Source organism: Aliiruegeria haliotis (assembly GCF_003003255.1).
Classification (GTDB): Bacteria; Pseudomonadota; Alphaproteobacteria; order Rhodobacterales; family Rhodobacteraceae; genus Tropicimonas; species Tropicimonas haliotis.
The window spans coordinates 1-113,721 of sequence record NZ_PVTD01000008.1 but is presented as its reverse complement, the minus strand read 5'-3'; the positions used below and the strand labels follow the sequence as shown (position 1 = coordinate 113,721).

100 protein-coding genes and 2 riboswitches (1 of these 102 only partly in view) are annotated in these 113,721 nt (G+C 62.9%); of the genes, 56 read left to right on the top strand and 44 right to left on the bottom strand.

Annotation, left to right across the window (positions count from 1 at the left end; all coding sequences use genetic code 11):
- Positions 1-1,329, bottom strand: the 5' portion of a protein-coding gene (locus CLV78_RS17375; protein WP_106206387.1) for a protein meaA. The gene continues 639 nt to the left of window position 1, outside the view; the window shows 1,329 of its 1,968 coding nt (coding positions 1-1,329); the start codon lies at positions 1,327-1,329; its stop codon lies beyond the left edge, outside the window.
- Positions 1,330-1,648: 319 nt separating this feature from the next.
- Between CLV78_RS17375 and ccrA the strand changes: the two genes are divergently transcribed.
- The 6 genes from ccrA to CLV78_RS17345 all read left to right on the top strand — a co-directional run bounded on the left by ccrA (position 1,649) and on the right by CLV78_RS17345 (position 7,260).
- Entirely contained in the window at positions 1,649-2,932 is a 1,284-nt protein-coding gene (gene ccrA, locus CLV78_RS17370; protein ID WP_106206385.1) for a crotonyl-CoA carboxylase/reductase, read from the top strand.
- A gap of 310 nt (positions 2,933-3,242) precedes the next feature.
- The gene (locus CLV78_RS17365) at positions 3,243-3,455 is read left to right on the top strand and encodes a hypothetical protein (protein WP_106206383.1); all 213 of its coding nucleotides are present in this window, start codon (positions 3,243-3,245) and stop codon (positions 3,453-3,455) included.
- Positions 3,427-4,140: a helix-turn-helix transcriptional regulator gene (locus CLV78_RS17360; protein ID WP_106206381.1), complete on the top strand. Its 714-nt coding sequence runs from the start codon at positions 3,427-3,429 to the stop codon at positions 4,138-4,140. Before CLV78_RS17365 ends, CLV78_RS17360 begins: the two co-directional genes overlap by 29 nt.
- A 121-nt stretch (positions 4,141-4,261) precedes the next feature.
- A complete protein-coding gene (locus tag CLV78_RS17355) occupies positions 4,262-4,906 on the top strand; it encodes an acyl-homoserine-lactone synthase (RefSeq protein ID WP_106206379.1) in 645 nt (214 codons plus the stop codon).
- Between the two features lie 93 nt (positions 4,907-4,999).
- The gene (locus CLV78_RS17350; RefSeq protein WP_106206377.1) at positions 5,000-6,532 is read left to right on the top strand and encodes an ATP-dependent DNA helicase; all 1,533 of its coding nucleotides are present in this window, start codon (positions 5,000-5,002) and stop codon (positions 6,530-6,532) included.
- Complete coding sequence (locus CLV78_RS17345; RefSeq protein ID WP_245925140.1) at positions 6,529-7,260, top strand: SDR family oxidoreductase; 732 nt, start codon at positions 6,529-6,531, stop codon at positions 7,258-7,260. Before CLV78_RS17350 ends, CLV78_RS17345 begins: the two co-directional genes overlap by 4 nt.
- Here the strand turns inward: CLV78_RS17345 and CLV78_RS17340 are convergent.
- The 5 genes from CLV78_RS17340 to lgt all read right to left on the bottom strand — a co-directional run bounded on the left by CLV78_RS17340 (position 7,257) and on the right by lgt (position 11,417).
- Positions 7,257-8,060, bottom strand: coding sequence for a Hint domain-containing protein (locus CLV78_RS17340; protein WP_106206373.1), 804 nt, complete (start codon positions 8,058-8,060; stop codon positions 7,257-7,259). The two genes, CLV78_RS17345 and CLV78_RS17340, sit on opposite strands and share 4 nt — an antisense overlap.
- Before the next feature lie 326 nt (positions 8,061-8,386).
- Positions 8,387-8,530, bottom strand: a complete 144-nt coding sequence (locus tag CLV78_RS24010; protein ID WP_158263590.1) for a hypothetical protein — start codon at positions 8,528-8,530, stop codon at positions 8,387-8,389.
- Between the two features lie 141 nt (positions 8,531-8,671).
- Positions 8,672-9,427, bottom strand: coding sequence for a peptidoglycan editing factor PgeF (gene pgeF / locus CLV78_RS17335; RefSeq protein ID WP_106206371.1), 756 nt, complete (start codon positions 9,425-9,427; stop codon positions 8,672-8,674).
- A complete protein-coding gene (locus tag CLV78_RS17330) occupies positions 9,424-10,494 on the bottom strand; it encodes a class I SAM-dependent methyltransferase (RefSeq protein ID WP_106206369.1) in 1,071 nt (356 codons plus the stop codon). The genes pgeF and CLV78_RS17330 overlap by 4 nt, the downstream gene beginning before the upstream one ends.
- Positions 10,491-11,417, bottom strand: coding sequence for a prolipoprotein diacylglyceryl transferase (gene lgt, locus CLV78_RS17325; protein WP_106206555.1), 927 nt, complete (start codon positions 11,415-11,417; stop codon positions 10,491-10,493). Before lgt ends, CLV78_RS17330 begins: the two co-directional genes overlap by 4 nt.
- Positions 11,418-11,514: 97 nt before the next feature.
- Here lgt and CLV78_RS17320 point away from each other — a divergent pair, with 97 nt between their 5' ends.
- From CLV78_RS17320 to CLV78_RS17295, 6 genes are all read left to right on the top strand, one after another.
- On the top strand, positions 11,515-11,766 hold the full coding sequence (locus tag CLV78_RS17320; RefSeq protein WP_106206367.1) for an accessory factor UbiK family protein: 252 nt from the start codon (positions 11,515-11,517) through the stop codon (positions 11,764-11,766).
- Between the two features lie 108 nt (positions 11,767-11,874).
- Positions 11,875-12,573 (top strand): hypothetical protein, encoded by a 699-nt coding sequence (locus CLV78_RS17315; RefSeq protein ID WP_146136720.1) that lies wholly within the window; start codon positions 11,875-11,877, stop codon positions 12,571-12,573.
- Between the two features lie 347 nt (positions 12,574-12,920).
- Positions 12,921-13,421, top strand: coding sequence for a type III secretion system chaperone family protein (locus CLV78_RS17310; RefSeq protein ID WP_106206363.1), 501 nt, complete (start codon positions 12,921-12,923; stop codon positions 13,419-13,421).
- Positions 13,422-13,552: 131 nt separating this feature from the next.
- Positions 13,553-14,365: a pyrroline-5-carboxylate reductase gene (proC, locus tag CLV78_RS17305; RefSeq protein ID WP_106206361.1), complete on the top strand. Its 813-nt coding sequence runs from the start codon at positions 13,553-13,555 to the stop codon at positions 14,363-14,365.
- Positions 14,362-14,700: a tRNA-binding protein gene (locus CLV78_RS17300; protein WP_106206359.1), complete on the top strand. Its 339-nt coding sequence runs from the start codon at positions 14,362-14,364 to the stop codon at positions 14,698-14,700. Before proC ends, CLV78_RS17300 begins: the two co-directional genes overlap by 4 nt.
- A complete protein-coding gene (locus CLV78_RS17295; RefSeq protein WP_106206357.1) occupies positions 14,697-15,653 on the top strand; it encodes a 2-hydroxyacid dehydrogenase in 957 nt (318 codons plus the stop codon). Before CLV78_RS17300 ends, CLV78_RS17295 begins: the two co-directional genes overlap by 4 nt.
- 4 nt (positions 15,654-15,657) lie before the next feature.
- Here CLV78_RS17295 and CLV78_RS17290 read toward each other — a convergent pair whose 3' ends face one another.
- The 10 genes from CLV78_RS17290 to CLV78_RS17245 all read right to left on the bottom strand — a co-directional run bounded on the left by CLV78_RS17290 (position 15,658) and on the right by CLV78_RS17245 (position 23,706).
- Positions 15,658-16,500 (bottom strand): urea carboxylase-associated family protein, encoded by an 843-nt coding sequence (locus CLV78_RS17290; protein ID WP_106206355.1) that lies wholly within the window; start codon positions 16,498-16,500, stop codon positions 15,658-15,660.
- 132 nt (positions 16,501-16,632) lie between these two features.
- Complete coding sequence (locus tag CLV78_RS17285) at positions 16,633-17,412, bottom strand: succinate dehydrogenase iron-sulfur subunit (RefSeq protein ID WP_106206353.1); 780 nt, start codon at positions 17,410-17,412, stop codon at positions 16,633-16,635.
- Positions 17,413-17,493: 81 nt separating this feature from the next.
- A complete protein-coding gene (locus CLV78_RS17280) occupies positions 17,494-17,910 on the bottom strand; it encodes a hypothetical protein (RefSeq protein WP_106206351.1) in 417 nt (138 codons plus the stop codon).
- Positions 17,910-19,715 (bottom strand): succinate dehydrogenase flavoprotein subunit, encoded by a 1,806-nt coding sequence (sdhA, locus tag CLV78_RS17275; RefSeq protein ID WP_106206349.1) that lies wholly within the window; start codon positions 19,713-19,715, stop codon positions 17,910-17,912. The genes CLV78_RS17280 and sdhA overlap by 1 nt, the downstream gene beginning before the upstream one ends.
- A gap of 16 nt (positions 19,716-19,731) precedes the next feature.
- Positions 19,732-20,121, bottom strand: a complete 390-nt coding sequence (locus CLV78_RS17270) for a succinate dehydrogenase, hydrophobic membrane anchor protein (protein WP_106206347.1) — start codon at positions 20,119-20,121, stop codon at positions 19,732-19,734.
- A 13-nt stretch (positions 20,122-20,134) separates the two neighbouring features.
- On the bottom strand, positions 20,135-20,533 hold the full coding sequence (sdhC, locus tag CLV78_RS17265) for a succinate dehydrogenase, cytochrome b556 subunit (protein WP_106206553.1): 399 nt from the start codon (positions 20,531-20,533) through the stop codon (positions 20,135-20,137).
- A gap of 498 nt (positions 20,534-21,031) precedes the next feature.
- Positions 21,032-22,060 carry a MaoC family dehydratase gene (locus CLV78_RS17260; RefSeq protein ID WP_106206345.1) on the bottom strand — a complete coding sequence of 343 codons (1,029 nt, stop codon included), beginning with the start codon at positions 22,058-22,060 and terminating at the stop codon, positions 21,032-21,034.
- 3 nt (positions 22,061-22,063) lie between these two features.
- Positions 22,064-22,267, bottom strand: a complete 204-nt coding sequence (locus tag CLV78_RS17255) for a DUF1737 domain-containing protein (protein WP_106206343.1) — start codon at positions 22,265-22,267, stop codon at positions 22,064-22,066.
- Positions 22,264-22,827, bottom strand: coding sequence for an NnrU family protein (locus CLV78_RS17250; RefSeq protein ID WP_106206341.1), 564 nt, complete (start codon positions 22,825-22,827; stop codon positions 22,264-22,266). Before CLV78_RS17250 ends, CLV78_RS17255 begins: the two co-directional genes overlap by 4 nt.
- A gap of 9 nt (positions 22,828-22,836) precedes the next feature.
- A complete protein-coding gene (locus tag CLV78_RS17245; RefSeq protein ID WP_106206339.1) occupies positions 22,837-23,706 on the bottom strand; it encodes an HpcH/HpaI aldolase/citrate lyase family protein in 870 nt (289 codons plus the stop codon).
- Between the two features lie 624 nt (positions 23,707-24,330).
- Here CLV78_RS17245 and mdh point away from each other — a divergent pair.
- Together mdh and CLV78_RS17235 are read left to right on the top strand one after the other, a co-directional pair.
- On the top strand, positions 24,331-25,293 hold the full coding sequence (gene mdh, locus CLV78_RS17240; protein ID WP_106206337.1) for a malate dehydrogenase: 963 nt from the start codon (positions 24,331-24,333) through the stop codon (positions 25,291-25,293).
- A gap of 159 nt (positions 25,294-25,452) precedes the next feature.
- A complete protein-coding gene (locus tag CLV78_RS17235) occupies positions 25,453-26,232 on the top strand; it encodes a sulfotransferase family 2 domain-containing protein (RefSeq protein WP_106206335.1) in 780 nt (259 codons plus the stop codon).
- Here CLV78_RS17235 and CLV78_RS17230 read toward each other — a convergent pair.
- Positions 26,160-27,269: a glycosyltransferase family 2 protein gene (locus CLV78_RS17230; protein WP_158263589.1), complete on the bottom strand. Its 1,110-nt coding sequence runs from the start codon at positions 27,267-27,269 to the stop codon at positions 26,160-26,162. The two genes, CLV78_RS17235 and CLV78_RS17230, sit on opposite strands and share 73 nt — an antisense overlap.
- A 302-nt stretch (positions 27,270-27,571) precedes the next feature.
- On the opposite strand from CLV78_RS17230, the gene sucC reads away from it, so the two are divergent.
- From sucC to CLV78_RS17175, 9 genes are all read left to right on the top strand, one after another.
- Positions 27,572-28,765 carry an ADP-forming succinate--CoA ligase subunit beta gene (gene sucC, locus CLV78_RS17220; RefSeq protein WP_106206329.1) on the top strand — a complete coding sequence of 398 codons (1,194 nt, stop codon included), beginning with the start codon at positions 27,572-27,574 and terminating at the stop codon, positions 28,763-28,765.
- A 5-nt stretch (positions 28,766-28,770) separates the two neighbouring features.
- On the top strand, positions 28,771-29,652 hold the full coding sequence (gene sucD / locus CLV78_RS17215) for a succinate--CoA ligase subunit alpha (protein ID WP_106206327.1): 882 nt from the start codon (positions 28,771-28,773) through the stop codon (positions 29,650-29,652).
- Positions 29,653-29,790: 138 nt separating this feature from the next.
- On the top strand, positions 29,791-31,071 hold the full coding sequence (locus CLV78_RS17210) for a glycosyltransferase family 4 protein (protein WP_106206325.1): 1,281 nt from the start codon (positions 29,791-29,793) through the stop codon (positions 31,069-31,071).
- The gene (locus tag CLV78_RS17205) at positions 31,068-31,841 is read left to right on the top strand and encodes a hypothetical protein (protein WP_106206323.1); all 774 of its coding nucleotides are present in this window, start codon (positions 31,068-31,070) and stop codon (positions 31,839-31,841) included. Before CLV78_RS17210 ends, CLV78_RS17205 begins: the two co-directional genes overlap by 4 nt.
- 169 nt (positions 31,842-32,010) lie before the next feature.
- Complete coding sequence (locus CLV78_RS17200; RefSeq protein ID WP_106206321.1) at positions 32,011-34,962, top strand: 2-oxoglutarate dehydrogenase E1 component; 2,952 nt, start codon at positions 32,011-32,013, stop codon at positions 34,960-34,962.
- A gap of 3 nt (positions 34,963-34,965) precedes the next feature.
- Complete coding sequence (odhB, locus tag CLV78_RS17195; RefSeq protein ID WP_106206319.1) at positions 34,966-36,465, top strand: 2-oxoglutarate dehydrogenase complex dihydrolipoyllysine-residue succinyltransferase; 1,500 nt, start codon at positions 34,966-34,968, stop codon at positions 36,463-36,465.
- 131 nt (positions 36,466-36,596) lie between these two features.
- Positions 36,597-37,991 carry a dihydrolipoyl dehydrogenase gene (gene lpdA / locus CLV78_RS17190; RefSeq protein WP_106206317.1) on the top strand — a complete coding sequence of 465 codons (1,395 nt, stop codon included), beginning with the start codon at positions 36,597-36,599 and terminating at the stop codon, positions 37,989-37,991.
- Positions 37,992-38,412: 421 nt separating this feature from the next.
- Positions 38,413-43,389 carry a 2-oxoacid:acceptor oxidoreductase family protein gene (locus CLV78_RS17180; RefSeq protein WP_106206313.1) on the top strand — a complete coding sequence of 1,659 codons (4,977 nt, stop codon included), beginning with the start codon at positions 38,413-38,415 and terminating at the stop codon, positions 43,387-43,389.
- A complete protein-coding gene (locus CLV78_RS17175; RefSeq protein ID WP_106206311.1) occupies positions 43,386-46,142 on the top strand; it encodes a sulfide/dihydroorotate dehydrogenase-like FAD/NAD-binding protein in 2,757 nt (918 codons plus the stop codon). The genes CLV78_RS17180 and CLV78_RS17175 overlap by 4 nt, the downstream gene beginning before the upstream one ends.
- Before the next feature lie 107 nt (positions 46,143-46,249).
- Here the strand turns inward: CLV78_RS17175 and CLV78_RS17170 are convergent, their stop codons facing one another.
- Complete coding sequence (locus CLV78_RS17170; protein ID WP_106206309.1) at positions 46,250-46,570, bottom strand: DnaJ family domain-containing protein; 321 nt, start codon at positions 46,568-46,570, stop codon at positions 46,250-46,252.
- A 167-nt stretch (positions 46,571-46,737) separates the two neighbouring features.
- On the opposite strand from CLV78_RS17170, the gene CLV78_RS17165 reads away from it, so the two are divergent.
- Complete coding sequence (locus tag CLV78_RS17165) at positions 46,738-47,940, top strand: SAM-dependent methyltransferase (RefSeq protein ID WP_106206551.1); 1,203 nt, start codon at positions 46,738-46,740, stop codon at positions 47,938-47,940.
- A 138-nt stretch (positions 47,941-48,078) separates the two neighbouring features.
- Positions 48,079-49,389: a glycosyltransferase family 87 protein gene (locus CLV78_RS17160; protein ID WP_158263588.1), complete on the top strand. Its 1,311-nt coding sequence runs from the start codon at positions 48,079-48,081 to the stop codon at positions 49,387-49,389.
- On the opposite strand, the gene CLV78_RS17155 is transcribed toward CLV78_RS17160, so the two are convergent.
- Positions 49,359-50,036, bottom strand: coding sequence for a CPBP family intramembrane glutamic endopeptidase (locus CLV78_RS17155; protein WP_106206305.1), 678 nt, complete (start codon positions 50,034-50,036; stop codon positions 49,359-49,361). The two genes, CLV78_RS17160 and CLV78_RS17155, sit on opposite strands and share 31 nt — an antisense overlap.
- A gap of 223 nt (positions 50,037-50,259) precedes the next feature.
- Here CLV78_RS17155 and CLV78_RS17150 point away from each other — a divergent pair, with 223 nt between their 5' ends.
- Positions 50,260-51,552: a glycosyltransferase family 87 protein gene (locus CLV78_RS17150; RefSeq protein WP_158263587.1), complete on the top strand. Its 1,293-nt coding sequence runs from the start codon at positions 50,260-50,262 to the stop codon at positions 51,550-51,552.
- Positions 51,553-51,643: 91 nt separating this feature from the next.
- Entirely contained in the window at positions 51,644-54,961 is a 3,318-nt protein-coding gene (gene carB, locus CLV78_RS17145; protein ID WP_106206301.1) for a carbamoyl-phosphate synthase large subunit, read from the top strand.
- A gap of 181 nt (positions 54,962-55,142) precedes the next feature.
- Here the strand turns inward: carB and CLV78_RS17140 are convergent, their stop codons facing one another.
- A complete protein-coding gene (locus CLV78_RS17140) occupies positions 55,143-55,424 on the bottom strand; it encodes a GlsB/YeaQ/YmgE family stress response membrane protein (RefSeq protein ID WP_245925138.1) in 282 nt (93 codons plus the stop codon).
- A 160-nt stretch (positions 55,425-55,584) separates the two neighbouring features.
- On the opposite strand from CLV78_RS17140, the gene CLV78_RS17135 reads away from it, so the two are divergent.
- The 3 genes from CLV78_RS17135 to CLV78_RS17125 all read left to right on the top strand — a co-directional run bounded on the left by CLV78_RS17135 (position 55,585) and on the right by CLV78_RS17125 (position 58,479).
- Positions 55,585-56,247 carry a sulfotransferase gene (locus CLV78_RS17135; protein WP_106206299.1) on the top strand — a complete coding sequence of 221 codons (663 nt, stop codon included), beginning with the start codon at positions 55,585-55,587 and terminating at the stop codon, positions 56,245-56,247.
- 152 nt (positions 56,248-56,399) lie between these two features.
- Complete coding sequence (locus tag CLV78_RS17130) at positions 56,400-57,392, top strand: fatty acid desaturase (protein ID WP_106206297.1); 993 nt, start codon at positions 56,400-56,402, stop codon at positions 57,390-57,392.
- Positions 57,349-58,479: a beta-ketoacyl-ACP synthase III gene (locus CLV78_RS17125; RefSeq protein WP_106206295.1), complete on the top strand. Its 1,131-nt coding sequence runs from the start codon at positions 57,349-57,351 to the stop codon at positions 58,477-58,479. Before CLV78_RS17130 ends, CLV78_RS17125 begins: the two co-directional genes overlap by 44 nt.
- Before the next feature lie 121 nt (positions 58,480-58,600).
- On the opposite strand, the gene CLV78_RS17120 is transcribed toward CLV78_RS17125, so the two are convergent.
- From CLV78_RS17120 to CLV78_RS17095, 6 genes are read right to left on the bottom strand one after another with little or no spacing between them, the layout of a single operon-like run.
- On the bottom strand, positions 58,601-59,536 hold the full coding sequence (locus CLV78_RS17120) for a 2-hydroxyacid dehydrogenase (RefSeq protein WP_106206293.1): 936 nt from the start codon (positions 59,534-59,536) through the stop codon (positions 58,601-58,603).
- Positions 59,533-60,681: a rod shape-determining protein RodA gene (gene rodA, locus CLV78_RS17115; RefSeq protein ID WP_106206291.1), complete on the bottom strand. Its 1,149-nt coding sequence runs from the start codon at positions 60,679-60,681 to the stop codon at positions 59,533-59,535. The genes CLV78_RS17120 and rodA overlap by 4 nt, the downstream gene beginning before the upstream one ends.
- Before the next feature lie 7 nt (positions 60,682-60,688).
- On the bottom strand, positions 60,689-62,608 hold the full coding sequence (gene mrdA / locus CLV78_RS17110) for a penicillin-binding protein 2 (protein ID WP_106206289.1): 1,920 nt from the start codon (positions 62,606-62,608) through the stop codon (positions 60,689-60,691).
- Complete coding sequence (locus tag CLV78_RS17105) at positions 62,605-63,144, bottom strand: rod shape-determining protein MreD (protein WP_106206287.1); 540 nt, start codon at positions 63,142-63,144, stop codon at positions 62,605-62,607. The genes mrdA and CLV78_RS17105 overlap by 4 nt, the downstream gene beginning before the upstream one ends.
- Positions 63,137-64,060 (bottom strand): rod shape-determining protein MreC, encoded by a 924-nt coding sequence (gene mreC / locus CLV78_RS17100; protein WP_106206285.1) that lies wholly within the window; start codon positions 64,058-64,060, stop codon positions 63,137-63,139. The genes CLV78_RS17105 and mreC overlap by 8 nt, the downstream gene beginning before the upstream one ends.
- Before the next feature lie 51 nt (positions 64,061-64,111).
- Positions 64,112-65,149, bottom strand: a complete 1,038-nt coding sequence (locus tag CLV78_RS17095; RefSeq protein ID WP_106206283.1) for a rod shape-determining protein — start codon at positions 65,147-65,149, stop codon at positions 64,112-64,114.
- 437 nt (positions 65,150-65,586) lie between these two features.
- On the opposite strand from CLV78_RS17095, the gene CLV78_RS17090 reads away from it, so the two are divergent.
- The gene (locus CLV78_RS17090) at positions 65,587-67,059 is read left to right on the top strand and encodes a mechanosensitive ion channel family protein (protein WP_106206281.1); all 1,473 of its coding nucleotides are present in this window, start codon (positions 65,587-65,589) and stop codon (positions 67,057-67,059) included.
- Positions 67,060-67,127: 68 nt separating this feature from the next.
- Here CLV78_RS17090 and CLV78_RS17085 read toward each other — a convergent pair whose 3' ends face one another.
- The 3 genes from CLV78_RS17085 to CLV78_RS17075 form a co-directional block, all read right to left on the bottom strand.
- Positions 67,128-68,693, bottom strand: a complete 1,566-nt coding sequence (locus CLV78_RS17085; RefSeq protein WP_106206547.1) for a 2-isopropylmalate synthase — start codon at positions 68,691-68,693, stop codon at positions 67,128-67,130.
- A 216-nt stretch (positions 68,694-68,909) separates the two neighbouring features.
- On the bottom strand, positions 68,910-69,704 hold the full coding sequence (locus CLV78_RS17080) for a glutathione S-transferase family protein (protein WP_106206279.1): 795 nt from the start codon (positions 69,702-69,704) through the stop codon (positions 68,910-68,912).
- A 67-nt stretch (positions 69,705-69,771) separates the two neighbouring features.
- The gene (locus CLV78_RS17075; protein ID WP_106206277.1) at positions 69,772-71,280 is read right to left on the bottom strand and encodes an MORN repeat-containing protein; all 1,509 of its coding nucleotides are present in this window, start codon (positions 71,278-71,280) and stop codon (positions 69,772-69,774) included.
- 179 nt (positions 71,281-71,459) lie between these two features.
- Here CLV78_RS17075 and CLV78_RS17070 point away from each other — a divergent pair, with 179 nt between their 5' ends.
- Entirely contained in the window at positions 71,460-73,121 is a 1,662-nt protein-coding gene (locus CLV78_RS17070; protein ID WP_106206275.1) for an NAD+ synthase, read from the top strand.
- A gap of 235 nt (positions 73,122-73,356) precedes the next feature.
- Entirely contained in the window at positions 73,357-74,763 is a 1,407-nt protein-coding gene (gene mgtE / locus CLV78_RS17065; RefSeq protein WP_158263586.1) for a magnesium transporter, read from the top strand.
- 312 nt (positions 74,764-75,075) lie between these two features.
- Here the strand turns inward: mgtE and arsC are convergent, their stop codons facing one another.
- Positions 75,076-75,504, bottom strand: a complete 429-nt coding sequence (arsC, locus tag CLV78_RS17060) for an arsenate reductase (glutaredoxin) (RefSeq protein WP_106206271.1) — start codon at positions 75,502-75,504, stop codon at positions 75,076-75,078.
- Between the two features lie 8 nt (positions 75,505-75,512).
- A complete protein-coding gene (locus tag CLV78_RS17055; protein WP_106206269.1) occupies positions 75,513-76,460 on the bottom strand; it encodes a 1-phosphofructokinase family hexose kinase in 948 nt (315 codons plus the stop codon).
- Between the two features lie 135 nt (positions 76,461-76,595).
- On the opposite strand from CLV78_RS17055, the gene CLV78_RS17050 reads away from it, so the two are divergent.
- Positions 76,596-77,024 carry a DUF1801 domain-containing protein gene (locus CLV78_RS17050; RefSeq protein WP_106206267.1) on the top strand — a complete coding sequence of 143 codons (429 nt, stop codon included), beginning with the start codon at positions 76,596-76,598 and terminating at the stop codon, positions 77,022-77,024.
- A gap of 16 nt (positions 77,025-77,040) precedes the next feature.
- Here the strand turns inward: CLV78_RS17050 and CLV78_RS17045 are convergent, their stop codons facing one another.
- Positions 77,041-77,961, bottom strand: a complete 921-nt coding sequence (locus tag CLV78_RS17045; RefSeq protein WP_106206265.1) for an MBL fold metallo-hydrolase — start codon at positions 77,959-77,961, stop codon at positions 77,041-77,043.
- 105 nt (positions 77,962-78,066) lie between these two features.
- A complete protein-coding gene (locus CLV78_RS17040; protein WP_106206264.1) occupies positions 78,067-78,471 on the bottom strand; it encodes a metallopeptidase family protein in 405 nt (134 codons plus the stop codon).
- 80 nt (positions 78,472-78,551) lie between these two features.
- Here CLV78_RS17040 and gltX point away from each other — a divergent pair, with 80 nt between their 5' ends.
- Entirely contained in the window at positions 78,552-79,871 is a 1,320-nt protein-coding gene (gene gltX, locus CLV78_RS17035) for a glutamate--tRNA ligase (protein WP_106206262.1), read from the top strand.
- A 55-nt stretch (positions 79,872-79,926) separates the two neighbouring features.
- Here gltX and CLV78_RS17030 read toward each other — a convergent pair whose 3' ends face one another.
- Entirely contained in the window at positions 79,927-80,487 is a 561-nt protein-coding gene (locus CLV78_RS17030) for a gamma-glutamylcyclotransferase family protein (RefSeq protein ID WP_106206260.1), read from the bottom strand.
- Between the two features lie 73 nt (positions 80,488-80,560).
- Positions 80,561-80,652, top strand: a riboswitch (glycine riboswitch).
- Between the two features lie 3 nt (positions 80,653-80,655).
- Positions 80,656-80,718, top strand: a riboswitch (glycine riboswitch).
- An 86-nt stretch (positions 80,719-80,804) separates the two neighbouring features.
- Between CLV78_RS17030 and gcvT the strand changes: the two genes are divergently transcribed.
- From gcvT to gcvP, 3 genes are all read left to right on the top strand, one after another.
- Positions 80,805-81,923: a glycine cleavage system aminomethyltransferase GcvT gene (gene gcvT, locus CLV78_RS17025; RefSeq protein WP_106206258.1), complete on the top strand. Its 1,119-nt coding sequence runs from the start codon at positions 80,805-80,807 to the stop codon at positions 81,921-81,923.
- A gap of 25 nt (positions 81,924-81,948) precedes the next feature.
- Positions 81,949-82,308, top strand: coding sequence for a glycine cleavage system protein GcvH (gene gcvH, locus CLV78_RS17020; RefSeq protein ID WP_106206256.1), 360 nt, complete (start codon positions 81,949-81,951; stop codon positions 82,306-82,308).
- Positions 82,309-82,463: 155 nt separating this feature from the next.
- Positions 82,464-85,301, top strand: coding sequence for an aminomethyl-transferring glycine dehydrogenase (gene gcvP, locus CLV78_RS17015; RefSeq protein ID WP_106206254.1), 2,838 nt, complete (start codon positions 82,464-82,466; stop codon positions 85,299-85,301).
- A gap of 407 nt (positions 85,302-85,708) precedes the next feature.
- On the opposite strand, the gene CLV78_RS17010 is transcribed toward gcvP, so the two are convergent.
- The 3 genes from CLV78_RS17010 to CLV78_RS17000 all read right to left on the bottom strand — a co-directional run bounded on the left by CLV78_RS17010 (position 85,709) and on the right by CLV78_RS17000 (position 87,561).
- Positions 85,709-86,104 (bottom strand): hypothetical protein, encoded by a 396-nt coding sequence (locus CLV78_RS17010; RefSeq protein ID WP_106206252.1) that lies wholly within the window; start codon positions 86,102-86,104, stop codon positions 85,709-85,711.
- Positions 86,105-86,478: 374 nt separating this feature from the next.
- Positions 86,479-86,799: a DUF1244 domain-containing protein gene (locus CLV78_RS17005; RefSeq protein ID WP_106206250.1), complete on the bottom strand. Its 321-nt coding sequence runs from the start codon at positions 86,797-86,799 to the stop codon at positions 86,479-86,481.
- Between the two features lie 18 nt (positions 86,800-86,817).
- Positions 86,818-87,561, bottom strand: a complete 744-nt coding sequence (locus CLV78_RS17000; protein WP_106206248.1) for an N-formylglutamate amidohydrolase — start codon at positions 87,559-87,561, stop codon at positions 86,818-86,820.
- Positions 87,562-87,694: 133 nt separating this feature from the next.
- Here CLV78_RS17000 and pyk point away from each other — a divergent pair, with 133 nt between their 5' ends.
- From pyk to CLV78_RS16965, 6 genes are all read left to right on the top strand, one after another.
- Positions 87,695-89,143, top strand: a complete 1,449-nt coding sequence (gene pyk / locus CLV78_RS16995) for a pyruvate kinase (RefSeq protein ID WP_106206246.1) — start codon at positions 87,695-87,697, stop codon at positions 89,141-89,143.
- Between the two features lie 36 nt (positions 89,144-89,179).
- Positions 89,180-89,404, top strand: a complete 225-nt coding sequence (locus tag CLV78_RS16990; RefSeq protein ID WP_106206244.1) for a hypothetical protein — start codon at positions 89,180-89,182, stop codon at positions 89,402-89,404.
- A 198-nt stretch (positions 89,405-89,602) separates the two neighbouring features.
- A complete protein-coding gene (gene rpmI / locus CLV78_RS16985; RefSeq protein WP_106206242.1) occupies positions 89,603-89,803 on the top strand; it encodes a 50S ribosomal protein L35 in 201 nt (66 codons plus the stop codon).
- A gap of 17 nt (positions 89,804-89,820) precedes the next feature.
- Positions 89,821-90,183, top strand: a complete 363-nt coding sequence (gene rplT, locus CLV78_RS16980; RefSeq protein ID WP_106206240.1) for a 50S ribosomal protein L20 — start codon at positions 89,821-89,823, stop codon at positions 90,181-90,183.
- A 176-nt stretch (positions 90,184-90,359) separates the two neighbouring features.
- Entirely contained in the window at positions 90,360-91,430 is a 1,071-nt protein-coding gene (gene pheS / locus CLV78_RS16975; RefSeq protein ID WP_106206238.1) for a phenylalanine--tRNA ligase subunit alpha, read from the top strand.
- Positions 91,431-91,817: 387 nt separating this feature from the next.
- A complete protein-coding gene (locus CLV78_RS16965; RefSeq protein WP_245925136.1) occupies positions 91,818-92,258 on the top strand; it encodes an ASCH domain-containing protein in 441 nt (146 codons plus the stop codon).
- 86 nt (positions 92,259-92,344) lie between these two features.
- Here the strand turns inward: CLV78_RS16965 and CLV78_RS16960 are convergent, their stop codons facing one another.
- Positions 92,345-92,596, bottom strand: coding sequence for a hypothetical protein (locus CLV78_RS16960; protein ID WP_106206234.1), 252 nt, complete (start codon positions 92,594-92,596; stop codon positions 92,345-92,347).
- Between the two features lie 266 nt (positions 92,597-92,862).
- Between CLV78_RS16960 and pheT the strand changes: the two genes are divergently transcribed.
- The 4 genes from pheT (at position 92,863) to CLV78_RS16940 (ending at position 96,523) form a co-directional block, all read left to right on the top strand.
- Positions 92,863-95,271 carry a phenylalanine--tRNA ligase subunit beta gene (gene pheT, locus CLV78_RS16955; protein WP_106206232.1) on the top strand — a complete coding sequence of 803 codons (2,409 nt, stop codon included), beginning with the start codon at positions 92,863-92,865 and terminating at the stop codon, positions 95,269-95,271.
- Positions 95,272-95,442: 171 nt separating this feature from the next.
- Positions 95,443-95,697 carry a hypothetical protein gene (locus CLV78_RS16950; RefSeq protein ID WP_146136718.1) on the top strand — a complete coding sequence of 85 codons (255 nt, stop codon included), beginning with the start codon at positions 95,443-95,445 and terminating at the stop codon, positions 95,695-95,697.
- Positions 95,698-95,709: 12 nt separating this feature from the next.
- Positions 95,710-96,039: a cytochrome b family protein gene (locus tag CLV78_RS16945; RefSeq protein ID WP_146136717.1), complete on the top strand. Its 330-nt coding sequence runs from the start codon at positions 95,710-95,712 to the stop codon at positions 96,037-96,039.
- Between the two features lie 34 nt (positions 96,040-96,073).
- On the top strand, positions 96,074-96,523 hold the full coding sequence (locus CLV78_RS16940) for a YtoQ family protein (RefSeq protein ID WP_106206226.1): 450 nt from the start codon (positions 96,074-96,076) through the stop codon (positions 96,521-96,523).
- Here the strand turns inward: CLV78_RS16940 and CLV78_RS16935 are convergent.
- Together CLV78_RS16935 and CLV78_RS16930 are read right to left on the bottom strand one after the other, a co-directional pair.
- Positions 96,493-97,407, bottom strand: coding sequence for a transglutaminase family protein (locus CLV78_RS16935; RefSeq protein ID WP_106206224.1), 915 nt, complete (start codon positions 97,405-97,407; stop codon positions 96,493-96,495). The genes CLV78_RS16940 and CLV78_RS16935 overlap by 31 nt on opposite strands.
- 8 nt (positions 97,408-97,415) lie before the next feature.
- A complete protein-coding gene (locus CLV78_RS16930; RefSeq protein ID WP_106206222.1) occupies positions 97,416-99,785 on the bottom strand; it encodes a circularly permuted type 2 ATP-grasp protein in 2,370 nt (789 codons plus the stop codon).
- Positions 99,786-100,214: 429 nt separating this feature from the next.
- Between CLV78_RS16930 and CLV78_RS16925 the strand changes: the two genes are divergently transcribed.
- Both CLV78_RS16925 and CLV78_RS16920 read left to right on the top strand, forming a co-directional pair.
- A complete protein-coding gene (locus CLV78_RS16925) occupies positions 100,215-101,774 on the top strand; it encodes an alkaline phosphatase PhoX (RefSeq protein WP_106206220.1) in 1,560 nt (519 codons plus the stop codon).
- Between the two features lie 183 nt (positions 101,775-101,957).
- Entirely contained in the window at positions 101,958-103,076 is a 1,119-nt protein-coding gene (locus CLV78_RS16920; RefSeq protein ID WP_106206218.1) for an imelysin family protein, read from the top strand.
- 17 nt (positions 103,077-103,093) lie between these two features.
- Here CLV78_RS16920 and CLV78_RS23695 read toward each other — a convergent pair whose 3' ends face one another.
- Positions 103,094-103,366: a c-type cytochrome gene (locus CLV78_RS23695; protein WP_146136716.1), complete on the bottom strand. Its 273-nt coding sequence runs from the start codon at positions 103,364-103,366 to the stop codon at positions 103,094-103,096.
- A gap of 283 nt (positions 103,367-103,649) precedes the next feature.
- On the opposite strand from CLV78_RS23695, the gene CLV78_RS16910 reads away from it, so the two are divergent.
- Entirely contained in the window at positions 103,650-104,531 is an 882-nt protein-coding gene (locus CLV78_RS16910; protein ID WP_106206214.1) for an SPFH domain-containing protein, read from the top strand.
- Positions 104,531-104,815, top strand: coding sequence for an NfeD family protein (locus tag CLV78_RS16905; RefSeq protein WP_106206212.1), 285 nt, complete (start codon positions 104,531-104,533; stop codon positions 104,813-104,815). Before CLV78_RS16910 ends, CLV78_RS16905 begins: the two co-directional genes overlap by 1 nt.
- 197 nt (positions 104,816-105,012) lie before the next feature.
- On the opposite strand, the gene pyrF is transcribed toward CLV78_RS16905, so the two are convergent.
- The gene (gene pyrF / locus CLV78_RS16900; protein WP_106206210.1) at positions 105,013-105,708 is read right to left on the bottom strand and encodes an orotidine-5'-phosphate decarboxylase; all 696 of its coding nucleotides are present in this window, start codon (positions 105,706-105,708) and stop codon (positions 105,013-105,015) included.
- Positions 105,709-105,740: 32 nt separating this feature from the next.
- The gene (locus CLV78_RS16895; protein WP_106206208.1) at positions 105,741-106,466 is read right to left on the bottom strand and encodes a methyltransferase; all 726 of its coding nucleotides are present in this window, start codon (positions 106,464-106,466) and stop codon (positions 105,741-105,743) included.
- A gap of 201 nt (positions 106,467-106,667) precedes the next feature.
- Between CLV78_RS16895 and clpB the strand changes: the two genes are divergently transcribed.
- Entirely contained in the window at positions 106,668-109,283 is a 2,616-nt protein-coding gene (gene clpB / locus CLV78_RS16890) for an ATP-dependent chaperone ClpB (protein ID WP_106206206.1), read from the top strand.
- Between the two features lie 168 nt (positions 109,284-109,451).
- On the opposite strand, the gene CLV78_RS16885 is transcribed toward clpB, so the two are convergent.
- Positions 109,452-109,937 (bottom strand): fasciclin domain-containing protein, encoded by a 486-nt coding sequence (locus tag CLV78_RS16885; RefSeq protein ID WP_106206204.1) that lies wholly within the window; start codon positions 109,935-109,937, stop codon positions 109,452-109,454.
- A gap of 273 nt (positions 109,938-110,210) precedes the next feature.
- Between CLV78_RS16885 and CLV78_RS16880 the strand changes: the two genes are divergently transcribed.
- The 3 genes from CLV78_RS16880 to msrQ all read left to right on the top strand — a co-directional run bounded on the left by CLV78_RS16880 (position 110,211) and on the right by msrQ (position 113,414).
- On the top strand, positions 110,211-111,767 hold the full coding sequence (locus CLV78_RS16880; RefSeq protein ID WP_425427961.1) for an FMN-binding glutamate synthase family protein: 1,557 nt from the start codon (positions 110,211-110,213) through the stop codon (positions 111,765-111,767).
- Positions 111,768-111,858: 91 nt separating this feature from the next.
- Positions 111,859-112,788: a protein-methionine-sulfoxide reductase catalytic subunit MsrP gene (msrP, locus tag CLV78_RS16875; protein WP_106206202.1), complete on the top strand. Its 930-nt coding sequence runs from the start codon at positions 111,859-111,861 to the stop codon at positions 112,786-112,788.
- Positions 112,788-113,414: a protein-methionine-sulfoxide reductase heme-binding subunit MsrQ gene (msrQ, locus tag CLV78_RS16870; RefSeq protein WP_106206200.1), complete on the top strand. Its 627-nt coding sequence runs from the start codon at positions 112,788-112,790 to the stop codon at positions 113,412-113,414. The genes msrP and msrQ overlap by 1 nt, the downstream gene beginning before the upstream one ends.
- The last annotated feature ends 307 nt before the right edge of the window (positions 113,415-113,721 follow it).

Here is a 113,721-nt window from a genome sequence, read left to right as displayed (position 1 = left end):
CTCTACGGCACCGGCGTCCCGTTCTGCCCGCCAGGCATTCAGCCGGTGGATCTGGTCCTGTTCGACGGCCGGATCGACAACCATGATCCCGCCTTCTTCGTCCATCAGAGGCGACGGCTCGCCATCGGTCCAACGGTTCACGCCGACGACAGTGGTGTCGCCCTTCTCGATATCGTTCAGGCGATCTGCATTGGAGTTCACCAATTGCGCTTTCATGTATTCGATGGCGTCGATCGCGCCGCCCATGCTCTCCAGGTTGGCCAGCTCTGCACGGGCACCGGACTTGAGGGCCTCGACCTTGCGCTCCACCGCCGGATTGCTGTCGAAGAGATCTTCGTACTCCAGCAGGTCCGTTTCGTAGGCCATGATTTGCTGCATGCGCAGCGACCATTGCTGGTCCCAGGGCCGGGGAAGGCCCAACGCCTCGTTCCAGGCCGGAAGTTGCACCGCGCGTGCTCGGGCCTTCTTGGAAAGCGTGACCGCAAGCATCTCGATCAGGATCCGGTAGACGTTATTCTCCGGTTGCTGCTCGGTGAGTCCGAGCGAGTTCACCTGTACGCCGTAGCGAAAGCGGCGGTACTTCGGGTCGTCGACGCCGTAGCGTTCACGGCAGATCTCGTCCCAGAGGTCGACGAAGGCCCGCATTTTGCACATCTCGGTAACGAAACGGATGCCGGCGTTCACAAAGAAGGAAATGCGCCCGACAAGCTTCGGAAAATCTTCCGGCTCGACCTTGTCTTTCAACCCGTCCAGAACGGCCTGCGCCGTTGCGAGCGCAAAGGCAAGTTCTTGCTCGGGTGTCGCGCCAGCTTCCTGAAGGTGATAGGAGCAGACGTTCATCGGGTTCCAGCGCGGAACGTTGTGGTAGCAGTATTCGGCAACGTCCGTGATGAGTTTGAGCGATGGTTTCGGCGGACAGATATAGGTGCCCCTCGAAAGGTACTCCTTGATGATGTCGTTCTGGACCGTACCCTGAAGCGATGCGACGTCCGCGCCCTGCTCCTCGGCAACCGCGATATACAGAGCCAACAGCCATGGCGCCGTGGCATTGATTGTCATCGAGGTGTTCATCTGTTCGAGCGGAATCTGGTCGAACAGGGTCCGCATGTCGCCGAGATGAGAAACGGGGACGCCGACCTTGCCTACTTCGCCGCGCGCGAGCGTGTGGTCGCTGTCGTATCCCGTCTGCGTCGGCAGGTCGAACGCCACCGAAAGGCCGGTCTGACCCTTGGCAAGATTGGACCTGTAGAGCTCGTTGGACTTCCTTGCGGTTGAATGACCGGCATAGGTCCGGAACAGCCAGGGGCGATCTTTCTTTACGTCGGACATATTGGCTCGCGAGTCGGTTGAGTAACAAGATTGCGCTTCGAGTGAGTTATTCGAAACATTGTGCGCCTGTCAATTCTCTGCATTGCAGAAATTTTGCTCCGATCCCAAGGAGATTGGCCCCCGACCGCGTCTGGGCGCCAGTTTTTCGGGGTTTTGAGCAGCACATAAGGCTCCGAAAGCACGTGAAATTGCATCCGAAAGGACATAAAATTTCAAAAATGATACCATTGGTGTTGCTAAGTTGCGTTGCCACATCTAATCCACTACGTGCAACCGTGACGATTCTGCGTCGCGGCACCACTGACGATGGGAGGCCTGGATGGCTCTGGATGATATGACCCACGCAACATACGAGGCCCCTGAGAAGGAGCTCTACGAAATCGGCGAAATGCCCCCGATGGGATATGTCCCGCCCAAGATGTACGCCTGGGCAATCCGGCGCGAGCGACATGGCGAGCCGGACAAGTCCTTTCAGGTCGAGGTCGTGGAAACACCGCCGCTCGATACCCATGAGGTTCTGGTGCTCGTGATGGCTGCAGGCGTGAACTACAACGGCGTGTGGGCTGGTCTCGGGGTGCCGATCTCGCCGTTCGACGGCCATGGCGCGCCGTACCATGTCGCAGGCTCGGATGCGTCAGGCATCGTCTGGGCCGTTGGCTCGAAGGTTAAAAGCTGGAAGGTCGGCGACGAGGTTGTCATCCATTGTAATCAGGACGATGGCGACGACGAGGAGTGCAATGGCGGTGACCCGATGTATTCGCCTAGTCAACGTATCTGGGGCTATGAGACGCCCGACGGGTCCTTTGCCCAGTTCACCCGCGTGCAGGCCCAACAGCTACTGCCGCGGCCGAAACACCTGACCTGGGAAGAAAGCGCCTGCTATACCCTGACATTGGCCACAGCCTACCGGATGCTGTTCGGCCACCATCCTCATGAGCTGAAGCCGGGCCAGAACGTCCTGGTCTGGGGGGCGTCCGGCGGGCTCGGGTCCTTCGCGATCCAGCTGATTAATGCCGCCGGCGGCAATGCCATTGGCGTGATCTCGGACGAAGACAAGCGTCAGTTTGTCATGGACCTTGGCGCCAAGGGGGTGATCAACCGCAAGGACTTCGACTGCTGGGGCCAGTTGCCGACCGTGAATACGCCGGAGTATGCTGCCTGGTTCAAGGAGGCCCGCAAGTTCGGCAAAGCCATCTGGGAGTTTACCGGCAAGGGCAATAACGTCGACATGGTGTTCGAGCATCCCGGCGAGGCAACTTTCCCGGTTTCCACCTTTGTCTGCAAGAAGGGCGGAATGGTCGTGATCTGCGCGGGCACAACCGGCTTCAATTGCACCTTCGACGTTCGCTACATGTGGATGCACCAGAAACGTCTGCAGGGCTCGCATTTTGCGCATCTCAAGCAGGCCGCGGCGGCAAACCGGCTGATGTGCGAGCGTCGCATCGATCCCTGCATGTCCGAGGTGTTTTCCTGGGACGAAATCCCGGAAGCGCACATGAAAATGATGCGGAATGAGCACAAGCCGGGCAACATGGCCGTGCTGGTTCAGGCGCCGACAACCGGCCTCGTGACTTTTGAGGATGCTCTCGAAGCGGGCCGCTGAGCAAGTCTGCTGACGTTCTGCGCCGTCCCCCGAAGCCTGAGGGACGGCGTTTTCTTTTGCGTTTGTCGCACCACCCGGGACTTTCGCCTGACTGCGCGAAGGCCACAGTGCGTGCAAAGCGATTGCAGTTCGCTTTCGGCGGCCAAGTGGCAGAAAACCGTCCCCTGACGTCGTCTTCTTCGCGAATCAACGCTCTGGCTGATGTGACCTCGCCATTTTGGGGGAGGCAGAACCCGTGAATTCTGCGGGAATCTGTGTCGTGCTAGAGTGGTTGCTGAAATTTGGTGATGACCCCGGAAGAGACTCTGCTATGACTCACGCTTGGATACTGGACGTTCTTGCAGACCTTGGCGCCTACGCGCGTCGACATGAGCTTCATGCGCTTGCCGAGCAACTGGACGACGTCCAGAAGGTGGCGGTCGCGGAATGCGCGGATCTGTCGGACGGCCGGAACAGATACGAACTCGGAAAGGGTGCGCCGAAACCGGCCGACCATGCAGGAGAAGCTCGAATCCCTATGTGAGCGTGTGCAGCGTGCATCCGATGTCGGCGACTTGCAGGCTGCGACCGAGCAACTGCGTGACTACTACGACGTCGCCCATATCGTCTACCATTGGGTCAACAGCGTCGGTGAGCGGTTCGGGGCCGGGACCTACAGCCAGGAATGGGTCGATCGCTACGTCGAGAAGGACTATCTCCGTATGGATCCGGTCATTCTCGGCTGCCTGCAGCGGTTCAATCCCGTGGATTGGAAGGAACTGGATTGGTCGAGCCGTGCGTCACGGGACTTCCTGCGTGAAGCGATCAACTTTGGCGTTGGAAACCAGGGCCTCACCATCCCGATCCGGGGCCCGGCTGGGCAGTTTGCGTTGTTCACCGCTTCGGACCATTGCGACGACTATGTCTGGGCTGTTTTTGTGGACGAGAACATGCGCGATCTGATGATCATCGCACATGAATTCAACAAGAAGGCTCTGGAATTCGAGCAGGGGGGAGATAGTGCCCCGGTGCCGACGCTGTCGCCTCGCGAGTTGGAGGCGATGACCTACCTCGCCAAGGGATTGAGCCGGTCACAGGCCGCGAAGGAAATGGAGATCTCCGAGCACACGCTGCGGGTCTATATCGAGGCAGCACGTCACAAACTCGGAGCTATGAACACAACTCATGCGGTAGCGCGTGCATTGAGCAGAGGATTGATCGTCGTCTAGAGTGACGGGACGGAATTTACGGAAATAAGGTTATCCACAGAACATCCTCGAAACATCGTAGGGGTCTGTTAACCATATGGCGCCAATCCTTTCCGTATCTGACGGAAAGGAGCCTCTCGTCATGCTGCGTTACGTATATGGAAACAATCTCGACCGCTATCCGACACTCCGCGACACGATGTTTCTCGATCGTGCTGAGCAATTCTCCCGACGCCTCGGTTGGGAGGTCTCAGTCAATTCCCAAGGGGAAGAGCGGGATCAATACGACGTCCTGAACCCGCTGTATGTGATCTGGGAACTGGAAGACGGATCCCATGGCGGATCAATGCGCTTCCTGCCGACAACCGGCCGGACAATGATCAACGAGCATTTCTCTCATCTTACGGATGGTGTGCTGATCCAGTCGCCTCTGATCTGGGAATGCACCCGGTTCTGCATTTCTCCGCGTGCTGATCGACGGGCTGCGGCGGCGTTGGTGCTCGGTGGTGGGGAGTTGATGGACAACTTCCACCTCTCGCATTTCTGCGGTGTCTTCGATCCGCGCATGGAGCGCATTTATCGCCTGTATCATGTCGACCCCGATGTGATCGGCAGCGCCGGAGAGGGCAAGGACCGGATCGGTGTCGGGCTGTGGGAAATGAAGCCCGAAGCCTGGGCCCCGACATTGAGGCGCCTTGGAATTGATCGCCGGACCTCGATTGGCTGGTTCAACAGGTCGTTCAACCGTACGACGCCGACGGAAATGCCACTGGCTGCCATCGCCTGAACTGCGAACCCGGAAGAGAGGCGGCCCCCTCGCGTGCGAATTTGGTGCCACCTCTCCCTTTCGCCCCGCTTCGCGCGCGGCTAGGGTCGCGAAATGGCCGTACCCGCAGTCCAGTTTTCCGAAGACCAGGCAGATGCCTGGGACCGTGCATCCGAGCTTCTGGCTGTATCCGGTGTTGACCTCGTGAACGAAACCCTGCTTCCGCCGGGCGGTGGCACGGACAAGGCTCTGGCGATTGTCGGCAAAGCCGGATCGGGAAAGACTCTGCTGCTTGCGCGGCTTGCGCAAGAGTTGCAGGAACTGGGTGTCGACGTCGTTTCCGGAGATTGGGAAGGTCGCAAGCGGAAGGACCGCCGGACACTGGCTATTCTGGCGCCAACCAACAAGGCGGCGAGCGTTCTGCGAAGCCGCGGCGTGCCTGCCACGACCATACACCGCATCCTATATACGCCTGTCTACGACCCCGAGTACGAGAACATCGCCGAATGGCTTGCCGGACAAGGCGATCGGCCGGAGATCGAGGGCCTGACCGATGCGGCACTCGACAGGGCATACGCATTCTACCAAGCGCACAGTTCGATTCCCGGTGCGCTGGCTGCGGCAGGGCTGCGTGGGTCCGATTTCATAACTGGATGGAAGCGGCGCGAGGAGCCGCTCGACATTGGATTTGTCGACGAAAGCTCGATGCTCGACGAGCGACAGTTCGAGGATCTGCAGGAGATCTTCCCAACATTGCTGCTGTTCGGCGACCCAGCGCAACTTGCCCCGGTCAACAGCGGCGGCGCGATGGTCTTCGACACTCTGCCCGAGTCGCAGAAGATGGTTTTGCACCGTGTGCACCGCCAGTCCGGCGACAACCCGATCCTGGATCTGGCCCATGCATTGGCCGATCCGGATCTAGAGTTCGAACAGTTCGAACGCATGATCGAGGACGCGGCACAAGATGACGATCGGGTGCGTATCGGCCAGCGGGTGGAATCGGAGATGATGGCCCGGTCACCTGTGCTGGTTTGGCGCAATGCCACCAGAATTCGTCTGATTAGTGCGTTTCGGGCGGCCTACGGGGCGCCCGCTGATGGGTTGCTTCCGGGAGAGCCGCTGATCTGCGACGGGATCGAACTGCCGGTAAAGCACCGCAAGAAAAGACTCGACCTGGAGGCGCGCGGCCTCATCAAGGGCGCTCAGGTGGTCTACCTTGGCGCAGGGAACAAGGCCGGGTTCTCCCGGCTCCACGTGATCGGCGCGGAGGATCCCCGGCTTTCGGCCGCTTCCATCATCAAGATCGAAAAACCGGATGAGGAGGAACCCTTCATCCCATATGCGGCACGTATGGGGGCAACGTTCCTCCACGGTGCCGCGGTGACGATCCACAAGGCGCAGGGATCGCAATGGCCAAGTGTGCAGGTCTTTGCGCCGGATCTCTATGCCGCGGCGCGGGCCGGGCGGGTGGAGGCCGGGCAACCCTTGTGGAAACGATTGGCATACGTTGCGATCACACGTGCCGAAGAGCGGCTGTTCTGGGTCACCCGGTATCGGCTGGGCAAGCCCAAGGCGCCTTTGTCGATTGACGATTTGGCGAAGCCCGCCCCGGCGTTGTCATTGGAACAGGAGGAGGAACCAGGGTGAGCGGGACGATATTCATGACCGGAGCGTCGAGCGGTATCGGTGCGGCCACGGCGAAGAAGTTCCTGGACGAGGGCTGGCAGGTTGGGCTTTTTGCCCGGCGTCGCGCAGCTTTGGAGTCGGTGGCGGATGGAGCGCACAACGCCCATATCCTGCCTGGAGACATCACCGATGCGGCGGCCGTCGATCATGCCGTGGAACGATTTGTGTCGAATGCCGGCAGGCTGGACGTGCTGTTCAACAATGCCGGAATGCTTGCGCCCCTGGGGTCGATCGACGAAATCTCGGTATCGGACTGGCAGGCCTGTATGGATGTCAATCTGACCGGTATGTTCCTCGCGGCGCGCGCTGCCTTTGGCCAGATGCGCCGTCAGGATCCCGGAGGCGGGCGAATCATCAACAACGGCTCGATCTCGGCCTATATGCCGAGGGAGGGTGCCGCGCCCTACACGGCCACGAAGCATGGTGTCACCGGCCTGACCCGTCAGATCTCGCTGGATGGTCGCCCCTTCGACATCGCCTGCGGACAGATCGACATCGGAAACGCCCGGACCGAGATCCTACAACAGGTGACCGATAAGGCGATCGCCGACGGACAGGCGCCGCCGGACACAATCGAAGTGGAGCATGTTGCCGATGCCGTCTGGCAAATGGCCAATTTGCCGCTGCATGCGAACGTCCAGTTCATGACCCTGATGGCGACCAAGATGCCCTACATCGGACGAGGTTAGGCGAGCCGCAGGTTCTCCAGTTCAAACGCGGTCAGTCTTGGCGTGTGCATCGGTCCGAAATCCTCGAGACCACTTACATGCGGGAACAGGCTCAGGAAGAGGTCCCGGGAGTTGCGGTCCATCACTGCCTCGATCTGCGATCCGGGGTGGTAGCTCTCGACCTCCATTCCATTGGCCAACAGGATCTGCTGGCCTCGGAAGCCGAGGTGGAACACGCGCACCGGAGAAACCGGCGCCACCTCGATGACGCTCACGCCATCCACGAAGCCACGCGCCGGGGCGAAGGCCTGGTTTGTCCCGAGCAGTTCAACGCACCGGCTGTTCCGGTAGAGAACGCGTGCCCGTGGCCCGAGCATCAGGTCGGGCATCGGGCGGCCGAGGCCGAATGCATCTGTCGCGAGTCGCGTCAGCCGCGCCGCCTCGCCCCCCTGCACCTCGGCGGTCTCGGGATAGACGGTCATCGAACCGACCCACAACAGCATTTGAGGTCCGTTCTCGACAGTGTCCACAAGTGTGCCGGGAAGGAGATCCTCGACAGCGACAGGACCGTGGACGGTGGAAATGAGCGTGCCGCGTGCCAGCGCCGCAAAGGCATCCTCAAATACCGGCGTGGCAGGGGCCACGCGGGTCATGTCCTCAACATCGCCTAGCGCGTTAAGGTACAAAACCTCGTATCGACGGGTGAGAGATTGCACGCGCTGGGTTTGCCGATCCGGGCGTACTGTCCGGTCTGCCGTGGCGGGCGTTTCGCCCGCGAGGTCCGTCGCGATCGCTGCGACAGGTTGGCGAGGGGTCATCATGTAATCGATCCTTCGGGTCGGTCACATCTGCCGTGGCCCCCACCAGTTCGCAGATCGACTATTCTGTCGGTTGATAATGTCAGCGCAGATGGCGGATTGTCAAAGTTCCGTCGACTTCTGCGTCTTCCTGAGGGTCAATCTTGCGGCCACTGCAGGTTTTGTTTCCGGGGCGAGAACCGCGCCGCCACTATCGCGGACCGCGTGCGAATCGAGGTCCAGCCTGATGCGGGGCCTGTGTGGTCGTGCCGGAAACAACGAAGGCCACGGTGTTTCTCCGTGGCCCATCGCGATCCTGGCAACGCTCGGTGTTGCTGCTCGTGTCGGGATCAGGCCGACATACGCTCCGCACCGGTGTCGCTGCGACGGGCGATCATGGCCTCTCTCGCGGCGCCGCGTTCAAAGGGAAGGCTAACCTCCAGCGTCTCGGCTTCCCGCATGATGGCTTCGATCCAGCGTGTCTTGGTCTTCATGTGCCTCTCCAATCTGTCTTGGCCGCAGTCGGGGCCCGTGTCTTGGACCCACCATGGCGGCGCATTGGGGCATGTCTGAGGCAAAATCGGGCAATTCTCGGCGCCTCGCACGCCAATGTCAGGGGGCTGCGCTGGCGAGGTTCAAAGCCGAATGGCCGAGATCAGGCGGCCATAATCCGCCTCCTTTCGGTGCACGGATCGACGGTAGGAATAGAAACGTCCGGGGTCCGCATAAGTGCAGTGGCGCGTCCAAGTGGCCTGGCCCACACCGGCCCGCCGCAGCCTGTGCAAGCCATAGGCCGGAAGGTCGAACATCGGCCGCTCTCCCTCGCCATTGGCAAAGAAACGCGCGTTGTCGGGGTCTTCGGCCGCAAACGTGTCGTAGAAGTCCCAGCCAACTTCGTAGGCGCCCTGGCTGATCGTTGGGCCGATGACCGCCTGCGTGTTCGCGCGATCTGCGCCGAGGGCTTCCATCGCGTCCAATGTCGCTTCCAGCACGCCGCCCACGGCGCCGCGCCAGCCGGCATGTGCCGCACCGATCACGCCGGCGTCGTGGTCGGCAAAAAGAACGGGCTGGCAATCCGCCGTCAGGATCGACAGGGCCAAACCCGGTGTTGCGGTCACGAGGGCGTCTGCCTTTCGGCTCTCGGTCAATGGAGCGTCGACAGTGACCACATCCGCCGAATGGACCTGGTGGACCGTCACGAGATTTCGGAGTTGAACACCCATGGCAGCCGCGACGCGTTCGCGGTTGATGGTCACGATCTCCGCCTGATCGGAGGATCCCTGACCGCAGTTCAGGCCCTCGAAGACACCCGAGGACGCGCCGCCATGCCGGGTGAAGAACCCGTGCCGCAGCGGGGACAGGATGTCGGCTGTCAGGACTTCCAGTGTCATGGGTCGAATCCTGGCGGTGGCGGGGTTCCGGGGCGGTAGATCGCAATCGTCTTGAAGAGCGAACCCATTTCCTGCGGGTGGGTCAAGCGCTGATGCGCGGCGATATGCGAATCAAGCGCCTCCTTGTCCGGCAGCCTTTCTGCGATCTGTTGAGCGCGGGCGGTTATGCCCAGCCGCTCCAGAAGAACACCCTGAGAGGTCATTCGGGAGGTGGTCGCGCCGGCCATAGCCGCGGCGCGGGCGACGGCCTCGAAATCCACATGTGCGGTCAGGTCGGCCTGGCCGGGCGCCAGCAGCGGGTCCACTGGTTGGTGCGACTGCACCGCCTGGAAGGTATCCCCACGGGACCGCCAGTCACCATAGTCGATGATCACCGCCAATCCGCCGTGCCGGGCAATCCGGCGCGAGATCTCGCCGATCGCGGCGGACAGGGCGGGGCAGAACTCGACGATTTCTCCCGGTTGTGTGTCAACGAGGCGGTGGGCGATGGCGGGGACGTCGACGATCTCGGAGAACGCGAAGCGGAGGTCGGCCCCTTCGGCGTGGACAAGACACTCTCGCCAGCCGGTGCCGTCCCGGCGAAACTGCCGAACCGGAAGGGCGTCGAGGAACTCGTTGGCCAACAGGAAAAGCGGAGCGTCCGGAAGATCGGAGAGGGCGTTGTGCCATCTGGCGCCGTACCCTCGAACCGCTTCCTCCTGAAGCGCCCGAAGCTGTGGGCTGGCCTCCACAAGGTGCACCTGCATGGCCTTTGCGAACCCGGGAACTTTGCGCGTGGCCTGCAGCACGTCGCTCATCAATGTCCCCCGCCCGGGCCCGACCTCTGCCAGTGTCGCCGAGGGTTGGCCTTGGTCCATCCAGACCTGCGCCAGCAGCAAGCCGAGGAGTTCGCCGAACATCTGGCTGATTTCCGGGGCCGTGGTGAAATCGCCGCGCCGCCCGAAGACGGTTTCGTTGGTGTAGTATCCAAACGACGGATGCAGCAGGCATTCCCCCATGAAATCGGCCAGCGTCATCGGACCCGTCGCGGCAATTCGTTGAATCAGGAGTTGCTTGAGCGCGGTCATTCGGGTGCGGGTCGTTGTCTCAGTGCGATGGCGATCAATGCGAGCCCAAGGGCCACCATGGGCAGCGACAGGAACTGCCCCATTGTGATTCCGACAGAACCACTGCCAATGACAAAGCCGATCGGATTCTCTGGCGTGATGAACTGTGGATCGGCCTGGCGGAAATACTCGACGACGAATCGGCTCGTGCCATAGCCTGCGAAGAAGACACCGGCAGTCAGTCCGGGCACTTTCAGCGACTTGCGGACCAATGCCATCCACAGCAAGACCGCGCCAAGCACCACGCCTTCGAGCGCAGCCTCGTAGAGCTGGCTCGGATGCCGCGCGACCTCGTTGCCATAGTAGAACCATTCGCCCGTCCTGGCGCAGCCTTGGTAGGCAGGATCGCTGCACATGGTCGGGAATTTCATCGCCCATGGCGCGTCTGAGGGGCGCCCCCAAAGCTCTCCATTCACAAAGTTGGCGATCCGTCCGAGGAAGAGCCCCGGCGGCGTGGCAATTGCCATCGCATCGGCCGCGCCCAGGCGCGGGATCCCGTGGCGTCCGGTATAGAGCCAGACTGCCACGATCACGCCAAGGAGCCCGCCGTGAAAGGCCATGCCACCTTCCCAGACCGCAAGTATCTGTGCCGGGTTGGCCAGGTAGTATGCCGGCCTGTAGAACAGCACGAATCCAAGCCTTCCGCCAAGGATCACCCCGAGGATCACCCAGGTCAGCAGATCCTCGACCTGAGCCGGGCGCATCGGTGGTGTATCTCGGGGCCAGAGCGCCGGGCGGTTCAGCAGGCGCGTGATCATCCACCACCCGATCAACAGCCCGCCAATATAGGCAAGCGCATACCACCGAAGGGCAAACTCCATCCCGAGGATTGTGATCGAGAAGAGTTCCGGGCTGGGTTCGGGAAATTGGATCAGGGCTTTCATCGTGACCGGTCTTGCCTGTGTCGCTGCGGCGAAGTCAACCTTGAGTCCTGCCGTCTCGGGCGCCATATAGTGGGCAGATGCAACGGACGGGTACCCCATGCAAAGCCGAAACAGACTTTTCGACGACATGTCCCAGCTGATGACCAACGCGATGGGTGTGGCCCAGGGCGCGAAGGACGAGGCGGAGACCGCTTTCAAATCCATGATCGACCGCTGGATGGCCGACCGCGATTTCGTCACCCGCGAGGAATTCGACGCGGCGCGGGCGATGGCCCAGAAGGCGCGCGAAGAGAACGAGGCTCTGAAGGCGCGTGTCGATGCCCTGGAAGACGCACTCAAGTCCCGGTAGCCCCTGTCGGGCACGTTGACGAACGAAGAGAAGCGTATGAAGAACCCCTGCCTGATCTGGACGTATCGTCGAACCGGCGGAACGTCATTGACGTCGCTTGTGGCCCAGATGTCCGGGCGCAAGCCATGGCATCACGAGCCGTTCAATGCGCAGCGCCCGTTCCATTGGATCGTGCGGAATTTTAAGCAGGACGCCGAGCACAAATCCCTGTCGAGCGACATGGAAGAGGCTTTGAAAGACAGTCCTTGCATTAAGCATTGCTATGATCTTCTGCCCGTTCCAATTCACAAAGCCCTGCTGGAGGTGGCTGCAAACCACTCCTACAGCTTCGTGATCCTGGATCGTCGAAACGATCTTGACCGGGTGTTGTCGTTGCAGCTTGCACAGCAGACTGGCGCCTGGGGACCCAGCGGCGCGAAGGAGCGCTATCCTGAGATCCTCGCGGGGCGGATAAAGCTGGAGCCGATTTCAGCAGAGAAAGTCCGGAGCGCTCTGGAGACGGGACGCAATCGGCGGGCAATGCTCAAGCGCCAACTTTCGGCCCATGGAAAGCGCCCGCACGTGGTGCTCTTCGAGGAGGTCTACGGTGACCCGTCGGTCGGGGTAGAAAAAGTCGCGGGATTGATGGAGTTTCTGGGGGTCGATGTCTCCGCCAACTCTGACTATGAGAGTGCGTTGAACCAGACGCTGACGGGTACATCCCAGAATTCCGCAAGCATCCTGGAGCACGTGCCGAATATCGCTGAGCTTCGCGAGCAATTCTCGTCCTTTTCGGATGTTGGCGGCATTTGGGACGATCTGAGATAGCAGACCGTGGAAAAGCCGAGGTAAGACACGCCAATTCAACTGAGTCAAATTGGCGCTTCATCATTGATTTACCTTGGTTAACGTCACCAATTTAGTCGGCTACGTTCCCTTTTTTCCTTGGCGATCATGCCATCCGGACCAACGCGGTCACGCCCCAAAATCTCCGCAAACGCGCAACATCTTGCGAGTCGCATTGCCTTTGTCACAAAAAATCTTCTTTACAGGCATGGCGCTTTGCCCGCACCATATGTGGTAAGGACGGTGGCATGCACCGCCGGACCTAGAGCAGGCACCTAGCCCTAGTTGCCATGTCAATTGGCCGGGGCGCGAAAGAAGTGAGGCCAGGCATGTCCCTATCCGAAGACTTCCTGACAGAAGACCTACATCCAATCGACATTGTCGAAGCGCTGGCGGAGGACAATTCCTGGGACTTTGACCGCATCGCCGATGATCAGATCGCGATGGCGGTCGAGGGGCAATGGCGGACCTATTCGATCACCCTGGCCTGGTCGCCCTTCGACGAGACGCTGCGCCTGATCTGCACATTCGAGATGGAGCCGCCGGAGGATCGTCTCGGTCAGCTTTACGAGGCGCTGAACACGGTCAACGACAATTGCTGGGCCGGCGCCTTCACCTACTGGCGGGAGCAACAACTGATGACCTATCGCTATGGTCTGGTACTTGCCGGGGGTCAGATGGCGAGCCCGGACCAGATAGACCGGTTGATCGGAACTGCGGTCATGGCCGCCGAGCGCTACTATCCCGCCTTCCAGCTGGTCGTCTGGGGCGGTCAGTCGCCAAAGGACGCGATGCAGGTCGCCATCGCGGAAGCCTTCGGACGGGCCTGACACCCGGGTCTGCCAACCGGCGCAAACAGCATATCATGCAGGCAGGAATGCCCGTCGAACACATCGTTCGGCGGGCATTGCGATTGCTCCTTCGCAGTTCTAACCTCGCGCCGAATAATCAGGGGTACTCCATGGATATCGAAACTGTGCGAACCCGTGGGCTGGTTCTGCTGGGCTGCGGAAAGATGGGATCTGCGATGTTGCAGGGATGGCTGGCAGACGGGTTTCCCGCAAGCTCCGTCCATGTGATCGATCCCGCACCGTCGGAATGGCTGACGTCAACAGGGGTTTCTGTGAACGGGGATCTGCCGGACGATCCGGCCATCGTGTTGGTCGCAGTCAAGCCGCAGATGATGGCAGAGGCGCTGCCCCGGCTCGCAGCATTGGGTGGCGGCGGCACGTTGTTCATGAGCGTCGCTGCCGGCACGCCGATCTCTTTCTACGAGTCGGCCTTGGGTACAGCCACACCCGTGGTTCGGGCCATGCCCAACACGCCCGCGGCTGTCGGGCGAGGCATCACGGCGATTATCGGCAATGACCACGCGGGCGCTGACGAGATGGATCTGGCAGAACTCTTCCTCTCCGCCGTCGGTGATGTGGTGCGGCTGGAGAACGAGGGACAGATGGACGCCGTGACCGGAGTCTCCGGCTCCGGGCCAGCCTATGTCTTTCATATGGTCGAGGCGATGGCGATCGCCGGGGAAGCTCAAGGGCTTCCCGGCGATCTTGCCATGCAGCTTGCGCGCGCAACCGTTGCCGGAGCAGGAGAACTGCTCGCCCAGGCCGACGAGAGCGCGGCGCAGCTTCGGATCAATGTGACGTCTCCCAATGGGACAACGGCAGCGGCACTTGAGGTGTTGATGTCGGAGGAAACCGGTCTGCCGCCGCTGATGTGCCAGGCGGTCGGCGCCGCCGCGGACAGGAGCCGGGAGCTGGGCAAGTGAGCGAAATCAGTTTCGACGATTTTATGAAGGTCGACATTCGCGTCGGACGGGTCCTGCGCGCCGAACCCTACCCGGAGGCGCGCAAGCCGGCGTTGAAAATCTGGGTCGATTTCGGGCCGGAGATCGGAGAGAAGAAGACCTCTGCCCAGGTCACGCGTCACTACGATCCCGAGACGCTGGCGGGGCGAATGGTGATGGGCGTGGTGAACTTTCCACCGCGCCAGATTGGTCGGTTCATGTCGGAGGTCCTTCTCCTTGGCGTGCCCGACGAGGATGGGGAGGTTGTGTTGCTGACCCCGGATCAAGATGTCCCTGTAGGAGGGCGAATGCATTGACCAAACGTATCCTGATATCCCGTACGCTTCCCGAAGCGATTCTGGAGGAGGCTGCGCGCCTCGGTGAGGTGACTGTTCGCCCGGGGCGCATTCCGCTTGATCTCGGTGAAGCCAGACAGGCACTAAATGACTATGACGGAATCCTCAGCATGGGCGGGGACGCCTTCGGCGCCGAGACCTTCGAGACCGGCCCTTTCCGTTGCAAGGTCATTGCCAATTTCGGTGTCGGCTACGAGCATATCGATGCACCGGCCGCCAAGGCCGCAGGTGTCGCGGTTTCCAACACTCCCGGCGCGGTAACCGATGCCACGGCCGACATCGGCATGACACTTGTCCTGATGACTTGTCGGCGTGCTGCACAGGGCGAGAGGCTTGTGCGGTCCGGTCAATGGGAAGGCTGGCGGCCGATGGAATTGCTGGGAATGCACGTGACCGGCAAGACGCTCGGTATTGTCGGGATGGGGCGGATCGGGAAGGCCGTTGCCCGCCGCGCGCATTTCGGTTTCGACATGCCGATCGTGTTCTACAACCGCTCCCGGGTGGAAGACCCCGGCTTGCCTGCCACGCAGCTCGACACGATCGAGGACCTGATGTCGACGGCAGACATCGTGGTCGTGACGGTGCCGGCAACCCCGCAGACCCGTCACCTGATCGGCGCCGCAGAGATCGCGGCGATGAAACCTACTGGCGTGCTGGTGAACATTGCCCGCGGCAATGTCGTGGTCGAGGCCGACCTCATCAAGGCTTTGCAGGAGAAGCGGATTGGCGGGGCGGGGCTCGATGTCTACGAGTTCGAGCCCAAGGTCCCGCAGGCATTGCGCGACCTCGACAACGCCGTTTTGTTGCCGCACATGGGCACGTCGACACTCGAAGTGCGGACCAACATGGGGATGCTCTGCCTCGACAATATCCGCGCGGCACTAGAAGGGCGGGACCTTCCGACCCCTGTGTGATCGCTCATTCGGAGAGCCCGTGCGTGCGATCGTAGGGGGCGGCGCCCGGCGCCGTCCAGTCGGCGGTCGCTGGCCCGCTGAAGATCTCGACCTTCAACGGGTGACACGCGGCGGCGTCGGAGGAATGCTCGGAGGAGCAATCGCCGCCGGGGCAGGCCGAAAGAGCACCGAGAAGGTCAATTTCGGCGATGAACTCGATGAAATCGCCGGGGCGGACCGGGCTCGCCTTCATGAAGTACTGGCCCGTGTCACGGGTGAACCCGGTACACATGAAGACGTTGAGCACGTCGTGGACATGAGCTTCGGCATGTTGAAGCGGCATCCCGGTGTCTGACGCCAGCGCTCGGGTCAGGTTCGAGTGGCAGCAGTGGTGATAATGCCCGCCCGAGAGGAGGGCGTGTGTGTAGGGATCGCAGCGTGTACCGATTACGTCGTGCACAGAGCCACCGAACTCATCTATCCCATACCATTCCAGAGTGTCCTGCAGGATTGTCGCCATCGGGCGCAGTTTCGGGAATCCCGACCAAAGCCGGTTGCCCGTCGTGACATGGGTGCCGTGAAGCGCCCTTGTCTTGCCGGAGTAGAAACGCTCGGTCAGGTCGTTGGCATTCCACAGGTTCAGATCTCCAACCTGCGGCCCCTCTATGGAAGTGATCCGGAAGGCCCCCCCGGCAGGCACCCGGAAACACGCCGCGTCCCGTGCGGGCACGATGACTTCGCCGGTTTTCTCCAATCGGGTCCGGTGTCTCCCGAGAGCGGGCATGTCCGGCTGGGGCAAAGTGTCGACCGGGTAGCAGATCACGGGAGCGATGGCGCGGCGGGCGTCGGCGTCGGCGGGGTGTTGCATAGAGGCTCGGCAGTTTGGCTGTGATGCCCGGAGCATGGTCGAGACTTCGACCGCTGGCAATCGTCCACCAAGGCAGGCTCAACGAAAAAGCCCGGCCAGTGGCCGGGCTCCGTGTCGTCACTGTCGTGTTGCCTAGTGAAGGCGTTCCTGCGCCATAAGGCGGATCTTGGCGATTGCTTCACCCGGGTTCAGGCCTTTCGGGCAGGTCTGGGTGCAGTTCATGATCACGTGGCAGCGATAGAGCTTGTAGGGATCTTCCACGTCATCCAGACGCTCGCCCGTGGCTTCGTCACGGCTGTCGATGAGCCAGCGGTAGGCATGCAGAAGGGCTGCCGGTCCGAGATACCGGTCGCCGTTCCACCAATAGGCGGGGCAGGAGGTCGAGCAGGAGGCGCAGAGCACGCATTCGTAAAGACCGTCCAGCAGGGCGCGATCTTCAGGCGACTGCAGCCATTCCTTCTCCGGCGCGGGTGTCTTCGTCTCCAGCCAGGGCTTGATGGAAGCATGCTGAGCATAGAAATGGGTCAGGTCCGGCACCAGGTCCTTCACCACCGGCATGTGCGGCAGCGGGTAGATCTTGATGTCGCCCTTCTGGTCGTCGATGCCCCAGATACAGGCAAGCTTGTTGATCCCGTTAACGTTCATCGCGCAGGAACCGCAGATCCCTTCGCGGCAGGAGCGGCGGAAGGTCAGCGTCGGATCGATCTCGTTCTTGATCTTGATCAGTGCGTCCAGAATCATCGGGCCGCAATCGTCCAGATCGATGAAATAGGTATCGAGTTGCGGGTTTTTCCCGTCATCAGGATTCCAGCGATAGATCACGAATTTCCGGACATTCTTGGCATTGGCCGGCTTTGGCCATGTCTTGCCCGTCATGACTTTCGAGTTCTTGGGGAGTGTGAATTGAACCATAAGGTCACCTCAGCTTTCTGCGGGCGGCAGCATGGCCGCCGCGTGGCTTGGGTTCGAGGGTTATGCGGGGAGAGCGCCGCATCAGCGCCGCGCCCACTGGCAATAGAGATCGCCCCTGAAAAGGATAGTCGGGTTTCGCCCGCAATCCATGCCGCGATACCCGCCCGGTGCCCTGATCGACCGGACAATCGTGCGTTGGTTCGCGGTCAAACGGCCCTGAGCCGGGGCAAGCCCCAGTCGCCGGGCCGCACAGGCGTTGATCGCATCCGCGTCGATGTAGGTGACACGATCATAGGGAACGATCTGTACCGACATCGCCGTGGAAGATGGATTGGCTTTCTGTTGCTCCAGGTAGGCCGCGCCGCCCACTCCGCGTGATTTCTTGCAGTCCAGAATCACGCTGCGCTGTTCTTCGACAGCGGTGAGCGCGGAGGCGGCGCCCGGAAGGGCAACAGCCAGTGCAAGTGCGGTGGTGAGAAGTTTGGCCCGGTTGAACATCAGTAAACCCTCGCTTTTGGTGCAATCTTCTTGAGATCGATTCCACCTTCGTCCTCGACCGTAAGCGGGTCAAGGTGCACGGGACGGTACTCGAGTTCGACATTCGGGCCGTCAACCACCGCAAGCGTGTGCTTGCGCCAGTTCTCGTCGTCGCGGTCCGGGTAGTCCTCGTGGGCGTGGGCACCGCGGCTTTCCTTGCGTGCCTCGGCCGAGACGATGGTCGCCATGGCGTTCGGCATCAGGTTGGACAGCTCCAGAGTTTCCATCAGGTCGGTGTTCCAGACCAGCGAGCGGTCGGTGACCTTCACGTCGTCCAGCTTGGCAGCGACCGCCTTCATCTTCTCGACACCCTCGGCGAGGGTCTTGTCGGTCCGGAAGACGGCGGCGTCGGCCTGCATCGTGCGCTGCATTTCGTCCCGCAGATCGGCCGTCGTGACCGAGCCATCGGCATAGCGGAACTTGTCGAAAGTCGCGATCGCGGCGTCGAGGCTCGCCTGGTTCAACTCCGGATTCGGCGCTGCGGGGTCGACCACCTGACCCGCCTTGATGGCGGCGGCGCGGCCGAAGACCACGAGGTCGATCAGCGAGTTGGAGCCGAGACGATTGGCGCCGTGCACAGAGGCACAGCCCGCTTCCCCGACGGCCATCAGGCCCGGCGCGATTGCGTCGGGATTGTCGGCGGTCGGGTTGAGCACTTCACCCCAATAGTTGGTCGGGATGCCGCCCATGTTGTAGTGGACCGTCGGCAGAACCGGCACCGGCTCTTTCGTGAGGTCCACACCGGCGAAGATCTCGGCGCTTTCGGTGATGCCCGGCAGACGCTCGGCGAGCGTTTCGGGGGGCAGGTGGTTGAGGTGCAGCGAAATGTGGTCCTTGTTCGGTCCCACGCCTCGGCCTTCGCGGATCTCGATGGTCATGCAGCGCGAAACCACGTCGCGCGATGCGAGGTCCTTGTAGGTCGGAGCGTAGCGCTCCATGAAGCGCTCGCCTTCGGAGTTGGTCAGGTAGCCGCCTTCGCCACGGGCCCCCTCGGTGATCAGGCAGCCCGAACCGTAGATGCCGGTCGGGTGGAACTGAACGAACTCCATGTCCTGCAGGGGAAGCCCCTGGCGGGCGACCATGGCGTTGCCGTCGCCTGTGCAGGTATGTGCCGAGGTCGCGGAGAAGTAGGCGCGGCCATATCCACCAGTCGCAAGGACAACCATCTTGGCGTTGAAGGCATGAAGCGTGCCGTCATCGAGTTTCCAGGCAAGGATACCCTGGCACACACCATCCTCGGACATGATCAGGTCCGTGGCGAAGTACTCGATGAAGAACTGGGCGTCTTCCTTGATCGACTGGCCGTAGAGCGTGTGCAGGATGGCGTGGCCGGTCCTGTCGGCGGCAGCAGCCGTCCGCTGCACCGGGGGGCCTTCGCCGAACTCGGTGGTGTGGCCGCCGAAGGGGCGCTGGTAGATCTTGCCTTCTTCGGTGCGCGAGAAGGGCACACCGTAGTGCTCCAGCTCGTAGACGGCCTTGGGTGCCTCGCGGGCCAGGTATTCCATCGCGTCGGTGTCGCCGAGCCAGTCGGACCCCTTCACGGTGTCGTACATGTGCCAGTGCCAGCTGTCGGGGCCCATGTTGCCAAGCGAGGCCGCGATGCCGCCCTGGGCGGCGACAGTGTGCGAGCGGGTCGGGAACACCTTGGTGACGCAGGCGGTCTTCAGACCCTGTTCGGCCATGCCGAGGGTCGCGCGAAGGCCGGCGCCACCGGCACCTACGACGACAACGTCGTATTTGTGGTGAGTGATTTCGTATGCGGACATTTTTCTCTCCGAAGCCTTAGCCGGCGATCATGGAAGCGATCAGGATCTTGACCAGGGCAAAGAGGCCCAGGCCGCAGAAGAACCAGCCAAGCGCGGTGGTGATGATGACACCGGCAAAATCAAAGCCGTGCGGAACGTAGTCTTCGAACACCTTCTTGATGTTGAAGCGCCAGTGATAGGTGGCCGAGACCACGAAGAGGCCCATGATGACCATGTTGAAGGGCCGGGTGAGGCCTTCGACGACGACTTCGTAGGGGGCGCCGATGAGTGGCGCGATGCAGAACAGGAACAGGATGACCAGGGCGGCCATCATGTAGGAACTGGTGGTGACTTCCAGCTGGTGCTCGGCCCCGTGGGCGATCGAGCCCTTGCCGGAGGCGCGCTTGCGATCTGTCAGATAGGACATGGCTTCCTCCGGGTCAGACAATGAGCAGGATGATCGAGGTCAGGACGGTGCCAGCGACCGAGCCGAAGACCAGCGCCCAGCCGAGTTTTTCGGCCGTCGGCAGATCAAGCCCGATGGCTTCGTCCCAGATAATGTGACGGATGCCGCCCAGCATGTGGTACCAGAGCGCCCAGATGATGCCGAACCAAACGATGTAGGCCAGCCACCAGCCGGTGAGCCATTCGTTGTGCGCCGCGTAGACCTCGGGGCCGGCGGCAGCGGCAAGAAGCCACCACAGCATGAGAAGAATACCCACCGTCAGTCCGTTGCCCGAGATCCGGATGAGGATCGAGCTGACCATCAGAATGTGCGGACGATAAATGGAGAGGTGCGGCGACCGAGGTCGATTTCCCCGGTTCACATCAGCAGTCATGTGCCTGGCTCCTTTGCTGGCGCGGTACAGGTCCCGCATTTGCACTCTTCCTAATGCATCTGGTGCGCGTGTCACGTGGATGAGGCCGCATTGGGCGCGGTTTATTGGCGCAATCCGGCGGTGTGCGCCAGGCGACTGTGATCCGGTGTCCGCACGAAATAGGTCGTAGTGATTTGTTTTGTAATGATATTACTCTGAAGGCTGTATGCCGTCGGCGAATCCGGGTCGACCGATCATGCGTCCCGTGCATATCTCTTTCGGGCGCTCTGCGATCCTGTGCGTGGGTTTTGGAGCCTTGTGCACCTTGCCTGAGTCCCGCTCATTCGCGAAAGCCGGGGTAGGGCGAAGCGGGTGGTTGCGAACGACCTAACTTGCGCTCTGAGGGGCCCTCGGCCCAGCCAACAACACAGGCGTCAGGCGGCGCTGCTACGAGGGGCTGGGCTAGCCGCGGAAACCCGGCTTGCATGACGCGCTTCCATCGCCTGCCGGTTCGGCAGGTCAAACAGGAACAAGCGCCCAATAGTCCAGGTCGAGGAGCACATCCGGGAGGTACTTCCCGTCCTCCCCCTTCAACTCGAAGGGCGCGCCCTTCGTTGCGACGAGCCGCAGTCGCAGCGCGCCAACTCCCGGTGCGGAGGTCTCTGCCTTGCCGAGGACTTCCGTCCAGGCCTTGATTGTGTCCCCCGCGAAGCAGGGATTCGCATGTGCACCGCCATTCAACCCGACGATCATCGATGCATTTGCAAGTCCATTGAAACTCAGCGCCCGTGCCATGGAAATCACATGACCCCCATAGATCAGGCGCCTGCCATCCGGGCGGAAGGTGGCGTCGAAATGCACCTTGGCGGTGTTCTGCCAGAGCCGGGTGGCCAGCATGTGCTCGGCTTCCTCGATCGTCACGCCATCGACATGGTCGATCCGCTCGCCCACAGTGTAGTCGCCCCAGCGGTGCGGCTCGCCCGCGAGGGCGAAGTCGTAGCCGGTGAAATCCAATCCCTCCGGAAGCACCAGGTCGTCTGGCGACACCACATCGGCCAGTTCCGGAATCGTCGTGTCCGGGGCCGGCGCATCCAGATTGCCCTTCCGGACCATGACCCAGCGAACGTATTCCAGCACGCTCTGATTGTCCTGGTTGCGCCCAGTGGTGCGGACATAGACCACGCCGGACTTGCCGTTCGAGTTCTGTTTCAACCCGATCACTTCGCTCTCGGACCGCAGGGTGTCACCGGGATAGACCGGCGCCAGAAAGCGACCCTCTGCATAGCCGAGGTTGGCCACAGCATTGAGCGAGATGTCCGGAACCGTCTTTCCGAACACCGTGTGAAACGTGATCAGGTCGTCCATGGGAGAGACCGGCAGACCGCAGGCCCGGGCAAACTCATCCGAGGATGCCAACGCGTGGCGGGCCGGGTAGAGAGCGTGGTACAGCGCCCGCTCTCCCCCGGAAACGGTGCGCGGCACGGCGTGCGCAATTACCTCGCCCAGCCGGTAATCCTCGAAGAAGCGGCCCGGATTGGTCTTGGCCATGGTTCAGTGTTCTCCCAGTTTGATGTCCGGGCTGTATATTCCCGGTACGTCCTTCACCACGGCCTGACCGCAGCGCATGACGCCTTTTGTGGCGTCGAAGGCGTAGGTGGGATCGCCGTGGAGATGCCAGCCATCGTTCAGCGCCTTTGTCACCTTGTGGCAGAAGGCCGAGGTGTCGTCCTCGCTCAGAAATCGGTAGAGTTTCATTGTCCGCTCCCAAAGACCGGGTAGCCAAGCCACCCGTGGATGAAGCCGATAACCACCAACAAGACGACGCTGGCGGCGAGGAACATCGCGTCCTTGGCGATGCTGCCGGCCTCGGGCGGTGTCCAGTCGGGTTCGGCACGGTTGATGATTCCCGGCGTGACCAGCGACCAGCCGAGCAGACCGCCGAACAGGATGATCCCGGCAAGATCGCCGTTCACCAGCAGGTGCGCGATGGCCCAGAGACTGAACCCGGCCAGCATCGGGTGCCGCATGCCGTTCAGCAGTGCCCCTTTCTTCGGGGCAGGGCTCATCATGTAGATCGCGATCAGAATGATCAGGTTGTTGATGTGGCGCAGGAAAGACGGCGGCGACCAGATTTCCACGAAGGGCGCGGCACGATAGCCGACCACCATCAGGACGACCGCCGCGACGAGGCCCCCGGTGACCATCATCTTGGCCTGGTTGTCCTCCATCATCGCCCGTTTGTCGGGGGCGACACGTTTGTAGAGATGCGCCCCCCACCAGAGTGCGACGCCAAGTATCAATAGAAGCCAGCTCATGGGGATCTCCTAGGCCAATGCAGAAATGGCCTCCGCTTTCGCCAGCGTGGCCTTCGCGGTCACGATATGCAGATTCTCCACGATTTTTCCATCGACAACAGCGACACCGAGCCCCTCCGCTTCGGCGGCCTCGAAGGCGGCGATCTGGCGGCGGGCGAGGTCAATCTCCGAGTCCGTCGGTGCAAAGGCTGCATTCGCGGTGGCAATCTGGGCGGGATGGATCAGCGTCTTGCCATCCATGCCAAGGTCGCGCCCCTGTTCACACTCGACCTTCAGGCCATCGTCATCCTTGAACGCATTGTAGACACCATCGACACAGATGATTCCGGCCGCCCGAGCGGCGAGCAGGCAGGTCTGCAGCGCGGTCTGCATGGGCAGCCGGTCGGGGCGGAATCGGCAGTTCAGCTCCTTGGCGAGGTCGTTGGTGCCCATGATGAAACCGCCCATCCGGGGTGCGGCGGCGATGGCGCCTGCATTCAGAATACCGCGGGGGGTCTCCATCATGGCCCAGATCTGCGTGTCGACACAGGCCGGATCGGCATCAAGCCTTGCGGTGATAGCCTCAATCTGCGCGACCGTTTCGACCTTGGGCAACAGGACCGCCTGCGGTCCGATCTCCACCACCGCCTCAAGGTCGTCGGGGCCCCATTCGGTATCCATGCCATTGAGGCGGACGATTTGCGCGCGCGCTCCATAACCGCCGGATTTGAGTGTCTCGACCAGCAACCTGCGCGCATTCGCCTTCTCATCGATCGCGACAGCATCTTCGAGGTCGAAGATAATCGCATCGACGGGAAGGGACTTCGCCTTTACCAGGGCACGGTCCTTCGACCCCGGAATATAGAGCACAGAGCGATAGGGGCGGGCGGCAAGATCCATGTCTCTCTCCTGTCGTTTCGAGATTTGCAGAGAGCACACCTTTTCTGCGCGCGCAAGATATGAAATGCCGCACTGCGGAAATGCGCAAGAATTTTGCGCGAGGGTGCGGCGCGGCGGCGCTTCCGTTGCCGCAAACACCTTGCCGAGGGCTGAATTCCGTTCCCAACCTTGGCGGTCGAGACAGTTTTGGGAGCGTTCGTGACATTGCTCCGGGGGAAGCCCATGTCCACGCGTCTCGCATCCGGCGAACGCTAGCAAGGAAGCCGCACCTGCAACGGGTGGTCCCGGTATCGCTGCGCCTGGCAGGAACGCGAGATTGTCCCGCGCTTCAGCCTGTTGCGCACAGCTCTGCCCGAGGGAACTGCCTTTTGCCCGAGAATCGGTCGCTTTCGGAACGAGAAAACCACTGGATCGCGGCACTTGGAGCGGCGGGACGGAGGACGCGGGACGTGCGGCCATCGGCCCCTGAGTGCCGGGAATTGCGCCTTTCCGGCGTGTTACCGCCTTCAGGGCGCTCCTGTCCCGGCAAGTGCAGCCTTGTGCCGCGCTGCCATCCGGTTGCGCCAGCCCCCCCAAATGGCTAGGCACTGCGCCGAAGTGAAACCAACCTAGGGAAACTCTCCAATGGCCAGACCCAAGATTGCCCTTATCGGCGCCGGTCAGATCGGTGGCACGCTTGCTCACCTCGCCGCGATGAAGGAACTCGGCGACGTCGTCCTGTTCGATATTGCCGAAGGTACCCCGGAGGGCAAGGCGCTCGATATTGCCGAGTCCGGCCCGTCCGAGGGCTTCGATGCCAAGCTGAAAGGCACGCAGGACTATGCCGACATCGCCGGTGCCGACGTCTGCATCGTGACTGCCGGTGTGCCGCGCAAGCCCGGCATGTCCCGCGACGATCTTCTGGGCATCAACCTGAAGGTCATGAAATCCGTTGGCGAAGGCATCCGCGACAACTGCCCCGACGCCTTCGTGATCTGCATCACCAACCCGCTGGACGCGATGGTCTGGGCGTTGCAGCAGTTCTCCGGCCTGCCGACCAACAAGGTCTGCGGCATGGCGGGTGTACTGGACTCGGCCCGCTTCCGTCACTTCCTCTCCGTCGAGTTCGACGTTTCGATGAAGGACGTCACGGCCTTTGTGCTCGGCGGCCACGGCGACACCATGGTGCCCTCCGTGCGCTACTCCACCGTTGGCGGCATCCCGCTGCCGGATCTGGTCGCAATGGGCTGGACCACGCAGGAGAAGCTGGACGCTATCGTACAGCGCACCCGTGACGGTGGCGCCGAGATCGTTGGTCTGCTGAAGACCGGCTCGGCCTACTACGCTCCGGCGACCTCCGCGATCGAGATGGCGGAAGCCTACCTCAAGGACCAGAAGCGCCTGCTGCCCTGCGCCGCCTATTGCGATGGCGAGCTGGGCCTGAAGGACACCTATGTCGGTGTGCCGACCATCATCGGTGCCGGCGGTGTCGAGAAGGTCGTCGACATCAAGCTCTCGAAGGAAGAGCAGGCCATGTTCGACAACTCGGTCGGCGCGGTGAAGGGCCTGGTCGAGGCGTGCAAGGGCATCGACCCGTCGCTGGCCTAAACTGATATCGGCATTGCCCGGCCCTCAATGGGTGGAAGGCCGGGCAATGCCATCGTGAGAACAGCCGTGACAATTTGAGCGGCGAGGGGATCAATTCGTCGGGCACCAACCCCATGGCATCGCACGTCTGCGGTCCTGTGGCCGTAGTCGGAGCCGAACATGCCCATCGCACGTGTCAACGGCCACCTGTTCTTCTTCGTGCATGTCCCGAAATGTGGTGGAACCAGCATCAAGCGGTTTCTCGACACGCATGGCGTGACGGCCTTTGACGGGCACGGCGCCACCACCTGGTCGAAATGCACCGTTGACCATATCCATGCCGATCTGCACACGCGCTTCGTGCCCGACCGTTTCTTCGACCACGGTTTCATCGTCTTCCGTGATCCGGTCGAACGGTTGGTTAGCAGCTATGGCATGTATGCCGGCCCGCCGGGGCGGTCGCTGAACCCGGCCAATCACCTGTTGCGCACATGGGCGCATGTTCGTGGTCGGAAGGCTCGCAGCTATCCTTTCATGGGCCGCGAATGGGCGATCGATTTCGACACATGGGTGCGCGGCGTCTTCTGGATCCAGAAACGATGGCCGTACAAGGGCAACAACCACTTCAGACCGCAGTCGGAGTTCTTCCGGGCGGGTCTCAGGGTTTTTTTCCTCGAGGACGGACTCGACAAGATCTGCCGCTGGATCGGAAATCAAGCCGGCCTTGGTCCCGAGATCGAGGTCCCCCATACGAACCGGGCCCGGACCAGTGACGTCCAGATGACGCACGCCACACGCAGATTGATCGAGAAGCACTACCGCGCCGACTATGACCTCTTTGCGACCTTGCGGGCGGAGCAGGACGGTGGGCCGGCGCTAGCTAAGGATCAGGCCCGCGCGGCAATCGTCCCCGGTGGAGGCGTTGGCGCAGTCAAGGCCGACCCGAAAACCGCCGGCTGAGGACAAGGGGAGAGGCATCCTCCATCTCCTTGCATCAGGTGCACTGCGCCCTTCGAGTCCAGCGATTCGTCAAAGTCTGTTGGAGCAAAACGCGGCGTATGATCCGGTAGCAGCCATGCCAGGTCCCTTTGTGGCGCAATGCGCGACCGGAAAAGCGCCCCGCGCCTACGCAGGGCATCGGCTTCCAATGGGTCGAGGACAAAGAGGTCCCGATGAAAGGCCAGAACGGCTTGCAGGTCGTGGCAGGCGTCACGGACATGGCGTACCTGAGCCTGTCGTTCGGGGTGCAGCAGTTCAGTGATGTTTCTGTCGTCCACCGCTGCATAGCGAAGTGTCTTCAGGGCCCAGTGCAGGGGTGTCAGGCCGTCGAAATGGAGAAGGCGGGCGTCGGGCGAGGTTCTCCCGGCGGGCAGCGCGTGGTTTCCCGTAGTGTTGGCGTGTGGTGCGTGGGCACCGATCCGAAGCCCACGGCCCGTTCGGGAAAGGGATTTGCCATTCGGATAGCCCGCGAGCCCGCGCCGCAGGAACCGCGCATTGCCGCGAGGAGTTCGGCGGTAGACGTCATCGGGCATTCGGCGAGGGGAGCGGAACACGCCGTCAAAAATCGTGACGGGGGTCTCGGCGGCGAGCCAGACCCGCTCATGGTTCGGGATGCGCAACCAGTCCACCTCATCGCCGAGACGGGAAAGGATCTGAGGAAGCGGCCTGTCCAGTTGAAGAAACTCGTCGGCATCGATGTGCAGCAACCAGTCGGCCTCGGTCCGGTTGTAGGCCCAGGTGGCATTCGCTGCTTGCCTCTGGGACTGGAGCAGCGGCCGGTCTCGATTCCGAACTTCGGACCAGTACCAGTCATCGCATCGCGTGATGTAGCAGCGGGGAAGGCGCCGGAGCATGTTGGCACATGGGTCGCCGGGGTCATCTAGGAACAGGTGAACTTCCGAGGCACCAAGGCCAAGGTGGTGCGCCGCAAACGCCAGAACGAGGTTTGTCGGCTCCATGACGGTCGCAACCACGGCCCATCGCTGAATGCTCTCCATTTTTGGTTGCCTCGTGTGCTGGCAGGTGTATTGGACGCCGCAATTGCCCAGCTTCGCCGGGGTTTCGACAGCGTTCAGCATCATGACCGACAGCGGTTAACAGATCCCGGAGAGACGGATGATTCTTTGATCGCTCGATGAGTTTGCGCTAACGACCACATTCAATGTGATCACACAATTTGCCGGTGTGATCACATTGGTCGGATTTTCGGCGAAATCCTGGCAGAACAGCAAGAAAACCTTTGGTTCACGGGGCCGGACATGCCAATCAATCCAAAATCGCAGCAAGACGGGACAATTTCATGAATATCCATGAATACCAGGCGAAGGCACTCCTTCGCGATTTCGGCGCCCCGGTCAGTGACGGCCGTATCGTTCTCAGGGCAGAGGAGGCCAAGACGGCCGCCGGCGAACTCGACGGCCCGCTCTGGGTGGTCAAGGCCCAGATCCACGCAGGTGGTCGCGGCAAGGGGTCCTTCAAGGAACCGGAAGCCGGTGAAAAAGGCGGTGTCCGCCTGACCAAATCTGTGGAGGAAGCTGCGGAAGAGGCCAAGAAAATGCTTGGCCGCACGCTGGTGACCGAACAGACCGGCCCCGCCGGCAAGGAAGTCCACCGCGTCTATATCGAGGAAGGTGCCAACATCCAGCGCGAGCTGTACCTCGCCTTGCTGATCGACCGCCAGACCTCGCGCATCTCCTTCGTCTGCTCGACGGAAGGTGGCATGAACATCGAGGAGGTTGCCGCGGAGACCCCCGAGAAGATCCTGTCCTTCTCGGTCGATCCGGCCACCGGCTACCACGGCTACCATGGGCGCCGCATCGCGTTCATGCTCGGCCTCGAAGGACCGCAGGTGAAGCAGTGCGTTGCGTTGATGAAGACGCTCTACCGGATGTTCGTGCAGAAAGACATGGACATGCTGGAGATCAATCCGCTGATCGTGACCGACAGCGGCGATCTCAAGTGCCTCGATGCCAAGATGGGCTTCGATGGCAACGCGCTCTACCGCCACCCCGACGTGGCCGCGCTGCGCGACGATACCGAAGAGGATCCGAAGGAACTCGAAGCGTCCAAGTTCGATCTGAACTATATCGCCCTCGACGGTGACATCGGCTGCATGGTGAACGGCGCGGGCCTTGCCATGGCGACCATGGACATCATCAAGCTCTACGGCGCCGAGCCGGCGAACTTCCTCGACGTTGGTGGCGGCGCCACCAAGGAAAAGGTGACCGAGGCCTTCAAGATCATCACCTCCGATCCCAACGTGAAGGGCATCCTGGTGAACATCTTCGGTGGAATCATGCGCTGCGACGTGATCGCCGAAGGCGTGATCGCCGCGGTCAAGGAAGTGGGCCTGCAAGTTCCGCTTGTCGTGCGCCTTGAGGGTACGAATGTGGAAAAGGGCAAGGAAATCATTGCCACGAGCGGTCTGAACGTGATCGCGGCAGATGATCTGGCCGATGGCGCCAAGAAGATCGTCGCAGCGGTGAAAGGATAAGAAGAATGGCTGTTCTCGTTGATGAAAACACCAAGGTGATCTGCCAGGGCTTCACCGGTTCGCAAGGCACCTTCCACTCCGAACAGGCGATTGCCTATGGCACGAAGATGGTCGGTGGCGTGACCCCGGGCAAGGGTGGCCAAACCCACCTCGACCTGCCGGTGTTCGACTCGGTCCATGAGGCCAAGGCACGGACCGAGGCCAATGCGACCGTGATCTATGTCCCGCCCCCCTTCGCGGCCGACTCGATCCTTGAAGCGATCGACGCCGAGATGGAGCTGATCGTCTGCATCACCGAAGGCATTCCGGTCATGGACATGCAGACGGTGAAGCGTGCGCTGATGGACAGCAAATCCCGTCTGATCGGCCCGAACTGCCCCGGTGTCATCACGCCGGATGCCTGCAAGATCGGCATCATGCCCGGCCACATCCACAAGCGTGGTTCGGTTGGCGTCGTGTCCCGTTCCGGCACGCTGACATATGAAGCGGTGAAACAGACGTCAGACAGTGGCCTTGGCCAGTCGTCGGCAGTCGGTATCGGTGGCGACCCCATCAAGGGCACCGAGCATATCGACGTGCTGGAGATGTTCCTGGCGGATGACGAGACCCAGTCGATCATCATGATCGGCGAGATCGGAGGCTCCGCGGAAGAGGAAGCCGCCCAGTTCCTCGCCGACGAGAAAAAGAAGGGTCGCTGGAAGCCGACCGCGGGCTTCATCGCTGGCCGAACGGCACCTCCGGGTCGCCGTATGGGCCACGCAGGCGCAATCGTTGCCGGCGGCAAGGGCGGGGCCGAAGACAAGATCGAGGCGATGCTCTCGGCGGGTATCACTGTTGCCGAAAGCCCCGCACATCTTGGCGAGGCGGTGCTCAAGGCCATCGGCTGACGGCCTGTGCCGGCCTGTCGCCTCGGGCCCCGTGTCCAATGCGTGGCGCACCGGGGCAGGCAGCGAAGACAAGGTTCATGCCCTCCGTGCGATACGGGGGGCATTGCCACAAACCAACGGACGCGGTGATATCCTGTGATGGAGCGACAACACCTCTCTGGTATCGTCCTGGTGGTTCCGGCCATCGGTCTCGATCCGCGTACGGGTGGCGGACAGCGCTCCCGGCTCTTTGCCGAAGCCGCGGGACAGCTCGGATCGGTGTCGGTGCTCGGCGTTGGCGACATGAGTGACGCTGACCTCCGCGCGGCCTTTCCGGAGGCAGATCGCGTCGCGGTTGTGCGCAGCGATCGCGTGGCCCCGCCCATGCGTGGTCCCATCCGCAAAACACTTGACCTCATGCACGAACTGCTGGTGCCGCGTGTCCGCTATGGTATCGACCCGACATTGCAGGAGAGCCTTTGCCGCCTCGTCGACGAGACCGGTGCCGAGGCTGTCCTCAACCGGTATGCGCGCGTGTTTCTTGCCACCGGACTGCCCGTGGCTGGTCCCATATCGGGGAATGTCGAACGCAAGGTCCCGGTTCTTGTCGATGTCGATGACCGCGACGACCAGCGGTTGGCCAGCGCTTTTGCCTCGAGGATCAGGGTGCCATTCCTTCAGGGCCTCTTTGACAGTATCGTTCTGGCGCGCCACCGGGCGCACCTGAAGAGGGGCCTGGCGCGGGCTGATCATGTCTGGTTCGCGGCGTCAGAGGATATCTGGCAATTGCCCGGTACAGCGACGAGCGTCGCTCCGAATGTGGCGTCATTGGCATTCGGCGCGGGCGGTGTGCCCGGGGCCGCATCCGGCAACGACCTGTTGTTCGTCGGATCCCACGCGCACCGGCCCAACCGCGATGGCATGCGGTGGTTCCTTGAAACCTGCTGGAAGCCCATCCGGGCGGCCTTCCCACGGACGCGGTTGCGGCTGGTCGGGGTCGGCGCCTGGGAGAGCCTGCGTGACGAGGGTCTGGATCTGGAGGGGGTCGATATCGTCGGCGCGGTGGAGGTGCTTGACCCGGAATATGCACGTGCCCGGCTGGCAATCTGTCCCATGCGAGAGGCCAGCGGATCCAAGGTGAAGCTGATCGAGGCGGCTGCCTATGCGCGGCCTGTGGTCTCGACGCCCGAGTCCGTTCGCGGGTTCGGCGCGGACCTTGCGCCGATCATTCCGGTTGCAGACGACCCGACGGGCTTTGTCGCAGGCTGCTGCCACTTGCTGGAGCGGCCGGAAGAGGCAGAAGCCATCGGGCAAACACTGAAGGCCTGGCAGGAGCGGACCTTCGCAAGGTCCAGCGTTATTCGTGGAATCGCACAGGATATCCTGTGTCGCGTTCCGGCGCTGTCGCCCCGGCAAACGATGGCGGAGGGCGCGGCATGAGCACTCTCGTGATGACCGCGACAATCGTTCCGGCTGCTGGTGCCGGCGTGACGCTTCGGGCAGACCCCGGGTTGCGGCGTCGCGACTATGAGGACGCCCTGCGGTTCTACCTCGGTGTTCGGTCGTCCGCCCTGTCGCGTATCATCTTCTGCGAAAACTCCGGTGCCGATCTTTCCACCCTGCGGGAGATTGCAGAGACCGCGAACCCCCTCGGCAAGCAGGTCGAGTTCCTGAGCTTTGTCTCCGATACGCCGGAGGAGTATGGCAAGGGCCACAGTGAGCTCGACATGCTCGATCGCGCCTATGAGGCGTTCTTTGGTGATCTCGCGGACACTGAGAAGTACTGGAAGGTCACCGGGCGGCTTATCATCGAGAACATCGCCGAGCTGATAGAAACGACGCCCGCGGACATGGATTTCTGCATCGATATCCGGTCAGTGCCCCATATCGGGAACCTGCTGGGCACCAACGACTGGGCCGATACCCGCATCATCGCCTTCACGTCCCGGGGATACCGGGACTACCTGCTTGGCAAGAAATCCGTTGTCGGGACACCTGACGGTGTGAGCTACACGGTCGAACTGGCCCTGTTCCCTGACTATATCGAAGCCCAGGGGCGGGACCCCCGGTTCTATCCCCGGTTCAGGGTACAACCCGTCATGCATGGAGTCGGTGCCGAATCGGGAAAGGATTACAATGACCTGCCGTCGCGCGCGAAAGGATACCTGCGCCGCGTGTCGCGCCGCTATGCGCCGGCCTTGTGGTTGTAGGGACCGGTGCGGGAGGCAGAGAGTGAATTGAACATGACAACAGCAACCGTTCATACCAGTTTCAGACCGTGGAACCCGGCCGCGCCGACCGGGTTGCGCGGCGGACGACCCCAGCACGCAGAACGGCCAGACCAGATCGAAAGACCCCGCGTCTCCAAGGGAGCACAGAATGACAGAACATAGCCCCAACGACATCTTCCACGCCTCAAGCTTCCTGCAGGGGCACAACGCAGAATATGTGGAACAGCTCTATGCCCGCTATGCGTCGGACCCCGCATCGGTCGACGAAGCCTGGGTCGAGTTCTTCCGCCAGCTCGGGGACGGTGAACGCGAAGTCCGTGCCGAGGCAGCCGGACCGTCCTGGGCACGGGACAATGGGTACGTCGCTGACGAACTGACCGCGGCGCTGACGGGCGAATGGCCGACCGAGGAAGTCGCCGACGCCGGAAAGAAGATCCAGGCCAAGGCCGCCGAAACCGGCGTCGAGGTCTCGGAGGAGCAGGTCAAGCGGGCCGTGCTCGACTCGATCCGCGCGCTAATGATTATCCGGGCCTACCGGATCAGGGGTCATTTGGTGGCGGATCTCGACCCGCTGGGCATGCGGGACCAGACCCCGCACCCGGAGCTCGACCCGGCCTCCTACGGTTTCACCGATGCCGACATGGATCGCCCGATCTTCATCGACAACGTGCTTGGCCTCCAGATGGCCTCGATGCGCCAGATCATCGAGATCGTGAAGCGCACCTATTGCGGTACGTTCGCGTTGCAGTACATGCACATTTCCGACCCCGAACAGGCCGCATGGCTGAAGGAGCGGATCGAGGGCTTCGGCAAGGAGATCCAGTTTACCCGCGAGGGCCGTCGCGCGATCCTCAACAAGCTGGTCGAGGCGGAAGGCTTCGAGAAGTTCCTGCATGTCAAGTACATGGGTACCAAGCGTTTCGGTCTTGATGGGGGCGAGGCGCTGATCCCGGCGATGGAGCAGATCATCAAGCGCGGCGGTGCGCTGGGTGCGACCGAGGTCGTGATCGGCATGCCGCACCGGGGGCGTCTCTCGGTGCTCGCCAACGTGATGGGCAAGCCCTACCGCGCCATCTTCAACGAGTTCCAGGGGGGCTCGTTCAAGCCCGAGGACGTGGATGGCTCCGGCGATGTGAAATATCACCTCGGCGCCTCCTCCGACCGCGAGTTCGACGGCAACTCGGTGCACCTGTCGCTCACCGCGAACCCGTCACACCTCGAAGCGGTGAACCCGGTGGTTCTTGGCAAGTCTCGTGCCAAGCAGGACCAGAAGGGCGATGCGCAGCGCACCTCGGTCATTCCGATCCTGCTGCACGGCGACGCCGCCTTCGCCGGTCAAGGGGTCGTGGCGGAGTGTTTCGGCTTGTCCGGCCTGAAGGGGCACCGGACCGGCGGCACGATACACATCGTCGTCAACAACCAGATCGGCTTCACCACCGCGCCGCACTTCTCGCGGTCCTCGCCCTATCCGACGGACAATGCTTTGGTTGTGGAGGCGCCGATCTTCCACGTGAACGGCGACGACCCGGAGGCCGTCGTGCACGCAGCCAAGGTCGCGACCGAGTTCCGACAAAAGTTCCAGAAGGACGTCGTGATCGACATCTTCTGTTACCGCCGGTTCGGGCACAACGAGGGCGACGAGCCCATGTTCACCAACCCGGTCATGTACAACCGGATCAAGAAGCACCGGACCACGCTGGCTCTCTACACGGAGCGGCTGGTCAAGGATGGCCTGATCCCGGAAGGCGAGATCGAGGATATGAAGGCCGCCTTCCAGGCGCACCTGAACGACGAGTTCGAGGCCGGCAAGGAGTTCAAGCCCAACAAGGCGGATTGGCTCGATGGCCGCTGGTCGCATCTCGACCGGGAAGGCGACCAGTACCAGCGTGGCAAAACGGCGATTGCCGACGAGACCTTCGACGAGGTCGGCAAAGCGCTGGTGACAGTCCCGGAGGGCTTCCCGCTGCACAAGACGGTTGGCCGACTTCTTGAAGCCAAGAAGAAGATGTTCGACACCGGCAAGGCCTTCGACTGGGCAACGGCGGAGGCGCTGGCCTACGGTTCGCTGCTCACCGAGGGCTACCCGGTCCGACTCGCGGGGCAGGATTCCACGCGCGGGACGTTCTCACAGCGCCATTCCGGCTTCATCAACCAGGAAACCGAAGAGCGATACTACCCGCTCAACCATATCCGCGAGGGGCAGGCGCAGTACGAGGTCATCGACTCGATGCTCTCGGAATACGCGGTGCTCGGCTTCGAATACGGCTACTCGCTTGCCGAGCCGAATGCGCTCACGCTCTGGGAGGCCCAGTTCGGCGACTTTGCCAACGGCGCCCAGATCATGTTCGACCAGTTCATCTCCTCGGGTGAAAGCAAGTGGCTGCGGATGTCGGGGCTCGTGATGCTGCTGCCGCATGGCTTCGAAGGGCAAGGTCCGGAGCACTCCTCCGCCCGCCTGGAACGGTTCCTGCAAAGCTGTGGGCAGGACAACTGGATCGTCGCCAACGTCTCGACCCCGTCGAACTATTTCCACATCCTGCGTCGTCAGTTGCACCGGAGCTTCCGCAAGCCGCTGGTGCTGATGACACCGAAATCGCTGCTGCGGCACAAGCTCTGCATCTCGGACCGGGAAGACTTCACAGAAGGCTCCTCGTTCCACCGTGTTCTTTGGGACGATGCGGAAAAGGGCAATTCTGACACGAACCTGGTGTCGGACGACAAGATCAAGCGCGTCGTCATGTGTTCGGGCAAGGTCTACTACGATCTGCTGGAAGAGCGCGATGCCCGTGGGATCGACGACATCTACCTGCTGCGGATCGAGCAATTCTATCCATTCCCGGCAATCTCGCTGGTGAAAGAGCTGGAGCGCTTCAAGCAGGCGGAGATGGTCTGGTGCCAGGAGGAACCCAAGAACCAGGGCGCCTGGACCTTTATCGAGCCGAATATCGAGTGGGTCCTCACCCGCATCGGTGCAGCCTACAAGCGCCCGGCCTATGCCGGCCGCTCCGCTTCCGCTTCGCCAGCCACCGGCCTGGCCTCCATGCACAAAGCACAGCAAGCCGCGCTCATCGACGAAGCGCTGACCACTGAAGGAAAGTAAGCAATGACCATTGAAGTCCGCGTCCCGACTCTGGGTGAAAGCGTTACCGAGGCGACCGTTGCCACCTGGTTCAAGAAGCCGGGAGATGCCGTCGCCGTCGACGAGATGCTGTGCGAGCTGGAAACCGACAAGGTAACCGTGGAGGTTCCGGCACCTGCGGCCGGTGTCCTCGGAGAGATTGTCGCCGAGGAGGGGGAGACAGTGGGCGTCGATGCCCTTCTCGCCACCTTGCAGGCAGGTGAAGGGGCCGCGCCCGCACCCGCCAAGGAAGCCCCGTCCGAGGCCGCACCGGCCCCGGCGGCTTCCGGTGGGGCCGCGGTCGACGTCATGGTCCCGACCCTGGGTGAGAGCGTCACGGAAGCGACCGTTTCCACGTGGTTCAAAGCCGTCGGAGAGGCCGTGGCACAGGACGAGATGCTTTGCGAGCTGGAGACGGACAAGGTGTCCGTCGAAGTGCCTGCCCCCGCCTCCGGCGTGCTGACGGAGATCGTTGCCGCCGAGGGAAGCACCGTGGATGCCACCGCGAAGCTTGCCGTGATTTCCTCCGGGGACGCCGCCGCGACCGCAGCGCCTGCCGCCGCAGCACCGACGCCCGCCACAGCCCCAGCCGCCGGCAAGGACGTCGCCGATGCGCCCTCCGCGCGCAAGCTGATGGCAGAGAAGGGCATCGACCCGGCGAACGTTCAGGGTTCGGGCCGCGACGGCCGCGTTATGAAGGGAGATGTCATCAACGCCCTGGCGCAGCCTGCGGCGAAGCCTGCCGCGCCGGCTGCCCCCCGCGCTCCGGTCCCGGCGGAAGACGCCGTTCGCGAGGAGCGGATCAAGATGACCCGCCTGCGTTCGACCATCGCCCGCCGCTTGAAGGACGCGCAGAACACCGCCGCGATCCTGACCACCTACAACGAGGTGGACATGACGGAGACGATGGCCCTGCGCAGCCAGTACAAGGAAGAGTTCGAGAAACGCCATGGTGTGCGCCTGGGCTTCATGTCCTTCTTCACCAAGGCCTGCTGCGCTGCGCTCAAGGAAGTTCCAGAGGTCAATGCCGAGATCGACGGGGACGAGATCGTCTACAAGAAGTTCGTCCACATGGGCGTCGCGGCCGGTACACCGCAGGGGCTCGTCGTTCCGGTTATTCGCGACGCCGATCGGATGTCTTTCGCGGAGATCGAGGCGGCAATCGCGGAGAAGGGTAAGCGCGCCCGTGACGGCAAGCTTTCCATGGCTGAAATGCAGGGCGGCACCTTCACGATCTCCAACGGCGGTGTCTACGGATCGCTGATGTCCTCGCCGATCCTCAACCCGCCGCAATCGGGCATACTCGGCATGCACAAGATCCAGCAGCGCCCGATGGTCATCAACGGAGAGATCGTCGCCCGCCCGATGATGTACCTCGCGCTCAGCTACGATCACCGCATCGTCGACGGCAAGGGCGCCGTGACCTTCCTTGTGAAGGTCAAGGAAGCGCTCGAAGACCCGCGCCGCCTGCTGATGGACCTGTAGTCAACCGGGCGGCAGCCCAATCATCTTTCCGGAAATATCCTCGGGGGGCGGCGCGCCAGCGCCCGGGGGGGCAGACAGCCCCCCCCTCCCACGCCGCCATATGACGCCCCCCAACCGCAAAGGAACACACCATGCCAAATTATGACGTCATCGTAATCGGCAGCGGCCCCGGCGGCTATGTCTGCGCCATCCGCTGTGCCCAGTTGGGCCTTAAAACCGCATGCGTCGAGGGACGTGACACCCTTGGAGGAACCTGTCTCAACGTTGGCTGTATTCCGTCCAAGGCGCTGCTGCACGCCTCGCATCTCGTTCATGAGAACGACCACAATTTCGAGGAGATGGGCATCAAGACCGCCAGTGCGAAAATCGATTGGAAGAAAATGCTCGACTACAAGGATGGTGTGATCGGTGCCAACACCAAGGGTGTCGAGTTCCTGTTCAAGAAGAACAAGATCGACTGGCTGAAGGGCTGGGGCTCGATCCCGGCCGCCGGTAAGGTCCAGGTCGGCGACGACGTCCACGAGGCCAAGCACATCATCATCGCATCGGGATCCGACGCCGCATCGATCCCCGGCGCAGAGGTCGAGATCGACGAGAAGATCGTCGTCACATCGACCGGTGCGCTGGAGCTGCCGAAGATTCCCAAAAAGATGGTTGTCGTCGGCGGCGGTGTGATCGGCCTTGAGCTGGGCTCTGTCTACAAGCGTCTTGGCTCGGATGTGACGGTCATCGAGTTCATGGATGGCATCACCCCGGGCGCCGACGGCGAGGTCGCGCGCAACTTCCAGAAGATCCTGAAGAAACAGGGGCTGGAAATCATCACCGGTGCCGCCGTCTCCAGGGTCGAGACGCTGAAGACCAAGGCTAAGGTCAGCTACAAGCTGCGCAAGGATGACAGCGAGCACCAGATCGATGCCGATGTCGTGCTCTGCGCCACCGGCCGCGTGCCCCATACCGAGGGCCTTGGGCTCGACAAGCTCGGCGTGAAAGTCTCCAAGCGCGGCCAGATCGAGGTCGATGCGCAGTACCGGACCAACGTGCCTGGCATCTATGCCATCGGTGACGTGATCGACGGGCCAATGCTTGCCCACAAGGCAGAAGACGAGGGCGGTGCCGTGGCAGAGATGATCGCCGGACAGAAGCCCCATATCGACTACAACCTGATCCCGGGTGTGATCTACACCACGCCGGAGGTTGCGTCGGTCGGCGCCACGGAAGAGCAACTCAAGGAGGCAGGACGCGCCTACAAGGTCGGCAAGTTCAACTTCATGGGCAATGGCCGGGCCAAGGCGATGATGCAGGCAGAGGGCTTTGTGAAGATCATCGCGGACAAGGAAAGCGACCGGATCCTCGGCGCTCACATCATTGGCCCGGTGGCTGGCGAGATGATCCACGAAATCTGCGTCGCGATGGAGTTCGGGGCATCTGCCGAGGATCTCGCACGCACCTGCCACGCCCACCCGACCACATCGGAAGCGGTGCGCGAGGCAGCCATGGCATGCGGAGACGGACCCATCCACGCTTGAGCCAGCGAGATTGCGAAACAGCGGGCGCGCGCCGACACCGGCGTGCGCCTGTTTTGTTTGTCAAGTCCGGCCGGAGCGACGCGGCGGGGCGGGGCGCGATTCCTGTGCGACTAGAGGCATAATATTTCTGCATTTTATCTGCCCGCGAAAGGACATTGCGGGAGTTTTGGCGCTACCATAAGGGGTGCAAAAACGGCATGCCGGATTTCCTCTGATTGCATGGCTTTCCGGGCGCTTGCCAAATGCCGTTCAGGCCTTTGCAAAAGTTGACAAATTGCCGGGGCCGCGCTCGGAAATCCCTTTGCTGCACGTGCACAATCCGCCCGATTTTGAGGCGTTTGCCATCGGTGTGCGGTTAAGCGGCATGTTTTGTCTGATCATATGCGTCTAGATCGGGGGCAGCCAAAATCGGGTAAGACACATGAAAGATACGCTTCCGACGCCTCCGGAGTTTCCGGGGCTAGCCACAGTCATCCACGGAAATGGGGCGATTGCCCAAGTGATGGGCCAGGTGTGCGGAGGGGTGATCGGCTATCCAATCACGCCTTCCACGGAGATCGCGGAGATTTACGAGGCCTTCCGCGCCGGCGGTGGTGTGAACCTCTGGGGGCGACACCCGTTCTTCTTCGAACCTGAAGGAGAGCACTCGGCTCAGTCCGGCGCCCTGGGCGCGGCTCTGACCGGCGGACAGTATATCTCCAACGCGTCGTCGAGCCAGGGCATCCTTTACGGCATCGAATCCCACTACGTGACCGTCGGCAAGAAGGTTGGCGGGTTCGTCATGCAGGTGGCCGCGCGCTCCGTCTCCCGCCATTCGCTCAACGTGATGGCAGGACATGACGATGTCTATGCGCTGCTGCCGTCGGGCTACACGATCCTCTTTGGCTCGAACCCGCAGGAAGCCGCGGATCTCGCCGCGATCTCCTACAAGGTCAGCGCGATGTCGATGATCCCGGTTGCCAACTCAATGGACGGATTTGTCACCTCCCACATGATGAGCGAGGTGATGATGCCGGAGGACGAACTGCTGCAGCGGTTCCTCGGTGATCCGGCGGGCCGGATCAAATGCCCGACCGTGGCGCAGGAAATGCTCTTCGGTGCCAAGGGCCGTGTCTTCCAGCTCAAGCGCTACCTCGGGCGCCACAGCTCGGACATGATGCAGGACGACTACGTTGCGCTGATCGATTTCCTCGATGCCAACGCAGACGCGATCGAGCAGGACAACGATGGCGCGATGGTCGAGCAGACCCTCGCGAAAGTGCCCGAAGAACTGCACGCACAATGGCGCCGGCAGTGGATCAACGCCTATGAAAAGGGCACCCGTCAACGTGTGCCTGCGCAGGTGGATGTGCACAATCCGGGCCTGACCGGCGGCGTGCAGAACCAGCCGGATTATCAGGCTGGCTCCGTCGATCACCGCACCCACTTCGTCCGTGACGTTCCCCGGTTCGTCCGCGAGGCGATGGAAGAGTATTCCGAACTCACGGGCCGCGAATACAAGCCAGTGATGACCTACCAGTGCGACGATGCCGAAACCGTTCTGGTGGGCCTCGGTTCAGTGACCGACGATGCCGAAGCTGTGGCGGCCTACCTGCGCCGTCAGGGCCGCAAGGTCGGGGTCGTCTCGATCAAGATGCTTCAGCCATTCCCGGAGGCCGAACTTGTCGAGGCGCTGGCCGGAAAGCGAGCAGTGACGGTTCTGGAGCGGTCCGACGTCACGGCGCTCACCGGGCTGGTGAACCAGGCTCTGGTCAAGGCGGTCGAGAATGTCGAGGAGGACCGGTACCCCGGTATCCCGGCGCTGAAGCGTCTGCCGCGCCTGACCACGGCCATTTTCGGGCTCGGTGCGCACGATCTTCAGCCGCGGCACCTGATTGCCGCCTTCGACAACATGGACGAAGGCAGCGCGCCGTTTGTCTACCTTGGCAGCCAGTTCTTCTCCAAGACGCCGAGCCCGCAACTCGCCGAATTGCAGGACAAGCTGCGCGCGGCCTATCCTGAAACCGAATTGATGGCGCTGGAGACAAAGCCCAACCCGAGGCTTCTGCCCGAAGACGGGCTGCGCATCCGTTTCCACTCGGTTGGTGGATACGGCACCATTGCCACCGGCAAGCTGCTGACGGACATTCTGGCCAACGCCCTGAAGCTTCACTCGAAGGCCGCACCGAAATACGGCTCCGAGAAGTCCGGCGCGCCAACCAACTACTACATCACGCTCAGCCCCGAAGAGGTGAAGATCACCAACGCGGATCTGGAGGATGTGGAGGTCGTGGTCTCGCCCGACCACAAAGTCTTCGTCCATTCCAACCCCCTGCGCGGATTGGTCGAGGGTGGCACCTTCGTGCTGCAATCGAGCCTGTCGCCGCTTGAGGTCTGGAAGGAGCTTCCGGCCGCGATGCGGGACTTCATCGTCCGAAAGAAGATCCGCTTCTTTGTCCTGGACGGTTTCGCGATTGCCAAGAAGCACGCCCCGCGACCCGAGCTGGAAACCCGCATGATGGGCATCGCCTTCATCGGCGCGGTTTGCAGCCATGTGGAGCGCATCACGGCCGGCGCCGACCGGGATGCGGTGTTGGAGAAGATCCGCACCCAGATCGCAAAGAAGTTCGGTTCCAAAGGCAAGGCGGTTGTCGATGGCAACATGGCCGTGATCCGCGACGGCGCCGAGGCAACGGTCACGGTGGACTACACGCAACCCGAGTTCGCAGAGGTGACGACGGATCCGGTGGCCGAGTTCGGTCCGGAGATTTCCACGAACATGTGCCGCATTGCGCAGGACTCGTCTCCGACGGGTCTGTTCGACCACGGCTACTACGAGGAGACGGTTGCCGCGCCCTTCCGCGAAGGCACTATCGGGGAGGCACCTGTTTTGCCCGGCAGCGGCATGTTCATGCCGTCCGGCACCGCAGCCGCACGGGACAAAGGCCTGTTCCGGCGCGATGTTCCAGTGCTTGATGCCGATCTTTGCACCGGTTGCCTGGAATGCACCATGGTCTGCCCGGATGCCGCGATCCCGGCGACGGTCTTCGATATCGACGACCTGCTGCTGACCGCCCTCAAGGAGGTCGAGATGCCGGCCGCCCAACGGGACGTGTTGCGCGATCACGTGCGGCCTGTCGGTGAGGCTGTCCGCGCCGCCTATGGCGAAAGCAAGGAGACCAAACCGTTTGGTGCCTTGGTGGCGGAGGCGGTCGAGACGCTCGACGTCGAAAGTGCCGTCGTGCGCAAGAACCTCGCCCGCATGGCGGAGGCGGCGGGGCTGCTGCCTGTCTCCCGGACGCGTCCGTTCTTCGATGCGATGGAAGCCGAGCGTGCCGGGTCCGGTGGCCTCTTCTCCGTGGTCATCGACCCGTGGAAATGTTCCGGCTGCCTTGAGTGCATCGATGTCTGTGGCCCTGCCGCGTTGAGCGAGGCCGAGCAGGACGAGCCACTTCTGAAGAAGCTTCAGGCCGAGTTCGAGTTCCTGTCGAAGACACCGAACACGCCCTCGAAATACATCGAATCCGCCTTCGAACCCGAGGGTGACATCAAGCGGATGATGCTCGACCGCGACACCTACTATGCCACTACCGGTGGACACGGTGCCTGCCGCGGTTGCGGCGAGGTGACCGCGATCCGGCAGGTGGTTTCGGCCACCCACGCCATCCACGACCGGCGCCGCAAGGCACATGTCCGCGAATTGGAGGGCATGGTTGCCGATCTGGAAGCCAAGCTGCCGCAAGTCGACGATGCGGCGCGCAAGGATCGGATTGCCGAAGCGGTCAAGGTGCTGGAGAAGCGTCTTTTCCTCATGGAAGGCGGACCGACCGGAAACGGCCCGGCCGCGATGGTGGTCGCCAATGCCACCGGCTGTAGCTCTGTCTATGCCTCGACCTTCCCCTACAACCCCTACAACGATCCCTGGGTGAACAGCCTGTTCCAGGACGGCCCGGCGCTCTCCAAGGGGATCTTCGAGGGGATCACGGCGACGGCGACGGTCGACTTCAAGGCGCTGCGCACCGCGAAGCTGGAACTGGCGGATGCCTATGACACCGCCGACGACGCCTTCTTCCGCAATTTTGAGTGGCAGAACTTCTCTACCGAGGAGCGGAAGCTGCTGCCGACGGTGATCAACATCTCCGGTGACGGTGCGGCCTATGATATCGGCTTCGGGGCACTGTCCCGCCTGCTGGCGTCGAACACGCCGGTAAAGGTGATGGTACTGAATTCGGGCGTCTATTCCAACACCGGCGGTCAAGCCTCCACGGCGTCGCTCTCCGGGCAGGACAGCGACCTCAGCCGCTTCGGCCCGGCCTCCCACGGCAAACAGGAAGACCGCAAGGAGCTTGGCCTGATCGCGGCCTTCCACCCCGACGTCCTCGTGGTGCAGAGCGCGACCTCGGTGCCCGGGCACTTCCTGCGCAACATGGTCAAGTTCCTGGAGCACACGGATTCGCCCGCGCTGCTCGATGTCTACACGCCATGTCAGGCGGAGCACGGGATCGCCGATGCCGCTGCGAGCCAGCGTGCCAAGCTGGCCGTGGAGGCCCGGATCAGCCCGGTCTTCGTGCACGACCCGAATGCGGGCGACACGATCGAGGAGCGGTTCTCGCTCGATGGCAACCCCGCCGTGGAGAAGGACTGGGCCACCACGACGATCGAGTATGTCGAGGATGGTACGCTCAAGCTCATGGACGTGCCGCTGACGCCCGCCAACTTCGCCTTCGACGAAACCCGCTTCAAGAAGCAGTTCCGTCCGATGGCCGAAGGCGCCGTCGGCGTGCCCGTGACAGAGTATATCGACCTGCCGCTGGCCGATCGGATGGGCAAGGTGCCCTTCGTTTACGCCACGGACGACGACCGCCGGCTGATCCGGCTGGAGGTCGGCACCACGGTCGTGCACCTGGTCGAGGAACGCCGTCGCGCATGGCGGACGTTGCAGCATCTGGCCGGCATGCCTGTCGAGCAGCTTGATGCGGCACACCACGCCGAAGTCACAGCCTTGCAACAACGCTATGAAGAGGCCGTGAACGCCCGCGAGGAGACGATGGACAGCATCGCCACCGGCATGAGCGAGCTTGCCGCAGCCTCCAACGCACCGGCTGCGGTCGGGCTTGGCGGGGCACTCTCGCCCGTGGCAAGTGCCGCGCCCGCCCCGGCAGGGGCTCCGGCCGTGGAGGAGAGCGCGACAGGGCTTCCCTTCATCCGGGACGAAGACGTGCCGCTCTGCTCCGATTGCAAGACCTGCTATCAGGAGATACCGGAGCTCTTCGAGCTGACGAAGATCGTCGTGGATGGCGAGGCAAAGCAGGTGGCGCACATGGTGCCGGGCGCGCTCGACAAGGTCGAGGTGACGGATCAGCTGCAAGCCCGCATGGCCAAGGTCGCCGCGAACTGCGACTCGGAGATCATCAAATGAACGTCGAGGCCACCACAACTCAGGACGAGCTGTTCCAGCAACAGATCGAGGTCCTGAAGAAGCATCTGGCGGCGGATCCCCGCTCGCTCAGGAATGTCTTCGTCGCAGATGGAACCCAGGCAATGGCCTGGGAGTTCCAGCAGCCTGAACTCGGGGAACGCTTCATCGGCGTTCTCTGGAACCTCCTCTTGCGGGAGGATGACATGAGCACGGTGCTTCAGCGGTTCCTCTGGGACCTGCCGTTGAAGTACAAGCGCAAGTTCATTCGCGCACTGGACCAGCACCTTTCGGGCCGCTACCCGATGTTCGAGGGGCTGTCCAAGGGCTGGCCGGCGGAGAACTTCATCCCGCCCTACGTGCGCCCGCCGGAGGACCGCAGCCAGGATTTCGATCTGGTGAACACCGGCTACCTCGGCTACCGCGCGCTGGGATATTCCCTGCGCGAGGTGGACCTGTTCGTCTGGCTCGAAGTGATGCGCGACAAGCAATGCGAGGATCGCCCCTGCGAACTTGGCGTGCTGATGGAGAAAGTGCGCGAGCGTGAAGCGAAGGCGGCCGGCGGCTGCCCTGTGAAGATCCACATCCCCGAGATGCTGGACCTGATTGGCAACGGCAAGATCCGGCAGGCGCTGGAATTGATCGAAAGCTCCAATCCATTGCCCAACGTCACCGGCCGCGTCTGTCCGCAGGAACACCAGTGCCAGGGCGTGTGCAAACATACCAAGCGCCCGATCGAGATCGGTCAGCTGGAGTGGTATCTGCCGGAGCACGAGAAACTGGCCGATCCGGACCGGCTGCAACGGTTCAAGGGCGCGATCAGCCCTTGGTCGAAGGCCGACAAACCCCCCATCGCTGTTGTCGGGTCCGGCCCTTCCGGGCTGATCAATGCCTATCTGCTGTCGGTTGAAGGCTATCCTGTGACCGTGTTCGAAGCGTTCCATGAACTGGGCGGCGTGCTGCGCTATGGCATTCCGGAATTCCGGCTGCCGAACTCGCTGATCGACGACGTGGTTCAGAAGATCGACCTTCTTGGCGGCAAGTTCGTGAAGAACTTCGTCGTCGGCAAGTCGGCGACGCTGGATGACCTCAAGAACGCGGGGTTCTGGAAGATCTTCGTCGGCTCGGGCGCAGGTCTGCCGACCTTCATGAACGTTCCCGGTGAGCACCTGAATGGTGTTATGTCCGCGAACGAGTTCCTGACCCGCGTCAACCTCATGCGCGGGCGGTCACCCGAGTACGAGACACCGTTGCCGGAGGTGAAGGACAAGCACATCCTGGTCATCGGCGGGGGCAACACCGCGATGGATGCCGCACGCACCGCCAAGCGACTGGGTGGCAAGGTGCAGATCGTCTACCGCCGGACAGAGGCCGAGATGCCCTGCCGGGTCGAAGAGCTTCACCACGCGTTGGAAGAGGGGATCATCCTCTCCGAGCTGCGCGGACCCAAGGAGTTCGTGGGCGACAGCCACACACATTTCGTGACTCACGCAATCGTGGATGTGAACGAACTCGGCGAGCCGGATGCGTCCGGTCGCAGGCGTCCACAGCCAACGGGCGAGGTGATCGAGATGCCGGCTGACCTGGTCATCATGGCGCTCGGCAACAAGTCGAACCCGATCATCCCCGAGGCGGAGCCGGATCTGAAGCTCTCCAAGTGGGGCACGATCGAGGTCGAGGAAGGCCAGGAGACCTCCGTCAAGGATGTCTACACCGGTGGCGATGCTGCCCGGGGTGGCTCAACCGCGATCCTCGCGGCAGGCGACGGACAGGCGGCCGCGCGCCAGATCGTTGGCGATATCCCCTTCGATGCCAAGGAGATCAGGGAGCGCGTGAAGAAGGCCGAAGCCTACACGGCCATGGGGCAGGCAAGCCAGGTTATCCTCAAGCATACCGAGGTGGCCGAGGAGATCGTCGAGATGACGATCAACGCGCCCGTGGTGGCCAAGGCCGCTCGTGCCGGGCAGTTCGTGCGGGTGTTGGCGAGCGACGATGGCGAGTTGATCCCGTTGACGCTGGCCGACTGGGATGCGGACGCCGGGACCATCGACCTGGTGATCCAGGGGCTGGGCACATCGAGCAAGCTGATGAACCGCATGTCGGAAGGCGAGTCCTTCTCCGGTATTGCCGGTCCGCTCGGGCGGCCGAGCGCGGTGCATCGCTACGCCGAGGACGAGACCGTCGTCTTTGCCGCTGGCGGCGTCGGATTGCCGGCGATCTACCCTATCGCCAAGGCGCATCTGGAGATCGGCAACCACGTGACCATGGTCATCGGCTTCCGTTCCGCGGATCACCTGTTCTGGACCGGCGACGATGAGCGGATGGGGCTTCTGAAAGCGAAGTACGGCGACAAGATCGACATCATCTACTGCACCAATGACGGCAGCTTCGGCACGGCCGGTTTCGTGACCGGTCCGTTGGAAGAGATGCTCAAGGACAACAATATGTCCAAGGGGCGCAAGCTGGCCGAGGTCATTTCCGTCGGTCCCCCGATGATGATGCGCGCGGTGAGCGACCTGACGCAGCCCTTTGGCGTGCCGACGGTGGTGAGCCTCAACTCGATCATGGTCGATGCAACCGGCATGTGTGGCGCTTGCATGGTGCCGGTGGTGCGCGACGGAAAGAACGTTCGGATGCACGCCTGTATCGACGGGCCTGAGTTCGACGCACATACGGTTGAGTGGGACAAGTTCATGCCCCGTTTCAACCAGTTCAAGGCACAGGAAGTGCGAAGCCTGGAAGCCCACGGTCTTTAAAAAAAGCCTATCAAGCAGAGACTGCCGCAGGGCGTCGGATCAGATAATCCGGCGCCCTCGGTGCATTCGTGGCAGGAGGATGGGGCGGGGGTCGGCCGGCGCAGGGGCTACCCGAACCGATTCAGGCTTTCGAGTTCGATGGCAAGGCGAGTTTGCAGATCTGCAAGTTCCCGTTGGATGACCTTGCATTCTGCCGGATCCATGCACGCAGTGAGCCGGGCCCGAAGGTCAGTCTGTTTGCGGTAAAGCACGACTGCCGCCGGTTTCACATCGGCTTCCGCCATCATCCTGTTGATTACCGAGGGCGTGTCCTTGGACAGCTCCACCGGTTCTCCCTCCCCGGGAAGTTCCCGGAAGGCACCGCGCTTTTCCATACGCTGGAGATACAGGTCGATGGTGAGGTTCAACGGGTGGTTTATGGCATTCATTCCTGTGCAGCGAACCTATCCATTTCTTCCAGAAATACAATGGAATGGCCGCTATGCACTCGAGCCGCCCGTGGTCGAAAACCTCGACAAGGAGGGCCCGGGATGCCAGACTTTTCGCTGGTCGGAGGTTGGCAGTGGGCGCATGGCAGGCGCGAGGCAAGGTCGGGATGTGGAGCGGATTGCTGGATCGGTTGTTGGAACGGATCGTTCATGACGGGCGGCTGACAGTTCGCGGCGCGGGTGTGGTCGAGCGCACCTACGGCAACGGGAGCGGACCGCAAGTGACGATCTGGCTCCACGACCCCACACTCCCGCGACGTCTGATCCTGAACCCCGATCTCGCGCTGGGGGAGGCCTACATGGATCAGGACCTGACCATCGACGGAGACGATCTTCCCGGGTTCCTGGCGCTCCTGTTGATGAACCGCGGTGCGGGAAAATCCGGTTGGGCCATTCGCTTGAACCTTGGTCTGCGGCGCCTCCTGCGGCGGGTGCAGCAATACAACCCTCTGCAACGTGCGCGTCAGAACGTGGCCCACCACTACGACTTGTCGGGCGCGCTCTACGACCTCTTCCTCGACGAGGATCGCCAGTATTCCTGTGCCTATTTCCGGTCGCCAGAGGACACGCTGGAGCAGGCCCAGGCACAGAAGAAGGCCCATATTGCCCGCAAGCTGAGGTTGGAGCCGGGCATGCGCGTACTCGACATCGGCTGCGGCTGGGGGGGCATGGCGCTGACACTGGCCGGCGAGCATGGTGCGCACGTGCTGGGTGTGACCCTGTCCAGAGAACAGCATGCGGTGGCGCAGCAGCGGGCAGAGATGGCGGGGCTGGCCGACCGGGCAGAGTTCCGCCTGATGGACTATCGGGAGGTGACGGGAGAGTTCGACCGCATTGTTTCAGTAGGCATGTTCGAACACGTGGGTGTGCCGCACTACCGGGAGTATTTCGGCCATGTCCGGGACCGGCTGACCGTCGACGGGATTGCGGTCGTACACACGATCGGACGGAACACGCCACCGGGGTCCACCAGCCCGTGGATATCCAAGTACATCTTTCCCGGGGGCTACCTGCCGGCGTTGTCGGAAGTGATGGCCGCCGTCGAAAAGGAAAGGCTTTGGACGACTGATGTCGAGGTCTGGAGGCTGCACTACGCGGAGACCCTTCGGCATTGGCGGGAAAGGTTCGCGGCCAACGAGGGTGCAGCGCTTGCGCTCTATGACGCGCGGTTCTGTCGTATGTGGCGCTACTACCTGACCGCGAGCGAAATGTCGTTCCGCTATCACAACCAGGTTGTGTTTCAGGTGCAATTGTCCCGGCGACAGGATGCGGTGCCGCTGACACGGGACTATCTCTATCGCGTGACGTGACGACAGTTCGTGTCGTGCCAGCAACAATCCACCCCGGCAGCCCCCGTGTGGATGGTTGCCGATATCTGGCGAATCCCTGTTCTGCTAGCGTCTCTGGCTCAAGCCGACGGTGAGAGCCGGGGCGGCCGGAGGACTGTAATGACGCCGATCCGTACCATCGCGTTTGCCGCGTTGGCGATGACAGTTCTTCTGGCGGTGGGCTTCGTAATCCTGCCGGATCTCTATCGCCCGAGCGAAGACCTTCTCGCATTGTGGCTGGCCGGGCAGGCCGTAGCGGACCAACGTCCCGACCTGATATATTCCAGCTATCCGGACGCCTTTACCATGCAGCCACCCCTGCCGGAGTGGTTGGACATGGCCGCCGCAACCGGCCACCAGAGCACGGTCTTCCCGTATCTCTACCCGCCTCTCTGGGCCTACCTGATGGCGCCGGTGACAGAGGTTATCGGCTTTGCGCAATTCCGGTCGCTGGCAAATCTCGTCAACCCGATGCTGCTCCTGGCGGTGGTATTGCTGGCCTGGCGCGCGGTGCGGACACCGCTGCATCCGCTGATATACGTGATCGCGGGTGGGACCATCCTGTCACTGTCGACTGTCGGCGACATCGCAATTCAGCAAAACCAACCCCAGATCCTGGTCGCTTTCCTGCTGCTTGTTGCCATCGAGAGGGCCCGCGCTGGTCGGGAGGTCGCCGCCGGAACGGCGCTCGCAATCGCCGCCGCGATCAAGTTGTTCCCCGCGCTTTACATCGTGCTGTTCCTGGCGGCCGGGTTGCATCGGGCCGTCCTGTCCTTCCTGATCGTGGGGGCTGCCCTTGGGCTCGGCTCCATCGCGTTGGCCGGGTGGCCGCTCCATCTGGAGTTCCTCTCCGGGGTTCACGCGGTGTCGGCCTCCGCGATGAAGACACCATTCGGGATCGGGCTCGACAATATCCTGGCCTATCTCGTGGATGACAGCGCAATGACGCGGGTGCCGGTGCAAACGCTCGCGGCAGCGGAGTCCGGCGGCTACTGGCTTGTCGTCGAGAAAACGGCAGTCTGGACACTCGCGACACGCGTCCTCACCCTTGCCACGTTGGCCGCTGCGGTTTGGTTCACACGCCGGATGGGAGAGCAGGCGCTCTACACCTCCATCTGGCCCGTTTCCATGATTGCGCTCGGACTTCTGAGCCCGTTGAGCTGGCCCTACTACTACATCGCGCCATTGGCCTTCGCGCCCACGTTCCTGTCCGTTTTCGGCTGGACAAGAGGCGGTATGATTCTCGCACTCGGGGTTCTACCCACCAACGTGACCTTTCTGGTGTTCCTGCAAAGCAGCTTCGGTGTCGGCATGAACAGGTGGTTCTCCGTCCTGGGATTCCTGTCGATGCTGTTCTTCATTGCTGCATTTGTGGTTGCCGGACTCCGGGCGGAAGCGCCTCAAAAAGGTCGCACAACGTTGCCGGAATAGAAATACGCACCGAGGCCCACGAGGAAGATCGCGTTCCCGGCCACCGCATGCAGAAGGACCGCTATGGGGAAGCTGCGCCGGACCTGGTAGGCCCAGGCGAACGCCAGCCCGCCGAGGAAGGTCATGACCAGAACGATCCACGACCAGTACATCAGGTGCGCCATGGAGAAGAGGGCCGCGTTTGCAAGCAGCATCGCCTTCGGGCGGCGTGGCAGGATCGGCGCGTAGCGGCGGAAGAAGAGCGCGCGATAGACAATTTCCTGCGGCAGGGCAGAGACCAGCGGATAGAGCAACAGGATCATCGCCAGCAGCAGAGGCTGCCGCCGGGCGATCTGGAACAAGTCATCGGGCCGTGCAAGCGCCAGCCAGGCCACACCGAAGGCCAGCACCAGCGCGCCGATGCCAACGACAGCACCCCAGCGGATCCGATCCCGTCCGTCGAGCAGGTCGGCCCAACGAAAACTCGGCGTCATGTGCAGCAGGATCATCCCGAGTGCTGTCACGGCGAACAGCATCGGAAACATCCTGTCGGGCGGAAGCAGAAGCGCCAGGGTCAGAGGTGCGGCGCCAAAGAACAACACAAACTCGCTCCAAAGGCGGGCAGGTGATGCCGCCGTCGCGCTGGTCGTGATCTTGCTTCGCGCCATGGCACGTTTTCCCCGCTCGTTTCACCGGACCAAAAGATGCGGTGTACCGCGGCAAGGTCAATGGGTGCGGGGAAGGCAGGGACGGGCTGCGGAAAAACCACAGCGGTCGGCAGGGCATCCCGGTTCGATTGACAGGATCGTCAAGGTGCCGGCACCCTACGTCCCGAGCAGAAAAGGCCGGGCAGGGAAAGCGCCGGCATTCCACCGTCGGAGGCAGGACAGGATGGTCCTAGATCAGACCATGGTGCGGCAGGGACGCGCCGATCCGAAAACCCTTGCTGGCGTGCTGACAGTCGTCGCGGTGTGCGCGATCGGCCTGATGGAGGTCTGGAACACCTTCATGGCGGATCTCTCCGCGGTCTACATGGCCGGGTATTTCTACGGAATCGGGAAACCGGAGCTGATCTACGACGCCCCGCCGGGGTTCTTTGGGAGTTCACCCCCGACCTGGGCGCCCTACATGGAGGACTTCGGTCTGGGCGATCAGTTCGTGACGCCCTACGTCTATCCACCCCTGTGGGCGGCCATGATCTCTCCGATTGCAACCTCCGTGTCGCCACAGGCTTTCTTCAACGGGGTGGCCGTGCTCCAGGCAACCCTCGGCGCCTTGTCGATCTGGCTTGCATGGCGGATCGCGGGACCGCGTGCGCCCGCACTCTGGATCTGGCTGATGATGTCGGCGGGCCTGCTGCTGACATCGCTGATCTCAACCTTTGCATTCCTTTTGATGCAGCCGCAAATCCTGGTAACTTTCCTGACGTTGCTCGCCTTCGAACGCTACCTGGCAGGGCGCGCCGGGCTCGCGGGGAGCATTCTTGGATTGGCCGCTATGCTCAAACTGGCGCCGGCCGGATTCGCCCTGATCTTCCTTCTGGATCGCAACTGGCGCGCGCTTGGAGCATTTGCCGCAACCTGTGCCGTGATCGGGGGGCTTGGCCTGTTTTTGATCGGGCCGGAGCTCCACCTCGCCTTTCGTGCGGCCGTCGACGTGGTGCAGAACACGCTGTTTCTCAGTTCGACCAACTATTCGGTGACGCCGCTGCTTCCTGTGCTGGGCGACTGGCTTGGGCTCCTGCCACCGCTGGACGTGTCGGGCTACAATGTCCGCATCAGAAGCGGCATGGAGGGCGCACGTTTAGCGAGCAAGGCCGTGTTCGCGCTTCTTGTTCTCTGGATGGTGCTGAGGACACAACGGATGCCGGAGGCGGTCCGGCTACCGGTTCGGCTGATGTCCCTGTCGCTGCTGCTCAACCTGTTCGGCCCGCTGGGATGGATTCACTACTACCTCCTCCCGCTCCTGCTGCTGCCGTCCCTTCCCGCCTTCCTGCCGCCCGCGAGGGCCTATGCGGTCATTGGCATCTTCGGGCTTCTGACGAGCAACTGGCTTTTCTGGCGATTGCGGGAGGTATGGAACGGCGACCTGGCGTCGGTGTCGTTCAGCGTCGCAGTCATGCTGTGCCTTTTCTTTGCGATCCTGACCCCGGGACGGCGATCAGACGGCGATTGGCAGGGTTAGCGGCGACGACGCCCAACAGGGCTTGCGCCGCCGGGCGCGCTGTCTATAACGCAGTCAATTTGCCGATAGCCCGCTGCCCGGAGACTCGCCCATGCCTAAACGTACCGATATCTCGTCCATCATGATCATCGGAGCAGGGCCCATCGTCATCGGGCAGGCCTGCGAGTTCGACTATTCCGGCGCCCAGGCCTGCAAAGCCCTGCGCGAAGAGGGCTATCGGGTCATCCTCGTGAACTCCAATCCCGCGACGATCATGACCGACCCCGGGCTGGCCGACGCCACCTACATTGAACCGATCACCCCGGAGGTCGTCGCCAAGATCATCGAGAAGGAGCGCCCCGATGCGCTTCTGCCTACCATGGGTGGACAGACCGGGCTGAACACCTCGCTCGCGCTGGCCGATATGGGCGTGCTGGAGAAGTTCGGCGTCGAGTTGATCGGTGCCCACCGGGAGGCCATCGAAATGGCCGAGGACCGCAAGCTCTTCCGGGAGGCAATGGATCGCATCGGGTTGGAAAACCCCAAAGCCGTCATCGCCAACACGATGGAGGAATGCCTCGATGCGCTGGAGCATGTGGGGTTGCCGGCAATCATCCGCCCGGCCTTCACGCTGGGCGGCACCGGCGGCGGCGTGGCCTACAACCGCGATGATTACGAGTACTATTGCAAGACCGGACTCGACGCCTCGCCCGTCAACCAGATCCTGATCGACGAATCCCTGCTCGGCTGGAAGGAGTTCGAGATGGAGGTGGTTCGCGACAGGGCGGACAATGCGATCATCGTCTGCGCAATCGAGAACGTCGATCCAATGGGTGTGCATACCGGCGACTCGATCACCGTGGCCCCAGCGCTGACGCTGACCGACAAGGAATATCAGATCATGCGCAACGGTTCGATTGCCGTGTTGCGCGAGATCGGCGTGGAGACCGGCGGCTCCAACGTGCAATGGGCGATCAACCCCGACGACGGCCGCATGGTCGTGATCGAGATGAACCCGCGCGTGTCCCGTTCTTCGGCCCTGGCCTCGAAGGCCACAGGTTTCCCGATTGCCAAGATCGCCGCGAAGCTCGCCGTGGGGTACACGCTGGACGAGCTCGACAACGACATCACCAAGGTGACGCCGGCCAGTTTCGAGCCAACCATCGACTATGTCGTGACGAAGATCCCGCGCTTCGCGTTCGAGAAGTTCCCCGGATCGAAGCCGGAACTGACGACCGCGATGAAGTCGGTGGGCGAGGCCATGTCCATCGGCCGCACGATTCACGAGTCGCTGCAAAAGGCGCTGGCCTCGATGGAAACCGGCCTGACCGGCTTCGACGAGGTCGATATCGATGGCATGCCCGGGCCGCACCAGCTGACGATGTCGGATTGCGATGACCCGTTGGTTCCGCAGATCCTTGTCGGCAAGGACGAGACCGCGCAGATGGCCATCGACAAGGCCCTGACCCGGGCACTGTCCGAGAAGACGCCGGACCGCCTTCGCGTGATTGCCCATTCCATGCGCTTCGGGTTCTCCGACGAGGAGATCCGGGAGATCACCGCCTTCGATCCGTGGTTCCTCGCCCGTATCCGCGAAATCGTGGGAGCTGAAGCGCGGATCCGCAAGGAAGGCCTGCCGCTCGACGAAGCCGGCCTGCGCGGGATCAAGATGATGGGCTTCAGCGATGCCCGTCTTGCCAAGCTGACCGGCCGGGACGAGGCCAACATTCGCCGGGCTCGGGAAAACCTCGGCGTGGTCGCGCAGTTCAAGCGCATCGACACCTGTGCCGCCGAGTTTGAGGCGCAGACGCCGTACATGTACTCGACCTACGAAGTGCCGGCGATGGGCGAGGCGGAGTGCGAGGCACGTCCCTCCGACAAGAAGAAGGTTGTCATCCTCGGGGGTGGCCCGAACCGGATCGGCCAGGGGATCGAGTTCGACTATTGCTGCTGTCACGCCTGTTTCGCGCTGACGGAGGCGGGCTACGAGACCATCATGGTCAATTGCAACCCGGAGACGGTCTCCACCGACTACGACACTTCCGACCGCCTCTACTTCGAGCCGCTGACCTTCGAACACGTGATGGAAATTCTCCGTGTCGAGCAGGAAAACGGCACACTGCACGGGGTGATCGTGCAATTCGGCGGCCAGACGCCGCTGAACCTGGCCAACGATCTCGAAGAGGCCGGTATTCCGATCCTCGGCACCACGCCGGACGCCATCGACCTCGCCGAGGATCGCGAGCGGTTCCAGGCGCTGGTGAACGAGCTGGGCCTTAAACAGCCCAAGAATGGCATCGCTTCCTCGGATGCCGAAGCCATGCGGATCGCGGAGGAGATCGGTTTCCCGCTGGTCATCCGCCCCTCCTATGTCCTTGGGGGGCGCGCGATGGAGATCGTCCGCGATACCGCGCAACTGGAACGCTACATTTCCGAGGCCGTGGTCGTTTCCGGCGACAGCCCGGTGCTTCTGGACAGCTATCTGTCCGGCGCCACGGAGATCGACGTTGATGCGCTGTGCGACGGAAAGACGGTCCACGTCGCCGGGATCATGCAGCACATCGAAGAGGCCGGGGTGCATTCCGGCGATTCCGCCTGTTCGCTGCCGCCGTATTCGCTGTCGTCCGGGATGATCGCGGAGCTGAAGCGGCAATCGGAGGCGCTCGCGCTGGCGCTCAACGTGGTCGGCCTGATGAATGTGCAGTTCGCGATCAAGGACGACGTGATCTACCTCATCGAGGTGAACCCGCGTGCCTCGCGGACGGTGCCCTTCGTGGCCAAGGCCGTGGGATCGCCGATCGCCTCCATTGCCGCGCGGCTGATGGCAGGGGAGACCCTCGACGCGTTCGACCTCATCGATCCGCAGATCGACACCTTTGCCGTCAAGGAAGCCGTCATGCCCTTCGCCCGTTTCCCGGGTGTGGACACTATCCTTGGTCCGGAGATGCGCTCGACGGGCGAGGTCATGGGCTCGGATGCCAATTTCCACCGCGCTTTCCTCAAGGCGCAGATGGGGGCCGGTGCGCAATTGCCGGAGGATGGCACCGTGTTCCTGTCGATCAAGCCGGACGACAAGACCGGGATCCTCGAAGAGACCGGACGTACCCTGCACGAACTGGGCTTCTCGATCATCGCCACCCGTGGCACGGCGAAATTCCTGGAGGGGAAAGGCATTCCGGCCGACGTCGTGAACAAGGTCTACGAAGGTCGACCGAACATCGTTGACGTGATGAAGGACGGGCGCGTGCATCTGGTGCTGAACACCACCGAAGGCGCACAGGCGGTGGAGGACAGCCGGGAGATGCGGGCCGTCGCGCTGATGGATCGCATCCCCTACTACACCACGCTCGCCGCGGCCCATGCCACGGCACTTGCGATGAAGGTCCGCCGGGAAGGCGAGATCGAGGTGTTGGCGCTTCAGGAGGAGTAGTGGTTCGGGGCGCGAGCAACGAATGCCCCGTCACGCCTCTAACCGCAGGACCAACCTCCCAAGGTGTCGCGCCGGTTGATGTCGGCGGCGCTGTGACGTGGCTCGGCCACTGCCTCGGGGCGAGAAACCGGCCCTGCGCGGAGAGGGCCGGCCAGAGGCGTGCCCAAAGCCTGCGGCCAGATCAGATCCGCTTGATGATCCGGATTGCCACGAGCACGATCGCCGCACCGATTGCAGCGGACAGCACCGATCCGAAGAAACCGGATCCGAAGTCCAGTCCGATCTGTGGCAGCAGCCAGTTCGCCAACAAGGCGCCACCGATCCCGAGGATGGTGTTCCCCAGAAAGCCGAACCCGCCACCGGCAACAAGCTTGCCCGCAAGCCAGCCGGCGAGGGCGCCAATGATGATGGCGATGAAGAAGCCCGAGAAAACCATCGTCTCGGCCTGTGTGACCTGGTCCATGTTGCCTCCGCACGTGATTTCTTGCCTGCCGCTTTGCTAGCATGGATCGGCGCCGGGCCAATGGGAAACCTCGACCCTGCCGTTACAGCTTGTCCGCCTTTCAATCCGGACGGCACGTGTTACAGGGGGCCAAGGCAGTTCGACCACCACAAGGATCCCCATGAAGCACGTGTTCGTCGTCACCTACGGTCGCTCCGGTTCCACCGCCTTGATGATGGCCCTGAATGCGATCGAGGGGGCCTGCATTCGCGGTCAGAACGGTGGTGTGCTGGAACCTCTGGTGGAAGCCGCCCGCGTCGCCCGGATCACAAAACGACGTCTGGAGGACGGGGATTCAGGGCCAAGGACGCCATGGTACGGCGCGGGCGAGATCCAGCCGCAGCGGTTTGCCCGGTCGATGGCGCGAAGCTTCGTGCAACACATTCTCGTGCCTCCCGAGGGAACCCGTGTAGCGGGATTCAGCGGTATCGGCTACACCGCTGACACGATGACCGACGAGTCGTTCGAAGCCGTTGTCAGCTTCATCCTCCGCCATTTCGAGGACTCCCGCATCATCTTCCTGACCCGCGATCCGGAGGCCGTGTCCCATTCCGGGTGGTGGCAGGACCGGGATCATGATGCCGTTGTCGACATGCTCCACGAGACCATCCACCGGTTCGAGTTGGCGCACCAACGCTTTCCCGAGCGGAGCTACATGCTTGATCACGCCAGTTTCGATCAGAACCCGGAAGGCCTTCGCCCGCTTCTGGACTGGCTCGGGGAGGACGTGCCGCCCGACCGGCTTGCAGAGGCATTGTCCGAGCGCCTGTCGCACCTGCGCTAGCTCCAACCCAGTCGGTGACAAATGTCCCGGCCAGTGGAAAATGTCACCAGATTGGTAAAAATGTCGCGAAGTCCCCCGTGTCTGGGGCGGTCGGTGCGATGGTACACATAAGCATGTGACATCAATCTGTTACCCTGCAAAGCGGAGACTTCATGGCGCGACATATCCCGGCGATCGAATGGCCCACCCTTGCTCTTGCCTTTGCGTGCTACCTGGCCTGGGGAATCGGGATCACCTGGATGAGCGTATTCTGGCTGCCCGCTGGCATCGCGCTGACCGCGCTGGCGGGGGCGCTGCATTCCTCTCTGCAACACGAGATGATCCACGGCCATCCTTTCCGGAACCCGCGCCTGAACGAACTGCTCGTCGCCCCCGCACTGACATTGCTGATCCCGTATCAGCGGTTTCGTGACACACACCTCGCCCATCACAGCGATGAAACGCTCACAGACCCCTATGACGACCCGGAATCGAACTACATGGACCCGGCGGTCTGGGGGCGGCTGCCGGCCGTGATGCAGGCAATCCTCCGGTTCAACAACACGCTCTTTGGCCGGCTAATTGTCGGGCCATTGGTGGCGCAGGTCTGCTTCATGTCCAGCGACTGGATGGCGATCCGCAATGGTGACCGGGCAGTTGCCGTGGCCTGGCTGTGGCATGTCCCGGCGGTGGTCCTTGTGCTTTGGCTGGTTGCCCTGTCGCCGATGCCGCTCTGGGCCTATGCCATTGCCGCCTATGCGTCATTGTCGATCCTGAAAATCCGGACCTTCCTTGAACACCAGGCCCATGCCGACAGCGCCGGACGCACGGTGATCATCGAGGATCGGGGCCTTCTCGCCTTCCTCTTTCTCAACAACAATCTGCACGTTGTGCACCACATGCACCCGGGCGTTCCCTGGTACGCTTTGCCAAAGCTGTTTCGCGAACGCCGGGACGCTTTCCTTGCTCGCAACTTCGGCTATCGCTACGCCAGCTATGCAGAGGTCTTCTCGCGCCATTTCGTTACGGCAAAAGATCCGGTGCCGCATCCGCTGCGGCCCACGCCTCTTGACGTTTCCGCGCAGGCGGGTTCATTGACGGACACTCGAAAGGAGCGCCTCAATGCACCAGCCAGCGATCACGGGAACCGGGGTCTTCACGCCTGAGGAGGTCATTACCAACGACGAGTTGGTGGTTGCCTTCAACGCCTATGCCGACCGTATGAATGCCGAAAACGCCGCCGCGATTGCAGCCGGCGAGATCGAGCCCATGGCCCATTCTTCCTCCGAGTTCATCGTCCATGCCTCCGGCATCGAGAACCGGTTCGTGATGAACAAGTCCGGCATTCTGGACCCGGAGGTCATGCACCCGCAGTTGCCGGCACGCTCCGACGAGGAGCCCGGCATCATGGCGGAAATGGCGGTGGATGCCTGTCGGAAGGCGCTGGCAATGGCCCAAGTCGATGCCTCCGACGTCGATGCCGTGATCTGTGCAGCTTCGAACCATGAACGGGCCTATCCGGCCATCGCGGTGGAGATCCAGCAATTGCTGGGCTGCGGCGGGTTCGGCTTCGATATGAACGTGGCCTGTTCCTCGGCCACCTTCGGCATCCAGGCGGCGGCGGACATGATCCGTGCCGGGTCGATCCGCAAGGCGCTCGTCGTGAACCCGGAGATCTGCTCGGCGCACCTCGAATGGCGCGACCGCGATTGCCACTTCATTTTCGGTGATGTCTGCACCGCCGTCCTGATCGAGCGGGAGGAGGACGCGCGCGGCGCCCATTTCACCATCCTCTCGACACGGTGTGCCACCGAGTTTTCCAACAATATCCGCAACAACAATGGCTTCCTGCGCCGCACGCGCGACGGTCACATGCAGGACCGGCGCGACATGCTGTTCATGCAGGAGGGTCGCAAGGTCTTCAAACAGGTGTTGCCCCTCGTCTCCAACCACATTGCGCAGCATATGGCGGATGAAGGGGTCTCGCAGGGTGACCTGAAGCGGATATGGTTGCACCAGGCAAACAAGACGATGAACGACTTCATCGGAAAGAAGGTCATGGGGCGGGTGCCCTCCCCGGAGGAGCAGCCGAATATCCTCCAAGACTACGCGAACACGTCGTCGGCAGGCTCGATCATCGCCTTTGCACAGCATTCGGCGGACATGGCAGCGGGCGAGATCGGGCTGATTTGCTCCTTCGGCGCCGGCTACTCCGTGGGCTCGGTGATCCTGAAGCGGGAGGTGGCGGCATGAGGTGGCTTGGTGCGCTGACGATGCTTGCCCTGTTGTCTGGCTGCGGGGTGCCATTCGTTCCGTTCATCTGACGCGGCTTCCGGGTTCTCCGGACGCCGTCGTCCGCACTGACCTCGCGATGTCAGTAGCCCAGGGACCGGTCGACCAGGTGGAGGAACCGCTCTCCGGCTTCGCTGCGGCGGATGTTCTCCGCGATCACCTGTGATGCGGTTTCCGCCCGCGTTTCCGATGCGATATGCGGGGTGACCGTGACCTTGGGATGTGCCCAGAAGCGGTGATCCGGCGGCAGCGGCTCAACACGGAACACGTCGAGAGTGGCGTGCTCAATTCGTCCGGAATCGAGGGCCGCCAGCAGGGCATCGTCATCGATCAGCGGGCCTCGGCCGGGGTTGATGATAACCGCTCCTTGCGGCAACTGGCCGATATGGGCTTCGTTGAGCAGGTTCTCCGTGCCCGGTGTCAGCGGCAGGAGCAGGATCACGATCTCTGCCGTAGCGAGCGCTTCCTCCAGCCCCTGCGGTCCTGACAGGCAGGTGATGCCCGGGACGTCGCGTGGGCTTCGGCTCCATCCGGTGACAGGGAAGTTGAGGGCCGCGAGCGCCTCCGCACAGGCCCGGCCGAGCGCACCGAGGCCAAGAATGGTCACGTGGCGGTGTCGGGCAAGCGGCGGGAAGTGCCGGACCCACTCACCGGACTGATGCGCGAGCGTGTGGTCGATGTTCAGGTGGTGACGCAGCGTGTGTCCGACGACCCATTCCACAATACCCTCGGTCAGGCCGGCATCGACCATGCGGGTGAGCGGCACGCGAATGGTCTCATTGCCAATGATCCCCTCGACACCGGCCCAGAGGCTGAGCACGGCCTTGAGACGGCTGAACGGGGTAAAGTCCGACAGGCCGGAGGAGGGCGCGTAGACGATGTAATCTATCGTCTCTGCGGGACCGAGGTCGGGGGAGATGCGGGCGTCCAGCCCCGTCTCTGCCAGCGCGTGGGCGAGGTGGCCTTCGTATTCGAACCAGGCCTCCGGACGGGCGGAGAAAAGGATGTTGAGCGTCATGCGCGTTCCCTTGGGCGATGGATGTGGGCCGATTGCACCAACCCGAAGGCCGCGAGCAGAACCAGCATCGCCGATCCGCCGTAGCTGACCAGCGGCAGGGGAACACCCACGACCGGAGCGAGGCCCATGACCATGGACATGTTCACCGCGAAGAACAGGAAGAAGGTTGCCGCGATGCCGATGGTCAGCAGCGATGCGAAGCGGTCCTTGTTGGTGAACGCGGAAGCGAGGCAGAAGACGATGATCAGCGCATAGAGCGTGAGCAGCGAGGCCGCACCAACGAAGCCGAACTCCTCCGCCAGCGTGGTGAAAATGAAATCGGTGTGTTTCTCCGGCAGGAAGTTCAGCCGGGATTGCGTGCCCTGCATGAAACCGCGCCCGGTCCAGCCACCAGATCCAAGGGCGATCTTCGACTGTGTAATGTGGTAGCCGGCCCCCAGCGGGTCGCTTTCAGGATCCAGGAATGTGTCGATCCGTCGGTATTGATAATCTTTGAGCAATTGCCAGGTGGTGCCTCGGGACTGGAACACGGCCGAGATCAGGCCGATGCCTGCGCCGATGACCGCGGCGAAATAGGCCCAGTGCACCCCGGCGGCAAACATCACGATACCACCGCCCGCCACCAGCAGGATTGCCGTGCCGAGATCGGGCTGGCGCAGCACGAGGAAGGTCGGCAACAGGATGAAGAAAACGGGCAGGATGACCCAAAAGATCCGGCTGACCTTCTTGATATCGAGCCAGTCGTAATAGGCGGCAAGGAACATCACGAGGGTGATCTTGGTCAGTTCGGAGGGCTGGAGTCGCATGAAGCCGATATCGATCCAGCGCTGCGCCCCCATGCCGACGGTGCCAAAAAGCTCCACCGCCAGCAGCAATCCGATCGACCCCGCATAGGCAACGGCCGCAACATTTCGCCAGAAGTATACCGGCACCATTGCGATGACGAACATGCCCGCCATGCCAAGCGCAAAGCGTTTCATCTGCGGTTCGGCCCAGGGTTGCAGGGAACCGCCAGCGACCGAGTACAGCATCAGGAAGCCGACCGAGGACACTGCTGTCAGGAGTAGGACCAGACCCCAGTTCAGGTAGAGGATCTTGGAGATCCCGGTCGGGACGGTCTGGACGCGATACTCTAGATAGGACATGCGCGCTTCAGGCCCGGTCGCTTGGCTTGGCGAAGCCGTCTTCGCGACGGAGCGGCATGGCGTTGAATTTCTCCTCGACCTCGGCCCGAACGCCCGAAGGGAAGATGTCCAGTGGCGGAATGTCTCCGTGAAGGGCGCGTGCGACGATGTCCCGGGCAACCGGGGCTGCGGCTTTCGAACCGCCGCCGCCGTGTTCCACCACCACGGAAACCGCGATTTTCGGATCGTGGTAGGGCGCAAAGCAGACAAAGAGTGCGTGGTCGCGCTGCTCCCACGGCACGTTCTTGTTGTCGACCACAACCGAGCGAACCTGGCTGGTTCCGGTCTTCCCGGCGAGTTTGAACTCATCGGGCAGCAGGCGGGACCGGTAGGCGGTGCCTCGTCGCGAGTTGGAGACGTTGTACATCGCCTTGCGCACCTGCGAGAGCGTTGTGGGGCTCAGGTCCAGCGGACCGTCGGTCACGACCGGCTGCTCGACAGAGTCGATGGATTTCACCAGCCGTGGGTGGATGCCTTCGCCGGTCGCAATCCGGGCGGCCATCAACGCGAGTTGGAGGGGGGAGGCAAGCACGAAACCCTGCCCGATGGAGGCGTTCAAACTGTCACCCACCATCCAGCTTTCCTGTCGGCGAGCCTGTTTCCAGGCCTTCGTGGGGGCGAGTCCCTCCGCGACGGCGGACATCGGCAGGTCGTGGCGGATGCCAATGCCGAGCTTGCGGGCCATCTCGGAGATCTTCTCGATCCCGACGCGCTCTGCCAACTCGTAGTAGTAGACATCGCAGGATCGCATCAGGCTGTCGTTGAGATCGACATAGCCATGCCCGCCCCGCTTCCAGCAATGGAACCGCCGTGTGCCAAGCTTCTTGTAGCCGCCGCAGTAGATCGTCTCGCCCGCCGTGACGACGCCGGCCTCGTGGGCGGCCAGCGCTGTCACCATCTTGAAGGTCGAGCCAGGCGGATAGGTGCCCTGCACCGACTTGTCGGCAAGCGGGCGGTGATCGTCCTCCGTCAGCGTCCGATAGTCCTTCACGGAAATGCCGCGGACGAAAAGGTTGGGGTCGAAGGATGGGGCGGAGGCGATTGCCAGCACGTCACCCGACGTCACGTCCATGACAACCGAAGCCGCGCTTTCGCCCACGAGCCGGGCGTTCACGAAGTTCTGCAGCCCGTGATCGATCGTCAATTGCAGGTCGGCGCCCTTTTGGCCCTCCTGTCGGGACAGCTCGCGCATGACGCGGCCCCCGGCGTTCACCTCGATTCGTTTGGTGCCCGCGGACCCGCGCAGCTGGTCCTCCCTCTTGGCCTCCAGCCCGACCTTGCCGATCTGGAACTTCGGGATCTGGAGCAGCGGGTCGGGGTTCTCCAGCTTGGAGAGGTCGTAGTCGGAGACCGGGCCGACATAGCCCACGACATGTGCAAAGTCGTCGGTCAAAGGGTAGTGCCGTGTCAGGCCTACCTCCGGCGTCACGCCGGGCAGCGCGGGGGCATTCACGGCGACCTCTGCCACATCCTCCCAGGCCAGTTGGTCGGCGATTGTCACCGGCACGAAGGGACTTCGGCGTTTGATTTCGCGCATGGCGCGTTCGACGTCGTCGTCAGAAAGGGGCACAAGGGCGCGCAGCCGGGCAAAGGTCTCCTCGAGATCGCCGGCGTCTTCGCGCACGATCACGATGCGATAGTTCTGCACGTTCTCCGCGATGGGTGTGCCGGTCCGGTCGAAAATCAGGCCGCGCGCGGGGGGGATCAACCGAATGTTGATCCGGTTCTCTTCAGCGAGAAGTCGGAACTCTTCCGCCTGATCGACCTGCATATAGCGCATCCGGGCGGAAAGTACGCCCATGAACCCGAGCATGCCGGCGCCAAGCACCAGCCCACGTCGGGTGATGCGGCGGGCGCTTTCTTCGGTATCTTTGGGCGGGCGTCTCACAGGCGGCTCCCCAATGCGTCAGCTTCGTTCGGGTCGGCGGCGCGAACCCCGAATGCATAATGCGACACAAGCACCACCAATGGATAGGCCGCGGCGGTAAAAAGCGCGCGAAGAATCGCCTGCCCCAATGGCGGGCGGTCGAGCATCGTGATGGTCAGCGCAATCTGGTTCAGCCCGACCAACGCCACCATCACCGCCGTCACCATGGCCCATTCGAAGGGAAAGGGCAGGTTGCGCGACACGTCGCGACGGGCGCGCAGGACTTCTGTCCCCACCAGTATCAGCGCGGCGCCGAGCCCGGGCGGGTGTTGCAGCAGGAAGTCGAGGAACAGGAAGAGCGGCGCGAGGATCGGTACCGGCACGTAGGACGGCCGCCGCAGAACCCAGGCGAACGTGACCGCCACGATCAGGTCCGGTCCCGGCAGCTTGCCCGCCGAGGCGCCGAGCGGCAGCAACTGCACGAAGGCCAGAACGAGGATCAGGGCGACATAGAACACGCGGTAGGCCCAGGTCCGCGATGTGATCGGATCAACCATCGCCCGTGCTCTCGTCGTCTTGCTCTGGCTCGGGGGCCTCGATCACCGGTTCGGGTTGCGGCGGCACGATCAGGCCGCTGGAATCGGTAATGACTTCTCCCTTGTGGCTACGCAGGACGCGCAGGAACTCCAGGCGCTCGTAGTCGGCGGCAAGCCAGACGCGCAAGCGGCCGTCGGGGCCGCGGGCCAACTGGCCTACAAGCATGCCTGACGGGAACACGCCGCCGTCGCCGGAGCTGACCACGCGGTCACCGGGCTGGACGTCGTCCGGGCTCTCCAGGAAGTCGATCGCAGGTGCCGCAGAATTGTCGCCCGCGAGGATTGCGCGCTGACCCGATGGCTGGATCGTTACCGGCAGGCGGCTGGCCGCATCGGTGAGCAGCAACACGCGGGACGTGTTCTGCCCGACACCGGAGATTCGCCCGACGAGCCCGAGCCCGTCCATGGTCGCCCAGCCGTCCTTGATTCCGTCCCGCTCTCCGACGTTGAGCAGAACCGATTGGCGAAAGGGCGACCCGGAATCGGCCACGACCACGCCGGAGACGGAGGTGAGCTTCGGATCAAGCCGCACCTTGTTCAGTGCCAGGAGCTTGGCATTCTGCTGCTCCAGCTGCACGGCGGCCTCCTTCCAGGCTTTCATCTGTTGCAACTCGCGCCGAAGGTCCCGGTTCTGCTGGTAGATGCGCTGGTAGGATTCGAAATTGTCGATCATGCCCGCGAAATGGGCGAGCGGAACGCTGGCCCATTCGAATCCGGGCACGACACGATCGATCATGTTGGCGCGAAATCGCTCCACCCGGGGGGAATCGATCCGCCAGATCAGGAATACTGCGATGCAGAACAGGATGACGCCGCCCACGAGGATGCGGCGCACCGGGCTCACATAGTCGACATCTGCGTTTCGATTCCGTGCCACGCGGCCTCACGTCTCGCCGGCCGGCGTTTCTGCTCCGGTCCGGTGTTCGAATTAGCTGTCGTAGTCTATCGCATGCCGCAGCTGTTTTTCATACTCCAGCGCCTTGCCGGTCCCGAGTGCAACGCAATTCAGCGACTCATCGGCCACGGAGATTGCGAGCCCCGTTTGTTCACGCAGGGCGAGGTCCAGTTCCCCCAGCAACGCGCCGCCACCGGTGAGCATCACGCCACGGTCGACGATGTCCGCGGCAAGATCCGGCGGGGTGGCTTCGAGCGCCGTCATCACGGCCTCGCAGATCGCCTGCACCGGCTCGGCCAGCGCTTCGGCCACCTGGGCCTGGTTGATTTCGGTCTCCTTCGGCACGCCGTTGAGCAGGTCGCGGCCACGGATCTGCATCGACGCACCGCGCCCGTCGTCGGGCATGCGGGCGGTCCCGATGGAGGTCTTGACGCGCTCCGCGGTGCTGTCGCCGACAAGGATGTTCTGCTGGCGGCGCAGGTAGGAAACGATCGCGTCATCCATACGGTCGCCGCCAATACGGACGGAGCGGGCATAGACGATGTCGCCCAGCGAAAGCACCGCCACCTCAGTCGTGCCGCCGCCGATATCCACGACCATGGATCCCGTCGGGTCCGTGATCGGCATGCCGGCACCGATGGCCGCCGCGATCGGCTCCGCGATCAGGCCCGCGCGTCGGGCACCGGCGGACAGGACCGATTGCCGGATTGCGCGCTTCTCCACGGGAGTGGCGCCATGGGGCACGCAGACGATGATCTTCGGCTTGGTGAACGTTGTGCGCTTGTGCACCTTGCGGATGAAATGCTTGATCATCTCCTCCGCGGTGTCGAAATCCGCGATCACGCCCTCGCGCATCGGGCGGATGGCCTCGATGGAGCCGGGCGTGCGGCCCAGCATCATCTTCGCGTCTTCCCCGACTGCCAGCACTTCCTTGCGGCCATTCTTGTTGTGATAGGCAACAACGGAGGGCTCGTTGAGAATGACACCCTTGCCCTTCACGTAGACAAGCGTGTTCGCCGTCCCGAGGTCGATTGCCATGTCTGAGGAAAACAATCCACCAAACAGCGCCATGTGTTGTCCTGCTCTATTTTTTTGCCAATAGCCTATTGAGCCCCGGCGACTCCCCTAGCCGCGGGACGAGCGAGTTATAGTCGGGCCCGACGACGTATAAAAGGGTCAATGCAGCATGGATCGGCGTCCCTCCGCCGGTTTGCCTGCATCCCGTGCAGTGGGACCGCGTGATAGGCATCGCCGGGGAAGGACACACGCCTGGGGTCTCGCGGTGGTGCGGCTCGCAATGAGTTCGACTTCGCAACTGGCAAAAAAACGGCACTGACCTGGCAACGCCGTCTTGCGGGGTTGTGGATCGGTTGTACGGATCAACAGTTTGCTTGCTTCATGAACGAAGCCGCGGCGGGAATCCCCGGTCGGGGCGATCACGACTTGCCGCAACGGCATACCGGTGGTGAATTGAGGGTAGGTTCAGGGAATTGCGACTCGAGGACATCATGCAGAAAGTGTTTCGGATATTTGGAGTTTTCAGCCTGGTGCTGGCAACGTTGGCTCTTCCGGTTGCCGCTTACGCCCAGACCGAGGGCGATCCCGCGGCCCCGGCGGAGGCGACTGCGGAGGCACCTGCGGAGCCGGAGACCCCGGGCGAGGAGGTTGCACCGGAGGTGCCAGCCGGGCTCGATTCGATGGACATGGCTCTGGACGAGTTCACTCTTCGGCTTGTTCCGCTGACGGTGGATCAACTCTCCGAACTGGCGAAAACGTGGCAGGGTATCGTTCAGGAGCAGACGCAGGATGTGGTTGAGGCTACAGTTTCCAGCCGCACCGGTGGCCAGACCCCGGCACAGGATGTGGTGGACAGCATCGTCGACCTGACCCGTGTTCGTGACGACGGTTTCAGTCGCTTTGATGCGGTTGTGGACAATCTGGAAAAGAAGGGTGGCGATGAAGCTGTCGTCACTGGGTATCGGTCATACCAGACGGCGATCCTATTGGAAGAGAAGCAGCAGGCGGACTTGCGAACGCTTGTCACCATGGCCGGCAACTGGATGGTTTCACCGGAAGGAGGGCTTGGGTTGCTGAAGAACGCATCCGTGCTCCTTGTTGCGTTGTTTGCCATGCTGTTGGTCGCCCGGGTCGTGCGGGGGTATGCGCGTCGGTTGTTTGCGCGGGTGCCGGACTTGTCGAAGCTGTTGCAGGCGTTCCTGACTATGGTCGTCTACTGGTTGACCATTGCAATTGGGCTGATGGTTGTCATGTCGATGCTGGGGGTGGATATCACGCCGCTCTTTGCCGTTGTCGGTGGTGCCTCCTTCATCATTGCCTTCGCCATGCAGGACACTCTGGGAAATCTCGCAGCAGGTTTGATGATCATGTTCAACCGGCCCTTCGACGAGGGCGACTACATCACGGCGGGGGGCACATCGGGCACGGTTCAGTCGGTGTCCGTGGTTTCGACCACGGTGACCACGCCGGACAACCAGGTGATCGTGATCCCGAATTCCAAGGTCTGGGGCGACGTGATCACCAACACCACGGCCTCCACGGAGCGCCGCGTCGACCTGGTGTTCGGCATCGGCTACGAGGATTCGATCGAGCAGGCACAGGGAGTTTTGGAAGAGGTCGTTGCCGCGCATCCAATGGTGCTGAAGGACCCCGCAACCGTGATCCGTGTGGGCGAGCTGGCGGACAGCTCGGTCAATTTCATTGTCCGGCCATGGGTCCGGAGCGAGGATTACTGGACGGTTTACTGGGATCTGCACCGTTCGGTGAAAGAGGCCTTTGACGCCGCCGGGATCTCCATTCCGTTCCCGCAGACGGACATGCATCTCAAGGTGGATCAGGACGCGCTGGTTCCGGTCGCCGCGGTTGCCCCGTCCGGCGCGGCAAAGGGTGTCGGGACGGCGGAGGGAGCCAAAGATTTCGGCAGTGGCGACGACGGCGCGGGCGAGGATGACGGCGCGACCTGAGCCGGAACGAAAAACCGCGCCGCAGGGGGCTGCGGCGCGGTCTGTTTCGCATCAGGCGTTGTGGCGGATCACTGTACCACGTCGCGGTAGTCGATTTCCTTCTTGTCCGTACCTGTCTTCTGACGACGCACGATCAGCCGGTTCAGGGCCGCGACATAGGCCTTGGCAGAGGCGACGACGGTGTCGGTGTCCGCGGACTGGCCGGTGACGATCCGCCCGTCTTCCTCCAGCCGCACTGTCACTGTGGCCTGGGCATCGGTGCCACGGGTCACCGCGTGCACCTGGTAGAGCTTCAGATGCGCATTGTGCGGGAAGATCTCCTTCACTGCGTTGAAGGTCGCGTCGACCGGACCGTCCCCTGAGGCGGACACCATGTGATCCACCCCTTCGACGCTCATCACCAGATCGGCCGATTGTGGCGCCTGGGTGCCGCAGATCACGCGCAGGAACTGGACCTTCAGCGTGTCGTCGACTTCCGATCCCGCGTCGCGCATCAGCGCGATCAGGTCGTCGTCGTAGACCTCCTTCTTGCGGTCGGCCAATTCCTTGAAGCGGACAAACACGTCCTTCAGCTGGTTGTCGCCCAGATCGTACCCCAGGTCATGCAGCTTGGCCCGCAGTGCGGCACGGCCCGAATGCTTGCCCATGACGAGGTTGGTCGCCGACAGCCCGACGTCCTCCGGCCGCATGATCTCGAAGTTCTGCGGGTTCTTCAGCATGCCGTCCTGGTGAATGCCGCTCTCGTGGGCAAAGGCGTTCTTGCCCACCACGGCCTTGTTGAACTGCACCTGGAAGCCGGACACATCCGCCACGCGACGGGAGATGTTCATGATCTTCGTGGTGTCGATGCCGGTGGTGTAGGGCATGATGTCATTGCGCACCTTGAGTGCCATGACGACCTCTTCCAGGGCCGTGTTGCCCGCGCGTTCGCCCAGCCCGTTGATGGTGCATTCGACCTGCCGGGCACCCGCGTCCACAGCGGCCAGCGCATTGGCGGTCGCCATGCCCAGGTCGTTGTGGCAGTGGGTGGCGAAAATGATCTCGTCGGCGCCCGGCACCCGCTCCAGCAGCATCGCGATCAGGTCGGCTGACTCTCGTGGCGCGGTGTAGCCGACAGTGTCGGGGATGTTGATCGTCGTGGCGCCGGCCTTGATCGCGATCTCCACCACTCGGCACAGGTAGTCGTGCTCGGTCCGGGTGGCGTCCATCGGCGACCACTGGACATTGTCGCAGAGGTTGCGTGCATGGGTGACGGTCTCGTGGATCTTGTCGGCCATCTCGTCCATGGTCAGGTTCGGAATGGCGCGGTGCAGTGGCGATGTGCCAATGAAGGTGTGGATGCGTGGCCGTTCGGAATGGCGCACGGCCTCCCAGCAGCGGTCGATATCCTTGAAATTGGCGCGCGCCAGGCCACAGATCACCGAGTGTTTGGTCACCTCTGCGATGTCGCGCACGGCTTCAAAGTCACCTTCGGAGGCAATCGGGAATCCGGCCTCGATGATATCCACACCCATTTCGTCGAGCATCTGGGCAATCTCCAGCTTCTCGTCGTGGGTCATGGTGGCGCCGGGGCTCTGCTCGCCGTCGCGCAGGGTCGTGTCAAAAATGACAACGCGGTCTTGTGGGTTCGTCATGATGTGTTCCTTGGTGTCCTTCAATCCTGTGGCGCGCTTGCCAGTTCCTCTGAGCGGACGCGCCGGATCGGCACGCTCAGAGGCGGCTAAGGAGAAGGAGAAGACCGGCATAGGGACGCGCCCGCGAAATCGCGGGGGCGAAAGGGATATGCCGGTTGTTCAACATAGGCGAGACTATACGCGTGAAAACTCGAAAGGAAAGGCCGAATCTGAGCCCTACAGAAGCCCCAGATCGGCATCCGTGGCAGCGGGGCCATACTTGTCGGGGGGGGGAACGGGACGTGTGCTCCAGTCCGGGTCAAAGGCAAAACTGGACCGTGCGCGGCCGGGCAGAAGTGCTCCGTTTCCGGCGCCCCGGGCGTAATCGTAGTACAGTGTCACGATTTCCCTCTGGCTGACCTGCTGGGCGTTGGGGTGGTCGAGACACGCCGCGTGCCAGCGCCGCACCCGGTCGGCGTCGGGGCCGGTTGGCAGTGTGTAGCCCTCGTAGTGCTCAAGGAACCAGAACCGCATGAACATTGGCGTGAATACGGCCTCGGCCAATCCGAAGTCCTCAAAAAGGAAGGTGTCCCCTTTGGCGTGGCGGGCGAGGAAGGCCGAGAACCCCAGGTAGTGCTCGTCCATCTGGCGGCGAAACGTCTCCCGCTTCGCCTCGTCCTGGTTCATGACCATTCGATAGCCGGTCGCGGTGAAATCACCTTCCCGGGCGATCAGCATCCGTTCGACCGCGCGTTCGTAAGGGGCCGTCCGGGCGATCGCCGGTGTCGGCCAGAGTTCCTCGATATAGCGCAGGATGACGAGGCTCTCCTTTAGGATCGCACCGTCGGATGTCTCCAGTATCGGCAGGGCCGTCGTGCCGCCTGTCTTTTCCAGAAGCCAGTCAGGGCGTGGCCGGGTGATGTCCACGACCTCGAACCTGACTCTGTCCCGCATTCCCTTCAGGGCAAGCAGGATCTCGACCCGTTGTGAAAAGGGACAGACCGGGATGTGATAGATGGTAGTGTCGGCCATGGGTCTCTCCCTCAAGGGATCGGCTTGCAGTTCGGGCGGGACCACGCAATGGCGATGACGAACGGCCTCAGTTGCCGGAGGTTTCGGTGCTCCCCGCCGCCGCTGTCCCGTCGGCTTCCGGCGCCTGTCCGTCAGCGGCTTCCGCGTCCTGGGTGCCTGCGGACGCCGTCGGCTCGGAGGCTTCGATCAACTGGCCATCTTCCCAGACACCAGTGCGTTCCTCGCCAGTGGCGTAGCGCATCAGGCCCTCGCCCTGGGGTTTTCCGGCCCGGAAAGTGCCTTCGTAAATATCGCCGTTGATATAGGTGGCGATACCCTTGCCTTCGATCTCGCCATCCTTCCACTCGCCGGTATAGGTGAAGCCGCTCGGCGCCGTCAGGGTGCCCTGGCCGGAGCGTTGGCCATCGGAGAAGTTCCCCTCGTAGACTGAGCCATCGGTATAGGTGGCCTTGCCCTTGCCCTCGCGGACACCTTTGGACCACATGCCGACATAGCTGTAGCCATCGGGGTAGGTCATGCTGCCCATACCATCGTACTGGGCATTGACGAAACTGCCCTCGTAGACCTGGCCGTCGGCGTAGGTGGCGATCCCCTCGCCCTCGATCACGCTCTCCACCCAGTCGCCGTCATAGGTATTGCCGTCCGGGTAGGTGATCTTGCCCTTGCCGTGAGGAAGGTCCGCAAGGAAATCGCCTTCGTAGACCGAGCCGTCAGGATAGGTGACCTTTCCCTTGCCCTCGATCCGGCCCTCGAGCCAGTCGCCTTCGTAGCGGTAGCCATCGGCGCCCTGGAAAATGCCCTGACCGTGGCGGCGATCCTCTGCAAAGGCGCCTTCGTAAATGTCGCCATTTGCGTAGGTCACCTTGCCGTGGCCCTGTCGCTGGCCGTTGACCAGAAGCCCTTCGTAGACGTCGCCGTTCGACTGCTTGAGCTTGCCGAGGCCGTTGATCTGCCCGTCCTTCCAGGCCCCTTCGTACTCCAGCCCGTCGGGCATGGTCAGCTTGCCCTGCCCGGAGCGCTGTCCGCGGCTCAGGTTGCCGACGTAGACAGCGCCATCTGGGTAGGTGATCGTGCCCTTGCCCTCCTTGACACCGGCAACCCAGCTGCCGTCGTAGATATAGCCGTTGGGGGAGGTCATGGTGCCCTGACCGTCGTGCAGGGCATTCGTGAACTGCCCCTCGTACCGCACGCCGTTGGCGTAGTTGGCAATGCCCTGGCCGGTCATCTCGCCCTCGACCCACTCGCCTTCGTAGGTGCCGCCATTGGCGAACACGATCTTGCCGACGCCGCTCGGCTTGCCCTTCGCAAAGGCGCCTTCGTAGACCGAACCGTCGGGGAACCGCGCGATACCCTGGCCGAGGATCTCGCCCTCGACCCAGTCGCCGCTGTATTCGTAGCCATTGGGCAGCCGGTACGTGCCCTTGCCGTGTTGCAGCCCGTCCTTGAAGGTGCCTTCGTAGACCCCGCCATTCTCGTATTGCTTGGTCTGCACGTCTCCGGACTGGGCCAGTGCCGCGCCTGCAAGGCTCATGCAGATCGCCGTGGCGATCAGGTAACCGCGAGCCTTGTGGGTCATGTCTGCTCTCCGGAATGGGGCCCAGGCGGGCGCTTGTGCTTGAGCCGCAACCCTAATTCGCCCCTCGGGGCGGAGCAACGCTTTTTGCCCGGGGGGGCGGGCAGGCGCTTCCATGCGCCAACGGTTCTGCTAAGAGAGCGCGGGGTCCGGACGCGGGCCTGTCGCGAAGGAGCCAGCCCATGACACGATTCCGCCTGACCCTGGCGCAGTTGAACCCGACCGTGGGCGCATTGCGCGAGAATGCCGCCAAGGCGCGTCGTGCCTGGGCCGAAGGCAAGGCCGCCGGAGCCGACATGGTGGCCCTGCCGGAAATGTTCCTGGCGGGCTACCAGTGCCAGGATCTGGTGATGAAGCCGTCCTTCGTGACCGATTGCATGAGCGTGATGCATGAACTTGCCGCCGAATGTGCCGACGGTCCCGCCCTTGGCATTGGCCTGCCCTGGTACGAGGGGGCGGAGCTGTTCAATGTCTACGTGGTGCTTAAGGGGGGCGATGTTGCCGCCCGGATCGTCAAGCATCACCTCCCGAACTTCAATGTCTTCGACGAGAAACGCCAGTTCACCAGCGGCGACGTGAACGGACCTTACATGGTCGGGGCTGCGCGCATCGGCACACCGATCTGCGAGGACGCATGGCATGGCGATGTCTGCGAGACCCTTGAGGAGACTGGCGCCGAGATCCTGCTGGTGCCTAACGGTTCGCCCTATTTCCGAGGCAAGCGCGATTTCCGGATGACACAGATGGTCAGCCGGGTGGTCGAGACAGGTCTGCCGCTGGTCTATCTGAACATGGTTGGCGGCCAGGATGACCAAGTGTTCGACGGTGGCTCCTTCGTCCTGAACCCGCATGGCAAACTGGTCGTGCAGATGCCCGTCTTCGACGAAGCTATCGCACATGTGGATTTCCTTCAGGGGCCGGATGGTTGGGAGGCCGTGGCCGGCGAGATGGCGCACCTGCCCGATGAGTGGGAGCAGGATTATCGCGTCATGGTGGAATCGCTGCGTGACTACCTGCGCAAGACCGGGTTCACCAATGTGCTGCTCGGGCTTTCCGGCGGGGTCGATTCCGCGCTGGTGGCCACCATTGCGGCGGACGCGATCGGACCGGAGAACGTGCGGTGCGTGATGCTGCCGTCCGAATACACCTCCGGTCACTCGCTGGAGGATGCCGAAGGTGTGGCGCGGAACCTCGGCACACGTCTCGACACCCTTCCAATCGCCGGGCCGCGTGCCGCGGTGACAGCGGCGCTGGAGCCGCTGTTCGAGGGCAGGCCCCCCGATCTGGCAGAAGAGAACATCCAGTCCCGCCTGCGCGGTCTGCTGCTGATGGCGCTGTCGAACAAGTTCGGGGAAATGCTGCTGACAACCGGAAACAAGTCCGAGGTCGCGGTTGGCTACGCCACGATCTATGGCGACATGGCCGGCGGCTATAACCCGATCAAGGATCTCTATAAGATGCGGGTCTTCGAGACCTGCCGCTGGCGCAACGCCAATCATCGCGACTGGATGATGGGGCCGGCGGGCGAAGTGATCCCGCCCCGGGTGATCGAGAAGCCGCCGTCCGCAGAGCTGCGCGAGGATCAGAAGGACGAGGATTCGCTGCCGCCCTATCCGGTGCTGGACCGGATCCTCGAAATGCTGGTGGATGAGGATAAGAGCGTTGCGGACGTGGTGGCCGAAGGATTCGACCTTGCGGATGCCAAAAAGGTCGAGCATCTCGTCTACATCTCTGAATACAAACGGTTCCAGGCAGCGCCCGGCGCCCGGCTGACCCGGCGGGCTTTCTGGCTCGACCGTCGCTATCCGATCGTGAACCGCTGGCGCGACACTTCCGCAGACTGATCCGTGGGCGGGGGCACCCGCCAGGTCGGCGGCGCGCTGCCGCGCTTGCTCGCTGCCGGGCCCGGCAGGCCTGCGGCCTGAAACGCGCCCCTGCCTCGGGCGATCTACTGGCCGACTCGTGCTCCCCTCGGAGCGATGAAAGCGATCATTTGGGTCAGGTCGCGAGAACCATTCCTGTGGCTGGACGACGGGCAAATGGTTAGGCTGTGTCGAAAGATCAATGCGGGAGGGCCCGATGAGCGAGAACAGCGTTCTGCCCCATTGGGACGGGTCGGGCGGAGAGACTGCTGCAGCAACGAACAAGGCCGCCGTCAAACAGATCGAGAAGTGGATCAAGGCCGGCGACCGGAGGCGCGTGCTGGCAACCATTCGCCACTGGCATCCCGCCGACGTGGTGTCGCTGTTCGTGCGCTTGCGGTCGAAATATGCCCGCAGACTGCTCGAATGGATGCCCGACGAGTCCGGTATCCGCATTCTGGCCGAGCTCGACCCGCAGCTGCATGCCGTGCTGGCCAAGAAACGGACCCGCAGCACCTTTCGCAAGCTGATCGAAAAGATGGATGCGGACGAGGCATTTCCTCTGCTCGACGAGTTGCCACACGAATATGCGCTGGACCTTCTGGAGGGGCACCCCCACGCCGAGGCGCTGAAGGCGGCGCTGGAAGTGCACGAGGATCATGCCGCCGCGCACATGCGCCGTGGCATCCTCACCGCGCGTGAAAGCGGCACCGTCGGGGAGGTGATCGCCGACATCCGCGCGGTCGCGCAGGAAATCGATCGGTTGGAACGGGTCTATGTGGTTGACGATGCCGGCCGGCTGAAGGGCGCAGTGCGCCGCCGCGACCTGATCATGAACCCGGACGATACGCCGGTGGCCGCGATCATGCAGCCCGATTCGGTCCACGTCACGTCGGAAACCGATCAGGAAGACGTGCTGGCGATCGCCAAGGCGCAGCGCATTCACAATATCGCCGTCGTCGATGCCAACGGAGTCCTGCTGGGAGGGATCACGCCGAAGGAACTGCGGGAGATTGCCTCGGAGGAAGCCGAAGAGGACATGCTTCTCATGGGCGGCATTTCCCCTGAGGCGAGCGAGTTCGACCCGCCCTTGCAGATCGTGAAACGCCGCCTGCCCTGGATCCTTGGGGGTCTGGTTGGTGCCTTCATCGCGGCCTCGGTGATCGGCTCCTATGAAGAGGCGCTGACAAGTGCCGCGATCCTGGCCAGCTTCATCCCGGTGGTGATGGCCACGGCTGGCAATGTCGGTATCCAGGCGTCCACCATGTCGATTCAGGCCATCGGACGCGGAACGAGCTGGGAAGGAGATTTCCTGCCACGGCTCGGGCGCGAAATGCTGGCCTCGCTCCTCAATGGGGTCTTGGTGGGGGCGGTTGTCGCGGGTCTGGTCTTGCTCGCCTCCAGTGTCATCGACATCGACAGGGCGCCAATGCTCGCGATGACCTGCCTGATCTCGATGACGCTGGTCACCGTGATCGCAGGCACGTTTGGCGCGCTCATCCCCTTCCTGCTCAAGGCGCTGAAACTGGATCCGGCGGTGGCGACCGGCATCTTCATTACAACCGCCAACGATGTCTTCGGCGTGCTGATCTTCTTCAGTGTGGCCTCGGTCCTGTACCTGTAGCACGTCACCAACAGAGGCGTGTCCCGCTGATGCGGGGCTCTTGCGTCGAGGACCTGCCCACGCGTTGGGAGCTGGTAGCAGAGGCGCAGCGGCGGGGACTTCGGAGCAGGGAGTACCCTGCCATGGCGGAGCGTTTCGCCGCCACACCCCAAGGGTCGGATTGGCGCCGCCCGGAGGAACTGACTCCAGAACCACCGGCCTACCCCGTCGAACTGTCACGGATGACCAACGAATTCGCGTGGCTGGCCCGGGCTGGGTGTGGCTTCTGAAGGTGAGTGACGGGTGCTTTCTCAGCGCCTGTGCGCTGTCTGGTCAGACACCCGGCACCGGCATTCCCTGGGCGTCGATCAGGATCGTGCCGTTGGTGCGTGCAAACGGTCCCTCGGGCCAATGGTCAAGAACCTCCAGCACGCGGCCGACCGGGCGGCACAGCCGCGTGCCCTTTTCCGTCCGCACGAGGGGGCGTTCGACCAGCACTGGATGCGCCACCATCGCAGCGAGGATCTGTTCGGAGGTGACGTCGGCATCCAGCAGGCCGAGGTCCCGCGCCGGGCCACGCGCGGAGCGCAGGGCATCTTGCGGCGTCAGCCCGGCTTCTGTCAGCAGGGCGGAGAGCGCGTCGCGCTCCCAGCCGACCTTCATGTACTGGATCACCTCGGGCGTGTAGCCCGCCGCCTCGATCACCCGCAGCGTGTCACGTGACTTGCTGCAAGCCGGATTGTGCCAGATCGTGACCTGCATCTGCGGCCTCAGACTTCGATCAGCTTGCACTGCGGCAGAAGCGCTTCCACGTCCTCGCCGCGGCACAGGTCCGTGGCCGGAGTCGTGACGGCGGCCGATGCGGCGGCGGCGCCCCAACGGGCCGCTTCCTGTATCGAATTGCCCCGCGACAGGCAGAGCGTGAAGCCACCGACGAAGCTGTCGCCCGCGCCGACCTTGGATACGACATCCACCTTGGCGGCCGTCGCAAGCCACGACCCTTCGGGCGTGGTCAGGACAGACCCCTCGGCGCCTCGGGCGAAGATGATATTCTGCGCGACGCCGCGCGCGATCAGCTCGCGCGAAAACGCCGCCGTATCAGCGGGCGTTTCCAGTTTCCGGCCCGCCAGACCCTCGGCTTCCTCATCGTCGGAGCGCAGCAGGAAGGGCGGTGACTTGGGGTCCTCCACCATCCGCCGCAGGGCTGGGCCGGAGGTGTCCACGATCAGGCGGGCGCCCGCGTCGCTGAGGGCAGCACTGAGCGTCTCCTCGAAGTCGAGCGGCACGCCCGGCGGCTGGCTTCCCGACAGGATGATCAGACCGCCCTTCGGAGCATGGGCGACGGTCGTGTGCAGCGCCTTCAGGACATGTTCCTCGCTCCATGGCGGCCCGGGCAGCATGAAGCGGTACTGCAGGTCGGTTTCCTTGCAATTCACCACGACACTTGAACGGGTCTCCCCCGGTGAGGGTATCGGCATCGTCGGGATGCCCTCCGCCATGAGCAGCTCCAGCAGGCGGTTGCCGTTGTGACCAGCGATCGCAACGATGGCCGACGCTTCGCCACCCATGTGCTGGATGGCGCGGGCCACGTTGATGCCACCTCCGCCGGGATCCACGGTGGGTTCGGCGCACCGCAGCTTGACGTCCGGAATGACTCTCTGGGCTTCCGTGTTCATGTCGAGTGCGGGATTCAGGGTGATCGTGAGGATTTCCGACACGGGGACTCTCCGATTGCGATGTTTGCGCACACACTGCGCATTTGCCCGGGCGATGCAAGCGCTATGGACGCGGGAAATCACCGCAGGGTGCCGGGATCGTGTAAGGTGTCCGGGAGTGACGAAGAAGGAGTGCGGATGCCTCAGAACAAGACGCAACCGACCGATGTGGATCCGCTGGCGTTTCTCGCTTCGGTGGAGCCTGCACGGCGTCGGGAAGACGGGCTGGCGCTGGACGCCATGTTCCGAAAGGTGACAGGGTTCGAGCCGGTGATGTGGGGAGAGTCGATCATCGGCTACGGGCGCTACGCCTACAAGTACTCCAGCGGCCACTCGGGCCAGTTCCTGGCGACGGGATTTTCCCCGCGCAAGGCAAACCTGGTTCTCTACATCATGCCCGGCTACGCGGAGTTCGAACCCATTCTCAGGGACTTGGGAAAGCACCGGCTCGGAAAATCCTGCCTCTACATCAACAAGCTGGCGGATGTGGACATGGTCGTTCTCGCCCGCCTTGTGTCGGCGGGGCTTGAAGGTCTGAACGCGATATGGCCCGTCCGGCCAGAGTGACCGGACGGGCGCGGGATCACATGAACTGGTAGCTGACCGGAACGTACCGGAAGCCATCATCGCGGGACTGCACGTAGCCGAGTCCCGGGAAGGGCATATGGTAGCCGATCATCGGGACCTTGTCGGCGGCAAGCATGCCCAGAACTTTGCGGCGCGTTGCGGCGGCGGCTGCCTTGTCCATGTCGAAGCGAACCTCCCAGTCGGGATAGGCCAGCGACCACACGTAGTGATTGGTCATGTCGGCGCCGATAAGCAGCTGCTTCCCCTCGCTCTCCAGCATGTAGGTCATGTGCCCCGGCGTGTGGCCGAACGCAGCCATGGCGGTGATGCCGGACGCAACCGAGTCGCCGTCGCCGAGGAAGGTCATCTTCTCTGCCAGAGGTTTGACGTTGCCGTCGAAGCGCTCGTTTCCGGCGGCGGCCCAGTGGTCGTATTCAACCTGCCCGGTGATGTAGGCGGCATTGGCGAAGGTGGGCGTGCCATCCTTCATCAGCCCGCCGATGTGGTCGCCGTGCATGTGGGTGATGACGACATGCGTGACATCCTCCGGGCTGTAGCCGGCCTCTGCCAGGGCAGCGGAGGTGCCATCAGCGGCAAGGCCGGTGTCGAACAGGATGACCTCCGAACCGGTGTTGACGACGGTCGGCGTGAAATAGAATTGCGCCATGTCGTCCGGAATGAAGTTCTCCGCGCTCGCCTTCTTGAATTCTTCTTCGCTGACATTCAGGCCGAAGATCTTGTGAGGCTCCTCGCGAGGTGTCGTCCCGGCGAGCAGGGTCGAAACCTCCAGAGCGCCAACCTTGAATCGGCGGGCATTGCTCATCGGCCCTGTCTTTGCGCCATGTCCATCGGCCAGGCTCGGCAGCGGAGCGGCAAGGGCGACCGGGGCTGAAACGCCGGCAAGAAGCGCGGAACGGCGGGTAAGCGAAATGGGCATCGGGATCTCCTTATTGCAACTTTCGACACTACTACGCATGCGGTCAAAACGTGGATCAATTAATCGATATTTCCGGAAAAATAGGTAAAAATAAAGATAAAAAAATCACTCCCACCAGCGATCTATACGAGCGATGTCCGCGTCCGACCAACCGAAATGGTGCGCAAGTTCATGCACAAAGACGTGAGTGACCAGCTGTCCAAGGGAGACGTCCCGGCGCGCGAGCCACTCGTCGAGGATCGCACGACGGAAGAGCCAGATCGTGTCCGGTTGATGGGGCTGATGCATGACGGAGCGCTCGGTAAGCGGGATCCCGTCGTAGAGTCCGGTCAGCTCGAAGGGATCTGTCAGGCCGACATCCTCCAGCATTGCGTCGGTCGCGAAATCCTCCACACGGATCACGACCCGTTGGGCCGCTGCATGGAACGGTGCCGGGAGGCTCTCGCGTGCCTCCTCTGCAAGCGCCGCGATATCGTCGAGCCCCGGTGCTGTGCAATCTGACCAGTTCATGGATTTGCCCTTTCGTTCCACTGCCTGATATGGACAAGTCGGCCGCCCTGTGAAAGAGCGCGCGCCAAAGGAGTTCAAGGATGACCGTCACCCGTTTCGCCCCATCGCCCACAGGATACCTGCATGTGGGCAACCTGCGCACCGCGCTGTTCAACTGGATGATCGCGCGAAAGGCGGGCGGCCAGTTCATCCTGCGGTTGGACGACACCGATCCGGAACGATCGAAGCCGGAGTTTGCCGACGCCATCAAGGAAGACCTCGAATGGCTGGGGCTGACCTGGGATCGGGTCGAAACGCAGTCCTCCCGACTGGACCGCTACGCCGCTGCCGCCGACGACCTGCGGGAAAAGGGCCGGTTCTACGAGGCATTCGAGACACCAACAGAGCTGGACCTCAAGCGGAAGAAGCAACTGAACATGGGCAAGCCGCCGGTCTATGACCGCGCGGCACTGTCGCTGTCGGATGGCGAAAAGGCGGCGCTCCGTGCAGAGCGCTCGGGCCATTGGCGTTTCCTGCTCGACCACGAGAGGATCGAGTGGGTGGACGGCATCCTTGGGGAAACCTCTATCGATGCGGCCTCGGTGTCCGATCCGGTCCTGATTCGCGGCGACGGGCAGGTTCTCTACACCCTGGCCTCGGTGGTGGACGATACCGAAATGGGGATCACCGACGTGGTGCGCGGGTCCGATCACGTGACCAACACCGCCACTCAGATCCAGATCATCGAGGCGTTGGGCGGCAAGGTGCCCAACTTCGCCCACCATTCGCTTCTGACCGGTCCGCAGGGCGAGGCGCTGTCGAAGCGGCTCGGTACGCTGGCCTTGCGTGATCTGCGCGAGAAGGGCGTCGAGCCGCTGGCGTTGCTGTCCCTGATGGCACGGCTGGGCTCGTCCGACCCGGTGGAGCTGCGCAGCTCGCACCAGGAGCTGATCGACGGTTTCGAACTGACGCATTTCGGTGCGGCGCCCACGAAGTTCGATGCCGAGGACCTGTTTCCGCTGACCGCCCGCCACCTGCACACGCTGCCGCTTGATGCGGTCGCCGACGAGATCGCGGCGCTGGGCGTCCCGGCCGAGTTGGCGGAGCGGTTCTGGAATGTCGTTCGCGAGAACATCACCACGCGGGCCGACATGGCCGGCTGGTGGGACGTGCTGTCGAACGGCGCCGAACCGTTGGTCGATGCCGAGGATGCGGAGTTCGTGGCCACGGCGCTGGGAATGCTCCCCGATCTGCCCTTTGACGGCAACAGCTGGGGGGCATGGACCGCCGCAGTGAAAGACGCGACAGGGCGCAAGGGCAAGGGGTTGTTCATGCCGCTGCGCAAGGCGCTGACTGGCCGCGCACGCGGGCCGGAGATGGCGGATTTCATGTCGCTCATGCAGGCCAAACCGCGCGCCTGACCCGTTTTTTGCGGCCGACGCTGCGTTCCGGTGTGGGTGCTGCGCGCTGTGCCGCCTAGGCTGCGCCGACCTGCGCCGAGACATCCGTGAGTCGCGCATCCACATAGCCGCGCTGCCAGTCGGTCAACGGTTGGTGGCGGGAGTACCTCGGCGCGGTGCGGTCATTGAGGATCGGGGCTTGCCAGCCTGACGTGGTCGCGAAGAACCTATCGGCACCGGCTTCTCCGAAGACGTCAAGGAAACCCTGGACGACCACATCGATATAGCTCAGCAGAACCGGGTGGGTCACATCGGGCAGGGCGGCGTGGGACGGCGGCACGGCATAGACCTGCGCCTCCGCATTCGAGCCGCAGGCATGCAGCGTGGTTGAGATCGGGTGGCGGTCATAGGCGCGTTCCCGGTCGTCGAGCGCGGCCCAGTCACCGTCGGGCACTTCGGCAACCAGCCCGTCGATCTCGCAATCGGCAGGCTCCACGGAAAGGTAGGCGAGCGAGCGCAGGTGGGTGTGGACCCAGACGCGGCGCCACCCGCCAAGGATTGCGGGGCGGGTGCCCGGATAGCTGTGGGTCGCCCGGTTGACGAGCGAGCCGTAACCGAAGAACTGGCGATCTCTCATGGATGCAGCATTCCCGCCGACAGGGGGGAAAGGCAAGTCTTGAAGGATCCAAAACCATTCGGTATGCGGTGGGAGACCCCGCGTCGGGAGAATCCGGTGGAAACATCGGTGCCGAAGGAGCAACCGCCCCGGTAAACTCTCAGGCTCATGGACCGCACGGGGAAAAGACTCTGGAGAGAGACGCGGCAGGCGTCCGCCGAAGGGATAACGATCTCAGGCGAAAGGACAGAGGGGGCATCGGGCGCGTGGCCACTGGCCGCCGTATTCGATGCCGGACGGACGTTCCCGACGGCTGGAAACGCGAAGGAGGGAAGGCCGTGACGGATCTTGCGACGACACCGCTGCATGCGCTGCACATCGAGCTGGGTGCCCGGATGGTGCCATTTGCTGGCTACGATATGCCGGTGCAATACAAGCTGGGTGTGATGAAGGAACATCTCCACACCCGGTCCGCCGCAGGGCTCTTCGATGTGAGCCACATGGGGCAGGTGCTGTTGAAAGGACCCGAGGCCGCCGCCCAGTTGGAGCGGCTGGCGCCGCAGGCGCTGACCGGACTGAAGGAGGGACGTCAGCGCTATGCGTTCTTCACCAACGACGACGGCGGGATCGAAGACGACCTGATGGTTGCCAACCGTGGCGATCACCTGTTTGTCGTGGTGAACGCGGCTTGCAAGGCTGCCGATATCGCGTTGATGCGCGCCGGGCTCGAGGGCGTCGAGGTTGTCGAAATTGTTGACCGTGCGTTGATCGCCCTGCAAGGCCCCGCGGCGGAGGCGGCGCTGTCCCGGATCGTGCCGGTGGCCGATATGGCATTCATGGATGTTGGCGTTTTCGAGAGCGACTTCGGGGATCTCTGGGTGTCCCGATCCGGTTACACCGGCGAGGACGGGTACGAGGTTTCGGTGCCGGAGGCGGAGGCAGAGGCTCTTGCCCGCGCGTTGCTGGCGATGGAAGAGGTTGAGGCCATCGGGCTCGGCGCCCGAGACAGCCTGCGGCTTGAGGCCGGGCTGTGCCTCTATGGCAATGACATCGACACGACGACCAGCCCGGTTGAGGCGAGCCTGACCTGGGCGATCCAGAAAGCGCGCAGACCCGGCGGCGTCCGCGAGGGTGGATATCCCGGCGCGGACCGGATCGGCACGGAACTGTCCGCGTCTGCTGACGAAGTGGACCGCCTTCGCGTCGGGCTGAAGCCCGAGGGCCGTGCGCCCATGCGCGACGGCGTGCCCCTGTTCGAGAGCGAGGACGCGGCGCAACCCGTGGGCATTGTGACCTCCGGCGCCTTCGGGCCGAGTGTCGGTCACCCCATCGCCATGGGCTATGTGCCGGGTCGACTTTCGACCACAGACACGCTGCTTTGGGGGGAGGTGCGCGGCAAGCGGATGCCCGTGCGCGTCACCGAGCTACCTTTCCGCCCAGCCACCTATAAACGTTGAACAGACCAACCGGGAGCGCAAGACAATGAAATACACCGAAGACCATGAATGGCTGAACCTCGACGGCGATGTCGTGACTGTCGGCATCACCGATCACGCCCAGGAGCAGCTTGGCGATATCGTCTTCATCGAACTGCCAGAGGTCGGCACCCAGATTTCCAAGGACGACGAGGTCGTGGTGATCGAGTCGGTGAAGGCTGCGTCCGATATTGCCGCTCCGATCGACGGCGAGATCGTCGAGGTGAACGAGGCGATCATCGACGCCCCCGGCAAGGTCAATGAGGATGCCGAGGGCGAGGCGTGGTTCTTCAAGGTGAAGGTCGACGACGCCAGCCAACTCGATGGGTATCTCGACGAAGATGCCTACAAGGACCTGATCGGCTAGACCGACCGTGATCCCGGGCGCGCGCCGTCGGTGCAGCGCCCGTACCGCACACTCGGGCGGCGCGCACGGACCCGCCGCCGGGTTGGGCGCATCCTTCCGTTTGCATGGCCGCAGATTGGCCTTCAGCGACAGACCGACTTGCCGGGAGACAGACCTTGCCTTTCAAACCAACCGCCTATGACCCCTATGATTTCGCCAACCGCCGCCACATCGGCCCGTCGCCCGAGGAGATGGCGGAGATGTTGGAGGCTGTTGGCGCGGAAAGCCTGGACGCGCTGGTAGACGAGACCGTTCCGGCCTCCCTTCGCCAGGCCGAGCCGCTTGACTGGGCGCCACTCGCAGAAGGCGAGTTGCTGGTGAAGATGCGGGAGGTCGCTGGCCGCAACAAGGTTCTGCACTCGCTGATCGGGCAGGGCTACTACGGCACCGTGACCCCCCCGGCGATCCAGCGCAACATCCTGGAGAACCCCGCCTGGTACACGGCCTACACGCCCTACCAGCCGGAGATTGCCCAGGGGCGCCTGGAAGCATTGCTGAACTACCAGACGATGATCTCCGACCTGACGGGGCTGGAAGTTGCAAACGCCTCGCTGCTGGACGAGGCAACGGCAGCCGCCGAGGCGATGGCGATGGCGCAACGCGTCAGCAAGTCCAAGGTTTCGGCCTTCTTCATCGATGACAATTGCCATCCGCAAACCATCGCCGTTGTCGAGACCCGGGCGAAGCCGCTCGGTGTCGATGTCATCGTCGGCCCAGTGGATAGCCTCGAAGCGGACAAGGTATTTGGCGCGCTCTTCCAGTACCCGGGCACCGACGGCGCCCTGCGTGATTTCACACCGGAGATGGAGGCGCTTCATGCCAACAAGGCCGTGGGCATCGTCGCGGCGGACCTGCTGGCGCTGTTGTTGCTGAAAGAGCCGGGCGCGATGGGCGCCGATATCGCGGTAGGGTCCGCCCAGCGGTTCGGTGTGCCGATGGGTTACGGCGGCCCCCACGCCGCCTACATGGCCTGCCTCGACAAGTTCAAACGCTCGATGCCCGGACGGATCGTCGGGGTTTCTGTCGATGCGCGCGGAAACAAGGCTTACCGCCTGAGCCTCGCCACGCGGGAACAGCATATCCGGCGCGAAAAGGCGACCTCGAATGTCTGCACCGCGCAAGCGCTGCTGGCCGTTATGGCGTCCTTCTACGCCGTCTTCCACGGACCCAAGGGGCTTCGCGCGATTGCCGAACGCGTGCATGTCATGGCAGTACGGCTGGCCGAGGGGCTTCGCAACGCGGGGTTCGATGTTCGGCCTGAGGGGATCTTCGACACGGTGACGGTCGATGTCGGGCCGTTGCAAGGTGCGATCCTGCGGTCGGCTCGTGCGGAGGGACTCAACCTGCGCCAGTTTGGCGACACGAGGATCGGGATTTCCATCGACGAGACCTGCGGGCCGGAGACCATCGAGAAGGTCTGGCGTGCCTTTGGCGTGACCGAGGCCTTCGGTGAGCCCGATTCCGTCGCGTTGCCGGAGGATCTGCTGCGGACGAGCGAGTACCTGACCCACCCGATCTTCCACCTGAACCGTGCAGAGGCGGAAATGATGCGCTACATGCGCCGCCTCGCGGACCGGGACCTGGCGCTGGACAGGGCGATGATCCCGCTTGGCTCCTGCACCATGAAGCTCAACGCGGCAGTCGAGATGATGCCGATCACATGGCCGGAGTTCGGTCAGCTTCACCCCTTCGTGCCTGTCGATCAGGCCGGGGGCTATGCCGAGATGCTGGCCGATCTGTCGGAAAAGCTCTGCGTGATCACCGGGTATGATGCTATGTCCATGCAGCCGAATTCCGGCGCTCAGGGCGAGTATGCCGGGCTGATGACCATCGCCGCCTATCACAAGGCCAATGGCGAGGCGCGCGACATCTGCCTGATCCCGACGTCGGCGCATGGCACCAACCCGGCGTCGGCCTCGATGGCCGGGATGAAGGTCGTGGTGGTGAAGTCAGCCGAGAATGGCGACATCGATCTGCGGGACTTCCGCGAAAAGGCCGTTGCCGCAGGCGACCGGCTCGCGGCCTGCATGATCACCTATCCGTCGACCCACGGCGTCTTCGAGGACACGGTGCGCGAGGTCTGCGCGATCACCCATGAACACGGCGGGCAGGTCTATCTCGACGGGGCGAACCTGAACGCGATGGTGGGCCTTGCGAAGCCGGGGGACCTGGGATCCGACGTCAGCCACCTGAACCTCCACAAGACTTTCTGCATTCCGCATGGCGGGGGTGGCCCCGGCATGGGGCCAATCGGTGTGAAGGCCCATTTGCAGCCTTTCCTTCCCGGCCATCCGGAGACTGGCGGCAGCGAGGGTCCGGTCTCTGCTGCGCCCTACGGGTCGGCCAGCATCCTGCCGATCAGCTGGGCCTATTGCCTGTTGATGGGCGGCGCCGGCCTGACGCAGGCCACCAAGGTCGCGATCCTGTCGGCGAACTACATCGCCAGCCGCCTGTCTGCGGGGTATGACGTCTTGTTCAAGGGCGCTGGTGGACGTGTCGCGCATGAGTGCATCCTTGACACCCGTCCTTTTGCAGAGGCCGGTGTCCAGGTGGACGACATTGCCAAGAGACTGATGGACAACGGTTTTCATGCGCCAACCATGTCCTGGCCGGTGGCCGGCACGCTGATGGTCGAGCCGACGGAAAGCGAGACCAAGGCGGAGTTGGACCGGTTCATCGATGCGATGCTGTCGATCCGCTCGGAAATCGCGGAGGTCGAGGCCGGTACGATTGCCTACGAAGACAGCCCACTGCGCCATGCCCCCCACACGGTGGAGGATCTGGTCGCGGAGTGGGATCGCAAGTATCCGCGCGAGCAGGGGTGTTTCCCGCCGGGGTCTTTCCGTGTCGACAAGTATTGGCCGCCGGTTGGACGTGTGGACAACGTCTTTGGTGACCGAAACCTGGTTTGCACCTGCCCGCCGGTCGAGACCTATGCGGAGGCTGCCGAATAGGCCAGTCTGGGACGGGCGGATAGACCCAAGGGCCATCCGCCCGCCTCCTGTCGCGAACGGTTTTCGCTAGAAGCGTGTGGCCGGGGTGAGCGCATTGCAAAAAAAGGATCCACCCGAGCATGCGTTGATCGGACGCCGATTGGAAAGGCTGGTCAGTGGCCGTGGTCCGTTCGCTGTTGAGCTGGCCGGTTTAGGGGGTGCTGTTGCGAGGGCGGGGGCCTCCCGCCCGTTTGGCAACCGCGCTTGCGCGCGCTCCCCTCACGGTTGGGCGCGGCCCGCCTGCGGCGGGAGGCGCAACCTGATGGCGGCCGTGCCGGGTCGCAGTCAAATGCCTCCGGCCCGGAAGGCGCTATACCAAACGGTGGGGGGGCAGAAAGCGTGCCGCACGCCGCAGTTCCATGCCGGGATCAGGCGGGGATTGCCTCGATGTAGAGTTCAACTTTGCGCGTTGGCGGAACGTCAGGCAGATGCACCAGAACACGGTTCTGGAACAGTATGTCCTGCCCGACACCGTCACAGCCCGGCCTGGTCTCGAAGTATCCCGACTCCACGTCGTTCACTTCTTCGGCCGGGAGTTGGACGATAAGCGCCTCGCTGCGCGGATCGAAGCCGTCGAGTGTTGCTGGATCCGCCCCGGCAAGCGCGATCAGGACTCCTGGACGAGCGACGTCGACGGGTTTGCTCGGTCTACGGGCAAAAGGAAATCGGAACACCAGCGGATTGCCCGCGTGTTCCCGCACCAGCCCATAGGCTGCGAGCACGATCGAGAAGGCGATGATTCCCAGAGCGACGAGATTCAACATGATCTTCCTTTCGCCCCCGCATCGTTTTTAGCAAAAATCCGGCCTGTCGGTCAAACATTTGCCGGATAACAGTGGTTTGCCGGAAACAGTTGAGCACTCGGAGGCGCACTGTTTCCACACCTAGGTGGGCGTAGCCTTCCCAAGGTTAATCCTGTCGCAGGTAGCCACAGCAGTGTCACTTCCGGTTTTGGGGCGCTAGAGCGGACCGGAGGGGCGTCACTGAAGGCATGGGCAATGCCTGTCGAGGTCGAACAAGTGTCTGAAAACTACCCGCAGAGCGCTGACACGGTATTGGGTCCCGAACAGGCCAGACCACGCCGGGCACCGACAGGCTGCTGGATTGCCCCCCGCCCCTCATTCCCCAGAGCAGCCTTTCAGGACTCGTCGCGCGAGCCGACATTCTCCCGGAATGCCTTTTCGAACTCGGCTTGTTTTTCCGGGCTCGCCGGCGCCTGGAACTGCGACCTCCAGCTGTCGTATGGCATGCCGTAGAAGACCTCACGGCCTTCGGCCTTGTCCATGGCGATGCCACGCTCATTGGCGGCTTCCTGATACCAGCGGGACAGGCAGTTCCGGCAAAAACCGGCGAGGTTCATCATGTCGATGTTCTGCACGTCGGTGCGGTCTTCCATCAGGTGCTGGCGCAACCGGCGAAAGGCGGCGGCCTCGATTTCAATGCGGGTCTGATCGTCCATGGTGTCTCTCCCTTCTGGTCAGAGATTGGCATCCTCGAGCGCGGCGACAAGATGCGGCGCCATGCGGCGCCCCCAGGCTCGCTGTTGCTCCACGGTTTCGATCAGGTCCTGGCGAACCTCGATCAACACATGCGGACGGCCGTGCATGAGGGCGTGCCTGTGGATGGAGTCGCCGGGCTGATGGCCGGCGTAGGGTTCGTTGTCCCCGACGCACAGATCACCTTCCGCCTTCAGGCGGCGGATCATCGCGAGCGACAGGGCGTTGTTTGGCGGCGTATGCAGGAGCGCGACATGCCAGGGACGCGGAGGGCGTCCTTTCAATTGCGGGGTAAAGCTATGCACGGCCACGATGACCGGATTGCGTCGTGACGCAGCAAGCCGTCCGAGCTCCGCATGGTAAGGCCGGTAGCAGAGCTCCTTGCGATACTCCAACTCCTCCGGGCCAGCGTGGCGATTGCCGGGTATGATCGTGCCGTCATAAAGCTTCATCAACAGTGTCGGGTCGTCCTCGCCACGATTCGGGTCGATCACCAGCCGGGAGAAATTTGACGTGATGAGAGTGGCTTGCAGCGCGTCCGCCATGGCGTGGGCGACGCCTGCGGCACCCGGGTCATAGGCAATATGACGGGCCATCTCGGACTGCGGCAAGCCCAGGGTCCCACCGTTGATCCGGGGCGGAACCGTATTGGTGGCATGATCGCATGTGATCAACCATCTGCTGGATCGGGCGTCCCCATGGGTGTGAAAGGCGTGATATGTCATTGGGTCGTGATGTTTCTCTCGCAAGGGTGTATGGCCTCTCGCAGAAAAGAACCAGAGCGAACCGGGCTGGCGTTTTGGCGGGTTTACCGCTAACAGAATGCCGAGTTTCGCGCGATACGGAAAGGTTGTCTAAATGAGACGTTTGCGCAATGTGAAGATTGTGGCCACGCTGGGCCCGGCTTCGAATGACTACGATACCATTCGGCGCCTCTTCGAAGTCGGTGCGGATGTCTTCCGTCTCAACATGAGCCACGGCAGTCACGAAGAAATTCGCGAACGCCACCAGATTATCCGTCAGATCGAACAGGAACTGGGGCGTCCCATTGCGATCCTCGCCGACCTTCAAGGTCCGAAGCTGCGCGTGGGTGTGTTCTCCGGCGATTCCGAGGAACTGGTGGAAGGGGCCGCCTTCCGGATGGACCTGGACGAAGCTGATGGCGATTCCAGCCGCGTGCGCCTGCCGCACCCTGAGATCTTCCAGGCGCTGGAGCCCGGCGCGACGCTGCTGGTCAACGATGGCAAGATTCGCCTGCGGGTGGAGAAATGCGGCGAGGATTTCGCCGATTGCGTGGTTGTGACAGGCGGGACGATTTCCAACCGCAAGGGCGTGAACGTTCCCGACGTGGTTCTTCCGGTTGCTGCACTGTCCGGCAAGGATAAGGCGGACCTGGAGTTTGTCTGCGATCTGGGCGTGGACTGGGTCGCGCTGTCCTTCGTGCAGCGCCCTGACGACGTGATGCAGACCAAGGAGCTAGTCGCGGGGCGCGCCGCCGTACTCTCCAAGATCGAGAAACCCGCTGCGGTCGAGGCCTTTGACGAGATTCTCAAGGTGTCCGACGGGATCATGGTGGCCCGGGGCGACCTCGGCGTCGAACTGCCCGTTCAGGCCGTTCCGCCGATCCAGAAGCGCCTCATTCGCGGTGCACGCAGGGCGGCCAAGCCGGTGATCGTTGCAACGCAGATGTTGGAATCGATGATCGAGAGCCCGGTGCCGACCCGCGCCGAGGTCTCGGACGTGGCCAACGCGATCTACGAGGGCGCGGATGCGGTGATGCTCTCTGCCGAATCTGCTGCCGGGGACTATCCGCTCGAAGCCGTGCGGACAATGAATGCAGTCGCCGAAGAGGTAGAACAGGGCCAGATGTATCGCGACATCATCGAGGCCGCGCGAGACGTGGTCAGAACCACAACCGCAGACAGCATCGTTTCCTCGGCCCGCGAGATCGCGGAGAACACGGGTGTGAAGGCGATCTGCTGTTTTACCCATTCCGGCACCACGGCGCTGAAGACTGCCCGCGAACGTCCGCGCGTGCCGATCCTGGCGCTGACACCCTTTACGGGGACAGCGCGGCGGATGTGCCTGAGCTGGGGTGTGAACTGCTTCATGACCAACGGAGACGTGAGCCGGTTCAAGATGGCGGTGGTGTCCGCAGCCCGCGCCGCGCGGTCGGGGCAGTTCGCCAATGCCGAGGACAATATCGTTGTCGTGGCAGGTGTTCCCTTCAACATTCCGGGCTCCACCAACATCCTTCGCGTGGCTCCCTGCGACGAAAGATTGATTTTTAACACCGATCCCGAATAATCGCAGCCCAACAGGGCGCCTTCGAGGGGTATTGGTGTGGACACGGATCTGATCTTCATACTTGGGCTGATTATCGGCATCCTTGCCGTCCCCGCTTTGCTGGGGGCGTATTCCGAAGGGCGGCCGCCACGGGCAGCGGCGATCCTTGTGATGATCGGTGGTGGCCTGGTGGCGATCGCGGTTATGAAGCAACCGGGGGGATATTCCTTCGGGCAAATCCCGAGCGTCTTCGCCTCCGTCGTCGGAAACTACCTGAGGTAGGCACGAGAGGGCACCAGCCCCGCGGCGGCACACAACTGCAAGATTGCCGTGGCGCTGTCGTTTGGGGGGCGCTTTCTCGTGGAATTCGCTTGCGTAGAAGGCTGCGCCGGACTATAGGCGCGGCTTCAGTCGTTGCGGTGGGCCGAAAGTGGCATGCCTGCCGAAACGAAACGACCGATCCAAACAAGGAGCTGGCAAATGCCCAAGATGAAGACAAAGTCCGGAGCGAAGAAACGCTTCAAGGTGACCGCTACCGGCAAGATCAAGACCGCCCAGGCCGGCAAGCGCCACGGCATGATCAAGCGGACGAACAAGTTCATCCGCAACGCTCGCGGTACAACGGTCCTCTCCGAGGCCGATACCAAGATCGTCAAGAAATACATGCCGTACGCGCGCTGAGCTGAGGAGATAGACACATGTCCCGAGTCAAAGGCGGAACCGTCACCCACGCCCGGCACAAGAAGATCATCAAGGCCGCAAAAGGCTACTATGGTCGCCGGTCCACGAACTTCAAGACTGCCACGCAGGCTGTCGACAAGGCCAACCAGTACGCAACCCGCGACCGCAAGGCCCGCAAGCGCCAGTTCCGCGCTCTGTGGATCCAGCGAATCAATGCCGCGGTGCGTTCGCACGACGAGGCGCTGACCTATTCGCGCTTCATCAATGGTCTGGCAAAGGCCGGCATCGAGGTCGACCGCAAGGTCCTCGCCGACCTGGCCGTGAACGAGCCCGACGCGTTCGGTTCGATCGTTGAAAAAGCTAAGGCCGCTCTGGCCTGATCCGGTTGCCGGATCGCAGGATAGGGACCCGCGTGGCGTCTGCCGCGCGGGTCCTTTCCATTTGAACGGCGCATGGCGCGGGCTTGCCTTCATGGGCCAGTGTGATAGGCCCTCGCCGGAGATTTTCGCCGCGGTCGAGCCATTCCCGCGGCGGCACCGACAGACGGGAGCCAGCCATGGAAGAGCTGAGGCAGAAATACATCGCCGCCATTTCGGAGGCCGCCGACGAGGGTGCCCTTGAGGCGCTGCGGGTGCAGGCCGTGGGCAAGAAGGGTGAGGTGAGCCTGAAAATGCGCGAACTGGGGAAGATGACCCCGGAGGAGCGCAAGGTCGCCGGCCCTGCGCTCAACGCCCTGAAGGACGAGATCAACTCCGCCCTTGCCGCCAAGAAAGCCGCGCTTGCCGACGTCGCGCTTGAGGAGCGCCTGAAGGAGGAGTGGCTTGACGTCACGCTGCCCTCCCGTCCGACGCGCCGCGGCACCATCCACCCGATCAGCCAGGTCACCGAAGAGGTGACGGCGATCTTTGCCGACATGGGCTTCGCGGTGGCCGAAGGGCCACAGGTGGAGGATGACTGGCACAATTTCGACGCGCTGAACATTCCGGGCCATCACCCCGCGCGCGCGGAGATGGACACGTTCTACATGGCTCGTGCCGAGGGGGACAATCGCCCGCCGAACGTTCTGCGGACCCACACGTCACCGGTGCAGATCCGTTCGATGCTCAAGCACGGCGCGCCGATCCGGATCATCTGTCCCGGTCGGGTCTATCGGTGCGACTATGATCAGACGCACACCCCCATGTTCCACCAGGTGGAGGGGCTCGCGATCGGCAAGGACATCTCCATGGCGAACCTGAAGTGGACGTTGGAGGAGTTCTTCTCCGCGTTCTTCGGAACCCATGTGGAAACACGTTTCCGCGCCTCGCATTTCCCCTTCACGGAGCCATCCGCGGAAGTGGACATCCGCTGTTCCTGGGAAGGCGGGACGGTGAAGGTCGGCGAGGGCGATGACTGGCTCGAAGTCCTGGGATCCGGGATGGTGCACCCCAAGGTGCTGGAGGCCGGTGGTATCGATCCCGAGCAATGGCAGGGCTTTGCCTTTGGCGTCGGCATCGACCGGATTGCGATGCTGAAATACGGCATCCCCGACCTGCGAGCATTCTTCGACAGCGATTTGCGCTGGTTGCGGCACTACGGTTTCGGGGCACTGGACGTACCTACCATTCGTGGTGGTGTAAGCCGCTGATCCGGTGGGGGTCGCGCGGCCCCTTCGCGTTGCTTCCTGTGTCTATTCCGGCGGGCGCATGAAGACCCCGCCGCCACGGCGGACGCTTCGTGAATCCTCCTGACAGCCGATCTTGTGCGTCCCGGAACTGAAGCTCCGTGTTGTACACCGACTGACCGACTGGCCAAGAGTCACGACGCGGGCCGGTCCCTTCTGGGCGTCGGTCGCCTGGGTGGTCTGCCATGTGGTGGCAACGATGAGCCCGCCGATCAATATGACCAGCGCGAGGAACATATAACCAGGGTCTTGGCTATGCGTACTCTGCATCGATTCGCCTTTCGGACTTGTGCATCCTCACTCCTACGCGGACAATCTGCCTAAAATTTGGGCCAATTGTGGAGAAATGGCGTGGATCAGACGGCAGGATCGGGCGCCCGGGAGGCGATCAGGAGGCTTCAGCAGCGTTTCCCCGGTGCGGAGACCTTCACCTTTGGCGATACCCGGGCGCTCTGTGATGAGCTCATCGGATTGGTCCGCAGTGGGCGAAAGCGCGCGACCTGCGGAGCGCTTCGCGACTTCCACACGGACGGAGAGGCGCTCCCTGTGGTTGGGCGATGCGACATTGCCCTCGACTGGGATGGCTTCCCCGCCTTGGTGATCGAGACGACGGAGGTCGAGATCCGGCGATTCTGCGATGTGGAGGAAGGATTCGCGCTGGCTGAGGGCGAAAACGACAGTCTCGAAGGCTGGCAGCATGGGCATCGCGCCTATTTTGAGCGCAATGGTGGCTTCGACGCGCGGATGGATCTGGTCTGTGAAAGGTTCAGGGTTGTGGAGGATCTCGGGTAGGGCAGCGACCGACCCTCAGGCCGCACGAAACACTGCGCCCGAGGAGGGCGTGTCAAACCATTTACCTATACCACAATGTGCCGCCGTCAGTTCGCGGCTGTCTCCGTCGCAGGTGCGAGGAAGGGAAGAAGCTCGGTCACGGGTGTGTTCCAGATCCGGACCGGGTGATACTGGCAGATGATACGATTCAGATCCGGGTCGTTGGTGAACCCGGAGCAATTGAACTTTCCAGCGGCAAAACCGGAATCGTCGGACATAAGACCTAGTGCGACAAGGACCAGAAGTCCGAGCGCCAATGGCTTCCACAATCCGCCGACAACATTAGCAAGAGCCCCCATTTGCTCTCTCCTTGGCAGCAATGTCATGAAATCGGCCCCCACCGATAACATGTCCAGCTTAGGGCGGAAATGTGTCGAGATCTAGGCAGAAGTGCCTCATTCTCGTCAACAATCCCGGCGCTTTGTTCTGCTTCGTTCAACGCTATTTACCCAACGGCAACCTTTGTGCGCCCGCTTTGCAAGCCCCTTCCGGGCAAGCCCCCTTCACCCCCGGCGGCAATTCGGCTAAGGACACGCGACTTTCGGATGCTGTAGGGACCTTCCCGATGAAATTCACGCTTTCCTGGCTGAAGCACCACCTGGACACCCAGGCGACGCTGGACGAGATCCTTTATGCCCTGACCGACCTCGGGCTTGAGGTCGAGGGGGTAGAGAACCCCGTGGAGCGGCTCGGCGCCTTTACCATCGGCAAGGTGAAAACTGCGGAGAAACACCCGGATGCCGACAAGCTGCGCGTCTGCACCGTGGAGACGGACGAAGGGGATCTGCAGATCATCTGTGGCGCCCCGAACGCACGTCAGGGCATCACCGTCGTGGTCGCAAAGCCGGGCACCTACGTGCCGGGGATCGACACCACCATCGCCGTCGGCAAGATCCGCGGGATCGAAAGCCATGGCATGATGTGTTCGGAGCGGGAGATGGAGCTGTCCGACGAGCATGATGGTATCATCGAGCTGCCCTCCGGCGAAGTGGGTGAGAAGTTCACCGACTGGCTTGCCGCCAATCAGCCGGAGAAGGTCGACCCAGTGATCGAGATCGCGATCACACCGAACCGCCCCGATGCATTGGGTGTCGAGGGTGTCGCGCGGGACCTGGCAGCCCGTGGCCTGGGCACGCTCATTCCCCGCCCTGTTGAACCGGTACCTGCGAGCTTCGCGGCGCCGATTTCTGTCAGCATCTACGAGGACACGCTGGATGGCTGCCCGGTCTTCTGCGGCCGCGTCATTCGGGGCGTGAAGAACGGCCCCTCGCCGCAATGGTTGCAGGATGCGCTGAAAGCGATTGGTCTGCGCCCGATCAGCTTCCTGGTGGATGTGACGAATTTCTTCACCTACGACCGCAACCGCCCGCTCCATGTCTTCGACATGGACAAGGTACAGGGCAATCTGCGTGTGCATCGGGCCGCTGGCGGCGAGGTGATCCTGGCGCTGGACGAGAAGGAATACACGCTTCAACCCGGCCAGATGGTGATCTCGGACGACAACGGACCTGAGAGCATTGCCGGCATCATGGGGGGGCTCGGGACCGGCTGCACCGAGGAGACCGTGAACGTCTTTGTCGAGAGCGCTTACTGGGATCCGATCCAGATCGCCTATGCCGGTCGTGCCTTGAAGATCAATTCCGATGCCCGATACCGGTTCGAACGCGGTATCGACCCGGCCTTCACGCCCGTAGGGTTGGAGCATGCCGTGCGGATGATCGTGGACACTGCCGGCGGCGAGGCATCCGAGTTGATCGTTGCAGGTGCCGTGCCGGACGTCTCCCGCGCGTACAGGTTGAACGCCAAAAGGGTCGAGAGCCTCGTCGGAATGGAGATCCCGGAAGCCGTGCAACGGGCGACGCTGGAGGCGCTTGGTTTCGTTCTGGAGGGGGACATGGCCCGGGTTCCGACCTGGCGCCCCGATGTTCAGGGCGAGGCGGACCTGGTTGAGGAGGTCGCCCGGATGGCGTCGCTCACCAAGCTTGAGGGCAAACCGCTTCCGCGTACTGGAACAGGTGTACCGGCGCCGGTTCTGACCCCGCTCCAGCGGCGCGAGGGGGCCGCGAGACGGACCATCGCCGGACTTGGCTACAACGAATGCGTGACCTACTCCTTCGTCGATCAAGCGTCCTCTGCCCTGTTTGGCGGCGGCGGCGATGCGACGAAGCTTGAAAACCCGATCTCCTCGGAAATGAGCCACATGCGCCCGTCTCCGTTGCCGGGGCTGTTGCAGGCCGCCGCGCGCAACCAGGCGCGCGGTTTCGCGGATCTTGCGCTCTTCGAGGTCGGTCCGGCATTTGATGGCGGCGAACCGGACGAACAGCGGCAGGTGGCGGTTGGCGTTCTGGTTGGCCATTCCGGCCCCAAGGATGTTCACGGCGCACGGCGTGCCGTGGACCTCTTTGACGCCAAGGCAGATATCGAGGCGGTACTTGCCGCCATCGGTGCCCCCGCGAAGGCGCAGATCCGGCGCGATGCTCCGGCCTGGTTCCACCCGGGCCGCTCCGGCGCGATATGCCTGGGGCCGAAGAACGTGCTCGGTGTTTTTGGCGAGCTGCACCCGAAGGTGCTTGATGCGCTCGATGTGAAAGGTCCGGCCGTCGCGTTCTCGGTCGATCTTGGAGCGATCCCCTTCCCGAAGGCGAAGGGGACCAACCGAGGTGCGTTGACACTGGCCGACCTTCAGGCTGTGGAGCGGGATTTTGCCTTCGTGCTCGACGCTCAGGTGGAGGCGCTGACGCTGGTCAACGCCGCAGCCGGCGCAGACAAGACTCTGATCGAGGAGGTTCGCGTTTTCGACGAGTTCCACGGAGTAACGGCAGAGGCGCAAATGGGCGAGGGCAAGAAGTCCATCGCCATCACCGTGCGGATGCAGCCCAAGGTGAAAACACTGACCGAGGAAGAGATCGAGGCGGTAAGTGCCAAGGTCATCGCCAAGGTTGGCAAGGCCACGGGTGGCGTTCTGCGCGGCTGAAGACAGGGGCGGGTGCGGCCGCGCCGTGCTCATCCTCTGATCGGCGCAAGGCCGAGCACCCCGGAAATGTGGAAAGCGGCGCCTTGGCGCCTCTTTTTCGTCTGTACCAGCGACGGGAACGATGTCCGCGATGGTTCGAGGAGCAAGTCGCTCCCCGCAGACGAGGCCGATATGCGCAATCGCCTTTCTGCCCATGTTCTCCGGGTGGCTCTTGCCCTTCCCGCCGAAGGCATTGCCGCCGAACTGGCCAGCGCCGGCAATCCACGGGTGGCACATATGCTCCTGCACCCGACTGGAGAACACGCGGCGCGCTTCATGATCGTCGCCATCCTCGTCGCGCCGCTGACCTTGTTGCTGCCCGGGTGGCGTGGGCCGCGCTGGTTGCGGCGAAACTGTGGGTGCTTCGGTGTTGCGGCCTTCGGATAAACCGCGTTGCACGTGGCGCATTACACAGCGGACACTTTGATACAGCGACGGCTGGAGCAGGCTTCACGCTTCGAACTCTGGACCGGAGGTTTGGCCTTCGCGATCCTTCTTCCGCTGGCCACGACGCAATTCAATGAGTTGGTCCGCAGGATGGGACCCAAGCCATCCTGGACCCTGCAACGCTGGATCTACGCCGCAGCGGTGCTGACAGTGTTGCGTTGGGCCGCGCTGCATGGCTGGCGCGAAGCACTGCCTGCCATTGCTCGCTTCGCCCCCCTTGCGCTTCACGGGGCCTGCCGTATCTGGTGGTATCTGAGCCGCTGGCACCCCATGCCGGCCTGAACGCGCCCTTTCCGGGCGCACGGAGGAGACGAACATGACGCTCAAGGTTTACCTGTCGGGTGAGATCCACACGGACTGGCGCGAACAGATCATCGAAGGGGCCGAGGGGCTGGATGTCCTGTTCGAAAGTCCGGTGACCGACCACGCCGCGAGTGACGATTGCGGCGTGGCAATCCTGGGGGCGGAGCCGGACAAGTTCTGGCACGACCACAAGGGCGCAAAGCTGAACGCCATCCGCACCCGGCGCGGGATCGACGGTGCCGATGTGGTCGTCGTGCGGTTCGGCGACAAGTACAAGCAATGGAACGCCGCGTTCGATGCCGGGTACGCGGCTGCCCTCGGCAAGTCGCTGATCGTGATGCACGGTCCCGACCACCAGCACGCATTGAAGGAGGTCGATGCAGCCGCGCTCGCGGTGGCGGAGACGCCGCAGCAAGTGGTGCAAATGCTGCGCTACGTGATGACGGGGACGCTTCCCGGCTGATCCGGCTCGTTCACCAGGAGAACATCCACGGACTGCCTTGTCACCTGCTCGCCCGAGGTGCGCATGACGCCCCGAACCGGTGCGACATCGGCGTAGTCACGACCGCAGGCGACCACCATGTGATCTGCCGAGACTTGGAGCGCGTTGGTCGGGTCATACTCGACCCAGCCCATCTGGGGGCCGCACCAGGCGCGGACCCACGCATGCATCGCGTCGGCGCCTTCGAGACGGGGCTGGCCTTCGGGCGGCACCGTCCTGAGGAAACCGCTGACATAGCCCGCCGGGATGCCAACGCCCCGCAGGCAGGCGATCATCACGTGGGTAAAATCCTGGCAGACACCCTCGCGTCTGCGAAATGCGGCAAGGGCCTCGGTATGCACGTCGGTGGCGTTCGGATCGAAGGTGAACTCCTCGTGGATACGTTCTCCCAGCGCCCGAACGGTGTCGAGCGTTGTGGCGGCACCGGCGGTGGCGTGCCGCGCCCAATGTGTCATTTCCACGTGGGGTGTGATCCGGGGCGAGGGGCCGGTGAAGTGATGCGGTGAATGCGGATCGAGGCCACGGGCGGCCCCGATGTAACGCGCGAGGTCGGCAGGGCGGGGGGACACGTCGAGCAGGCGATCGCTACCATGCCGCTCGACCCGCGCCACGGATTCGAACCTGCATTCGGAATGAGGAGACGCGAGCGTGATCTCCACCGTGTCGTTGCCGAAGAAATCCCTGCGGTGATGCCATTCGACAGGTTCGGGCGTGACCGTGAGTCGGCGGGTCAGGCATTTTTGCAGTCCGGGGCGCTCAAGGGGTTCGAGGCGCAGCAGGTGTCTGCCGCCGACGGCCGGGACCGGGTAGCTGTAGCCGATGGTCAGGCGGATGTCGTAGAGCATGGCGACCCCTAGCTGAGGTAGGCCAGCGTAAGCTGGTCGGACATGTCGGAGATTTCTGCCGAAAGCCGGCGAAGGATGTCGGTGTCGAGGATCCCGGGGGTCTGCAACGCAAGGTCGGTGCGCGCCTTGAGCAGCGCGCGGCTGAGCGGGGTCATCTGCCGGTGTTGGCCGGAGCCAGGCAGGTGGTCGAGATGCCCCTCGATGTCGCCAAGCTGGCAGAGCACGGACCGTGGGTTCAACTCGTCCAACGCCAGCAGGTCGAGGACAGTTTCGCGATTGGTCGCCACAGTATAGCGGCGGTGGTGTGTCATGACGCTGTCGCCGACTTCTATGGCGAGGTCGAGCCCGGCAGCCGGGGCGTCCGGTGCTGCGAAGGTTGCAAGGCACGACGTTATGTTCGCCGCCCGTTCAAGCGCCCTTCCGATCGACAGGAACCGCCAGCCGGTGAAGCGGTACATGTTGTCATGCACGAGGCCGGAGAAACCGCTGAGCTTTCGCAGCAGCACGCTCATGGCCCGGGCCGCGTCGTCGCCGGTTTCGACGCGCTCGGCGAAGGCACGGACCGTGTGGTGGAGGTCGCGCAGGGCGAGCGTGCCGTCCACTGAAAAGCGGTCGCTCACATGTCCGGCGCTGCCATCCGCCGCGCCGATCGTCTGGACCAGTGCTTCGGGGACGGGGTGATCGACCCGGCAACCGAATACCTCCAGATGCTGCCGGGTCAGTGCAAGGAGCGGGCTTTCGGGCGTGTCCGTTTCGGCCAGCCGGGCATGGTGTGCGCGGAGCATGCGAACGAGGTGCTCTGATCGTTCCACATATCGCCCGAGCCAATACAGGTTGTCGGCGGCACGGCTGGGCAATGCACCGGGCGGCGTGCGGGCGAAGGTGCCGTCGGGCCTTGGCAGGTTCGTTTCCGCTGGTTCCGTCTGCCGACCGATGACCCAGACATCCGCCACGCGCCCGCCCTGCTGCATTGCCAGAACGTTGGAATCAGGAGAAGAGCCGATCCGGGCGAAGCCTCCCGGCATCACCCGCCAGCCATCACGAGTACGTGCGAGGAACACGCGCAGGCTCATGGGGCGCGGACGCAGGGTGCCTTCGACGAAGGCCGGCGCGGTCGAGAGCCGCACCTGTTCCTGCCCGACGATGGCCGGCCCCATCCGGGTGATCCAGGCATCCAGATCCGCTTCGGGCGGGTCGATGTTGCCGGTTTCGTAGGCGAGCCCGGTGGCGTGCGCCGAGCTCAGCGTCATCTGTCCAGTATTGGCGCGGACGTGATCGCGTTCACTCTTCTGACCGCACCACCATGTAGCGATGTTGGGCATGCGCAGCGCTTTGCCGTCCAGCAGCTGACTGAGGCGCGGCATGAAAGCCTGTAGCGCCCGCATTTCAAGGATGCCCGCGCCAAGCGCATTGACCATCGTTGCATTGCCGTCCCGTACCGTCCGCAACAGGCCCGCCGTGCCGATCCGCGAGCCTTCTTCGAGCTCCAGAGGATCGGCCCAGGCAGCATCCAGGCGCCGCCACAGGACGGAGATCGGTCCCAGTCCGTTGATCGTTCGCACCATGAGCCGCCCGTCCTGCACAACGAGGTCCTCGCCTTCGAGCAGGGCAAAACCGAGGTAGCGGGCGATGTAGGCGTGTTCGAAGTAGGTCTCGTTCATCGGCCCGGGGGTGAGGATGCCGACGCGGCTTTCGCCCGGTGCGCGCATGTCCATGAGCGTGTCGCGAAAGGCGCGGAAGAAGGCCGCGAGCCGGGTGACGTTGGCCCCTGCGAAGATGTCGGAATAGATCCGCGTGGTCGCCATCCGGTTTTCCAAAGCGAAACCCGCGCCCGACGGAGCCTGAGTGCGGTCCCCGAGGACCCACCAGCGCCCCTCTGGGCCGCGACCGATATCGAATGCAACGAAATGCAGGAAGTGGCCGGACCGGGGTTTGACGCCGACAAGCGGGCGCAGCCATTCGGGGTTCTGTGCGATGAGCGCCGCGGGCAGGTGCCCCTCGGACACCAGCCGGTTCTCTCCGTAGAGGTCGGCCACGATGCGTTCGAGCAGGTCCGCCCGTTCGGTTAGGGCCGCCGCGATCTCCTGCCAGTCATCCTCGCTGATCAGTAGAGGAATATGGCTGAGTGGCCAGTCCCGCCGCGTGGCATCGTCGGCACCATAGCGCCGGAAGTGAACACCCGCGTCGCGCAGGTACTGGTCGCCATGCGCCATCCTGGCGGCGAGCTTCTCCGGTGGCATCGAAGCCAGTCGCTTTATGAAGCCGGCCCAGACCGGCCGCACCTCGCCATCGGGTTGGAGAAGCTCGTCGGGCACACCTGCAGGTGGGACATATCCCTCAAGGAACCGGCTCACCGGATCGGTTGTCTCACCTGGCATTCATGCTCCCTTGTCTGTCGGGCCCGGCGCATGGCGCCGGTCGGGTCTCACGCAGGAATCCCTATGGGGCAAATCGGCAGGGAGCAAGTGGCAGCCCTCAAAGGTCGCCTTCTCGGGGCCGCCGGGGGCAATGGTCGGCACGGTGCTCCGGCTTCCCCAGTCCTTCGGGTGCGGCGACGGAGGCGACCGAAATGGGCACACGGTCCTGAAGGAACCCGGGGCCGGAACAGGGCGTTCGCTGCAATCTTGGGCCATGGGTTTTCCGAGATGCCTGAACGCTCGGCAGAAATTCGAAACCGCTGACAGCAATACGAGTTTCTGGAATTGAGCCTGCCAGGTTCACACCGGCGTTACATTCCTTTGGTCAATGAGCGGCAGTTCGGACTCACACGGCAATCCAGCCGTAGTGTCTCAGCCAACGGAGCGACCATGAAAAAGTCCATCGCCGCCGCGCTTCTCGTCTCGAGCGCCCTGACCGCCCCGGCTCACGCCGAAACCTTCAAGCGGATCGCCACGGTTCCGCTCGACGCCGAGATCACTGGCCTGTTCGAAGTTGGCCCGGATCTGTTTTTCAACACCCAGCACCCGAACAAGGAGATCGGCAATGCCTTCGCCAAGGCCTCCGTCGGCGTGATCTCCAACGTCAACTGGGATGCCGAGCCGCTGGCCCCGGCCGCGACCGACGAGGACAAGAAGGTGGTTCGCTCCTCGCTTGGAGATTTCCAGATCCTGATCCAGGAAGGCGACGAGGGCATTGTCGGCGTGATCAAGTCGAATGCCGGCGAAGACCTCCTGGTCTCCAACGATCCGGATTTTAATGCCTATGTCGCCACCGGCGAGAGCGAAGGCTATCTGTTTACCAACTGGGAGAACCGTCCCGGCGGCATGTCCCGCGTCAAGGTCTCCCGCGCCGGGGATGGCACCTGGACCGCCGACACGTCCGACCTGATGATGATCGATTTCTCGGCCGTAAACGGCACCTGGGTGAACTGCTTCGGCACCTTGTCGCCCTGGAACACGCCGCTGACTTCCGAGGAGCTCTATTTCGACGATACGGTCGATTGGAACAACCCCGAGTACAAGTACCACGAAGACACCCAGATTCTCGCCAGCTACCTGGGCGACGACAAATTCCCGAACCCCTACGACTATGGCTACATCGTCGAGATCACCGAGCCGGCCGGAACGCCGGTGCCGGTGAAACACTTCACCCTCGGCCGCTTCTCCCACGAGAACGCGGTTGTCATGCCGGACAACAAGACCGTGTACCTGTCCGATGACGGCACGGGCGTCGTTTTCTTCAAGTTCGTCGCCGATGTTGCGAATGATCTCTCGGCGGGGACACTTTTTGCGGCCAAAATCACCCAGGAAGCCGAGGCGCAGGCCGACGCCGCCACCACCCGCCTGAAGATCGAGTGGGTTGAGCTGGCGCATGGCACCAACGACGAGATCGCTGGCTGGATCCGTGACTACGACGGCATCGGAACCGCGGACTTCAAGGCCGGGGAGACCAACTACATCTCTGACGAGGAGATCGCGGCCTGGGCCGCCGGAGAGGCCGCCGACAACCGCGTGGCATTCCTCGAATCCCGTCGCGCTGCCGTTGCAAAGGGAGCCACTGGCGAGTTCCGCAAGATGGAGGGCGTGAACATCAACTACGGCAGCGCCAAGGATGGATCGGTTCCGTACATGTACATGGCGATGTCCTCGATCGGCAAAACCATGTCCGATGGCGAAGGTGACATCGACCTGGCAGAGAACAAATGCGGCGTGGTCTATGAAATGCCGCTCGACGCCAGTTTCGACACCAACATGATGGTCCCCGTCGTCGCCGGCTCCGGCTACGAAAAGGAAGCCTCTCCGAACGCCTGCCCACTCGAGTCGGTGTCGAACCCGGACAACCTGATCGTTCTGGCCGACGGTGCCGTGGTTATCGGTGAAGACTCGGGCAATCACGAGAACAACGCCATGTGGCTGTGGAAGAAGTAAGCCGGGCGGATCCTGCCTGACACCATCAAGGGAGGAGGCGGTCTATCCGCCTCCTCCCGCGTTTCCAACGTTGCCTTTTGGCGCCAGTTCTGATGTGCCTGAAGCGCGAGCCATGCCGCCCCGGCGACGCAACTGAAGGGGCAGCCAGCCAATCGACTTCCGTCAGCTCACCGGAGACATCCGATGCCTCGTTCCCTGTTCCCGGCCGCCGCCGCGATTTGCGTTGCCCTTGCCGGTGCGCCGCTGGCCCAGAGCGGCCACGAACCGCCAGAGCGCGATGGCGTTGGCCGCGAGGATTCCTTCAACGAAGATCTGGGCCTGCCGTACTGGGCGCCGGGCCGTGGGCAGGTCGATCACGACGCCATCCGCCGCCGATCCTTGGGCGTTCTGGAGCGGCAGTTCGGTGCATTTCGCGATCAGGCGGCGAGGTTGGCGGAAACCTCTGTTGCCTTTTGCAACGGGTCGGTGAGCGAGGAAGAGGCCAAAACCTCACTTCGGGCGACATGGCTGGCATGGGCGCCGCTGGACAGCTACCAGTTCGGGCCGATCGAGCAGCTTGGCGCTGCGCTGACGGTCAACTTCTGGCCTGACAAGAAGAATTTCGTGGGCCGCGGGTTGAAGGCGCTGCAATCGCTGCCTCCCGAGGATCAGGAAGATCCCGCCAAGGTTGCGCAGGGCTCCGCTGCGGCACAGGGCCTGCCGGCGATCGAGAGGCTGCTCCATACCGATATCGAGCCCTGCCCGGCGCTGGTGGGAGTGTCCGGTTTCCTCGACCAGTTCTCCCAGGACATCCACGATGCCTGGTTTTCTGGGGGCGGATGGGCTGATGTCGCCCGGGCCGCCGGACCGAATAACCCGGTCTACCTGTCATCGGAAGAGTTCACGAAGACCTTGTATACCGCTGTCGATTTCGGTCTGACGCGGATTGCGGACAGCCGGCTCGGACGCCCGCTGGGGACCTTCGAAAAGAGCTATCCCCGGCGTGCTGAAGCCTGGCGCTCCGGCCTGACCAACGAGATCATCGTGGCCCAACTCGAAGGGATCGCGGAACTCGTGGCCGCAGGGTTCGCAGGCGATGTGCGCGAAACCGACCGCGCATGGATCCTGCAGGTGATCGAGCAGGCCATCGCCCGCACCGAGGCAATCGGGCAGCCAATCGCGGAGGCGGTGCAGGACCCGCAGAGCCGGGTGCGTGTTGAATCCCTGCAGGCCAAGGTGCGCTACCTGCAATTGCAAACGGCTCAGGATCTCGGGCCCAACCTCGGGGTCGACACAGGGTTCAGCGCGGCCGATGGGGATTGATCGGGCAGAGTTCCGAGTTATCGATCAAGGCTCTTGAGATAGCCAAGGATCGCGGCAAGTTCCTCGTCGGAGAAATCGAATTCTGGCATCCCTTCGAGACCGCCCATGGCGCGGCGCAGATTGTTCGAAGGAATGCCACGGATATCGGGCGCGATATCGTCGCCGGCGCCCGACGCCATATGGCATTCCATGCAGTGCGCCAGGTAAATCGCCTCTCCTACCGGTACGCCTTCTGCAAGTGCGGAGGTCGGACAGGCCAACGCGAGCACGACGGCAGTTGGTGGTTTCACGTTTGGATGCTCCCGGGACACGTGGTCGTGGCCCGCCTAGCATTCCGATATGTGAGTTTTATGACTGCGGAGAAGTATCGCGGTCGAGACATTGGGCATTGGCGGATCCGGCCTTCGGTGCGATGTCAGGTTCCTGCTGGCCGGGGGCTGCGCGGGATGCAAAGCCGAGGTGTGCCTGCGTCGACGCATCCTCCCGGAAAGCGTCTTTTACTCTATCTCGGACCTGCGGTCCGGCTGTATAGAGAGCCCGACCAATCCGGCCTGAATCCCCAAAGGAGCCGTCATGAACCAGCTTCCTCTCTCCGGCGGCAGTATCGTCCTGATCGCCCTGGCTGTCTTTATCCTGATCTGCGTCCTTCTTGGCGTTCGGGTTGTCGGGCAGTCCGAGAAATACGTGATCGAGCGGTTCGGGCGCCTTCATTCGGTGCTGGGACCGGGGCTCAACCTTATCGTGCCCTTTCTGGACCGTGTCGCGCATCGGGTATCGATCCTCGAACGCCAGTTGCCCAATGCGACCCAGGACGCGATCACCAAGGACAACGTACTGGTGCAGATCGATACATCGGTCTTCTACCGGATCAACGATCCGGCGCGAACGGTCTACAGGATCCGCGATGTGGACAGCGCCATCGCCACGACGGTGGCGGGCATCGTCCGTGCGGAGATCGGCAAGATGGAGCTCGACGAGGTTCAGTCGAACCGCTCCCAGTTGATCAGCCGGATCAAGGAATCCGTCGAGGATGCGGTGGATGACTGGGGGATCGAGGTGACACGTGCGGAGATCCTGGACGTGAATCTCGATCAGGCCACACGTGAGGCGATGCTCCAACAGCTCAACGCGGAGCGTTCACGCCGGGCGCAGGTCACGGAGGCCGAGGGCCAGAAACGGGCGGTCGAGTTGCAGGCTGACGCAGAGCTTTATTCGGCGGAGCAAATCGCCAAGGCGCGGCGCATTCAGGCCGACGCGGAAGCCTATGCGACTGCGGTCGTGGCGAAGGCGATCCAGGAGAACGGGCTTGAGGCCGCGCAGTACCAGGTGGCGCTGAAGCAAGTCGAAGCGTTGCAGGCACTGGGTGCCGGCGAAGGCAAACAGACGGTCGTGCTGCCGGCCGATGCGATTTCTGCCTTTGGCGACGCATTCGGGCTTCTGAAGGGGCGCGGCTGATGTGGTGGACGGAATGGTGGGTCTGGCTGGTCGCCGGGCTGGTGCTGGCCATCCTTGAAGTACTGGTGCCCGCCTGGATCTTTCTCGGGTTCGCGATAGGCGCGGTTCTGACTGGCGGGGCCGTCTGGGTCGGGGGGCCACTTGAGGCCACGCTCGAAGGGTCGCTGCCGGTGACCCTGCTTGCCTTTGCCGTGCTGTCGCTGTTGGCTTGGCTTGCCTTGCGGAAGGTCTTCGGGCTCCGGACCGGATCGGTGAAGACCTACGACGACGACATCAACGGCTAGGCGGCAGTCGTTCACGACATCGAACCGACAGCCTTCCCTGTTGCCAAGTCACAGTTTCAACTTGTCCAGCCCCGTCCGCATCACCTGACGACCGGGCATTCGGGGCGTGGGGCTCCCGCCCGTCGTCGATGCATCGAAGATGCACCTCCTCCCGTTGGGCCGGGCCACGCGCGAGCGCGCGGCGGTGGTGCGCGAGGTCAGGTCGCGGCGAGTTCCGCGACGATCGCCTCCGCGGCGGCGCGCGGGTCCGTGGCGGTCCACACCGGACGCCCCACGACGACGTGGTCGGCCCCGTTCGCGATGGCCTGGGCCGGCGTGGTCACCCGTTTCTGATCACCAAGATCGGCACCGGCGGGACGGACCCCCGGTGTAACGATCAGCTTGCCCTTGGCCTCGGGCAAGGCGCGGATGAGTGCGGCTTCCTGCGGCGAGGCGATCAGGCCGTCGGCGCCGGCTCTCAGGGCGTACACCGCACGCTCCAGCACGATGTCCCGGACATCGCCGGGCTTGATAAGACCCGCATCCAGGTCGTCGCGGTCGAGCGAGGTCAGGATCGTGACGGCGAGAATCTTCAGCCCCGTGCCGCCCTTGCCTTCTTGCGCGGCCCGAACAACATGCGGATCCCCGTGCACGGTCAGGAAGTCGAGGTCGAACTGCGCCAGACCCCGGACCGCGGCCTCCACCGTGGCCCCGATATCGAAGAGCTTCATGTCGAGGAAGATGCGCTTCCCATGCTCGTCCTTGAGCTCGTTGGCCAGCGCCAGCCCTCCGCCGGTCAGCATACCAAGGCCGATCTTGTAGAAGGAGACGGCATCCCCGATCTGCCCGGCGAGTTCGAGCCCCGCGATGGCATTGGGCACGTCGAGGGCGACAATCAGGCGGTCATCGGACATCAGGTAACTCCCGTTATTCGGCTCGCGCCTGCCTAGTCGTCGCGGGCGTCGTCTTCAAGCCCCGGTCCATAGAGCCAGCGCATGTCGGGTGCCTCGACCGTGTACATGTGAACCCAGATGTAGGCGTGCTGGAACAGCGCGACGACCAGCGCCTGCCACGAACCAAACAAAAGGGCGATCCCCCAGAGGCCAAGGAAGGCGATGCCGTACATTGCGTTGTCCGTCCAGCGAAACGCCCCGGCCCGCACGATCGGCATGGCGTGGTATTTCTCGCGGAAATGGTCGCCCCCTGCGGCGCGGGGAATGGTGAAGTGCCGCAGCACCGAGTGCATGGTGTAGGCGGCCGGAACAAGCAAAAGGCAGCCAAGGAGGATCTGCACGCCGCGCCAGTCGCCGAGGCTGCCGGCGTCGAGCCAAGCCGTGACCAGCAACGTGATTGGCCGCGCCACGAGTAGTGGCAGGAAGATTGCCTGCCACACCGCGAAGTCCCGGTCTCCGAGCGCATGGGTGAACACCGCGCGATGCAGTTGCAGCCTGAAACCGAGAGCGACGACAATCTGATGGGCAACCGCGAGCCAGATCGAGAGCCACGCCCAGCCAAGGCTGCCGAGGCCGAGAAACCGCCCCTGGCTCTCGCTACCTTCCAGCAGGTAGGCAGCACCGCAGAGCATCAGCGCAAGCATCAGAACATGCTGCGGCTGGCCTTCGAGAATGTCGCGCCATCCGGAACGCGGTCTGATCAGGTCGAAGCGGGACATCCGGCCTCCTGTTGCGGGTCGGTGGTATCCTCGGCCTGGAGTCACCGGCGGTCAAGCGCGGGCGACTGTGGGAATTTTGTAACAGCATGGGTTGAGGCGACGCCTCTTCCACCCCATATCGATGCGGAGGCTCGCACCCTCGCCGTGCTGCAAAAAGCGGGCGGCGATATCCACGCGGGCGCTATTGAAAGGAGATAGCCGATGAACATGGAGAAGTTCACGGAGCGGTCGCGCGGATTCCTTCAGGCCGCACAGACCATCGCGATGCGCGAAGAGCACCAGAGGCTGGTGCCTGAGCATTTGCTGAAGGCACTCATGGATGACGATCAGGGGTTGGCAAGCAACCTGATCAAGGCTGCGGGTGGCTCCCCGGAACGGGTGGCCGAAGCGGTCGACGCAGCGCTTGCCAAGTTGCCGAAGGTGTCGGGAGACGGCGCGCAGGTCTATCTGGATCAGAAGATGGCGCGTGTGCTCGACGAGGCCGAGAAAATCGCAACGAAGGCCGGGGACAGTTTCGTTCCCGTTGAGCGGATCCTGACCGCGCTGGCCGTGGTCCGGTCCGGTGCCAAGGAAGCGCTGGAGGCCGGGGCGGTGAGCGCCCAGGGGCTAAACACCGCCATCAACGATGTGCGAAAGGGCCGGACCGCCGATACGGCGAGCGCCGAGGAAGGCTATGATGCGCTGAAGAAGTTCGCGCGCGACCTGACTGAGGCGGCGCGGGAAGGCAAGATCGACCCGATCATCGGCCGCGACGAGGAAATCCGCCGCTCGATGCAGGTTCTCTCTCGGCGAACGAAGAACAACCCGGTTCTGATCGGTGAGCCCGGCGTCGGCAAGACCGCCATTGCAGAGGGCCTGGCCCTGCGGATCGTCAATGGTGACGTGCCGGAGAGCTTGCGCAACAAGAAGCTGATGGCGCTCGACATGGGCGCGCTGATTGCCGGTGCGAAGTATCGCGGCGAGTTCGAGGAACGGCTGAAATCCGTGCTGTCGGAAGTGACGGCTGCAGCGGGGGAGATCATCCTTTTCATCGACGAGATGCACACGCTTGTCGGCGCTGGCAAGGCGGATGGTGCTATGGACGCCTCCAACCTGCTCAAACCGGCTCTTGCGCGTGGTGAGTTGCACTGCGTGGGTGCGACGACGCTCGACGAGTACCGCAAGCATGTGGAGAAGGACGCGGCGCTGGCCCGTCGGTTCCAGCCGGTTCTGATCGAGGAGCCGACGGTGGAGGACACGATCTCCATCCTGCGTGGCATCAAGGAGAAGTACGAACTCCATCATGGTGTGCGTATCTCTGACTCCGCTCTGGTGGCGGCTTCGACGTTGAGCCACCGCTACATCACGGACCGCTTCCTGCCGGACAAGGCCATCGACCTGATGGACGAGGCGGCGAGCCGGCTGAGGATGCAGGTGGATTCCAAGCCCGAGGCGCTGGACGCGCTCGACCGTCAGATCCTGCAGATGCAGATCGAGGCGGAAGCTCTGAAGAAAGAGGACGACGCGGCCTCGCGCGACCGGCTTGAGAAGCTGGAAGAGGAGCTTTCGAACCTGCAACAGCAATCGGCGGAGATGACGGCGCAGTGGCAGGCCGAACGCGACAAGCTGGAAGGCGCGCGCGAGTTGAAGGAGCAACTGGATGCGGCCCGGGCGGAACTGGATATTGCCAAGCGCGAGGGAAATCTGGCCAAGGCCGGGGAGCTTTCCTATGGCATCATCCCGCAGCTGGAGAAGCAGCTGGCCGAGGCGGAGGATAGTGAATCCGAAGTGATGGTCGAAGAGGCCGTGCGGCCCGAGCAGATCGCCGAGGTTGTGGAACGCTGGACCGGCATTCCGACCTCGAAGATGCTGGAGGGCGAGCGCGAGAAGCTGCTTCGGATGGAAGAGGAGATCGGCAAGCGCGTGATCGGCCAGGGCCAGGCGGTGACCGCGGTGTCCAACGCCGTGCGTCGGGCGCGGGCCGGGCTCAATGAGGAATCGCGGCCGCTGGGCTCGTTCCTGTTCCTCGGGCCGACCGGTGTCGGCAAGACCGAGCTGACCAAGGCTCTGGCCGAGTACCTGTTCGATGACGACAGCGCGATGGTCCGCATCGACATGTCGGAGTTCATGGAGAAGCACTCGGTTGCCCGCCTGATCGGTGCCCCTCCGGGCTATGTCGGTTATGACGAGGGGGGTGTCCTGACAGAGGCCGTGCGGCGGCGTCCCTACCAGGTTGTGCTGTTCGACGAGGTCGAGAAGGCGCATCCGGACGTGTTCAACGTGCTGCTGCAAGTGCTCGATGACGGTCAGTTGACCGACGGGCAGGGACGCACGGTGGATTTCAAGCAGACACTGATCGTGTTGACGTCGAACCTCGGGGCGCAATCGTTGAGCCAGTTGCCGGAAGGGGCGGATGCCTCGGACGCGCGGCGGGATGTGATGGATGCGGTGAAGGCTCACTTCCGACCGGAGTTCCTGAACCGGCTGGACGAGATCATAATCTTCGACCGGCTCAGCCGCGAGGACATGGACGGGATCGTGGATATCCAGCTCGGCCAGCTCTCGGGGCGGCTGGAGCGGCGCGGTATCACGCTGTCACTCGACGAAGCGGCCAGGAAGTGGCTGGCCGACGAGGGCTACGATCCGGTCTTTGGCGCCCGCCCACTCAAGCGGGTGATCCAGAAGGCGTTGCAGGACTCGCTCGCGGAGATGATCCTTTCGGGCGAGGTGATGGACGGCACGGTCGTCGAGGTGACCGCCGGCGCGGACGGGCTGATCGTGGGCGACCACATCGGTTCGACCAACCGGCACCCGCCATCGGATGCCGTGGTGCACTGACAGACCAGCGACCTTTGAAAGGCCCAAAAAACGGGGAACCCCGCCGGAACACACCGGCGGGGTTCTTGACTCTGCAGGGGGGAAGCCCCGCAGGGGCAAATGGGAGAGGCGCCTGGGAGGTGCGCCACTCCCCTGGCCAAGCAAGGGTCGGAGGGGATGCCCTATCGCTCAGCCTTCCGGAAGGATCACCTTGTCGACGACATGGATGATCCCGTTGCTGGCCATGATGTCGGCCTGCACCACTTCGGCTTCGTTGATCATCACGCCTTTGCGACCATCGACCAACAGCTTTTCGCCGTTCACGGTCCGCGCGGACACGGTCTGCCCGGCGACGTCGTCTGCCATCACCTTCGCGGGCACGACGTGATAGGTGAGGATCTCGACGAGTTGATCCTTGTTCTCCGGCTTCAGCAAGTCTTCTACGGTGCCAGCGGGCAGGGCTGCGAAGGCCTCATCGGTGGGAGCAAAGACTGTGAACGGCCCGTCACCTTTCAGCGTGTCCACGAGGCCGGCGGCCGAGACGGCTGCCACGAGGGTGTCGAAACTGCCGTCGCCGATTGCGGTGTCGACGATGTCCTTCGAATGCCCATCGGCAAATGCGGGAGCGGACAGCGCGGAGGCAGCGGCGAGGGCGAGAAGCGTTCTGCGGAACATGGTGGTCTCCTGTAATCTGTGGCACGCCCTGCTTGGACGTTGTCAGGTTTACGCGACGGGTTCGTCTCTGGATCGGTTTTTCTTCTTTTTGTTTGCCATTGACCCCCGCGGGCGGTGCGCTGGCGGCGAACAATCCTGTTTGCACATTGGTCATCGGCGGCGGCGTTGCCTCCGCCGCCTGATTGCCGAAAGCGACGCGGACAATGTGCGGGCTTGTCGGAGCCTGCGGGTTCTCGCAGACTTCGCCTGACAGTCAGGTGGGAGGTGCCAGCGATGATGGGTGAGTTGATGGGATGGACACTCTGGTCCCTTCAGATGCTGATGTTGCTCTTTGTTTTCGTGATTGGAGTGGTGGTGTTGGCGGCGGTGGTCTTCTTCGTTGTCGACAGGACGCAGACCAAGGACGCCATTCGACGGAACTACCCTGTTATCGGCCGGTTTCGTGGCTGGTTCAGCGATCTGGGCGAGTTCTTCCGTCAGTATTTCTTTGCAATGGATCGCGAGGAACTGCCCTTCAACCGTGCGCAACGGGATTGGATCGACCATGCCTCGGAAGGCGAGAGCAACATGGTAGCCTTTGGTTCGACCCGGAATATCAGCCTCGTGGGAACGCCGATCTTCGTCAGCGCAGCGTTCCCGCCCGTGGACGGGCAGTTCGCCAGTACCGAGCCGATGCTGATCGGGCCGCATTGCCGCAAGCCGTTCCTTGCCCGGTCGATCTTCAACATTTCGGGGATGAGTTACGGCGCGATCTCCAAACCGGCGGTGCGCGCACTGAGCAGGGGCGCAGCAAGGGCAGGGATCTGGATGAACACCGGAGAGGGGGCGGTGTCGCCCTTTCATCTTGAGGGGAATTGCGACCTCGTGTTCCAGATCGGTACGGCGAAGTACGGTGTCCGCGACGCGGCGGGCCAGCTGTCGGATGAGAAGCTGCGCGCCGCGGCGGCACATGAACAGGTCCGTATGTTCGAAATCAAGCTGAGCCAGGGCGCCAAGCCGGGGAAGGGCGGTATCCTGCCCGGCGCGAAAGTCAGCGCCGAGATCGCGGAAATCCGGGGGATTCCGCAAGGCAAGGACAGCATTTCCCCAAACCGTCATGTCGAAGTGGACGATTGGGACGATCTGCTCGACATGATCGCCCACATCCGGGAGGTGACGGGCAAGCCGGTCGGGTTCAAGGCCGTGATCGGCTCGCCGACACATTTCCGGGATTTCTTCGAATGCCTGTCGAAGCGGCCACCCGAGGCGGCGCCGGATTTCATCACGATCGACGGCGGTGAGGGCGGGACCGGCGCCGCGCCAATGCCGCTCATCGATCTGATGGGCATGCCGGTGCGGGAGAGCCTGCCGCGGATCGCCAACCTTCGGGATGAATACGGCTTGAAGGAGCGGATACGGCTCATTGCCTCCGGCAAACTGGTGAACCCCGGCGACGTGGCCTGGGCACTGGCGGCGGGCGCGGATTTCGTCACGTCCGCACGTGGCTTCATGTTCTCACTCGGATGTATCCAGGCGCTCAAGTGCAACCGCAACACCTGTCCGACGGGCATCACCACGCATGACAGGCGGTTGCAGCAAGGGCTCGTGGTTGCGGAGAAGGAGACACGCGTCGCACAATACGCCACCAACCTGATCCACGAGGTCGAAACCATCGCCCACTCCGTCGGTGTCGGGGAACCAAGGCAAATGCGGCGGCGGCACGTGCGGATCGTGCAGGCCGATGGCTCGTCTGTTCCCATGAGCGACATCTATCCGAGCTATCGTCCCGGCGGGGCCGTGCCCCCGTTCACGCGCCCGCTTGATGCCGGCCATACCCAGCAGGTCTTCTGACAAGATCCAACGATCCCGTGAGAATTGGTGTCAAACGAACACAGGAGGCCCCGGATCGACTATCTAGTTTCAAAAGGCAAAGGAGAGCCCGATGGCTGGACGCTGGAAGAATGATCTGAACTGGTCTGACGTGACGCCGAAATCGGCCTGGCTTAACAGGCGGCAGATCATGGCAGGAGCCGGTGCTTTGGCGCTTGGCGGGATTGCCGGCCCGGCATTGGCCAATCTGGGCGCAAAGCCGTCCCGGTACTCCACCGTGGAAGAGCCCAACACGCTGGAGCACATCACCACCTACAACAACTTCTATGAGTTCGGTACCGGCAAGGACGATCCGGCGCAAAATGCACATCGCCTGACGACAGATGGCTGGGAAGTGGAAGTCGGCGGTCTGGTTGACAAGCCCGGGACCTGGACGATGGATGACATCCTGAAAGGCACAACGCTGGAGGAGCGAATCTATCGCCTCAGATGTGTCGAAGGCTGGTCGATGATCATCCCCTGGGTCGGTTTTGAATTGTCCGACCTTCTGAACAGGGTCGGCGTGCAGTCGGGAGCGAAATACGTCGCCTTCGAAACGGCCCTGCGCCCGGACGAGATGACCGGAGTCTCCTCGCGCGTGCTCGACTGGCCGTATGTCGAGGGGCTTCGGCTCGACGAGGCGATGAACCCGCTGACTATCCTTGCCACTGGACTATACGATGAGCCGATTCCGAACCAGAACGGGGCGCCGATCCGACTCGTGGTGCCGTGGAAGTACGGCTTCAAGTCGATCAAATCGATCGTGCGTATCACTCTGACCGATGATGAGCCACCGACAAGCTGGAACAAGACCCAACCCCGTGAGTACGGTTTCTATTCCAACGTGAACCCGTCGGTGGATCATCCACGTTGGAGCCAGGCCACGGAGCGTCGCATTGGCGGAGGCCTGCGGGCACGGCGCATTCCGACACTGATGTTCAATGGCTACGGGGCCGAGGTCGCCGAACTCTACGACGGCATGGATCTGGCGAAACACTTCTGATGGATCTGGCCGCCCCTATCAACAGCGCACTGAAGCGCGTGCCCGCGTGGCCACTGTACCCACTCGGGGCGGTGCCAGTTGTCTGGATTCTTTGGCAGGGCCTCGAAGGCAAGCTGGGCGTCGATCCGACCAAGGCGATCGAGCACCAACTCGGCCTCTGGGGGCTGTGGCTCCTGATTGCAGGACTTGCCATCACGCCGTTGCAGCGGTTCGCGGGCATTCGGCTGTTGAAGTTCCGACGGGCAATCGGATTGCTCGCCTTCTTCTATATCCTGGCACATCTGCTGGTCTGGCTTGTACTGGACGTTCAGATCCCGTCGCTGATCTGGGCAGATATAGTCAAACGGCCCTACATCACCATCGGCATGGCGGCGTTCCTGTTGATGGTTCCCTTGGCGCTGACCTCGAACAACTGGTCGCTACGCAAGTTGGGAGCTGCCCGGTGGCGACGCCTGCACAAGCTGACCTATGTTCTGGCCCCTCTCGCCGCCATCCACTTCGTGATGGTGGTCAAGGGCTGGCAGCTCGAGCCGATCTACTACCTCGCATGTGTCGTGGGGCTGCTGGCGTTGCGACTCGTGCCGAAGCGGCTTCGAATCTTCGCGGCTCCTCCGGTTCGAAGCTGAAGAAAGAGCCGGATTCGGGTCGATTCCGTCCTCCAATAGGCCCGAAACTGGGGGCGACTCTGTGGAGAACTGGGATTCGCGCGCAGATCAGTCCTTTCTGCCCTAGCGGAAGTCATGTTTATGCGACCTTGGAGGTAACTTTTTTGATCTGTAACCAGTTGAAACTAAACGATTACGTAGAAAAGTTTGGTCGCTATTCGTTTTTCTTCAAAAAACCACTTGCGGGGATTGGTTGGTATCCGTAGAACCCCCTTCACCGGCGGCGCTGAGGCGCACGGCGGGGCGCCAGACGGGCGGCACGGAGACG

Excerpts from the sequence above, each read along its gene's own strand:
- CLV78_RS17245 (WP_106206339.1), bottom strand. The coding sequence starts at position 23,706 with ATGGATCTTGCCGCCCGCCCCTATCGCTCTGTGCTCTATATTCCGGGG.
- CLV78_RS17005 (WP_106206250.1), bottom strand. The coding sequence starts at position 86,799 with ATGGACGATCAGACCCGCATTGAAATCGAGGCCGCCGCCTTTCGCCGG.
- CLV78_RS16960 (WP_106206234.1), bottom strand. The coding sequence starts at position 92,596 with ATGGGGGCTCTTGCTAATGTTGTCGGCGGATTGTGGAAGCCATTGGCG.
- CLV78_RS16925 (WP_106206220.1), top strand. The coding sequence starts at position 100,215 with ATGAAAAAGTCCATCGCCGCCGCGCTTCTCGTCTCGAGCGCCCTGACC.
- CLV78_RS16910 (WP_106206214.1), top strand. The coding sequence starts at position 103,650 with ATGAACCAGCTTCCTCTCTCCGGCGGCAGTATCGTCCTGATCGCCCTG.
- CLV78_RS16935 (WP_106206224.1), bottom strand. The coding sequence starts at position 97,407 with ATGCTCTACGACATCCGCCTGACCATCGGCTACAGCTACCCGGTCCCG.
- clpB (WP_106206206.1), top strand. The coding sequence starts at position 106,668 with ATGAACATGGAGAAGTTCACGGAGCGGTCGCGCGGATTCCTTCAGGCC.
- rplT (WP_106206240.1), top strand. The coding sequence starts at position 89,821 with ATGTCCCGAGTCAAAGGCGGAACCGTCACCCACGCCCGGCACAAGAAG.
- CLV78_RS17355 (WP_106206379.1), top strand. The coding sequence starts at position 4,262 with ATGCTGCGTTACGTATATGGAAACAATCTCGACCGCTATCCGACACTC.
- odhB (WP_106206319.1), top strand. The coding sequence starts at position 34,966 with ATGACCATTGAAGTCCGCGTCCCGACTCTGGGTGAAAGCGTTACCGAG.
- sdhA (WP_106206349.1), bottom strand. The coding sequence starts at position 19,715 with ATGTCCGCATACGAAATCACTCACCACAAATACGACGTTGTCGTCGTA.
- CLV78_RS24010 (WP_158263590.1), bottom strand. The coding sequence starts at position 8,530 with ATGAAGACCAAGACACGCTGGATCGAAGCCATCATGCGGGAAGCCGAG.
- mgtE (WP_158263586.1), top strand. The coding sequence starts at position 73,357 with ATGAGCGAGAACAGCGTTCTGCCCCATTGGGACGGGTCGGGCGGAGAG.
- CLV78_RS17320 (WP_106206367.1), top strand. The coding sequence starts at position 11,515 with ATGCAAAGCCGAAACAGACTTTTCGACGACATGTCCCAGCTGATGACC.
- CLV78_RS17340 (WP_106206373.1), bottom strand. The coding sequence starts at position 8,060 with ATGATGACCCCTCGCCAACCTGTCGCAGCGATCGCGACGGACCTCGCG.
- CLV78_RS16895 (WP_106206208.1), bottom strand. The coding sequence starts at position 106,466 with ATGTCCCGCTTCGACCTGATCAGACCGCGTTCCGGATGGCGCGACATT.
- CLV78_RS17255 (WP_106206343.1), bottom strand. The coding sequence starts at position 22,267 with ATGAAACTCTACCGATTTCTGAGCGAGGACGACACCTCGGCCTTCTGC.
- CLV78_RS17040 (WP_106206264.1), bottom strand. The coding sequence starts at position 78,471 with ATGAACTGGTCAGATTGCACAGCACCGGGGCTCGACGATATCGCGGCG.
- CLV78_RS17270 (WP_106206347.1), bottom strand. The coding sequence starts at position 20,121 with ATGTCCTATCTGACAGATCGCAAGCGCGCCTCCGGCAAGGGCTCGATC.
- CLV78_RS17235 (WP_106206335.1), top strand. The coding sequence starts at position 25,453 with ATGCCCATCGCACGTGTCAACGGCCACCTGTTCTTCTTCGTGCATGTC.
- rpmI (WP_106206242.1), top strand. The coding sequence starts at position 89,603 with ATGCCCAAGATGAAGACAAAGTCCGGAGCGAAGAAACGCTTCAAGGTG.
- CLV78_RS17315 (WP_146136720.1), top strand. The coding sequence starts at position 11,875 with ATGTCCGGGCGCAAGCCATGGCATCACGAGCCGTTCAATGCGCAGCGC.
- CLV78_RS17080 (WP_106206279.1), bottom strand. The coding sequence starts at position 69,704 with ATGGCCGACACTACCATCTATCACATCCCGGTCTGTCCCTTTTCACAA.
- pyk (WP_106206246.1), top strand. The coding sequence starts at position 87,695 with ATGAGACGTTTGCGCAATGTGAAGATTGTGGCCACGCTGGGCCCGGCT.
- gcvH (WP_106206256.1), top strand. The coding sequence starts at position 81,949 with ATGAAATACACCGAAGACCATGAATGGCTGAACCTCGACGGCGATGTC.
- CLV78_RS17205 (WP_106206323.1), top strand. The coding sequence starts at position 31,068 with ATGAGCACTCTCGTGATGACCGCGACAATCGTTCCGGCTGCTGGTGCC.
- CLV78_RS17070 (WP_106206275.1), top strand. The coding sequence starts at position 71,460 with ATGACACGATTCCGCCTGACCCTGGCGCAGTTGAACCCGACCGTGGGC.
- msrP (WP_106206202.1), top strand. The coding sequence starts at position 111,859 with ATGGCTGGACGCTGGAAGAATGATCTGAACTGGTCTGACGTGACGCCG.
- CLV78_RS16950 (WP_146136718.1), top strand. The coding sequence starts at position 95,443 with ATGCGCAATCGCCTTTCTGCCCATGTTCTCCGGGTGGCTCTTGCCCTT.
- CLV78_RS17105 (WP_106206287.1), bottom strand. The coding sequence starts at position 63,144 with ATGGTTGATCCGATCACATCGCGGACCTGGGCCTACCGCGTGTTCTAT.
- CLV78_RS17310 (WP_106206363.1), top strand. The coding sequence starts at position 12,921 with ATGTCCCTATCCGAAGACTTCCTGACAGAAGACCTACATCCAATCGAC.
- CLV78_RS16920 (WP_106206218.1), top strand. The coding sequence starts at position 101,958 with ATGCCTCGTTCCCTGTTCCCGGCCGCCGCCGCGATTTGCGTTGCCCTT.
- CLV78_RS17260 (WP_106206345.1), bottom strand. The coding sequence starts at position 22,060 with ATGGCCAAGACCAATCCGGGCCGCTTCTTCGAGGATTACCGGCTGGGC.
- sucD (WP_106206327.1), top strand. The coding sequence starts at position 28,771 with ATGGCTGTTCTCGTTGATGAAAACACCAAGGTGATCTGCCAGGGCTTC.
- msrQ (WP_106206200.1), top strand. The coding sequence starts at position 112,788 with ATGGATCTGGCCGCCCCTATCAACAGCGCACTGAAGCGCGTGCCCGCG.
- CLV78_RS17050 (WP_106206267.1), top strand. The coding sequence starts at position 76,596 with ATGCCTCAGAACAAGACGCAACCGACCGATGTGGATCCGCTGGCGTTT.
- CLV78_RS17010 (WP_106206252.1), bottom strand. The coding sequence starts at position 86,104 with ATGTTGAATCTCGTCGCTCTGGGAATCATCGCCTTCTCGATCGTGCTC.
- mdh (WP_106206337.1), top strand. The coding sequence starts at position 24,331 with ATGGCCAGACCCAAGATTGCCCTTATCGGCGCCGGTCAGATCGGTGGC.
- CLV78_RS17165 (WP_106206551.1), top strand. The coding sequence starts at position 46,738 with ATGTGGAGCGGATTGCTGGATCGGTTGTTGGAACGGATCGTTCATGAC.
- CLV78_RS17135 (WP_106206299.1), top strand. The coding sequence starts at position 55,585 with ATGAAGCACGTGTTCGTCGTCACCTACGGTCGCTCCGGTTCCACCGCC.
- CLV78_RS16930 (WP_106206222.1), bottom strand. The coding sequence starts at position 99,785 with ATGCCAGGTGAGACAACCGATCCGGTGAGCCGGTTCCTTGAGGGATAT.
- CLV78_RS17090 (WP_106206281.1), top strand. The coding sequence starts at position 65,587 with ATGCAGAAAGTGTTTCGGATATTTGGAGTTTTCAGCCTGGTGCTGGCA.
- CLV78_RS16940 (WP_106206226.1), top strand. The coding sequence starts at position 96,074 with ATGACGCTCAAGGTTTACCTGTCGGGTGAGATCCACACGGACTGGCGC.
- CLV78_RS16880 (WP_425427961.1), top strand. The coding sequence starts at position 110,211 with ATGATGGGTGAGTTGATGGGATGGACACTCTGGTCCCTTCAGATGCTG.
- CLV78_RS17120 (WP_106206293.1), bottom strand. The coding sequence starts at position 59,536 with ATGACGCTCAACATCCTTTTCTCCGCCCGTCCGGAGGCCTGGTTCGAA.
- ccrA (WP_106206385.1), top strand. The coding sequence starts at position 1,649 with ATGGCTCTGGATGATATGACCCACGCAACATACGAGGCCCCTGAGAAG.
- CLV78_RS17360 (WP_106206381.1), top strand. The coding sequence starts at position 3,427 with ATGCAGGAGAAGCTCGAATCCCTATGTGAGCGTGTGCAGCGTGCATCC.
- CLV78_RS17290 (WP_106206355.1), bottom strand. The coding sequence starts at position 16,500 with ATGCAACACCCCGCCGACGCCGACGCCCGCCGCGCCATCGCTCCCGTG.
- gltX (WP_106206262.1), top strand. The coding sequence starts at position 78,552 with ATGACCGTCACCCGTTTCGCCCCATCGCCCACAGGATACCTGCATGTG.
- CLV78_RS17285 (WP_106206353.1), bottom strand. The coding sequence starts at position 17,412 with ATGGTTCAATTCACACTCCCCAAGAACTCGAAAGTCATGACGGGCAAG.
- pgeF (WP_106206371.1), bottom strand. The coding sequence starts at position 9,427 with ATGACACTGGAAGTCCTGACAGCCGACATCCTGTCCCCGCTGCGGCAC.
- CLV78_RS17180 (WP_106206313.1), top strand. The coding sequence starts at position 38,413 with ATGAAAGATACGCTTCCGACGCCTCCGGAGTTTCCGGGGCTAGCCACA.
- CLV78_RS17350 (WP_106206377.1), top strand. The coding sequence starts at position 5,000 with ATGGCCGTACCCGCAGTCCAGTTTTCCGAAGACCAGGCAGATGCCTGG.
- CLV78_RS17150 (WP_158263587.1), top strand. The coding sequence starts at position 50,260 with ATGGTCCTAGATCAGACCATGGTGCGGCAGGGACGCGCCGATCCGAAA.
- CLV78_RS17155 (WP_106206305.1), bottom strand. The coding sequence starts at position 50,036 with ATGGCGCGAAGCAAGATCACGACCAGCGCGACGGCGGCATCACCTGCC.
- CLV78_RS17030 (WP_106206260.1), bottom strand. The coding sequence starts at position 80,487 with ATGAGAGATCGCCAGTTCTTCGGTTACGGCTCGCTCGTCAACCGGGCG.
- CLV78_RS17045 (WP_106206265.1), bottom strand. The coding sequence starts at position 77,961 with ATGCCCATTTCGCTTACCCGCCGTTCCGCGCTTCTTGCCGGCGTTTCA.
- CLV78_RS17095 (WP_106206283.1), bottom strand. The coding sequence starts at position 65,149 with ATGGCGCTGTTTGGTGGATTGTTTTCCTCAGACATGGCAATCGACCTC.
- proC (WP_106206361.1), top strand. The coding sequence starts at position 13,553 with ATGGATATCGAAACTGTGCGAACCCGTGGGCTGGTTCTGCTGGGCTGC.
- CLV78_RS17130 (WP_106206297.1), top strand. The coding sequence starts at position 56,400 with ATGGCGCGACATATCCCGGCGATCGAATGGCCCACCCTTGCTCTTGCC.
- CLV78_RS17210 (WP_106206325.1), top strand. The coding sequence starts at position 29,791 with ATGGAGCGACAACACCTCTCTGGTATCGTCCTGGTGGTTCCGGCCATC.
- CLV78_RS17170 (WP_106206309.1), bottom strand. The coding sequence starts at position 46,570 with ATGAATGCCATAAACCACCCGTTGAACCTCACCATCGACCTGTATCTC.
- CLV78_RS17330 (WP_106206369.1), bottom strand. The coding sequence starts at position 10,494 with ATGACCGCGCTCAAGCAACTCCTGATTCAACGAATTGCCGCGACGGGT.
- CLV78_RS17140 (WP_245925138.1), bottom strand. The coding sequence starts at position 55,424 with ATGGACCAGGTCACACAGGCCGAGACGATGGTTTTCTCGGGCTTCTTC.
- CLV78_RS16885 (WP_106206204.1), bottom strand. The coding sequence starts at position 109,937 with ATGTTCCGCAGAACGCTTCTCGCCCTCGCCGCTGCCTCCGCGCTGTCC.
- sucC (WP_106206329.1), top strand. The coding sequence starts at position 27,572 with ATGAATATCCATGAATACCAGGCGAAGGCACTCCTTCGCGATTTCGGC.
- rodA (WP_106206291.1), bottom strand. The coding sequence starts at position 60,681 with ATGTCCTATCTAGAGTATCGCGTCCAGACCGTCCCGACCGGGATCTCC.
- CLV78_RS17250 (WP_106206341.1), bottom strand. The coding sequence starts at position 22,827 with ATGAGCTGGCTTCTATTGATACTTGGCGTCGCACTCTGGTGGGGGGCG.
- CLV78_RS17000 (WP_106206248.1), bottom strand. The coding sequence starts at position 87,561 with ATGACATATCACGCCTTTCACACCCATGGGGACGCCCGATCCAGCAGA.
- CLV78_RS17230 (WP_158263589.1), bottom strand. The coding sequence starts at position 27,269 with ATGGAGAGCATTCAGCGATGGGCCGTGGTTGCGACCGTCATGGAGCCG.
- lpdA (WP_106206317.1), top strand. The coding sequence starts at position 36,597 with ATGCCAAATTATGACGTCATCGTAATCGGCAGCGGCCCCGGCGGCTAT.
- CLV78_RS17175 (WP_106206311.1), top strand. The coding sequence starts at position 43,386 with ATGAACGTCGAGGCCACCACAACTCAGGACGAGCTGTTCCAGCAACAG.
- pheT (WP_106206232.1), top strand. The coding sequence starts at position 92,863 with ATGAAATTCACGCTTTCCTGGCTGAAGCACCACCTGGACACCCAGGCG.
- arsC (WP_106206271.1), bottom strand. The coding sequence starts at position 75,504 with ATGCAGGTCACGATCTGGCACAATCCGGCTTGCAGCAAGTCACGTGAC.
- CLV78_RS17365 (WP_106206383.1), top strand. The coding sequence starts at position 3,243 with ATGACTCACGCTTGGATACTGGACGTTCTTGCAGACCTTGGCGCCTAC.
- CLV78_RS16905 (WP_106206212.1), top strand. The coding sequence starts at position 104,531 with ATGTGGTGGACGGAATGGTGGGTCTGGCTGGTCGCCGGGCTGGTGCTG.
- sdhC (WP_106206553.1), bottom strand. The coding sequence starts at position 20,533 with ATGACTGCTGATGTGAACCGGGGAAATCGACCTCGGTCGCCGCACCTC.
- carB (WP_106206301.1), top strand. The coding sequence starts at position 51,644 with ATGCCTAAACGTACCGATATCTCGTCCATCATGATCATCGGAGCAGGG.
- CLV78_RS17280 (WP_106206351.1), bottom strand. The coding sequence starts at position 17,910 with ATGTTCAACCGGGCCAAACTTCTCACCACCGCACTTGCACTGGCTGTT.
- CLV78_RS17200 (WP_106206321.1), top strand. The coding sequence starts at position 32,011 with ATGACAGAACATAGCCCCAACGACATCTTCCACGCCTCAAGCTTCCTG.
- pheS (WP_106206238.1), top strand. The coding sequence starts at position 90,360 with ATGGAAGAGCTGAGGCAGAAATACATCGCCGCCATTTCGGAGGCCGCC.
- CLV78_RS17075 (WP_106206277.1), bottom strand. The coding sequence starts at position 71,280 with ATGACCCACAAGGCTCGCGGTTACCTGATCGCCACGGCGATCTGCATG.
- lgt (WP_106206555.1), bottom strand. The coding sequence starts at position 11,417 with ATGAAAGCCCTGATCCAATTTCCCGAACCCAGCCCGGAACTCTTCTCG.
- pyrF (WP_106206210.1), bottom strand. The coding sequence starts at position 105,708 with ATGTCCGATGACCGCCTGATTGTCGCCCTCGACGTGCCCAATGCCATC.
- CLV78_RS17160 (WP_158263588.1), top strand. The coding sequence starts at position 48,079 with ATGACGCCGATCCGTACCATCGCGTTTGCCGCGTTGGCGATGACAGTT.
- CLV78_RS17085 (WP_106206547.1), bottom strand. The coding sequence starts at position 68,693 with ATGACGAACCCACAAGACCGCGTTGTCATTTTTGACACGACCCTGCGC.
- CLV78_RS17125 (WP_106206295.1), top strand. The coding sequence starts at position 57,349 with ATGCACCAGCCAGCGATCACGGGAACCGGGGTCTTCACGCCTGAGGAG.